Here is a 114,461-nt window from a genome sequence, read left to right as displayed (position 1 = left end):
CGTCAGGATCGATGAAATAGGTTGATCGCATCGCGGCCGCATCCGCCGCGCGCGCCGAGATCATGCCATAGGCGCGGCCGATCACGAGCGAGGGGTCTTCCACGATCGGGAAGTTGACCGTCACCCCGAACGCATCGCGAATGGCGCGAACCCAGGCGAAGTGCGCGTAGAGGCTGTCCACCGAAACGGCCATCAGCGCGCAGTCGAGCGCCGCGAAGCGGTCGGCCGCGCGCGCGATGCCGACGAATTCGCTGGTGCACACGGGTGTGAAGTCGGCCGGGTGGGAGAACAGCATCAGCCAGCGTCCGCGAAAATCGGAAAGGCGCATCGTGCCCATCGTCGTCCGCGCTTCAAAATTGGGTGCGGCGTCGCCGATCTGGAGCGAGACGACCGCGCTGTTCGTATCCGCCGTCATTGACGCTTCGCGACCTTTCCCTACATAATTACAGGAAAGGTGTAATAACGATGAGCGATGAAGTAAAGCAGGCGGCCGAGCCGCTCATGATCGTCTGTCCCGCCTGCGGTGCCGCCAACCGCGTTCCGGCGGCGCGGCGCGAACAGGCGCCCCGTTGCGGGCGCTGCAAGACAGCGCTTTTCACCGGCAAGCCGCTCGATCTCGACGGTGCGGCGTTCGATCGCCGTCTGAAGACCGAAAGCCTCCCGCTGCTCGTCGATTTCTGGGCCTCGTGGTGCGGTCCGTGCCGCGCGATGGCGCCTGCGTTCGCGGCGGCGGCGCAGGATCTTGAGCCCTACGTCAGGCTCGGCAAGGTCGATACCGAAGCCGAGCAGCAGATCGCCGCGCGTTTCGCGATCCGCTCGATTCCCACGATGATCCTGTTCGCAGGCGGCCGCGAATTGGCGCGCACTGCGGGTGCGATGGACCGGACCGCGATTACCGCGTGGACACGGCAGCAGTTGTCGCGCCGCTGAAATCGGCTAAGCGGAGCGCATGGACTTTCATGATCTTCTGTTCCGCTATTTCGGCACCGCCGAGATCGATGCGCTCAATGCTTCGGCGCTCTCTGCCGGGCTTGACCGTATGCGCGTCGACTTCGGTCTCGAAACGAACGCCGGGCGGCGCTTCGCGCTCTGGGCGCTGATGCACATGCTGGGCGACGCGCCCGACCTTGATGCGTTCGAGGATGCGGAGGAGCGCGAGGCCGCACGCCGTTTCATGGATCTCGCCGACAGCGCCGGCAGCGGGGACTGATCTGCTACCCGAACCGGTGAGGGATCACCCATCGCGCCGGATTGTTGCGACCTGCACAGACGTTATCCTCCCCGCATGGGGAACGAGCGGAGAGTGGTCGCCGTCAGCACGGCAAGGCCGGCGTGGCAGGACGTAAGGGGCCAGCGGACCTTCACCTCTATCGTGCGCAGCCCTGCGCCCGGCGCGCTCTGGTTCGGCGCGGAGGGACCGGACGGCAACGAGACCGCGGTCCACACCGAAGCCGTCCTCGCTTCGCCTGCGGAGCACTACGCCATGTGGGCGGAACGCTTCGGCGCCGACCCCGCAGCATGGGACTGGTGCCGCTTCGGCGAGAACATCGTCGTGTCGGGTTTCGATGAGAACAACCTTCGCATCGGCGATATCGTCCGTATCGGCGAGGCGGTGTTCCGCGTGACCTCGCCGCGCATCCCGTGCTTCAAGTTCGCGTGGCGCATGGATCAGCCCGACAGCGTGCTCGGGCCGATGATCGAAAGCGGCCATGTCGGCTTCTACCTCGCGGTCGAAACGCCGGGGCGGGTTGCCGCGGGGGATAGCGCTACCACCGAATGTCCCGATCCGTCGGCGATCACCGTTGGCGACCTTTCACGCCTGCTCGTCGCGCGGGATGCCGAACCGCAGGCACTGCGCGAGCCCCTTGCCAATCGCTGGCTCGGCGGGCAGGCGCGCGGGATGCTCGCGAAGCGCATCGCGGGACTGGAGGACCTGGCGCGCCTCAAGACCGGCCGCTGGAGCGGCTGGCGCCCGTTCCGCCTCGCGAAACTGCGGGAGGAGGCGCAGGACATTGCATCCTTCACGCTCACCCCTCTCGACGACGTTCCGCTGGCGCCGCCACTCGCCGGGCAATTCCTCACCGTCCGGCTCGGCAACGGCGACGATGCGCCGGTCCACAGCTGGACGCTTTCCGATCATGACGACGCGCTCCAGCGCTATCGCCTTACCGTGAAGCGCCTCGCGGGCGGGGAGGGTTCCGCGCTCCTCCACGAAATCGGCGCGCGCGGCGGCACCGTTTGGGCGCGGCCCCCGGCGGGGCGTTTCACGCTGAAGCGCGACGGCTTTATGCGCGTGGTGCTGATCAGCGCCGGTATCGGCGTCACGCCGATGCTCGCGATGCTGAAGGCGCACCGGGAAAGGCAGGACAGTCCGCCGCCGCTGGTCTGGATTCATCAGACGCGCAGCGGCGAAACGCACGCGTTCGCAGCCACGGGGCGGGACGCCGCGCTGTGCCACGTTTTCTATTCCGCCCCGCGCGAAGATGATGCAGGTCACGAACCGGGACGGCTCACGCCGGACAGGCTGCGCGAGATTCTCGCGCCCGCATACAAAACCGCCCCCTTCGGCCGCGAGATCGAGCTCGAAGGCATTTTCAGCGACATCTACATCTGCGGCCCCGCGCCGTTCGAGGCGATGGTACGCGATGCGCTTGCCGCGATGGGTGTCCCGCCCGGGCAGGTGCGATCGGAATCGTTCGTGCCCGGCGCAGCAGACGCCGCGCCGTCGATCGCCCGGGCGCAGGTGGACTTCGGCGGCACCGTCGCGGAGTGGACGCAGGACGCCAACCTCAGCCTGCTCGAACTCGCCGAAGCTGCCGGCCTCGCGCTAGCGTTCGGCTGCCGTTCGGGAAGCTGCGGTGCCTGCGAAAGCACGCTCGTGTCGGGCCGTGTCGAGCATTCGCCGTCTCCTGCCATGCCGCTCGCGGCGGACCGCGTCCTGCTCTGCTGCGCACGCCCTGCCTCCGACGTGGCGATCGCTTTTGACTGAACCGCCGCCCCGATTTCGTCGTCGCCACCCGCTGCGGCCTTTGCAGCGCGGCGCAAGATACAGGAACCTGCACCCATGACGCTGATCATCGAGAACGTGACCGTCTTCGACGGAGAGGCCGTGCTCGGCGAGGGCATGTCGATCGTCGTTGAAGGCAACACGATCCGCGAAGTCTCCGACAAGCCCGTGACCGGATCGGAGGCGCAGCGCCTCGACGGCGGCGGGCGTTTCGCGATGCCCGGCCTCATCGACGCGCATTTCCACTGCTATGGCGCAGAGGCGAACCCGGCGGTGATCGACCGTATGCCGCCGGGCCTCCGCGCGCTTCACGCCCGCCGGATCATGGAAGATACCCTGCAGCGCGGCTTCACCACCGTGCGCGATGCAGCGGGCGGCGATCATGTGCTCGCGGCGGGGCTCGCGAAGGGCCTCATCAACGGCCCGCGCCTCTTTTACCCGGGCCTCGCGATCAGCCAGACGGGCGGCCACGGCGACATGCGCGATCCCGATCATTTCGAAGGCTGCGCCTGCGCCTATTGCGGGTCGCTGTCGGTCGTCGTCGATGGGCCGGACGAGATGCGCAAGATGGTGCGTGAACAGCTCCGGCGCGGCGCGCATCAGATCAAGCTGTTCGTTTCAGGCGGCGTTCTTTCGCCGAGTGACCCCATCTGGATGGACCAGTTCTGCGACGAGGAAATCCGCGTCGCGGTCGATGAGGCCGCCACACGCCGCACCTATGTGATGGCGCACGCGCATACCAATGCCGCCGCGATCCGCTGCGTGAAGAACGGCGTGCGTTCCATCGAACACGCAACGATGCTGGAGGCGGACGGCGTCGCCGCCATCGTCGAACACGATGCCTTCGCGGTACCGACGCTGGCGATCATCGATGCGATCCGCGCCGTGGGCCCGTCGATGGGCCTGCCCGCTGCGGCGCTCGCCAAGGTGGCCGAGGTCGGAGACCTCGCGTCCACCTCGCTCGATCGCCTCCGCCAAGCGGGCGCGAAGATCGGATTCGGCACCGATCTTCTGGGTTCGGTCATGGATCGCCAATCGCGCGAGTTCGCGCTGCGCCGCGAGGTCATGAGCGCGCCTGAAATCCTGCGTTCGGCGACCTCGGTGAACGCGGCGCTGGTCGGGATGGAAGGGAAGCTGGGCACGATCGCAGGCGGCGCGCTCGCCGATCTGCTGCTGGTGGACGGCAATCCGCTCGACGATATTTCCGTTCTCGAACAGCACGACCGGCTTGCCCTGATCGTTGCCGACGGGCGCATCCGGCGGAACGCCCTTGCCTGAGCCCCAGCCGCCCGCGCCGAAACGTCAAAGCGCGGTCTTCAGCCTCGTCGCGGGAAACATCGCGGGGTTTTCGGGGACAACGGCGATTCCGCTCTGGCTCGCGGCGTCGGAGGCAAGGGGCGAGCTTGCCGGCGTCGTGGCGTCTGGCGAGATCGCGGCGATCGGCCTTGGCACGCTTGGCGCTGCCGCTGTGGCGGGCAGGGTCGGCGCCCGGCCGCTCGCCCTTGGCGCGGCGGCTGTCGCGGTCGCGGCCAATCTTCTTGCGATGCTTGCCCCGGATGCGGCGTTCGTTGCGGGGCGCCTGCTGTCGGGGCTGGCGCTCGGCACGGTGCTGGCGACCGCGACGGCGCTCGCGGCGCAACGCACTGATGGGCAAAAGACGCTCGCCACGATGCAGATCGGTCTCGCCTGCTTTGCCGCGCTTTTCTACCTCGCGCTGCCGCCGCTCGTCGAAGTCGCGGGCGCCGTGGCCGTGTTCGGCGGGCTCGCCGCAACCGCGCTCTGCGCGCTTCTCGCCATGGCGGCAGGCCTTCGTGGCAATGTCGAACAGAACGGCGCCGGCTTTCGTCCGATCCCGCGCGCGGTGCTTGTGCTTGTCGGCCTTGCCGTGATGTTCGTGGGGCAGAGCATGGCCTGGAACTCGATCTTCCCGCTCGGTGCCGCGAAGGGCTTCGATATGCAGCTGGTGGGCAAGATCATGGCCGCGTGCGCATTCGTCATGATGGTCGGGCCGCTGCTTTCCCGGCTGCTTGGAGAGCGTGCCGGTCTGCGCGTGCCGGTGCTGGGTTTCGGCCTGCTGCTCGCCGTAGACGTGCTGCTGATCGCGCACACGCAGGGCTTGTGGCTGTTCGCGGTGGCGGCTGCGGCGCTGGTCTTGCTCCCCGGTTTCGGTTTACCCTATGTGATCGCGCGCGCCGGAAATCTCGGCGATGCGCGGCACGCCGGCGCGGCGCCGGCGTTCCTGATGCTTGGAAGCGCGCTCGGCCCGGCGCTTGCCGTGCCGCTCGTCGCGGGCTCTGACTGGAACGCCTTCGGGCTGGTCGCGGGCGGTGCCTGCCTGATCGGCGCGCTGCTGATGGGGGCCGGAAAGGGCCGAACGTAAAGGACCGGGATTGAACGAAGCGGCCGAACCTCGCGAAACGGAACGGTCCGGCGCGCGCGAAAGGGCGAGCCGCCGCCGTCTGCGTCCGCCGGTGCAGCGCGCGCCGCTCGCCACGCGCGAACTCGTGCTGCGCTCGCTCGATGTCGCCCGCGCCGGCAAGCTCACGATCGTCGTCGGCCCGCGCGGTTACGGCAAGAGCACGGCGCTCGGGCAGTGGTGGCACCGGCTTACCGGGCAGGGCATCGCGGCGGCGTGGTACACCGCGTCCGATCTTGATCGCGAGCCCGATGTGTTCCTGGAGATGATCGCCCGTTCGCTCGCCGCCGCCGGGGTCGAGATGGGCGATGCCATGCGGCCCAAGACAGGAGACAGTCCCGCGGCGACCATGCTCGATGCGATCCTGCTGCAGCTTGATCGCGACGAGCGGCCGATCGTGCTCATCATCGACGATTTCGACCGCGTCGATCACCCCGCGATCGCGCGCCTCGTCGAGGAAATGACGGATGCGTTGCCCGATTGGGTGCATCTTGTGCTGGCGACGCGGCGCAAACCTTCGCTCGCCGTCTCGGTGCTGCGCACGCAGGGCATTGTCCGCATCATCGATCCGGCCGAGCTTCGCCTCAGCGACGCGGAGCTTGCCGCGGCACTCGGCCTCCCGGCCGATGCGCCCGAACTCGCGGCCATCGCCGAACAGACCGAAGGCTGGCCCGTCGCCGTCCAGCTCTACCGCCTCTGGCGCGACCGGATGGGTGTCTCTGCGCGGATGCCGCGCTTCAGCGGGCAGGTCGACGAGGTTGCCGACTATCTTGCCGAGCAGGTCTTCGCGATGCTCGCCGAGCACAGCCAGACGCTGCTCACCGAACTGTCGCCGTTCGACTATGTCGAAGCGAGCCTCGCCGATTACGTGCGCGACCGGCGCGATAGCGCGGCGCTGCTCGAAGAGGTGGAGGCGGAGCTGCCAACGCTCGTCCAGCGCACGGAATCGGAGGGCGAACCGGCGTGGCGGCTGCATCCGCTGCTGTCGGATTATGCGCAGGCCCGCCTCAGTCGCAGCCCCGATCACGCTGCGCGGCTGCACAGGCGCGCGGCGGACTGGCTCTGGCAGCAGCAGCGCTATGCCGCTTCGGTTCGCCACTACGATCTTGCAGGCGACCGCGCCACGATGATGGAGACGCTCGGCGGGATTCCGTTCATCCTCATCTTCCTCACCTACGGCGCGGGCGAACTTCGCGCGATCCTGCGCGAAACGCCGCAGGAGGTTCTGGAAGCCCAGCCGCGCCTGCAGCTGATGGCGGCGCTGGCGCACTTCAAGGCCGGATATTTCGGCGAGGCAAGCAACTGGCTGCGCCGTATCCGCGAGAGCACCGGCGGCTTCCTCGACGATCCCACCGGGCACGGCGAGCAGCTCGAGCTTGAAGGCCACGCCCTCGACCTGCTTTTCGAATGCTACATCAACGGGATCGCGCCGACGCGCGAGGCGGAGGTGGAGAGGGTGCGCGCGCTGGCGCCCGATATGCCGCTGTTCTGGGCATGGTGCCGAAACACGATGGTCGTGATGTACCAGATGCGTGGCGATCTCCATGCGGCGCACCAGTCCGTGATCCGAACGCGAGAGACGTATCAGGCGATCGGGATGCTCCCCTTCGCCGAACAGCATCTGATGACGCACGACGTGCTCGTCGCGCTCGCGCATGGTTCGCTGAAGACCGCCTCGGAACTGGGTGCCGCCACGCTTCGGCGCCGCGGCGCAGGCGGCGTCGAGGTAACCGTCACGGCAACTGCGCGCATGGCGCTCGCGGCGGTGGATTATCTGCGGCACTACCGCGAAAGCGCGGCGGATCTCGTGCGTGTCGCCTTCGATCAGTTCGGCGCCGGGGAGGCGTGGTACGATCAATATGCCGTTACCTGGCCGATCATCGTCGATGTCGCGTGGCGTCGCAGCGGACTCCCGGCTGCGCTTCGCGTCATTGCGGAGCTGCGGACGCGGCTCGGAAATCAGGGGCTTCTTTGTGTCACGGACTTGCTCAAGGCGCTGGAGGCGATCTACCGCTTTCGCAGCGGCGGTATCGACAGTGCCGAGGCGATCGCGCGGACGCTTGGCGTCGATGCGGATCATGTCCCGTGGCGGACACGAGACCTCGCGATGCAGGCCCGAATCCTCATCGATCTCGCGCGCGGACGCGTTGCTGCGGCGGGGGAAGGGGCCCGCACGATGATCGAGGAGGGACGCACGGGCGAGCGCCTCGTCACGATGGTGAAGGGCTACGTTCTGCTGTCGCTCGTGCGCGATCGGCTGGGGGACGAAGCCGGTGCCGATGAAGCGATGGTTGCGGCCGTGCATCATGCCTTCGCCGAAGAGATTCTGTCTCCGTTCGTTGAAGAGGGCAGTGCTGTCCGCGCGATCATGGAGCGAACAGCGAAACGCGCGGTATCGCCGCTCGAACAGCAACATGCGGAGACCGTTCTCAGGGCTTTGAAAGCCAAGCCCCAGTATCTCTCGCCCGATGCCCTCAACGACCGCGAGTCGGAGATTGTCGCGCATCTCGCCGAGGGCGCGTCGAACAAGCTGATCGCGCGCCGTCTCGGGCTTACCGAGAACACCATCAAATTCCATCTCAAGAAGATCTACGCCAAGCTCGGCGTATCGAGCCGCAAGGCCGCCGTTGCGCGTGCGCAGGAAAAATAGGCGGCCCCGCCACCCGACAGCGCCTCTGACTACCCGACTCCGGCGTCGCGCGGCTTTTCTCTGTGCGCGAATATGGTGTGCAGGGAAAACAGCAAAAAGGGGTAATGGAAATGACGGGTCGTAACCTGAGAACGGCTTTTCTGGCGTCGGCGGCACTGGCGATATTGCCTGGCGCGGCGCTGGCGCAGGACGCCGAAACCGACGAGATCATCATCACCGCACAGCAGCGCGCCGAGCCGCTCCGTAACGTTCCCATTCAGGTGACAGCGTTCACCGCGCAGGCGGTCGAGGACGCGGGCATCAAGTCGACGTCCGATATCATCGCGCAGGTGCCGAACATCACCTACGATCGCGGCGACACGTACCGCAGCAACTTCATCACGATGCGCGGTCTCACCCAGATCAACAACGCCGATCCGCCCATCGCCTTCGTACTCGACGGCGTGCCGCAGACCAACCAGAAGCAGCTCGGCGTCACGCTGTTCGACATTGAACGCATCGAGGTTCTGAAAGGCCCGCAGGGTGCGCTTTACGGCCGTAACGCCGTGGGCGGCGCGATCAACGTGGTGACGAAAGCGCCGGGCAACGAACTCGAAGGTTTCGTCAATCTCGGCTATGCGAACGGCGACACGATCGACGTTTCTGCAGGCGTTTCGGGCGCGCTGGTCGAAGACAAGGTTCTGGTCCGCGTTTCGGGCAGCTACACGTCGTCCGACGGCCTCGTGAAGAACGATTTCCGCGGCGATCACGTCGATTACATCGATCATGATTATTCGCTGCGCGGCCGCATGATTTTGAAGCCGACCGATCTGCTGACCTTCGACCTTCGTGCCGAATACAGCGATTTCCGGGGCGGTTCGAACAGCTACGCGGCCGTGTTCTCCGGCATTCCGCGCGACTTCGTGAACCCGCAGTTCAATTTCCCGGCCTATGCGGAAGGCGACAGCGTCGATCTGACCGGCAAGTTCGATTACGATTTCGGGTTCGCGACCCTCACAGGCATCAGTGCCTGGTCGAAGTTCCAGCAGAACAACCGGGCCGATCTCGATTTCCGCAATCCCGTGGATTCTCCGGGCGGTATCTTCGGTCTCGGCTTCCAGGCGGGGCAGGGGCAGAACGCCAAGCTCGAAACCTTCAGTCAGGAACTGCGCCTCGTTTCCGCGAGCGATCAGGATTTCCGCTGGCTCGTTGGCTTGTATTATCTGAACACCGATCGTGCGCTCGTCACGCGCGGTTTTATCGATATCGACGGCAGCGATCAGTTTGATAACACCGCGCTGCTCATCGCCAACAACAATGAAACGAACGACAACAACGCCTATGCGGCGTTCGCGCAGGTCGATTACGACCTTACCCCGACGCTGACGCTGACGGGCGGCATCCGCTACGACGAGGACAAGCGCGAGCAGACGAACGTCGTGACCGGCGCCGTCCGCAAGACTTCGTTCGACCGCGTCCAGCCCAAGGTGACACTGACGTGGAAACCGGAAGATGGGCGTCTCGTTTACGCCACCTACAGCACCGGTTTCCGTTCGGGCGGCTTCAACGCGCCGAATGTCGCCGTGCCCGTGTTCGACGCCGAAACGCTCGACAACTTCGAGGTCGGTTTCAAGACGCAGTGGTTCGATCGCAAGCTGACGCTGAACGGCGCCGCCTATCTCACCAACGTGAAGAACTACCAGTATTTCTACGTTGAAGCCGCGACCGCATCGCAGATCATCGACACGATCGACAAGGTGCAGATCAAGGGTTTCGAGATCGAGGCAATGGCAAAACTCGCGCCGGGGCTTGATGCGAGCTTTGGTGTTGGCACCACCGACAGCGAGATCAAGCGCAGCCTGTTCCCGTCCGACGTCGGCAATCATTCGCCGCGCACGGTGCCGCTGTCGATCAACAGTTCGATCCAGTATCGCGGCGATCTCAGCGAGACCGTGGCGGGGTTCGTGCGGATCGAGCATCAGCACATCGGCAAGAAGTATTGGGACGCGGACAACGCTTCGGTGCAGAATCCGTATGACCTTCTCAACGCGCGCATGGGCGTCGAGTTCGGAAACTACGGCCTCTATGCCTTCGCGCGGAATATCTTCAACGAGAAGTATTATTCCGAATTCTTCCAGCCGAAATATTCCGGTCTCGATGTCGCGATCGGCTATCGCGGCACGCCGCGCACCTATGGCGTGGAAGCCAAGGTGAAGTTCTGACAGTCTTGGCGGGCGCTCCCGGGCGCCCGCCGTCACGCATTCTATTTCGAAAGGTTGACATGAGCGGCAGCGGATACAGGCTGGGCATCGACGTCGGCGGCACCAACACCGATGCGGTGCTGATGCGCGGGCGAGAGGTGCTGGCGACGGCGAAGAGCTTCACGACCGCAGACGTGCGCAGCGGTGTCGTCAATGCCGTGCGCATGATCCTCGACAAGGCGCCCGAGCATCGCGCTTCGATCGAAGCGGTGATGATCGGCACGACGCAGTTTGTGAACGCCTTCGTGCAGCGCAAGGGGCTGGCGCCGGTCGCCATCTTCCGCGTTTCGCTGCCCAAAGCGGACGGCGTGCCGCCGCTCGCAGGTTGGCCGGACGATCTCGTCGAGGTCGCCGGCTCGCACATCTACATGGTCGGCGGCGGCGCGCTCTACACGGGCAAGGACTACGCCCCGCTCGACGAAGACGCGCTCCGCGCCGCTGCGGAGGATGCTCGCGCCAAGGGGCTGAAGGCCGTCGCCATCTCCGCGAACTTCGCGCCGATCCGCTCGGATATCGAGGAAAAGGCCGCCGCCGTCGTGCAGGCGGTGATGCCCGACGCGCGCATCACGATCTCCTCGAAGGTCGGCGGCCTCGGCCTCATCGATCGCGAAAACGCGGCGGTTATCAACGCGACGCTCGCCGAGCTTTCCGAACGCGTGATCGGCTCGCTGCAAACCGCCATCGCTGACCTTGAAATCAACGCGCCCATCTACATCAGCCAGAACGACGGCACGCTGATCACCACCGAAACCGCATCGGCATTCCCGATCCTCACCTGCTCGGCCGGCCCCACGAACAGTATTCGCGGCGCGGCATTCCTCACCGGGCTCGACGAGGCGGTGGTCGCTGATATCGGCGGCACCACCACCGACATCGGCTTCCTCCTGCGCGGTTTCCCGCGCGAGACGACCGCAGCGAACTACATCGGCGGCGTCCGCACCAACTTCCGTATGCCCGACGTGCTCTCGATCGGCATCGGCGGCGGCAGTCTTGTCCGCAAGGGCGAAGGCGGCTGGACGGTCGGCCCCGAGTCCGTCGGCTACCGGCTCGCCGAGGAAGGCCTCATTTTCGGCGGCGAAACGCTCACCGCGAGCGACATCGCCGTCCGCGCCGGGCAGGCCCAAATCGGCGACCCCGCGAAGGTCGCGCATCTTCCCGATGAAACCGTTGAGGCCGCGCTCGACAATCTGCATCTGCAGATCGAAGACGCCATCGACCAGATCAAGACGAGCAACCATCCGCTCCCCCTCGTTCTCGTCGGCGGCGGCAGTATCCTCATCTCGCGTGCGCTGAAGGGCACGTCCGAGGTGCTGAAGCCCGCTCACGCCGAAGTCGCGAACGCGGTCGGCGCCGCCATCGCGCTCGTCAGCGGCCGCGTCGACAAGCTCTACGACGTCGGCACCATGGGCCGAGAGGCCGCGCTCGAACAGGCGCGCAAGGAAGCAACCGATGCCGCCGTTGCGGCGGGTGCGCGCGAAGGTGAGGTCGAGATCGTCGAGATCGTCGAACTCCCGATGACGCACATGAAATCCGGCTCCGTCCAGATCAGGGTCCGCGCCGTCGGCCCGCTTGCGGCGCTCGCCTGAGCCCACGCTTTTCCGAAAGGCATATCATGTTCATTGTCGATAGCGTTCAGGACATTCAGGATATGGCGCGCGGTGCCGTGCTCCTCGGAACCGGCGGCGGCGGCGATCCTTACGTGGGCGAACTCTTCGTCCGCGCCCAGATCAAGAACGGTCGCTACCCGAAGATCCTCTCGTGTGACGAGATTCCCGATGACGCCTTCGTGCTTTCCATCGCGGGCATCGGCGCACCGTCGGTGATCGTCGAGCACCTCGTCAGCGAAAAGACGCTGCACCGCATCCTCGCCCGCGCGGAGGCGTTTTACGGCCGCCGCGTCGATGCGCTTATCAGCGCCGAGATCGGCGGTGCGAATTCGATGTTCCCGCTCGCGCTCGGCGCGATCAGCGGCATCCCGGTGCTCGATGCGGACGGCATCGGCCGCGCCGTGCCGCACATCGAGATGACGACGTTCAGCATCTATGGCTGCAAGGCGACACCGGGCATCGTGATGGATGATTCCGGCAACGTCGTCACGATCGAAGCGACCGACGACCGCATGGCCGAAGACCTCTGCCGCGTCGTCACCGGCGCGATGGGCGCCATGGCGTTCGGCGCGCTTTATCCGATGACGGGCAAGCAGGCGAAATCGTTCGCCGTGCAGCGCACTATCACGCAGACGCTAGAAATTGGCCGCGCCATCCGCACGGCGCGCGAGGACTCGCGCGACATCTTCGAAAGCCTGATCGATTATCTGAACAGCTGGGACGGCCGCACCGCGCGCATCCTCTTCGACGGCAAGATCACCGACGTGACGCACGACACGCGCGACGGCTGGCACTTCGGTCGCGCGACGATGACCGGCCTTCAGGATTCGAAGGACGAGTGCGTCGTCGAGATCCAGAACGAATTCCTGGTCTGCCGTCTCAACGGCAAGACGATCACGATCGTCCCCGATCTCATCAGCATCCTCGACCGCGAATCCGGCGAGCCGCTGACGGGCGAAATGCTCACCTACGGCCAGCGCGTGAAGGTGCTCGGCTACAGCGCCGATCCGATGCTACGCCGCCCGGAAAGCCTCGAAGTCCTGGGCCCCCGCATGTTCGGGATCGACGAGGAATTCCAGCCGATCGAAAGCTTGATCAGCGCGGCCTGAACGTTCCGGTCAGGCGAACAAAAAAAAGGGCGGCAACCATGTGGTTGCCGCCCATATTTTTTGCGTGCGTTCCGCTTAGAAGTTGGCGCGGAAGTTAAGGCCCACGGTGCGCGGCGTCACGCTGTTCACAACAGTGCGGCCCCGCAAGATCGCGTTTGATCCCGACCGCGTGATCGCCGTGTCGTTGAGCAGGTTGTTGACGAACACGTAAACGCCCCAGGCGTTGTCCGCTTCCTCGACACCCACGCGGACGTTCGCGACTTCGTAGTCGTCGATGTAGCGCGTGAACACATAGGTCGGGCGGAAGTCCGACCACGAGCCGCCGACGTGGTTGGCGTCAAGCCGGAAGAAGCCGTTCAGACCCTGCGTCAGATCCCACACGTACTGAGCCGACAGGCCCGCCGTGAACTTCGGCACGAACGGAATGCGATCACCGTCGAAACCGGCCGCCGGAGCGATTGCCGTGCCGGCGTTCGGCTGATCTTCGGTCAGCTTGGCATCGAGATAGGCGAGATTGCCCGAGATCGAGAGGCCTTCGACCGGACGCAGCGAGCCTTCGAGTTCGAAGCCCCGGATACGCGCCGAGCCCGCATTGCCGATATAGGCGAATGCGCCGTTCGGCGTGCGCGTGCTGATCTGCATGTCCGACCAGTCGATCTGGAACACGTCCATGTTGAGCGTGAGCTTGCGATCGAGCAGCGTCGTCTTCAGGCCCGCCTCGTAGTTCCACAGGCTGTCCGACTGGTAGGGCGTCAGCTCCTGGGCGAGGCCAATCACCTGGTTCGCGCCGCCGGGGCGGAAGCCCTGCGAAGCTTCGGCGTAGAAGAGCACGTCGTCGGTGATCTTGTACGAAGCGTTGAACTTGAACGCCGTGCCGTCCTCGTCCGAGGACACGAATGAGAGCGGACGCACCACCGCGCCGACAAGGATGGAACCCTTCGTCGTCTCGCCGTTGATGTCCTTGTCGTAGCGGAAGTAACGCACGCCCGCGGTCAGGTTCAGACGGTCGGTCACGTCATACGAGACTTCGCCGAATGCGGCCACTTGGCGAAGGCTGTCGTTGATGTAGCGCGACGTTGCGATCTCCAGCGGATAGATGATCGCGCCCGTCACCGGATCGGCGTTCACCTGCGGGTTTTCCACATGGATATCGCGGTCCGAGAAGAAGCCGCCGATGGTCCAGTTGAGCGGCCCCGTGCCGTCAGAGCTGAGGCGAAGTTCGGCCGTCCAAGCTTCCATGTTCTGCTGCGGGAACAGCGCCGACGTCGACTGGCCGTCGACGAGGGCGTAATAGTCCGTAAGCTGGGTGCCGGCGCAGGGAATGGCAGCGCTGCCGTTGAGGCGGGCACCGCAGCCTGCCGCCGTCCGCGTCGAACGGATGAACCGCGAAACGTCGCTCACCGTCGAAATGTCGCGCTCCATGTAGGAACCAGCCGCCGTCAGCACCACGCCGCCGAAATCATAGGCGGCAGTCAGGCTGAAGAGGTCGACGTCGTCGCGCATCGGCTGGCGGGTCAGCGCATCCGAATTATACTTGCCGGCTTCGAGCGTCCACGACGGCGTGTCCGTCCGCGAACGGTTCATGTAGTACGCCGCGTCGATCGTCAGATCGTCGGTCGGCGTCAGCCTCAGCAGCAGGCGGCCGCCGTAATACTTCTGCTCGTTGATGTCCTTGATGCCGAGCGTGGTGTTGTCGATGTAGCCGTCTGCCTTGCGGTAGAAGCCGGTTGCGCGCACGGCGACCTTGTCCTGCACGATCGGCACGTTAACCATCGCGCTGCCTTCGAAGTTGGCGCCGCCATGCTTGGTTGCCGAAAGGCTGGTGTCGATCGCGGCGTCGAATTCGTTCGCCGGCTTCTTGTAGATCACGCGCAGCGTGCCGCCCATCGAGCCCGAACCGTAGAGCGTGCCCTGCGGGCCGCGCAGCACCTCGACGCGCTCCACGTCGAACAGGCGAAGCTCGGGGGTGGAGCCGCCGGCGTCATTGCCCGCGCCGATCACGCCCGTCACCGGGGTTTCGTCGTAGTAGGTGCCGACCGTCGGTTCGCCCGCGGCCTGGATGCCGCGGATCACGACGCGGCGCTGCGAGGGGCCACCGTCCACGAAGGAAAGGCTCGGCACGCTCGCATTGAGGTCGGAAATGCTCTGCACGCCCGAATTCGCGATCGTGTCGCCGGTAACGGCAGAGATGGAGATCGGCGTATCCTGCAGGTTCGTGTCGCGTTTCAGCGCCGTGATGATGATCTCATCACCGGTGGACTCCTGTGCGGCGGCCGTCCCGCTCACCCCGGCCATCGCCGTGGCAGCAAGGAAAAACGACATTTTGAACATCTTGCTCACTCTAAATCTCCTTTTACGCGTGCCGGGCTTAACGATCTGCCGGACATCGATTATGCAAACGAAAGGGCCACTCGAACGGCCCTTGAAGAAACTTTTGCCTTACGAACCCCCTTGTTCGGCCCTGTCGGAGAAGACACGGGCCAGTATATTTTGAGAGGGCGCCTGAACAGGGCCCGCTCTCCGCGCGCCGTTCTGAGTCGAGGTCACGTGCTTGGCAAGATGATTGTTGCGTATCCCGATAAAATGATGAAATCCTGATGCTATCAAGCATCAGGTCTCCGCAAGGGGATGCCAAACGGCTTCGGCGGTTGCCGCGGGAGGCGAACGATGGCGTGTTGTCAGTAGCGTGGAAGGGGCAAACAGTATGAAAATGGCGGTCAGCGTTGCGATTGCGGCACTGCTCGGAACGACGGTGATGGCGCAGCCGATGGACCCGGATTTCGCGAAATCCGTGAAGGCGTGGACGACGAAGCCGGAGTTCAGCAGCCCACTCGTCGATCATCTGCCGGTGTCGGATTCTGTTCCGTCTCCGAAACAGAATCTCGGTAACCATATCGGCGCGCCGAAGGTGCTGCACTATTACGATCAGATCGTTGGGTATTACCGGGCGCTGGCTGAAAAATCGCCGCGCATAAAGATCATCGAGATCGGCAAGACCGAGGAAGGCCGCGAGAATATCGTGGTGATGATCTCGTCGGAAGAAAACCTGGCGAAGCTCGACACCTATAAGGCCAATCTCGCGCTGCTCGCCGATCCGCGCAAGCTGCCGGCCGCAGACGCGCCTGCCGTGATCGCGGGAACGAAGCCGATCTATCACCTGTCGGCGGGGCTTCACAGCGCCGAAACTGGGCCGCCCGAGATGCTGATGGAGCTCACTTATCGCCTGCTCACCGACGAAGGCGAGATGATCCGCGGTATTCGCGACAACCTCGTGGTTGCGCTCAGCCCCGTTCTGGAGGCCGATGGCCGCGACCGCTATGTCGACTGGTATTACCGCAACCTCATCGACGAGACCGACGACCGCAACAAGCCCGGTGGCCCGCCTTACTGGGGCAAGTATATTTATCACGACAACAACCGCGACATTAACTTCTCGGATGTCAGCGCGCGTCACCTGATGAAATACTACATGGAATGGCATCCGCCGGTGATGCACGAGCTGCATGAATCGGTGCCGTTTCTCTACACCTACAGCGGTCAGGCGCCGCAGAACCCCGATCTCGATCCGATCCTGTTTGGCGAGCTGCCGTGGTTCGCGAACTACGAGATGGCGCAGCTCACCAAATACGGGATGCCGGGCGTGTGGACGCACGGTTTTGTCGATGCGTGGACGCCGGGCTACCTCGCCTTCATGTCGTCGAACCACAACGGTATGCTGCGCATGTACGAAACCTTCGGCAACGGCGGCGCGACCACCATGCTCCGCCATGTCGCGCCTGAGGTGCAGACGTCCGTGCGTGGCGGCGATTGGACGAAGCGCGATTGGTATCGCCCCAGCCCTCCCTACAAGGAGGTTGTCTGGTCGATGCGCAACAACACCAACTACATGCAGACGGGCGTGCTGACCGCGCTCGATCTTGCCGCCAAGCACCCGAACGTCATCCTCGAAAACTTCTACAAGAAGAGCGCGAATGCCGTTGAAAACGGAAAGACGAAGGCGCCTTACGCGTATATCATTCCCGGCGGCCAGAAGGACGAGACGCGCATTGCCTTCGTGACTAATCTCCTGCGGTTGCAGGGCATCGAGGTCGGACGCGCGACGAAGTCGGTCAAGCTCAAGGACGCCAGCTACCCCGCCGGCTCGCTGGTTGTGAAGCTCGATCAGCCCTACGGGCGCCTGGCGAAGATCCTGTTTCGCAAGCAGGACAATTACCCCGACGAGAAGCTCGGCACCTACGACGATGCCGCCTGGACCATGGGCATGATGGCGCATGTCGATGTGGTCGAGGTGGACGACAAGGCCGCGCTCGATATCCCGACCACGCCCGTCGATCGCCAGACGCCGCGCGGCAGCATTTCCGGCCGTGGTGCTGGCACTTATGCGGTGCTCGATAACGGCTCGGTCGGTCTCGCGACGCTCCGCTACCGCCTGAAGGACGCGAAGGTCAGTGTTGCCGAGGCCGATTTCAAGGCGGGCGGCAAGGCCATCCCGGCGGGTTCGCTGCTCGTCGACGGCGGCGCCTACGACGTTCTGAAGCCCGCGGTGGAAGCGCTCGGCCTTCACGCCGTCGCCGTCAGCGGCAAGCCCGCCGCGCACGAGAGTGTGCTGCCGCGCACGGCGATGTTCAGCACATGGGGGTCGAGCGAGAAGGTCGGCTGGGTGCGCTACGCCTTCGACCAGCACGAGATCGCGTACGACCTCGTCTTCAAGGAGCAGGTCCGCGCCGGCAATCTCCGTGACAAGTACGACGTCATCATCCTGCCGACGCAGGGCCGTTCGACGAAGGATATCGTTTTCGATATTCCCATGAAGGGTAAGCCGCTGCCCTACACGAAGACGGATCGTTACCGTTTCCTCGGCGACTACGGGTCGTCGGAGGACGTGCGCGGCGGCATGGGCCTTGAAGGCATGGTGGAGCTTCGGAAGTTCGTGGATGCGGGCGGCACGCTCATCACCACGGGCGACGCGAGCGCCGTGCCGGTCGAGTTCGGCCTTGTGAACGACATCGTCACCGCGCGTGCACCCGGTGATTTCTACGCGCCCGGCCCGATCGTGAAGGCGAAGGTGCTGCAGCCGAAGAACCCGGTGTTCTACGGCTACGACGCGGCGGAAATGCCCGTGCGCTGGGCGTCGAACACGCTCTACGGCGTGCCGGAGCGGCTGAAGGGCCGCGTCATGATGGAGTTCCCCGGCGGCAAGGAGGGCGTGCTGAGCGGCTTCATGCGCGGCGCTGATGGGGTGAAGGACCGCGCCGCGATCCTCAACATCCCGCAGGGCGAGGGCCGCATCCTGATGTTCGCCACGAACCCCGTGTGGCGCTGGCAGAACCTCGGCGAGTTCCGGATGCTCTACAACGCGCTCATCAACTGGAAGCAGCTCGGCCTTACCGACATCGATCCCCCCGTCCCGGCGCCCATCGCCGCTGCCGAATAACCCTGAAGGAGTTCCCCCGATGAAATCTCTGCTTCTCGCCGCCGCGTTTTCCGCGATCACGCTTTCCGCCACCGCGCAGGAGGTGAAGCGTCCTGAGTTCCCCTTCACCACGGAGAAGGCTTACGACGCCGGCAAGGTCTCGCCCTACAAGGGCAAGCACGCCGCCGCCTATAAATACATCGACGCCAACAAGGCCGCGCATATCGAGAACGTGCAGCGCTGGGTGCGCCAGCGTTCGATCAGCGCGCAGAACGACGGCGTTAACGACATGGCGAACATGTTGATCGCGGATCTCAAGGCGCTCGGCTTCAAGGAAGCGGAGCTTGCCCCCACCAAGCGCCACCCCGGCGTCTGGGGCTATTACGACGCGGGCGCGAAGACGACGATCGCGGTTTACATGATGTACGACGTGCAGCCGATCGAGCCCGTGGGCTGGCAGGTCGATGCCTTCGCGGGCACCATCCTTGAAGATCATGCGCTCGGCCGCGTGCTCATGGCGCGCGGCGCGACCAACCAGAAGGGGCCGCAACGCATTTTCCTGAATGCGCTCGAAGCCATCATCAAGGCCGAGGGCAAGCTGCCCGTGAACATCATGCTGCTCGCGGAAGGCGAGGAGGAGCTTGGCTCGCCGCACTACCCGGACCTCATCGCCAAATATGCGGACCGTTTGAAGCAGGCGAACGGCGGCGTTCTCTTCCCGATGATGGGGCAGACGCTTGCGGGCGGCGTTCAGATGTCGCTCGGCGTCAAGGGCAACATCTATTTCGAGCTTGAGGCGCAGGGCGGCCCGCAGGGCGGCCCCAAGGACGCCGAGATCCACAGTTCGCTGAAAGCCATCGTCGATGCGCCGGGCCTCCGCCTCGCGCAGGCGATCGCGAGCCTCACCTCGCCCGACGGCAACGTCATCACCGTGCCCGGCTTCTACGATTCGATCCGCCAGCCGAACCAGGAGGAGCAGGAGCTTATCAACGGCGTCCTCCCCGCCTGGGAAGCGAACGAGGCGGCGATGCAGAAGTCGCTCGGCGTCGAGAAGTGGATTGGCGGCATGTCCGGCCGCGAGGCGATCACGCAGTACCTCTTCAACACCACGCTCAATATGGACGGTATCTGGGGCGGCTATTCGGGGGAGGGCACGAAGACCATCCTGCCGCACAAGTTCACCGCGAAGTTCGATTCGCGCCTCGTGCCGAACCAGACGCCCGACGAGTCCGAGCGCCTGATCCGCGCGCACTTGGATAGCAAGGGCTTCACCGACATCAAGCTCACGCGCCTGTCGGGCTATCCGCCCGCGCAGTCTTCGGTGAAGGAGCCGCTGGTGCAGGCGGTGATCGGCACGTACCGCAAGTACGGCATCACGCCGAGCGTCATGCCCCGCCTTGCGGGCAGCGCGCCGTATTACGTGTTCACCGATATCCTGAAGATGCCGATCGTCTCGGCGGGCATCGGCTACGGCGCGGGCGCGCACGCGCCGAACGAGTTCATCGTCATCGATCCGAAGCCAGGTTCGAAGGTCGCGGGCATCACGGAGGCGGAGAAGTTCTACGTCGACGTCGTCCACGCCGTCGCGAAACGCTAAGGGGCAGGGGGCATCATGACCGGAACCAGCGAGATCAGCCGCCGCGCCTTCGCAGCCGGCGCGGCGGGCCTCGGCCTCACCGCGCTTGCTGCCCCCGCCATCGCCGCCACCACCGATGCCATCCCGGCGTCGGTGGCCGCGCTTTACCGGAAGGCGATCGTCATCGATGCGCTCGCCTCGCCGGACACGTGGAACGTGCCTTATCCGCCCCCCGGCGAGCTCACCCCCGAAAAGCTGGCGAACGTCCGCGCCTCGGGCATCACCGCGGTCAACCTCACCGTGGGCAAGCCCGGCGGTTTCGAAGGCACGGTGAAGGAAATCGCGAAGTGGCTCCGCCATATCGAGGCGCACCCCGATCATTTCCTGCTCGTGAAGCGCCATGCGGACCTCGCCGCCGCGAAGGCGCAGGGCAAGCTCGGCATCATCTTCGGCTTTCAGGGCATGGGGATGATCGGCGAGGATCTCAGCCTCATCGAAACGTTCGGCGGCCTGTGGGTGAAGATCATGCAGCTCACCTACAATGATCGCAACGCGCTCGGCGCCGGCAGCTCGCTGCCCGATAGCGAAGGCCTCACGCCGCTTGGGCGGGAGGCGGTGGCGCGCATGAACAGCCTCGGCATCCTCGTCGATACCGGCCACGCCACGCCGCAAACGGTGATGGACGCCGCTGCGGCCTCATCGAAGCCGATCACCTGCTCGCACACCGGCGCGCGCACGATTTATGATAGCCAGCGCAACCAGCCCGACGCCGCGCTCCGCGCCGTGTCGAACACCGGCGGCGTCGTCGGCATGTATCTGATGCCCTTCCTCGGCCGCGATCCCGTCTCGCCCTCGCGCGCGCTCTTTATGAAGCACCTCACCCACGCGATCCGCCTGTGCGGAGAGGATCACGTCGGCATCGGCAGCGACCAGAGCATCACCCCCGTCGACATCTCCCCCGCCTATATGGAGATCGTCCGCAAGACGGCAGAGGCGCGGCAGAAGGCGGGCATCGGTGCACCGGGAGAGGCCGATGGGCCGGTTGCGGTCCCCGATCTCAACAGCGCCCGCCGCATGGAAATCATCGCCGCCGAAATGGACCGCGCGAAGTACCCGGCGCGCGTCATCGAAAAGGTGATCGGCGGGAACTTTGATCGGCTGTTCCGCGAGGTTTGGACGGGGTGAGGGGAGGGGCGAAACACGCACCGCCGACCCCCCGTCGCACTGAAGCGCCAATGCACGACCGCTTCGCCAGAGGGACGCCAACCTCCCAACCGTCACCCCGGCGAAGGCCGGGGCCCATACGCCCGTGAAGCCACGCGGTTGGGTATATATTATGGCGAGCCGCAAGGGCGGTACGCTCTACATCGGCGTCACGAACGATCTCGCGCGGCGGGTGCATGAACACCGAGAAGGCTACGTTCCCGGCTTCACGAAGCGGTATAATGTGAAAATGCTCGTCTGGTACGAAGAGCACGACGATTTTCGCGAGGCCATCGCCCGCGAGAAGGCGCTGAAGGAATGGAACCGCGCGTGGAAGCTGCGGCTTATCAATGAAGCGAACCCGGAATGGAGTGATCTTTATCCGTTTCTATAACCGGGTAGGTCGCATGGACCCCGGCCTGCGCCGGGGTGACGATTTTTATTAAAACGCCGCTGAAAGGGACCGCGCGAAGTACCCGGCGCGCGTCATCGAAAAGGTGATCGGCGGGAATTTCGACCGGCTGTTGCGCGAGGTTTGGGCGGGCTGAGGGGGAAAGGGTGTGAATACACGCTCCGCCACATAGCAGCACTGAGGGCATAGATTGTCTTGTGCGAATGACGTAACAACAGTTAATGTAAGCGTTGGTTAAGCCAAATAAGCCAATTCGCAAAAGCTCCCGTTCCAGCAAAACCGTTCTGTACGCCATTTTGCAAGATCGCGCGCGTTTGTGCATCAGTCACCTTATTCGCGTCAATCATACTGTCTAGAATCGGGTCGGTCATTCGCGGATTGGGGTTTTTATAATAGAAGCATCGTGTAATCGCCTTACTGCCTGTGGATATATGAAAAATGTCTTCGAGGAAAAAGAGGTAATTGATGCGGCGCGTTCCTCGCAAGAACTCATGTGCAAGCCTTTCTAATTCGATTCCTATGCTTGGTGTAGTCTCCCGCCAAAAGCCCGGCACAAAGCAAATGATAATGGCTGGCTTATCATCGGGAAGCTGTTTACGCTTTTTTGAGAGGGCGTTTTTAATATTCTTCGAACCAAATTGCTTTCCAGAAAGTGCCGTTGCCTCAACATTGACTACCGTCTCCCCAAAAGAAATGGAGAAGTCGAAATCTTCTCGTTTTGAAAGAGTTTCGGGTCGAGCTGAAATCCTGAAGCCAAACTCTTGGAGATGGTATGCGGCCTTGGCTTCGTAGAAGGCCGCTACCAGGGGGCGCGTTGCCAAGCGCCGGCAAATCTCAAGGAAGCCTGGTTCATTCCGTAGTGCGAAAACGCTCGAAGCAATCTGAACAAGGCGCAGTCCAAATTCACGGGATGAATCCCCAATAAAATTGGGTTTGTGTTTGAGCAAAGGGCTATTCGATTCCAAAAAGCACGTGCCCAAGTAATGTTCACATACTGAAATTGCGGCTATTGCAGGAAGCAAAACGGGTTTACGGGATTGGGGATGGCTTAATATCCATTCAACCATTTCTCTTGGTAATTCTTCAAACATGATGGGTCCTATTAATTGTCTTGGCAAGTAATTTGACAATAAGTTCCTTTTCGGCTTCCTTGCTTTCGTATGTATGCCCGCAGTTGCTGGGGTGGTATCTCTGCCCAGCCCTCCCTTGGGGCATGACCACCCATCCCGACCTTAGCAACACTACAAAACCCGACCGTCAGCGATCTGAATAAGGCAAACGGCACCCTCTACCGTCTGAATCTGAGGCGGCACCACTCAAGGTTTAGCTTGGGCGTCATACCCCCAGCTCCGCATAAACCATCCGCCTATATCCCGTCGTCATCGTGTGCGCCCCTAGCGGCACGGTCGCGTGGCGCGTAGCGGCGGAATCGGCAGGCGAACGCAATATCGTCACTAATTTTCGAACGAACAACCAAATAGGTTGTTAGTAGTAAGTGAGTTTGTTTGTTATGGCTCGTTAACGTCACGCCCGCCTCCCACTTACCTTAGTGTAAATTAGATTTGCACTCAGCCCGTTTTTGCGTATCCTAACTCCGCATTTTGCGCGCGAAGGGAGAGTCGCGCGGCCGGATGCTGTGTGCGTGCGGGTGCGCTGTGGGAGGGGTGCCCGCCGCACACGATCGGCCCGAATGCGGGCTTTGGGTGGGAGGGTTGTCCATGAACGCGCCGGTTCATCCGCAGGAGTTCCGCACCGACGACGGCTCGACGCCGGCGGAGCGTTTCGCGCGGCTTCGCGATACGGGCTATGCCGATCTTGCGCATCTGCCGGGGGAAATTCCGGGCTCGCGGCTCGGCAGGGTTCTACGCACGCTGCGCTTTCTGAAAGACCCGCTCACCATGGTGCGCGATCAGGTGGATCGCTTCGGGCGCGTTTACCGCACGCCCAACATCGGCGGCGGCTGGCAGGTCACGCTGATCGGGCCGGAGGCGAACGAGCTTGTCTTCATGGATCGCGACAAGACCTTCTCGTCGGAGCAGGGCTGGAATCCGATCCTCGATCGTGTGTTCCCGCGCGGCGTGATGCTGATGGATTTCGAGGAGCACCGCGTTCACCGCAAAACGCTGTCGGTCGCCTTCAAGCCCGCGCCGATGCAGAATTACCTGGGCGCGCTGCAGGATGGCATCGCCGCGCGCGTCGCCAAGTGGCCGGAAGATGTGAAGTTCTATCCGGCGATCAAGCAGCTCACGCTCGATCTCGCGGCCACCTCGTTCCTCGGCATCCCCTGGGGGCCGGAGGCGGACCGCATCAACACCAGCTTCGTCGATATGGTCGCCGCGTCCATCGGCATCGTGCGAAAGCCCTTGCCGTTCACCGCGATGGCGCGCGGCGTGAAGGGGCGCGCCTTCATGTGCGCCTTCTTCGGGCGGGAAATCCCCAAGCGCCGCGGCGCGGCGGGGGACGATATCTTCACGCAGATCTGCAATGCGGAGCACGAGGACGAGGCGACCGGGCAGACGCGCCTGCTCACCGATCAGGAAATCATCGATCACATGAATTTCCTGATGATGGCCGCGCACGACACGCTCACCTCATCGCTCACCTCCACCGTCTATTATCTGGGCGCCTCGCCCGAATGGCAGGAGGAACTGCGCGCCGAGGTGCGCGGCGCGCGCGCCGATTTCGGGGACAGGATTCCCTACGCAGAGCTGGACCGGTTTGAAAAGACCGAGTGGGCGTTCAAGGAGGCGATGCGCCTGAACGCGCCCGTGCCCGCGCTGCCGCGCCGCGCGCTCAAGGATTTTACGTTCGGGAACTATACCATTCCGGCGGGCACGCACATCGGCGTCAACCCGATGATGACACACCGTCTCCCCGATCTCTGGCCGGACCCGGACCGGTTCGATCCCGCGCGCTTCTCGCCTGAAAATTCAAAGGGCAGGCACAAATACGCCTGGGTGCCCTTCGGCGGCGGCGGCCACATGTGTCTTGGCCTCCACTTCGCCTACATGCAGGCGAAGGCCTTCCTGTTCGAGCTGCTGGACAAGCGCCGCATCGTGCTGCCGGAGGGGTACACGCCCGACTTCGCCATGTTCCCCATGCCCCGGCCCCGCGATGGCCTTCCGCTCAGGCTTGAGAGGCTCTGACCGGCAGCGCGGTGGTGCTCTTGATCTCCGAAAGCGCCATTGAAGAGGTGATCTCCTGCACGCCGGGCAGGCGGGAGAGCTTCTCGAAGAACAGCTTCTCGTAAGCCTCGATGTCCGTCGTCACGATCCGCAGCAGGAAGTCCGTCGTGCCCATCAGCACGTAGCATTCTTGGATTTCCTCTATCTCCCGCACCGTCGCTTCGAACTCCGCCATGTGCGCGCGTCCGTGCGCCGAAAGCTTCACGTTGGCGAAGACCTGCGCGCCGAGTCCCACCTTGCGCCTGTCGATCAGCGCCACGCGCTTGCGGATGATTCCGTCCTCCTCCATCGCCGCGATGCGCCGCCAGCATGGCGATTGCGACAGGCCGACGCGCTCGGCGATCTCCGCGGTGGAAAGGCTGCAATCCTCCTGCAGCACGCGAAGAATTTTTCGGTCGAAATCGTCAAGGCGCATAAATTTCGCTTTGTAAAATTGAATTTGACGATTTTTATGCACAGAATCGGTTAAAGCTCAATCGCTTTGCATCCCTTTTTCTGTGCGCGCGTGCGAAAAGCACGCCGCAAACTTGAAAAAGGAATGTCATGTCCACCGCTCTTGCTGCCGCCGCGCCCGCCGTTTCCGGGCCGCATCTCGCCTTTGTGAGCAGGAGCGCGCATTTCGAGATTATTGCGAATGTGGACCCGCATATCAGCCTCAGAATGCTCAACTATTTCGCGCAGCGCGATCTCGTGCCTTCGATGTTCCGTTCGCGGCGCATCCGCGAAAAGCTGGAGATGCGCGTCGTCGTCCCCCGCCTTTCCGAGCATGACGCCGCCGTCATCGCCGAAAAGATGCGCGGTCAGTTCGCCGTTGCGGCGGTGACGCTGGAAATGGTCGTCGGCGGCTAGCTTGCTGCGCTGATCAGTGCCCGGATCGCCCAGCGGCGCACGCGCGCCGCTTCGGCGTCGTCCAGCCGCAGCACGTCGCGGAACACGATCATCGCTTCCGGCCCCACGATAAGCGAAAGCGCCGCGATCAGCGCGTCGTAGTCGGCCACCTTGAACGATGCGCGCGCGGGCGCCAGCGCTTCCGTCAGCATCGGCGTGCGCCGGTCCTGACGGACGGGGAGGTCGCCGCGCGCGCCGCGTTCCAGCGCGCTCGCGATCATCAGCCGCAGCGCCGCCTCGTTCTCCGCGATCAGCGCGTGGAGCGCCGCATCGACCTTTTCCACGCGTCGCACCGGGTCGTTGTCGGCCCCCGCCAGCACGTCGCCGATCTTCGGAAAGTCGATCTCCAGCGCCGCCTCCACCAGCAGCGCGTCGGCGTTCGGAAAGTACCGATAGGCCGTCGCGCGCGAGACGAGCGCGGCGTCCGCGATCTCCTCCAGGCTCGGTTTCTGGCCCGTTTTCAGCAATTCGGCGGCGGCCGCCAGAATGTCCTGACGCGTTCGCCGCCGCTGTTTCCAGCGTCCCGTCTGCTCCGCCCGCGCCACTTTAGTGTTGCGGCAGTTGCTGGAGGATGGCGGCGAGGTCGACCCACACGTTCTCGCGCGCGATGTCGCCGCTTTCCGCGAACTCGATCACGTGGAGCAGCCGGAACTTCAGCGGCCGTCCGCCGCCCGAAACGCCGAACGGCTGGCCCGGCGCGAACCCTTCCCAAAGTGAATCGTCGACAAGGAAATTCTCCCCGTAGAGGCGCCTCAGCGTCGTAAAGCGCCCGTCGGAGAGGTCCTGAAACAGCGCTTCATAAAAACCCCGCGTCGCGTCACGTCCGTGCGTGGGCCCTGCCGGCCAGCCGACGATGTCGTGTTCCACGTCGTGCGAAAGCGTCGCAAGCACCCCCTCCACATCATCGCGCGCCTCGAACCCGAAATGCGCATCCATCCGCCGGTCCATCTCCTCCCGGCTCAAATGTCCACTCGTCATCGCCGTCATCTCATCGTCAGGTTGATTCGACAAAAACCTCATAATGAGATTTTCGTCTCATCACAAGACGAGAGCGCCCCTCCGCCGACTACTTCATAAATTTCAGCTCACAAAATCCCCAATGTCCTCACCGTAAACCCGGTAAGACATCATCGTCACGGTCTCCTTGAGACCGGGCACGCTGTGCAGTTTCTCCTGCACGAAATCCTCGATTTCCGGCAGATCGCCAAAGCCCACCTTGATAAGCAGGTCATACTCGCCCGTCACCGAATAGACCTCCGCGACCTCCTCCATCTCCGCGATCCGGTTGCCGACACTGGCGGCATGGCCAAGGTCGCATTTGGCGAGGACGAACAGGCGGTACATCAGGCTCCCTTCCGGCTGGCAACGGCGATCAGGCTCTGCCGCATCCCATAAGCGAGATAAACGGCCGCGCCAATCAGGTTCCAGACAAGGAACCTGAGCTGCGTCTTTTCGGGGAGGCTGACGAACAGATAAAGGCAGCCACCAATGGCGACGAGTGCGATCGGCAGGTGGAAGGGGACACGGAACTGCCGCTTTGCGTTCGGCGCGCGGCGGCGCAGCACGATGAGGCTTATGCCGATGGCGGTGAAAGCCGCGAGCGTTCCCGTATTGGCCAGCTCGGCGATCTCGCCGAGCGGCAGCAAACCCGCGATGATGCTGACGACGACGGCGGTAACCATGGTCATCAAGATCGGCGTGCCGGTGCGGGCGTTCACGTGCGACAGCCGCTCGGGCAGCAAGCCATCGCGCGCGATCGCGAAGAAGATGCGGCTCTGGCCGTACATGAAGGCGAGCAGCACGGTCGGCATCGCAACAATGGCGCCTGCACCGATCAGCTGCGCCGCGACCGGCCAGTCGAGCGAACGCAGCACGAATGCGAGTGGCTCGCTGCTTGCCGAAAACGCGGCGACAGGCATCGCCCCGATCGCCGCTGCCGCAACCGCCATATAGACGACCGTGCAGATCAGCATTGATCCGATGATGCCGATAGTGAGGTCGCGCGACGGGTCCTTCGCCTCTTCAGCGGCTGTCGAAACCGCATCGAACCCGTAGAAGGCGAAGAAAATCAGCGCCGCACCCGCCATCACGCCGACCGTGTTGCCGCCGATCTCTTCGGAGCCCCAGCCATAGGGGGCGAAGGGCTCGAGGTTGGCGGCGTCGAAGGCGGGGAGGGCAAGGAAGATGAAAAGCGCGAGCGCCGACATCTTGAGCAGCACGAGCAGCGTGTTCACGAACGCGCTCTCTCGCGTCCCGAGCGCAAGCAGTCCCGCGACAGCCATAGTGATGAGGACGGCGGGCACGTTGAGAATGCCGCCCGCGTGCGGCCCTGCGGCGAACTCGTGCGGGATCGTGAAGCCCCAGCTGTTCAGGAAGCCGACCGCATAGCCCGACCAGCCGACCGCGACCGCCGCGCAGACCACGGTGTATTCAAGCACGAGGCTCCAACCGACGATCCATGCCACGGGTTCACTCAGTGCCACGTAGGAATAGCTGTAGGCGCTGCCCGCGGCCGGCATCATCGTGGCAAGCTCCGCATAAGCGAGAGCGGCGCAAGCGCAGACCAGACCGGCAATTGCGAAGGATACGATCACGGCGGGGCCTGCCTTGCCCGCGCCTATGCCGATCAGCGTGTAAATTCCAGTGCCGACGATGGCGCCGACACCGAGTGCAACAAGATGAGGCCAGGTCAAGGTACGTCTAAGCGCGCGGTTCCCGGAATAGCTCTGCCAGTCGTCCAGGCCCTTGCGACGCCTGAAGATGTTTCCTGCCACGCCCGATGCCTCCTGCCATATTAATAGCAGCACATTGGCACGCAGTATGCGCGCAGGGAAGGCCTGCCCCCAGGGCCTCTAGAAAAGACGCCGGAGGGGGCAGGAAACGCGTGCTACGAGATCGCCTTCGTACGGCGCCGACGGCGCATCGCGACGACCCCGGCCAAGCCGAGACCGAATAGCCCCATAACGGCGGGCTCGCTCACGACATTGAGCGCATAGATGGCGAGGTTGCCCGTCTCCTCGTCGGCGACGGCGAGGAACGACTTGCCGTCACGCGTGAAGAAGCTGAGCCCTTCGGGCCGTCCGAGCAGGTCGGAAACAATCGCGCCCAGATATTTCGGCGCAACACCAAGGCCGAAGTCGGTGATGTCGAACGCCAGCACCGAGCCGAGGCTGCTGCCGTTCGACCGTTCGAGGCCGAGGAACAGCACCATGCGGCCATCAACGATGCCGATCTCGACCCCCTCGGGCTCCGGTCCCTTGTTGTCGCTGCGGCCGTCATCGAAGGCGTCCGGGAAACGTGCGGCCATGATCTGCTCGATCACATCGCCGCTGTCGAACACGCGGTTGCCGTTCTCGTCGAGGATCGAGAAGCTCCGGCCGCCAAAGGTGAAAAGCTCACCGTCTGCCGGACCTTCCGCACCAAGCGTGTTCGTGACGTTGAGCCGGTTAAAGATGCCGTAGTCGCCGAGCGTGCTGGCGCGCACTTCCTCGACGAAGCCATCCCATTCGCGGGCGTCACCTTCGTTGGCGGTCACGAAATAGGTCTTGCCGTTTGAGGTGAAGCTCTTGATCGCGTCCGGCATGTACATGCCGTAAACGCCTGCACGGCTCTGCAGATTACCCTTGATGCCGTCCTTGTCCGACGGGTCCAATCGGTTGGCGCCGGGCGCATAGCTCTTGAAACCGAGCGGGATGATGTCGGTGACGACGGGGCCGTCCGGCCCGTCCAGATTTACAACAGCGATGGCGTTGTTTTCCTGAAGCGTCACGAATGCGCTTTTGCCGTCGGGCGAAAAGGCCGTGTATTCGGGCTCAAGGTCCTGCGCGACCGATGCGCCCGGCCCAAAGATCCGCACGCCCTTGGCTTGAAGGTCCGACTTGCTGGCGTTGAACGCGCCGAAGCCAGCGGTTTTCACCGTTCCGGCGCTAAGGTTGATGTAGCTGATCGAGCCTTCGGGATCGACGCTGTCAGGCTTTCCGTAGCTCGAAGGCTCGCCTTCGTTCGCCACGAGAAGCTGCGTGCCGTCCGCCGAGAAGCTGACCTGATCGGGAAGCGCGCCCACTGTGTACGACTGCGGCGCAGCAGCGAGGTTCGCGAGATCGTAAACGAGGATGCGGCCCGGATCGGTCTTGTTCGCGGCCTGGATCGCGACCGCGACCTTGCCGCCGCCCACTGCGACGCTGTTCGCAGAGCCGCCCGCAAAATAGCTGTGCGTGTCGAGTGTACCGATCTCGGTGCTCGTTTTCGCATCGACGATTTTCACAAATGCGTTGTCGTCATTGAGTCCGACGACGAACACGCGGTCGCCGCTCGCGTCATAAGCGGGGATTTCGGAAGCGTCGCCGAGCGTGACGCTCGTCGTGCCGCGCACCTTCAGGGCGGCGGCGTTGGCAGGGAAGGCTGCGGCGGCGAGCAGGCCGGCGAGAACGGAAAGCGTGCGCATGTAATGAAGACCCCTTGTTAACCATTTGCCGGGGTCGGCTATGAGGCGCATTTTTTGGGTAAGTCGAGCCGCTCATATAAAGTTCACGCGGCTGTCACGGGATGGAAACGAACGCTACCCGATGTGTCGGGCTGGTTTACAAAACGCGCGCGTTTTTGATCTTTCGCACTGCGCTTACTGAAGGCGCATGAGTCCGCCTGTTGCAGGAATGCCGGCGATTCGTTCCTGATCCCAAAATTTTTCAGCGATTCGAATATAGGCGTCGGCAATACGGCTATGCATCGCGCGCTTTTCCGGGGATACGGATGCCCGGGCAAGGCGCCAGTGCTCGCCGGCACGGCGCATATGGTATTCGAAATCGCTCGGGATCAATGCCATTCTCCCCATCGGCGCCGCCTTTTCAGCACGGCTTGTCCGCTCTCGCAGGATGGCTGTCTTTGATCTTCGTCAAACCCCGACCGGTGTGATTTTCTCTTTGACCTGCTTTTTGACGCTGCATTGACCCGCTTCTCACGCGGCGGTCACGCTCGTGGACGATAAGGGGCCATCGCGAGGCGGACACGTTCCCCCCCAGCCCTTCCTCCCCGGTGTCCCCTCGCGAACCCCACAGCACAGGAGTTTCCCCGGAATGTTCTATGTCAGAAGCACAGCGATCGCGCTGGCGGCGGCGGCGACGGCCGGTCTCGTCAGTGCGTCTTCGCATGCCGAGCCGGTCTCCGTCGCGGTCAGCTTTGCCGATCTCGATCTCACAACGCTCGCAGGCGAGCGCGCCCTGCGTGAGCGCGCATCGGATGCGGTGTTTACTGCCTGCGGCACACGGCCAAGTGCAGAGATCGCGATGGAAATGGTCCGCCGCGCATGTGTCCGCAACACGTCGCTCACAGCGACAGCGCATGTCGACGCAGTGATTTCAAGCTCGCGAAACCTTGCGCAAGCCACGCTTCCCGGCACCGCCCATTAGTGTGCCGAGCGGGGAGGGGCGGCCTGGAGACTCCCGGGGCCGCCCCTTTTTCGCTATCGCTAGAACCCGATGCGGGCCGAAACGCCATAAAAGCGCGGCATCGCAGGATAGGCCGCGATCGTGCCCGGTTGCTCCGGCACCGCAAACGTGCCGAGGTGGTAGTACTTGTCGAACAGGTTCTCGACGAAGAATTCCAGCCGCCATTTGTCATCGGCCGATGCGACGCCGATACGCGCGTTGACGACGGCGAAGCCCTCGTTGTCCGCTATGCCGCGGCTCTGCGAACTCGTCGCCTGTTCGCTCTGGAAGCGGAAGTCGGCGTGCACGAGCGCGTTCAGCGTGTCGCTGAGCGGCGGTGTCCACGTCGCGGCGCCCGTAACCGTGTGGCGCGGAATCAGCGCGATCTGCTTGCCGGCTTCGAACTCGAGCGGCGTGCCGATTAGGTTGCTGCTATCCTTGATCTTCGCGTCGACAAGGCTGTAGCTGAGCTGGAAAGTCAGATCGCGTGCCGGTCGGATGGTGCTCTCCGCCTCCACGCCCTTCGACACTGTCTTGTCGACATTCATCGTGACGAAGCTATTCCCCGAAAACACCAGCTGCTGGTAGTTCGAGAAGTCCTGATAGAAGGCGGCGACGTTCAGCGTGAACGCGCGGCCCCACTGCGACTTGAAGCCGACCTCCCAGGAATCGACCTTTTCGCTGTCGAACTCCAGATCTTCGATCTGCCCGCCGTCGCCGCCGAGGATGACCGAGTCGAAGCCGCCGCGATCGAGGTTGTAGCCGCCCGATTTGTAGCCGCGATCATATCCGCCATAGAGCATGAAGTCCGGCGTGACCGCATAGGCGAGCTTCGCCGTCCCGGTGAGTTCGTTCTCGCTGCGGCTGCCCTTGTAAAGCCCGTTGAACTCGGGGTTCGTGGTCGGGTTGCAGGTCAGCAGAATGGCATCCGGCGCCAGCGTCGCGAGCGCGCCCGTCAGGATCGAGGTCGACGGATCGAGATAGAAGTCGCATGTCGGCGAGACCGCATTGAGGTTCGCGTTGATCTTCTTCTTCTCGTGGTTCCAGCGGAGGCCCAGCGTCAGCTTCAGAGTGTCGGTGATCTCGAACACGTTGTGCGTGAAGAGCGCGAGCGCCTCCGTCTTCACGCGGTAGCGATCGTCGATCTGGCCGTCGCCCTCGCTGCCGCCGGGCAAGGGCGAATTCAGCAGCGCGAACAGCGCCGGATCGCCCGCGGCGGCGGCTGCCAGCGCCGGGTTCAGGGCCATCAGGACCTGTCCGAATTCCGGAACGGCGGGGCCGAACGTGTCGAACAGCTCGAAGCCGCTCGGCGCGAACAGCGCGTCACTGTAGAAATTCGCCTGCGTGCCGAAGCGTACGCGGTCGGTCAGCGTCAGCTTCTCGTTAAGGTAGAAGCCGCCCACCAGCCAGTCGAGGCGATCGCCCAAGGCTGAACCCTGCAGGCGGATTTCCTGCGTGAAGTCGCGCAGACCCGGCTTGTATCCCTCACGATAGGCGCGGTCGAAGCCGGAAAAGTCGATGTCCTGGTTGCGGCGCACGTCCCAGTCGCGCCACGCGGTGATGGAGGTCAGCGTAACGGCCTCGAAGTCATACGTGACCTCGGCGGAAACGCCCCACTCTTCAACGGCTTCGTCGTAGCTCCGGCCCGGTGTCGCAGCCGTCCGGCGCTCTGAGGGCTTTCCCGTATAGATGCCGGTAAACCCAGCAAGCAAAGCGCCGAGCTGAATGGCCGGAGCCGTCGGGCCCTCAACGACGCTTACGGCGCCGCAGCACTGCTCGTCGGTCTTCGAATAGTCGGCGATGAACCGTATCTTCAGGTCGTCCTTCTCGACCAGCGTCTGTCCGCGCAGCGTATAGCGGTCGAGGTTGTTGAACCTGCGATCCGAATTCACATCGCGGATGTAGCCGTCGCGCTCGCGATATATGCCGTCGAGGCGCAGCGCCACCGTGTCGGTTACGCCGCCCGTGATGCCGCCCTTCAGCGAGATCGCGTCGTAATTGCCGTAGCTCACTTCGGCATAGCCGCCGAGATCGAACGAGGGGCCTTCGGTGATGAGGCTGAGGGCACCTGCGGACGTGTTGCGGCCGAAGAGCGTGCCCTGCGGGCCGCGCATCACCTCGACACGGTCGATCGGCGGAAGCTCGGCAAGCGCAAGCCCCGCGCGGGCCCGGTAGACTCCGTCGATGAAAACGCCGACGGCCGGCTCGAAACCGGGATTGTCGCCTGCGGTGCCGATGCCACGGATCGAAAGCGAGGTGCCGGTCGCGGCAGACTGGCCGGTGAAAACCTCAAGGCTGGAGCTCAATTGCTCCAGGCCGCGAATATCGGTGACACCCGCGTTGTTGATAAGATCGCCGCTGATCGCGGTGACGGCGATCGGCACATCCTGCACGGTCTCGGCGCGGCGCGTGGCGGTGATGACAATTTCGTTGGCGCTCAGATCGTCCTCGACAGCGGCGGTCTGGACGTCCTGGGCGAAAGCGGGGGCAGCGAGGGCGCAGCACGCGGCACCCAGCAAGAGCGAACGCTTCACAAATGATCTCCTGAACGAAGGGGTGGATGTCCCAACATTGTTTCGTTTGGTTAATCACACCGAATGGTTAAGGCTTTCTCTCCTCGCGGGTGTAAGCGCCGAAGCAACGGGGTCGCAGACCGACCCGAACCCCGGCTATTCGAGCGAGCGTTCCATGCGAACGGCGCTATTCTTCGCCTTCCCGGCCTACCGTGTCGAAAGCAACGCGCGTGCCGGATCAATTGCAGCGCTGATGTGCCCCAGGGGAGGCAAGCGCAAGCCTCCGGCCTCCGCGCAAACGAAAAGAGCGGCCCGAAGCAGGCCGCTCTTTCAGAACGATAGCGTGTTTGCGATCAGGCAGCGGCGACTTCGGTCGCTGACGCCGATCCGGTTTCTGGATCGCGCAGCACATAGCCGCGGCCCCACACCGTTTCGATGTAATTCTCGCCGCCGCACGCGGCTGAAAGCTTCTTGCGCAGCTTGCAGATGAACACGTCGATGATCTTGAGTTCCGGCTCGTCCATGCCCCCGTAAAGGTGGTTCAGGAACATTTCCTTGGTGAGCGTCGTACCTTTGCGGAGCGAAAGCAGCTCCAGCATCGCATATTCCTTGCCGGTCAGATGCACGCGGGAGCCGTCGACGTCGACCGTCTTGGTGTCGAGGTTCACGCCGAGCTTGCCGGTCTTGATCACCGATTGCGAATGACCCTTCGAGCGGCGGACGACGGCGTGGATGCGCGCCACCAGCTCTTCCTTGTGGAATGGCTTCGTCACGTAATCGTCGGCGCCGAAGCCGAGGCCGCGAACCTTCGATTCCATCTCGTTCTGGCCCGAAAGGATAAGGATCGGCGTCCCGACCTTCGCAAGCCGAAGCTTCTTCAGCACGTCATAGCCGTGCATGTCGGGCAGGTTCAGGTCGAGAAGAATGATGTCGTAGTCGTACAACTTGCCGAGATCGAGGCCTTCTTCGCCAAGATCCGTGGTATAGACGTTGAAGCCTTCGCTCGAAAGCATCAGGTCGATGCTCTTCGCCGTGGTCGCGTCATCTTCGATCAGCAGAACCCGCATTGAGTAGCCCTCTTCATGTCCCCCAACGGCAAACAGCCAATCCCGGCCCTGCCGCGTACAATCCGTTAACCATGCCCGTTATGGGTTACAAAGGTTAACGCCGCGTAAAAGTTAACGCGACTGCGCTTTGAATTGTTCCTGTGGCACTTGAGTCACGGTTTGTTTCGTTTTAAATCAGTTATGGAATCTGGGCGGCAAGGCGGCATTAACTACGCACGGGCATACTGGCCCCATGCGCTGTCAACGCCCCTCGATTCCTGGAGATACAGTCAAGCTTCGCGCGGAACCGCGGGGGCGCGCGCTGTGAAGACGCCGTATGACGATGACCGCAGGTTGAGGCGCAACGAACTGGACGATATCCGCCAGGCGCTCGTCGGCGCCGAAGCGCAGCTTTCGGTTTTTGCCGGGGCGATCGTCGATGCCGATGCGACGCTGCGCCGGGAGCGGGAGGCACGGGCGGCAGGGCCTCCGTTCGATATCAGCCCGGATGCGGCCGTGCGCCGATCTGAGATGCTCCGTCTTGCGCGGGAGCTTGCGCGGCTCGAAGACGAGATCGAGCGCCTGCGTGCCGCGTTGCTCGTGAAGTTCGAGGCGTTGCGCCCGATCGAGACCGCCAGCGAGGACTATTGCACCGCGAAGCGCGCGGAAGCCGCCCGGAAGGGGACGGTTTTGTCCGATGATGCTGCACGCGGTAGCGTTGGCACCTAGCGCAAACGACCGGCAGCCGCACTGCGGCAACGACCGGCTTTTTTGCAACGGCTATGGTTTGCCCTGAGGTGCAAACCCGACGCGGCCGTTTCACGCGACCTGCTTCGTGAGGCCGAGCCGGCGCGATCTTGCATTCTGCGGCGGCGGCAAACACCGAAGTGGCGCCGCTGAGCTTGGTAAAGCTCATGATACCCGCAATGATGAAGAACCTGACGAAACGCATGATTGGTCTTCCTCCGCTATGGGAGGCAGCCATGGAGCGGCGGCGCGGGCGGGGAGGGGACGGCCCCGCGCCGCCGCGGTTCGGGCGATCATCGGTTAGCGGCGCCGGTGCGAGGGTGGGGACCGGCCCCGGTTTCCGATTACGCCGCGAGTGCGTGGGCGCACATGGCGCCGACATGACGATGATCGGTGCCGCAACAGCCCCCGAGCACGGTGAGCGCAGGGAGGGCCCTCAGCAGCGCGGCATTCTGCGCTCCGAGTTCGTCGGGATTGCCGTCATCGAGTTCGGGCGCTTCGTTCAACTCGGCGTGACTCATCCGCGATGCGTTGGTGCGAAGTCCGCGCACGCGCCGCGTCCAGTCGCCGCTTGTTTTGAGTACAGCGCCGAAGTGATCGGGGTGGGCGCAGTTGATCATGTAATAGGCGGGAAAGCCCCCTGTTGCATCATCGACGGCGTTGATCGCCTCGGCAAGTGATTGACCGGTGGGCAGGCAGCCGTCCGTCTCCAGCGTGAACGACAGCGCGGCGGGAAGCCCTGCAGCTTTTGCGGCGCGGGCGATGCCGATGGCCTCTGGCGTATTGGTCATGGTGATCGCCGTCACCATGTCAGCGCCCGCTTCGGCGAAGGTTCTTGTCTGGAAGGCGTGGTAATCGAGGGCCGCGTCGACGCTCATGATTGCATCTGCCACGTAGCCGTCGCCGCGCGGACCGATGCAGCCGCTGACGACGACGGGCATCTGATCATTCGCATACCTAGACTTGAGTTCGTGCATCAACGCGATCGACTCGCGGTTGCTCTCGGCGAGCGCTGCCTCGGAGTAGCCGAGCAGCGCCCCCCAGTCAGGACTTGCCCGCCACGTTGGGCTCTCGAGGATGAAGCCAGTGCCGTTCGCCTGCGCAATCTCCAGATAGCGGAGGTAGTAGGCGTGAAGTGTCCTGCGGCCTTCCTGCGTGCGCATGAGGTCGAATGCAGCAAAATGCGGCAGATCGATGCCGTCGTGGAAAATCAATGTGGTTTCGAGGCCGCCGTCCGTAAGGAAAAGGCGATCACCAAGCTGTGGCAACGTCTTGAAAGTGTTATGCATGAACAATGGTCTCCGTGCGCCGTTCGTCGGCCTGTCGCGGTTGAACATCGTCCAAAATCAGAGCGCTCTCTAGAAGGTGAGTGGTGCACAAATACTGATCTCCAGTATTTCTTTTTAGATCAGCGGCTTGTTTTGCCCGGACCTTTTTTACTGTGCGCAGAGCGCTACCGCGAAAATTAGCAAACCGTACCATTGGTATGGTAAACGTAGGTTCTGAAATCGGGCAGAGGGAGCGAATGAATGCGCCGATGACTTTGACGTCCCGCAAGGGCATGACGCGCGGGGAGGCGACGCGCGACCGCATTTTGGAGATTGCGGAAGCCTCCGTGCTGGCCAAAGGGTTTTCCAACACGTCGATCGACGAGATCATCGCCGCGGCTGAAATCACCAAGAGCGGATTTTTCTATCATTTTCGCGACAAGACCGATCTTGCGAAAGCGTTGCTGGAGCGGTTCATTCACGACGACAACGCCAAGCTCGACGCGATCTTTGCGCGCGCCCGGGATCTCTCCGACGATCCGCTACATGGTTTCCTCATCGGGTTGAAGCTCTTCGCCGAGATGATGGCGGAACTGGAAACCACGCATCCGGGCTGCATGGTTGCTGCGGTTGCGTATCACGATAAACAGTTCAATACTGAGGTGCGCGGGCTCAATGCTGCTGCAGTGCTCGGCTGGCGAAGCCGTTTTCTTGCCGCGCTTGAGGAGATCGCCGAGCGATATCCGCCGCGCGCCGACGTCAACCTTTCAAACCTAGCCGATATGCTCTCGGCACTGGCAGATGGCGGCATCATCCTGTCGCGCGTGCTGGATGAGCCGCGCCTCCTGTCCGAGCAGATTCTGCTCTATCGCACGTTCATTCGTCTGGTCTTCATCGGCGCGGGAGATTGAGGGTCAGGCCTGTAGGGTGGAAAGCCGCAGCGTTTGCGCGAGCACGATCCGACCTTCGACACTTTCCACCTCAAGCCTGATTTCCGGATCGCGCTGTTCCCAGTCGATGAGGATGCGGCCATAGTTCTGGCCCATGAACCCCTCGCCGACGCGTAGTCGGTTCGGGCCGAGGAACGGCCAGACTTCGGTGAGACCCGACGACGTGAGATCATAGAGTGGATACGGTACGCCCTCGGCGAGCCGCGAGAGCTCGGCGTAATGCGTATCGCCTGAGATCATGATGAGGCCGTTCACGTCGGCGAAGTCGATGAGATCGAGCAGGCGCTGATGATCGGCCTGATAGTTGATCCACGCTTCATAGCCGGGCGCATCGGCCAGAACCTGCGTCGAGGACGCGAAGATGCGCAGGTCGGCGGGCTGCTTGAACTCCGCCTCCAGCCATTCCCACTGCTCGGCGCCGAGCATGGTCGCGGCGGGGTCGCTGTTCACCAGATAGGGTCCGCGATCCTTCGGCTCCTCGGTGATGCCGATGAGGCCGGAGCGGAACCAGCGGTTGTCGGGCATGATGATCTGCACGCGCCGGCCCTCGGGGCCGATGATCGTGCTCGTGTAGTTGCCCGCCCGGCTGCGGCGCGGGCTCGCCTTCGGCTCCATCCAGAAATCGAGGAAGATGTCCTTTGATGCCTGCTTCATAGGATACTCGCGCCCGGCATCGTTCTCGCCGTAGTCGTGATCGTCCCAGATCGCGAGGCAGGGCGTCTTGCGGCGCAGGCGCTGGAAGCCTGACTTGGCGGCAAGCTTCGCGTATTTGGCGCGCAGCACATCCATGTCGCGCGTGTCGCCGTAGATATTGTCGCCGAGGAAGAGGAACAACTGCGGGTCGAAAGCGTCGACCCGGTCCCAGATCGGCTGCGGCTTGTCCTGATGCGCGCACGAGCCGAACGCGATGCGGCTGAGCGCAGTTTCGCCAGCGAGGGCGACGCTGGGGAGCGCGGCAAGCGCCGCGCCCCCCGCCATCACTTCGCGGCGGCTGACGCCTGCCATTAGAACGCGGCTTTCAGCGTCGCGAACACCTGGCGCGGTGCGGCGACCATCAGCGTCTGCGAGTCACCGCTGGTGCTGAAGCCGTTGGTGCCCACGGTCGATACGTATTTCTTGTCGAGAAGGTTGGTGCCGCTCACCTGCAGCTCATAGCCTTCCGCGATGCGCCAGCCGATGCTGGCGTCGACGATCGCGCGGCCGCCGACCGAGGCGTCATTCTCGTAGCTGTAGTAGCGCTTCGACATGTAGTTCACGCCGATGCGTCCGAAGAACAGTTCGCCGTCGTAGCTGAGTTCGCCCTTGGCGAGGTGCTTGGGCGCATCGACCGTGGTTTTGCCCTTGGTGAGGGCAACAACCCGAATTGCATTCGGATCGGAGGCGTCGATCACGTCGTCGCGATAGGTGGAGTCGTTGTAGCTGTAAGAGGCGAAGAGCTTGAAGCCTGCGCCGAGCTTCACTTCGCCTGCGGCTTCGAGGCCGTAGGAGCGGACCGAACCGACGTTCTGAAGCACGGCCGGATTGCCCTGAATACCGGCGCCTTGTGCGAAGGAAAGCAGGCGGTTGCGGAAGTTTACGTAGTAGCCGCCGAGGACACCGTTGAAGCTGCCACCGCGGAAGCGGATGCCGGCTTCGTAAGTGTCTGATTCTTCAGGCTTAAGTGTGCCTTTGATGGCGTTGAAACCATCTTGCGTGGTGCCGAAGGGGCCGCCGGTGGAGGAAGCGGTGAAGGCGCGCGCGACCTGCGTGAAGCCGCCGAACATCTCGAGGTAGTCGTTGATTTCGTAGGCGAAACCGGCGTGCGGCTGGAACCAGTCTTCGGCCTTGATCTTGCCCTGCGCGAAGGTGCTGACGACGATCGGCGTCGCTTCGTTGGTGACCTTGAAGCCCTTCCAACCGAGCGTGATCGTCGCGGCGCCGAGTGTGATGCGGTCTTCGACGTGATACTGCAGCGTTTCGGTGTCGAAATCCGATTCCCACTGCGTGAAGAACGGATCCTTCTGGAACTTGAGTGAATTCCGTGACGGGCTCAGGCGATCGGTGAGGCCGTAGAAACGCCGCGCCTGCTGGAAGTCGTTCTTCTCGTACCAGCCGCCCACGGTGATTTCGTTGAAGCCGATCTCGCCGGTGATGCTGCCGAACAGACCCTTGCGGTCGATGTCATATTCGGTCGTGCGGATCGAAAGCGGCGCACCGCCCGGTGTCTGCACATAAGGCGTATACCAGAGGCCCTGGCCTTCGTTGTTGTGCCAATAGCCCTTGAGCGCGACGCTGACCATGTCGGAGACCGGCGCTTCAACGCCCAATGCGGCAACATAGTCTTTGCGGAGACCAGCGGCATTGAAATAGGCGTCGTCGATGGTCGCGAAGGGAGCCGGAAGAGCCGTGCCCGCCCAATAGGCGTCGGCGACCTGAACCGCGAGGCGGTAGTCGCCCGAGATATTGTCCCAGTCATAGCCGAGGCGATCGATCATCGTGCTCGACATGTCCTGATAGTCGTTCTCGCGGCGGTCGGAGACGCTGAGCGTCGCGGTGACGCGCGCGTCGCCGAGTGCGGCGACGGCCTTGGCGTTCACCATGTGATGGCGCTGCTTGCCCACGCCCTTCCACTTGTCCATGCCGAGATAGCCATAGGAGATGTATGCGCCCGTGCCTTCGGCGCCGCCGATCTCGCCGCTTTCGAGGCGAGCGAAGGCGCGGATCGTGTTCTCGGTGCCGTAGCTGCCCGACGATTCGAGCCCGAAGTCGGGGGCGGGGGCGCGCGAGAAGAATTCAACGGTGCCGCCGAGGTTGTTCGTCGCCTGCGTACCGAGACCACCGGAACCCTGCGAAACGCGGGTGAGGCCGATGTTTTCGGGGCTGATCGCACGGTTGACGTGCAGGCCGTTGACGTTGCCGTAGCTGTGGTCGCCAAGCGGAATGCCATCGAGCGTGAAGCCGAGCTGGTTCTGGTTGAAACCGCGGATCGAAAGGCGCTGCGACCATTCATAGGCGCCGAAGGCGTCTGCAGACTGGAAGTTCACCGAAGGCAGCTTCTCGATCGATTTGAGCGGGCTCGTGCCCGGCGCCAGAAGCGCGATGTCGGCGGCATCGAGTTCCTGCACCTGCCGGGTTTGGCCGGAGCCGAACACGACGATTTCTTCATCGAGTGCAGCGGTCTCGGCGGCGGCCTCGCCGTTTTGGGCGAAGGCGGAATTGGAAAGCACGAAAAGACTGCTGGCGGCCAGCAACACGGCGCAAGTCGAACGCATGAAATCCCCCAATAAGTGCGGTAAAACGCGGTTGGCGGCGGAGGCCTAGGCGCGGCGTATGACGGCGCTATGCGATTGATATGAAGCTTTTTTGCACGCCCGATTGCAGATCGGAGGCGTTGCCGAATTGCTGCGAATGATTTGTATTATCTTGATGAATTGAGTGTCATTCATTGATCAGGTCGATCAGCTTCACGCAGAAAATGCGTTGGCGGTTGCGCGCGGCCGCAGGTAGCCTTGATGCTGAAATCGGGCCTGCGTCCGCGCCGCGCCGGTTTTCACGATCGATCATTGAGGAAGGAGAGGGATCATGGGACTTCAAGGCACGAAGACCGAAGACAATCTGAAGGCTGCTTTCGCGGGTGAGAGCCAGGCGAACCGCCGCTATCTCTATTTCGCGCAGAAAGCCGACGTGGAAGGCTACAACGATGTGGCCGCGGTGTTCCGCTCGACGGCGGAAGGCGAAACGGGCCACGCGCACGGCCACCTCGAATATCTCGAAGAGGTGGGTGATCCGGCCACCGGCCTCGCGATCGGCTCGACGTCCGACAATCTGAAGTCGGCGATCGCGGGCGAGACGCACGAATATACCGATATGTATCCCGGCATGGCGCGCACCGCGCGTGACGAAGGCTTCGACGAGATCGCCGACTGGTTCGAGACGCTCGCCAAAGCCGAAAAAAGCCACGCCGGCAAGTTTCAGAAGACGCTCGACACGCTCGACGCCTGAGAGGGCAAGAGCGGCAAGATCGTCCGCTGTGGGAGGCGAGGGGTGGGTCCGCGGGACCGGAGCCGCCCCTCCCATGGCCTCGAAAGCAGCGCTGCGAGCGTCCGTTCGGACGCACGGCAACAGTTCCCTTGCCGCTTCGAGGGACAGGCAGACACGTGTTTCGTGTGGGAATTCGCGCCGTGCGTCCGACCGGGCGCTTTTTTGAAGCCAGAACCGTTGGGGGACGCCGATGCGTGAGGGCAGTCTGGAGGCGCCGACGCGCCATCCGATCGATTGGGAAAACCCGGATTTCTATGACGACGCGAAGCTCGAAGCCGAGCTGACGCGCGTGTTCGATATCTGCCACGGCTGCCGCCGCTGCTTCAACCTGTGCGACAGCTTTCCGACCCTGTTCGATCTCATCGACGAATCGCCAAGCGGCGAGATCGACGGGCTCGATCCGAAGACCGACTACAAGCCGGTCGTGGACGCCTGCACGCTCTGCGACATGTGCTTCATGACCAAGTGCCCCTACGTGCCGCCGCACGAATGGGCCCTTGATGTACCGCACCTAATGCTCCGCGCGCGTGCCGTCGAGCATCGCAAGGGAGAGACACGCCTGGCCGACGCCGAACTTGCGAAGACCGACCGAAACGGCAAGCTCGCGAGCTTCCTGTCGCCGCTTGCCAACTGGGCGACGGATATCGGAAACGGCCTGACACGCACCGTGATGGAAAAGACCGCGGGCATCGACCGGGAGGCGTGGCTGCCGCCCTTTGCCGACACGCCGCTTGATCGCCGCGGCGATCTCGATCGGATCGAAGCCGACGCGGCGGCGCCTGCCGCCGGGCGCAAGGTGGCGCTTTATGCGACGTGCTTTGCGAACTGGAACATGCCCGGGCCGGGCGAAGCGGCGGTGAAGGTTCTGAAGGCGAACGGCGTCGAAACGCGTACCGTCTATCCCGGCTGCTGCGGGATGCCCAAGCTGGAGAATGGCGACCTTGCGGCCGTCGCCGCTCAGGCGCGAAGCGTTGCGGCCGCCTTCGCACCGCTCATCGATGATGGCTTCGACGTTGTGGCGGTGACGCCGTCGTGCGCGCTGATGCTGAAATTCGAATGGCCCCTGATGCTGCCGAACGATCCGCTGGTGGCGAAGCTGGCCAGGGCGACGTTCGACATCACCGAATACGTGGTCGATATCGCCAAAAAAGAGGGGCTCGCGCCCGGTATGCAGCCGCTCGGCGGCGACATCGCGATCCATCTGCCCTGCCATAGCCGCGCGCAGAACATGGGGCAGAAGGGCGCGGAGATGCTGCGGCTGATCCCGGAGGCGAAAGTCGGCGTCGTCGAACGCTGCTCCGGCCACGGCGGCAAGTGGGGCATGTTCAAGGAAAACTTCGCCACCGCGCTCAAGATCGGCAAGCCGGCGGGCCGCGCCATGTTGAAGACCAACGCCGCCTTCATGGTTTCGGAATGCCCGCTCGCCGGGCCGCATCTCAAGCAGGTGATGGAGCGTGAGGGCGGGGAAAGCGTTCCCCAGCAGGTGCCGCATCCGATTGAACTGCTCGCCAAAGCCTACGGGCTTTAAAAGAAAGACGCTCTATGTCCCGCGAAACCCGCGCTATCGAACCCGCCGACATCATGGATATGCGCGCCTACGGCGAGCAGCGGAAGGCGCTGCGGCTGGGGCAGGTCGAACAGAAGAAAAAGCGCCGTCTTTCGGTTGGACCGCACGTCACGGTGTTCTTTGAATCGTATGACAGCATGTGGCTGCAAATTCATGAAATGCTTTACATAGAGCGCGGCGGACCTGAGCAGATCCCGGACGAACTCGCAGCCTATAATCCGATGATTCCGAACGGCCGCGAACTCACCGCGACGCTGATGTTCGAGATCGACGACCCCAAGCTGCGCGCCTCCATTCTCGGGCGTCTCGCCGGCGTCGAGGATCATATCTATCTGCACCTCGGCGAAACGCGCATCGCGGCCGTGCCCGAAGGCGACGTCGAGCGCAGCCGGGAGGACGGCAAGGCGTCCTCCGTGCATTTCCTGCATTTCCCGTTCACGAACGCGCAGATCGCCGAATGGCGCAGCGGCCGCGGCACGGTGATCTTCGGGATCGATCATCCGCACTACGGCCACATGGCCATCATCGGCCCGGAGATGCGGGACGAACTGGGCCGGGACTTCGCCTAGAGTGCGGTCGCCCGATTTCCGCGCGGGCCTGCGAAGAACCAAACGAGTAGGCCGACCAGCGGGAATATGATGATGCCTATCGTCCATGCGATTTTGACGCCGGTTGTCGCGCCGCTGTTCCAGACGCTCAGCAACGCCCAGATGTCGAGCGCAAGAATAACAAGGCCGATAAGTCCATATTCCATGATTTGAATCTCCTGTTTGTCAGGCACTTTTGCCTTTGGCTGCCGCACGGCGGGCAGCTTCGAGTTCGGCGGCCTCGGCACCGTCAACGGCCTTCGCCGCCTCGCGCGCCTTGGTATCCACCTTGCCGGACTTTGCGAATGCGTGCTGCGCGTCCTGATATTTGCGCGCGCCTTCGTAGCTGCCTTCGCCTTCCAGCTTCAGGTTCGATTTTCGGTCTTCCATGAAACCCTCCATATCGTACCCGCTCATCCATCGAACGCAGCAGGGTCGGGAAGGTTGCGCCGTCAGCGGATGAGTTTGCCGCCCTTCATCACATGGTCGATGCGTTCAAGCACGCTGATATCCGCCAGCGGGTCGGCGGCAACGGCGACCAGATCGGCATAGCGTCCCGGCGCGACGACGCCGACATCTGCCGATTTGCCCATCAGCGCCGCCGCGCTCGTGGTGGCGGACTGGATCGCCTGCATGGGCGTCATGCCGTAGCGCACCATGTATTTGAACTGGCGGGCGTTGAGCCCATGCGGGAAGACGCCCGCATCGGTGCCGTAGGCGATCTTCACGCCCGCCGCGACGGCCTTGCGGAAGCCGATGCGCTGCGCCTCCGTCGTTTCGAAGTTCTTGCGCATGATCTCTTCGGGCCAGTGTTCGGCCTTGCCCATCTCGTCGATGAAATCGCCGTTGTAGACATCCATCACCAGCCACGCGCCTTTCTTCTTCGCGAGCTGGATGGCCTCGTCGTCGATCAGCGAGGCGTGCTCAATGGAGCGGACGCCGCCATTGAGTGCGATCTTGATGCCTTCGGCGCCGTGCGCGTGCGCTGTGGCATAGCTCTTGTAGCGCGCGGCTTCATCGGCAGCGGCGCGGACTTCAGCCTCGGTCATCTCGGGCGCGCCGGGCTCGGTGCCCGCTGCGAGCACCGCGCCCGTCGCGATCAGCTTCAGAAAGTCGGCGCCGCGCTGGAAGAGCATTCGGGATTTCGATTTGACCTCGTCCGGCCCTGCGGCGACCCCCATGCGCATGATCTCCGGGATCTCCACGTCGGGCGCCATACCCGTCACCTCGCCGCCGCCGCCGGGCACGGTGATGTAGGCGCCCGCGACCACCATGCGCGGGCCTTCAATGTAACCCGCTTCGATCGCATTCCTCAGCGACACGTCTCCGAAGGCGCGGAACGTGCCGACGTCACGCACGCTCGTGAAGCCCGCGTTCAGCGTGTCGCGCGCGTTCTTCGCGCCGATGAACGCAATGTCCTCAGCCGAATGAAGGAGGGGCTCGGCGACATTGCTGGTCTGGCCCCAATCGGAGAGGTGCGTGTGCATGTCGATGAGGCCGGGGAGGACAGTGAAGCCGGACCAATCCAGCACCTTGCCGTCGGCGGGCGGCGCATAGGGCGTGACGGCCGCAATGCGCCCGTCCTCGATGCGGATCAGCCGGTCGGTGAGGACCTTGCCGGTTTCGGTGTCGATCATCCGCCCGGCGCGCACGTAGGAGGTTTCCGCGAAGGCCGAGGTGGCGATCACGCCGGCTGCGATCAGCGCGCAGGAAATCCGCTGTAGAATCGTCATCCGTCCCTCCCTGTCCTCGTGTATCCTGCTGGACTACTATACACGCGTCAAATAGGAATTCGCCGATGATCATCGGGGGACTCATCGCAAGCATATCGCTCGCCCTCATCGCCATCGGCGTGATGACGACGCTCGTCCCCTTGTACGCAACCGGCCTCGGCTTCACCCCGCACCATATCGGTTGGATCGCCGGCATTTATTATGTGGGCTTCCTGATCGGGCCCTGGCTCGCCCCGCCGTTGGTGCAGCGACTGGGCAGCGGACGCGCGTTCGCCGTCGCCGCGCTCCTCGCGCTCGGCGGCATCATCGTGCTGCCGCTGTTCCCTGAGCCTGCGGCATGGGCTGCGTTTCGCTTCGTCTCGGGCACAGGCTTCGCGCTGCTCTACATCCTCGCCGAAGCCGGCTTGAACGCCGAGGTCGACAACGCCGGGCGGGGGCGGCTGCTCTCGCTCTACATGATCGCGAGCAAGGCGGCGCTCATCACCGGCCAGTTCGTCGTCGGACTGCTCGGCGTGAGCGGCTGGGCGCCGTTCGTCGTGGCTTCGACGGTGGTGGCGCTGGCCGCGATCATGCGGTTGAACATTCCCGTCGGCATTGCGCTCCCCGCGGCCGGCAGACTGCGGCCGCTGCGCATGATCCGCGCTGCGCCCGTCGCGATGGCAGGCTGCGCCCTCTACGGGCTGGGGGAGGCCTCGCTCTACGCGCTGGGGCCGGTCTATGCGCGCGCGATCGGGATGAGCGTCGCCGAGGTCTCGACCTTCATGACGGCGGTGCTGCTCGGCGCGGCCTTCGCGCAGTGGCCGCTCGGCTGGCTTTCCGACCGTATCGACCGGCGGCGCGCGATCCTGATCGGTGCAGTCGGTACTGTGATTGCGGGCTGCGCGCTTGGGCTTCCAGCGCGGCCGGGATTCGTCGTTGCCTTGGCTGGTGGATTTGTGATCGGCGGCTGCCTGCTGCCACTCTATGGCCTTCTCGTCGCGCTCGGGAACGATAGCGTCAGCCGGGAGGAGCGTGTGGAAATCGGCAGCGGGCTCGTCTTCGCCTATGCCGTCGGTGCGATGGTGGGGCCTCCCGTGGCGGCTGCGCTGATGGAGATGTCAGCCCGGGGCCTGCCGCTGTGGCTTGCGGGGCTCTACGCAGTGCAAACGCTTGTGCTTCTAACAGCGCTGCGCCGGCGGGTACCGCTCGCCCAGCCGCTCTGAAAGGACTTGTGAAGTACGCCTTTCTGTTATACACTTGTCTAATATAAATTGGAGGGTGGATGGCGACCAAGGCGACAGCGACGATCCAGGCGGATCCCGACGCGGGATGGAGCCTGCCGGCGTGGACCTATTCGGACCCGGAGTTCTTCGCGGCTGAGATGCAGCGTGTTATCCGACCTTCGTGGCAGGTGGTGTGCCACCAGAGCGACGTGCCGAATGTCGGCGATTACCATACGCTCGAATATCTCGGCGAAAGTATCATCGTGGTGCGCGGGCAGGACGGTGACGTCCGCGCTTTCACCAATGTCTGCCGCCACCGCGGCGCGCGGCTCGTCGACGGGCCTTCGGGCTGCGCGGTCGCGAAGAAGCTGACCTGCCCGTATCACGCATGGTCGTTCGATCTTGAAGGCAAGCTCGTCGGCGTGCCGCTGAAACAGAGCTATCCGGGGCTCGACCAATCGAAGCACGGCCTCGTGCCCGTTGACCTCGACGTCTGGCGCGGCTTCATCTTCGTACGGCTCGAAAATGACGGCGGGCCTTCTGTGGCCGAAATGATCGCGCCCTATGACCATGAGGTGGAGCCGTACCGCTTCGAAGATCTGCGCGCATTCGGTCGCGTTACGCTGCGGCCGCGTCACGTGAACTGGAAGAACGTGGGCGACAATTATTCGGACGGGCTGCACATCCCCGTCGCGCACCCCGGCCTCACGCGGCTGATGGGGAGCGGCTACGGCGTCGAGGCGCAAGAGAACGTCGACAAGATGTGGGGGCCGATCCGGGAACGGCTTTCCAACAACCCGTCCGAGAAGGCGTACCAGAAGTATTTGCCGCATGTGCCGTACCTGCCGGAGGAGCGGCAGAAACTGTGGACCTATTTCAAGCTGTGGCCGAACGTCGCCTTTGATATCTACCCGGATCAGGTCGATTTCATGCAGTGGCTGCCGGTCTCCCCGACCGAAACACTGATCCGCGAGATCAGCTATGCTGTGCCCGATGATCGCCGCGAGATGAAGGCCGCGCGCTATCTGAATTGGCGCATCAACCGGCAGGTGAATGCCGAGGACACTTGGCTGATCAGCCGCGTGCAGGATGGCATGGCATCGGAGAGCTTCACGGTCGGTCCGCTCGCGGAGACGGAGGTCGCGCTCCGCAACTTCTGCCGCAAGATCCGCGGCCTGATCCCGGAAGCGCGCCAGCACCGTTCACCACCGCCGGGATGGAGCCGGCGCCCGCACGCTGCGAATTGAAAACACAAAAGAAACAAAAAATACAGGGGTGCTGTCATGACCAAACGCTATGACGCCGTGATCATCGGCGGCGGCCACAACGGCCTTGTTTGCGCCTTCTATCTCGCGCGGGCGGGCCTGAAGGTGCGTATGCTCGAACGCCGCGATGTGATCGGCGGTGCCGCCGTTACCGAGGAGTTCCACCCGGGCTTCCGCAATTCGGTGGCGAGCTACACGGTGAGCCTGCTTAATCCCAAGGTGATCGCCGACATGCGGCTTGCGGACCACGGTTACCGCGTGATCGAGCGGCCGGTTTCCAACTTCCTGCCGCAGGACGACGGCCGCTACCTGATGCTCGGCGGCGGGCTGGAGCGCACGCAGGCGGAGTTTCGCAAGTTCTCCAATCGCGACGCGGACGTGCTGCCGCAATATTACGACGCGCTGGAAACGGTGGCCGACGTGCTGCGCGACCTGTCGCTGAAGGCGCCGCCCAACGTCGGTGACGGCGTGAAGACGCTGATCGATGCCGCGCGGCAGGGGCGCCGCCTCGCCGGACTGCCGATAGAGAAGCAGCGCGACGTGCTCGACCTGTTCGTGAAATCGGCGCGCACCTTCCTCGACAGCTGGTTCGAGAGCGAAGCGGTGAAGGCGGCGTTCGGCTTCGACGCGGTGGTCGGCAATTACGCGAGCCCCGACACGCCGGGTTCGGCCTATGTGCTGCTCCATCACGTATTCGGCGAGGTGAACGGCAAGAAGGGCGCGTGGGGCCACAGCATCGGCGGTATGGGCAAGATCACCGAGATCATGGCGAAGGTGTGCCGCGACCTCGGCGTCGAGATCAGTCTGGAGAGCCCGGTCGACAAGGTGCTCGTGGACGGCGGCAAGGCGGTCGGCGTGCGGCTTTCGGGCGGCGAAGAGATCGCGGCGGAGCGCGTGATCGCCAACGTGGGCCCGCGCCTGCTGTATGACCGGATGATCGACGCGGCCGATCTGCCGGCAGATTTCCTGCGCCGCATCCGCGCCTTCAAGACCGGGTCAGGCACGTTCCGCATGAACGTGGCGCTTTCGGAGCTGCCACGCTTCACGAGCTTGCCCGAGCCGGGCGAGCATCTGCAGAGCGGCATCATCATCGCACCGACGCTTGATTACATGGACCGGGCCTTTCTCGACGCCAAGCAGTTCGGCATGTCGAAGAGGCCGATCGTCGAGATGCTGATCCCGTCGATCGTCGACGACAGCCTCGCACCGGCGGGGCAGCATGTCGCCAGCCTGTTCTGCCAGCAGTTCGCACCCGAGCTGCCGGACGGGCGCAGCTGGGATGACGAGCGTGAGACGGCGGCGGACGTGATCGTCGATACGGTGGAGGCTTATGCGCCGGGCTTCAAAGCTTCGGTGATCGCGCGGCAGATCCACTCGCCGCTCGATCTGGAGCGCAAATTCGGGCTCGTCGGCGGCGACATCATGCACGGCAACATGTCGCTCGACCAGTTGTGGTCGGCGCGGCCGATGCTGGGGCACGGCGCCTATCGGGGTCCGCTGAAAGGCCTCTACATGTGCGGCGCGGGCACGCATCCGGGCGGCGGCGTGACCGGCGCGCCGGGACACAATGCGGCGCACGAAATTCTGGCGGACGCGACGTTCCTCGGCAAATTGCTCAGGCGGGCCTAAAGCCCAAGACAGGCATCGAACCCTTCATTATCGACCACCCGCGTCCACCGCTCGATACGCTTCGCATAGCGGGCGGTGTAGCCGCGCGGGTTGCGGGCGTCGCGCTTGATGGGCGAGGGGAGCACGGCGACGAGCCGCGCGGCCTCGCGCCGTGTCAGCGACTTTGCGCTCTTGTCGAAATAATGCTGAGCCGCCGCTTCGGCGCCGTAGACGCCGATGCCAAATTCAGCAACATTCAGATAGACTTCCATGATCCGCTTCTTGTCCCACATCAACTCGATGAGGACGGTGAAATAGGCCTCCAGCCCCTTGCGCAACCAAGAACGGCCCGGCCACAGGAAGGCATTCTTCGCGACCTGCTGGCTGACCGTGGAGCCGCCGCGCAGCTTGCGGCCTTCGGCGTTCGCCTCCATCGCCTTGCTGATCGCCTCGGTATCAAAGCCGAAGTGCGAGCAGAACTTGCCGTCTTCGCCCGCGATGACGGCGCGCGGGAGATCGGGATCGATGTTCGAAAACGACGTCCAGTCGCGCCTCACGTCCTTACCGGCGATGAAGTCCTTCGCCATCGGCACGGTGAACGGCACCGGTACGAAGCGGTAGAGCAGCACCCACAGAAGGGTGAAGGCAATCAAAATGAGCAGCGGCCGGACGATGAACCGGACCACCCACGATGATTTGCCCCGTCTTGCCCCTCTAGCCACGGATCGTCTCTAGCGTGCGGAGCATTTGTGCTGCAACGGTGCGCTGAGAGATTCGGGAGAATTTGATGCGTTATCCGTTGCTCACGGCGCTTGCTCTCGTCCTTGCGGTGCCCGCGGCAGCGCAGGGCGCGAAGGAGTCGATGCCGATCTCGACGCCTGTGGAGGCGCTGAAGCCGGGCGAGTGGGTGTGGTATGACGCTGTGGCGCCCGAAGGCCCTTCCATGCTGATCGTCAACCTTTCGACGCAGCGCGCCCAACTTTACCGGAATGGCGTACGGATCGGTGTCACCACTGTCTCTACGGGCAAGAAGGGCAAGGCGACGCCCACAGGCATCTTCACGATCCTTCAGAAGAAGAAGGAGCATTACTCCAACCTCTACAACAACGCGCCAATGCCCTACATGCAACGCCTGACGTGGGACGGGATCGCGCTCCACGCCGGCAACCTGCCGGGCTATCCGGCCTCGCACGGCTGCATCCGGATGCCGCTCGCCTTCGCGCAGAAGCTCTACGGCGCGACCAGCCTCGGCATGACGGTGATCATCGCGGACGAGAAGACGGACACCGCCTATATACGCGACGCCGGCATGTTCCTGCCGCTAGACCCGGCGGATTCGACGGATCTTGAAAACATGCGCTACCGCTGGCAGCCAGAGAAGTCTCCCGAAGGCCCCGTCACAATCCTTGTCAGCCGCGCGGACAGCCAGATCGTGGTGTTGCGCAACGGCAAAGAAATCGGCCGATCGAAGGTGCGCTTCCCCGAGGGCGCTATCGGCACGCACGCCATCACACTTGCTGCGGTCGAAAACGGGGTCGAACGCTGGCAATATATCGAACTTCCGGGTTCAGGTGACGTGAGCGGCACGCCGTTCGATCGCGCGCAGTTCGCCAGCATCGGGATGCCGCGCCAGTTTCGCCTCGACGTGCGCTCGGTATTGGTGCCCGGCACCACGATTTATGGAACGGACGACCCCATTGTGCGGTCCAAGACCGGGAGGACGCTCACCGTCATTAAGGATTCAGGCCAGCCCGAGTAGTTTCACGCGTCTTCGAGCAGGTGACGCTCGGTCGCGAGCTTGTGGATCGCCTTTTGCAGCTTTTCGAAGGCCCGGACTTCGATCTGCCGCACGCGCTCTCGGCTGATGTCGTATTCCTGGCTGAGTTCTTCGAGCGTTTTCGGCTCCTCGGCGAGGCGGCGTTCGGTGAGGATATGACGCTCGCGCTCATTGAGCACCGCCATCGCTTCGGCGAGCAGCGCAGCGCGGAGGCTGCTTTCCTCGCGTTCGGCGACGATTTCGTCCTGGATCGGGCCTTCGTCGGTTAGCCAGTCCTGCCACTGACCATCGCCGTCGGTATCGGCGCGGAGCGGCGCGTTCAGGCTGGCGTCGCCGCCCATCGCCATGCGGCGGTTCATCGAGATGACCTCGTCGGCCGTCACGTTGAGGTCGTGTGCGATCTTTTCGACGACTTCGGGCCTGAGGTCGCCTTCCTCCAGCGCGCCGATCTGGCTTTTCATGCGGCGGAGGTTGAAGAACAGCTTCTTCTGCGCCGCCGTGGTGCCGATCTTCACCAGGCTCCACGAACGGAGGATGAACTCCTGGATGGAGGCTCTGATCCACCACATCGCGTAAGTGGCGAGGCGGAAGCCTTTGTCGGGCTCGAACTTCTTCACGCCCTGCATCAGGCCGATGTTGCCCTCCGCGATCAGCTCGCTGACCGGCAGGCCGTAGCCGCGATAGCCCATGGCGATCTTGGAGACGAGGCGGAGGTGGCTCGTCACCAGCCGGTGTGCGGCGTCGGTATCCTGATGCTCGCGCCAGCGCTTCGCCAGCATGAACTCTTCTTCCGGCGCAAGCAGCGGAAACTTGCGGATTTCCGAGAGATAGCGGTTCAGCGAGGCTTCGCCGCCAAGGGCGGGAATGGTGGCTGGGAGTTTGGCTTCGGCCATGATCGAGACTTTCGGTGGCGGCAGGGTTTCTGCGGAAAATTTTCGGAGGCGCGCACGATTCAAACGGCAAGCGCCTCTATGAGTTCCTGAATATCAGACGGGACGGGGCTTTCAAAAGCGAGATTTTCTTGGGTGCGCGGATGCACAAGTTGCAGCGAGCGGGCATGGAGCGCCTGCCTGCCGAACCCGAGCGATTTGAGGATATCGCGGTGACTTGCGCGTGCGCGGCCATAGAGTGGATCTCCCAATAACGGATGTCCGCTTGACGCCATATGAACGCGCACCTGATGCGTGCGGCCCGTTTCGAGGCGGCATTCGACGAGCGCGGCATCCTTCAAGGGTTGGAGCGTGCGGTAGTGCGTGACCGCGTGCTTGCCCTTGCCGGGGGAAACAATGTCCATTTTTTTCCGGTGCACGGGATGGCGGCCGATCGCACCTTCGATTCGACCGGCGGGGGGTGAGGGTCGACCAGCGACGACGGCGAGATAGCGACGACCGATGCTGTGCGTGGCGAACTGTTTGGCGAGGCCTTCGTGAGCGAGGTCGGTCTTGGCGACCACGAGCAGCCCGGAGGTGTCTTTGTCGATGCGGTGGACGATGCCGGGGCGCGCGACGCCGCCGATGCCCGAAAGCTGCCCCGCGCAGTGGTGGAGGAGGGCGTTGACCAGCGTGCCGTCCAGGTTGCCCGCCGCCGGGTGGACGACGAGGCCGGCGGGCTTGTCGACGATGATGAGGTCGGCGTCTTCATAGACGATGGTGAGGGGGATCTGCTGGGCCTGCGCGGTGGCGGGCGCGGCTTCGGGAACCGAGACGCTAACCTTTTCGCCGCCGACGACACGCAGGGAAGGGGTAGGGCGCTTGCCCGCGACCGTGACCGCGCCTTCAAGCATCAATGCCTTCAGCCGTTCGCGCGAAAGGCTCGGCACGGCATCGGCGAGCGCACGGTCGAGCCGCTGCCCGGCGGCATCGGCCGGAAGAATGACGCTTATGTTCGACTTGCCCCCGCTCATTGGATAGCGATGTTGGCATGATGTTTCGAATTGCAAGGCAGACGCTTGCGGAAATTCGCGCCGATTGCGCAGCGCGGGCACCTGAAGAAGCCTGCGGGCTGTTGCTGGGGCGCGATGGCGCGGTCGAAAGCAGTGTTGCGGCCGAAAATGTCGCGGACGAACGGCTGCGGCACTTCGAGATCGATCCTGCTGCACTGTTCGCGGCGCATCGCGGTGCACGGAGCGGGGGGCTGCCCATGCTCGGCTGCTACCATTCGCACCCGGATGCACCGGCGTTCCCCTCGCGGCTCGACGCGGAGCGGGCGCTCGATGCGGGGTGGGTCTGGCTCATCCTTGGTCAGCACGGCGAAAAAGCCTACCGTGTCGTCGCAAACGGCCCCATACACGGGCGGTTCGAAACGGTAGGCATCACAATAATCTGAGGGGCAGGCGGTGGCGCGCGGGGAAGTCAAATGGTTCAATCGGAAGAAAGGCTTCGGTTTCATCCGGCCTGACGTCGGCACGCGCGATGTATTCGTACATGTTTCGGCTCTGCATCAATCGAACATCACGTCGCTTGAGGACGGTCAGCATGTGGAATTCGAGCTGACACAACTTGCGGACGGTCGAACATCGGCGATGGGCGTGCGGATTATCGAGCCCTCTTCGGACGAATCCGCCGCGCTTTGAGCGCTTGCGCGGGCGACTGCGACCGATTAGGCGGGAAGAAAGACCCCGGAGGGAGCGGCAAATAAGATGAATTCGGCCGATTTTGCGAGCCTGCTGTGCTCTCGGCTTTGCCATGATCTCGTCGGGCCTGTGGGCGCGCTTTACAACGGCGTCGAGCTGCTGGTCGATGAGCACGATCCCGAAATGCGCGCGCGCTGCATGGAATTGCTCTCCGACAGCGCGCGGCAGACCGCGAACAAGCTGAAGTTCTTCCGGCTCGCATTCGGTGCGGCGGGCGGCTTCGGCGACCAGGTCGACACGCGTGAGGCACAGGCCGCGCTCGAAGGGCTGTTCGGCGCGGAACGCCGCGTGGCGGTGCAGTGGATGATCGGCAACCCGGCGCTGCCCAAGGACGCGGTGAAGCTTCTGCTCAATCTCGCCATGATCGCCGGAGATGCGCTGCTGCGGGGCGGCGAGCTTCGTGTCGCGGCCGAGCAGACAGGCGACGGTGTCGAACTCGCGGTGCGTGCGGAAGGCCCGCGGATGCTGCTTGATCCCGAGCTTCGGACCGCGCTTGGCGGCGAAACCGACGTCGCGCAGCTTACGCCCCGCGCGGCGGCGGCCTATCTGGTTCATCTGCTGCTCCAGGAAACCGGCAGCAGCCTGCAGATTTCCGAGCCCGACGAAGGCGTTCTCGTATTCGGGACGCGGATCTCCGTTTAGCGCGGCATTAACCACTTCCGGTCAAGGTGGCGCGGCGCGCATAGACCGGGATGGAACATGGACGAGTTGCTTGGCGATTTTCTGGCCGAAACCGCCGAAAATCTGCAAACCGTGGACAATGAGATCGTGCTGTTCGAGCGCGATCCCGGCAACCGCGACGTGCTCAACAACATCTTCAGGCTGGTGCATACCATCAAGGGCACATGCGGCTTTCTGAATTTGCCGCGCCTTGAGCGGCTGGCGCACGCCGCCGAAACCGTGCTCGGCAAAGTCCGCGATGGGCAGGCCCAAGTGACCCCCGCCGTGGTGAGCGAGACGCTGTCCGCGATCGACGGCATCAAGGTGATTCTCGCGGCGCTTGAGGCGTCGGGCAAGGAACCGGCCGGAGACGACGAGGACCAGATCGCGCGCCTGAACGCCGCGATCGCGGCCCCCGAAGCGCCGAAAGTGGAGATGATCCCCGAGACGGTGAATGCGGCGGAGCCCGAAGCGGGTACGGGCCGGGGTATCCAGTCGATCCGCGTGTCGGTCGCGCTGCTCGAACAGCTGATGACGACGGTTTCGGAGCTGGTGCTGACGCGCAATGAACTGCTGCAGCACCTGCGGACGCTGAAGGACGACCGCCTCGCGGTGCCTCTGCAGCGGCTGTCGGCGCAGGTCGGCGAGCTGCAGGAAAGCGTGATGCGCACGCGTATGCAGCCGATCAGCAACGCATGGAGCGCGCTGCCACGACTGGTGCGGAGCCTTTCGGTCGAACTCGGCAAGCCGATCGAACTCGAGATGCACGGCGGCGAAACCGAACTCGACCGGCAACTGCTTGAACTCATCAAGGACCCCCTCGCGCACATGGTGCGGAACGCGGCCGACCATGGCATCGAGGCGGCCGAGCAGCGCAAGGCCGCCGGCAAGGACGCGCGCGGCCGCGTCGTGCTGAAGGCAGCACAGGAAGGCGGGCACATCGTCATCACGCTCGCCGACGACGGGCGCGGCATCGATGTCGCCCGGCTGAAGGCGAAGGCCGTTGCTCTCCGCCTCGTGACGGAAATCGACGCGGCACAGCTTTCCGCGCAGCAGGCGCAGCGGCTGGTGTTCCACCCGGGGCTTTCGACCGCCGAGCAGGTGACATCCGTATCCGGGCGCGGCGTCGGCATGGACGTGGTGCGCGCGAACATCGAGAAAATCGGCGGGGCGATCGACATCGAATCGACGGCGGGCAAAGGCACGCAGTTCACGATCCGCATTCCGCTGACGCTCGCGATCCTGCCCGCGCTGATCGTGGCATCGGGCGGCCAGCGCTTCGCGATGCCACAGATGTCGGTTGTCGAGCTGGTCCGTGTGGGCGCGAACAGCGAGCATGTCATCGAATATGTGAACAACGCCGCGGTGATGCGCCTGCGCGGCCGACTGCTGCCGCTGATCCACCTCGGCACGCTGCTCGGCATCGGCAATGGCCGCGGCGGGGGTGACTATGTGCTGATCGCGCGCGCCGGGAACATCAGCTTCGGGCTGATCGTCGACAACATCTTCGATACCGAGGAGGTCGTGGTGAAGCCGGTGGCGCCGATCCTGAAGACGCTGAGCGTCTATTCGGGGAACGCCATTCTGGGCGACGGCGTCGTGATCATGATCCTCGATGCGAACGGAATCGCTGCAAGCCTTGGAATCGCTGGAGAAAGCGATGTCAGCGACACGCTTGAAGCGCCCATACGCGAGGTCGCTCAGGAAACCGAGGCGATGCTGCTGTTCCGCGCGGGCAGCCCGCATCCCAAGGCTGTGCCGCTCTCGCTCGTTGCGCGGCTCGAGGAGTTCGAGGCCGCTGCCGTCGAATGGAGCGAAGGTCGCCCGGTCGTGCAATACCGCGATGTGCTCGTGCCGCTGCTCACGGCCGACGGTACGTTGACGCCGCGTCCGGAAGGCCGCCAGCCCGCGCTGATCTTTGACGACGGCACCACCATCGTGGCGCTGATGGTCGACGAGGTGCTCGATATCGTCGACACGCATATCGACATCTGCATGACGAGCGATCATCCGGCGCGGATAGGCACGGCCGTTATCGCGGGCCGGGCAACGGAAATTCTTGATGTCGCGTACTATCTTTCGCGGACGGGCAGCGCTGCTGCCCCCGCCGAGGCCACGGGTGGCCGCCGCGTGCTGATCGTCGACGACAGCGCCTTCTTCCGCAACATGCTGAAGCCGCTGCTGGCTTCGGCCGGCTACCACGCGATGACAGCGGCGAGCGCGGACGAGGCGCTGGCGCTGCGTGAGACCGGCGAATGTTTCGACCTCATCCTTTCCGATATTGAAATGCCCGGCCTTTCGGGCGTCGATTTCGCGCGTGCCGTGCGCGGCGACGAACGCTGGCGAGAAACGCCGCTCGTGGCGCTCTCTTCGCTCGCGGGCGAGGAGCACGTTCGGCAGGGCGAGGCCGCGGGCTTCGACCAGTACGTCGCCAAGTTCGACCGGTCGCGACTGCTCGATGCGGTCGCCCGCCAGCTCAAGGGAGAAGCCGCATGATCCCGGCGAAGCTCGTTTCCGTCGTGCTCGGCGGGCAACTGCTCGGCATCGATGTCGCGCAGGTGCAGGACGTGATCCGGCTGGGCGCGGTGAGCCCGGTGCCGCTGGCGCCGCGCTGGATCGCCGGCGTGATGAACCTGCGCGGCCGCATCGTCACCGCGATCGACCTTCGTGCGCGCTTCGGCCTTTCGCCTCGGCAGGACCGGGCCGGATCGATGTGCGTCGTGGTCGAACATCGTGGCGAACCCTATGGCCTGATCGTGGACGACGTCGGCGATGTGATCGATGTCGATCCCGACCAGATCGAGCCCAATCCGCCGACGCTCGACCGCCGCTGGCAGCAGGTTTCGGACGGTATCGTGAAACTGGATGTGTTGATGGTGCTCGCCAGCGTTCGGGCGATCATGGATGCCGACCTTGCGGCCGCTGCTTAACGCGAATGCAAGACTTTCCCGTCATGAAACAATTGGCGTAATCCTCTGTGTGAGAGCCTGTGATGAAATCGTGTCTCATAGTCGACGACTCCAAGGTCATCCGCAAGGTTGCGCGCCGCATCCTTGAGGACCTGAGCTTTGCGACCGAGGAAGCGGCGGACGGGCGCGATGCGCTTGAACAGTGCCGCCAGGCGATGCCCGACGTGATCCTGCTCGACTGGAATATGCCCGTGATGAGCGGGATGGAATTTCTTTCGGTGCTGCGCGCCGAACAGGAGGGCAAGCGGCCCCTCGTCGTCTTCTGCACCACCGAAAACGACATGGCGCACATCCGCGCCGCGATCGATGCGGGGGCGGACGAATATATCATGAAGCCCTTCGACCGGGACGTGATCGAAGCCAAGCTCGCACAGGTCGGCGCGCTCTAGGTCACTCGGGGCCCCGAGCCATGAATAGGGCGTCCGCTCCAATCACACCGACATTGGCCCGGTCTGCGGTCGCGCCTTCGATCCGCGTGCTTCTCGTGGATGATTCCGGTGTGAGCCGCGCGTTGATGGCGCAGTGGCTTCACGACGATCCCGCCATCCGTGTGGTTGCCACCGCAGCCAACGGCGCCGCTGCCATCGCGGCGGCAAAGGCGCATCCGGTCGATGTGATCGTGCTCGATGTCGAAATGCCCGGGATGGACGGGATTGCGGCGCTGCCGCAGCTCGTGGAAGCCGCGCCTGGCGCGCGCATCCTGATGGCCTCTACGCTGACGACCCGCGGTGCGCGCGTGACGTTTGAGGCACTGAACCTTGGCGCGACCGACGCGATCGCGAAGCCGCGCAGCGGATGGGCGACCGCGGCCGGACCCGAATTTCGCGAAGAGTTCGTGCGCAAGGTGCGGGCGCTCGGCGAGATCGAAAGGCTGAAGGTCGCACCGCGCAGCGTGCCCGCCACAGCGCCGCCGCCCTACACACGGGCGGAACCTTCGCGCGAGGTGCCGCAGGTGGTTGCCATCGGTGCATCGACGGGCGGTCCCAATGCCCTGTTCGAGTTGATCGAGCAGCTGCCGAAGCCCGTGCGCGTGCCCATCATCGTGACGCAGCACATGCCGCCGATGTTCACGGCGATCCTTGCCGAGCACATGGCGCGGCGTGGCGGCGTGCAGGCGTTCGAGGCGGCGGACCGGATGCCCGTGCGGCCCGGTGCCGTCTACGTGGCGCCGGGCGGGCGGCACATGGAGGTGGTTCGCGCGGGCGGTGTCGTGCGGCTGCGCCTGACGGATGCAGCGCCCGAGAACTTCTGCCGCCCCTCGGTCAATCCGATGCTGCGTACGGCCGCCGCCGTGTGGGGTGCCGCGACGCTCGGCGTGATGCTGACCGGCATGGGGTCTGACGGCCTCGACGGCGCGCGCGCGGTGGTTGCGGCCGGCGGTACGATGCTCGCGCAGGATCAGGCGAGTTCGATCGTCTGGGGAATGCCGGGCGCTGTGGTGAAGGCCGGGCTGGCGGCCGAAATGCTGCCTGTAAGCGGGCTCGCCTCGGCGATTGGCTGCCTGCTGGAGGCAGGGCGATGACGGCGCCCGACGCCGGATTCGACTGTCTATCGTCACTGCTTCGCGCCCGTGCAGGCATCGAGCTGGCACGGACCAAGGTCTACCTCGTGGAATCGCGGCTGGGTCCGCTGGCGCGCGCGCACGGCTTCGTGACCGTTTCCGACTTTCTGACGCACCTGGCTCGCACTGGGATCGGGGAGGCACTGGCCACCGACCTCGTCGAGGCGATGCTCAACAACGAGACTTTCTTTTTCCGCGATATTCAGCCCTTCGACATGCTGAAGGAGCGCATCCTGCCGCAGCTGCGCGCCGCGCGGGCGGCTTCGCGCCGTATCCGCATCTGGAGCGCGGCGGCATCGACGGGGCAGGAACCCTATTCGTTGGCGATGCTGTTCGCCGAGGATCGCGAAACATGGGAGGGGTGGACGATCGATATCGTCGGCACCGATATCTCCCGCCGCGCGATCGCGCGGGCGCGGAGCGGGCTGTATTCACAGTTCGAGGTGCAGCGGGGCCTCAGCATTCACCGCCTGATGGCGCATTTCGAAAAGAGTGGCGAACATTGGGCGGTGAGCCCGGAAATCCGCGCCAAGGTGCGCTTCCAGACGCTCAACCTGCTCGGCCCCTGGGCGCTCGGCGCGCCGTTCGATATCATCTTGTGCCGCAACGTGCTCATGTACCTCGCGCACGCCTGCAAGCAGGACGTTCTCACGCGCATCCACCGGCAGCTGAGCCCCGACGGCCGGCTTGTGCTGGGTGCGGCCGAAACCGTCCTCGGCGTGAGCGACGCCTTCGTGCCGGATTGGCAGAACCGGGGGCTGTATCAGCCTGCGGGCCTCCAGCCGCCCGCTTTCGCACGCGCGGTCTGATCGCGGTTCCATCCGACGCCGACAGCGTCTAGACAGCGGCGCATGTCGATCTGGGGCAAGATTCTTGGCACCGCTGTCGGTCTCGCCATCGGTGGCCCGCTGGGCGCGCTCGCGGGGCTCGCGGCCGGGCACGCGATCGACGTGGGCGCGGCGCGGCTGGGGCGCGGCGAGCGCGCCCAGGTCGCCTTCACGATCGCCGCGATTGCGCTTTCCGCCAAGATGGCGCGCGCGGACGGCTATGCCTCGGCGGACGAGTTCGCGGTGTTCGAGCGGCTGTTCCAGGTGGAAGCGGCGGAGCGCACGAATGCCGAACGCTTCTACAACCTCGCCAAGCGATCGACCGAGGGCTTCGAAAGCTATGCGCGGCAGGTGCGGAGTATCATCGGCACCGGATCGCCGGTGCTCGAAGACCTGGTCGAGGCGCTGCTGATGATCGCGGTGGCGGACGGGGTGACGCGCGAGGAGCTTGAATATGTCGACCGCGTGCGCCGCGAGTTCGGCATCACCGACGCGGATTTCGCGCGGATCAAGACGCGCTATGTGGCGCCGGACCCGGATGACCCCTATGTCGTGCTCGGCATTGCGCCCGGCGCGGACCGGGATACGGTACGCAGTGCCTACCTCGCGCTCGTGAAGCGGCACCACCCCGACCGGCATTACGCGGAAGGGACGCCCGCCGAGTTCATCCGGGTCGCCGACCTGCGCATGGCGGAGATCAATGCGGCGTACCGGACGATCATGTCGTCATGAAGCCCGCGCACCTCGCCTTCATCCTGTTCATCGACCTGCTCTGGGCGATGAATGTCGTCGCCGTGAAGGAGATCATCGACGCGCTCGGCCCGATGACCGGCGTGTTCCTGCGCTACGTGATCGTGCTGCTGGTGACGCTGCCGTGGCTTCGCATCGTGAAGGGGCGGATGCGCGACATCGTGATCGCGGGCGTTGTTTCCGGCGCGATCTTCATGGGGCTGGGCGGCCTCAGCTTTTCGCTCACCGAGAACGTCGCGGCGCTTTCGATCGCTGGTCAGCTCGGCGTGCCGTTCAGCCTGATCCTTGCGGTGATCTTCCTCGGCGAGACGATCCGCTGGATCCGCATCGCGGGCACGGCGGCTTCGTTTATCGGCATCGTCATCATGGGCTTCGACCCCGCCATCTGGGACGAGCGGCTGGGTGTGGGCCTGACGATCCTTTCCACCTTCATGTGGGCGGTCGGCTCGCTGTTGTTCCGCCGCCTGCAGGGCGTCAATCCGATGACGATCCACGCCTGGCTCGCGCTCGTGAGCGTTCCGCTGCTGCTTGCCGCGGCGCTCTGGTTCGAACCCGGCGGCATGGCCCGTGTCGCGGCTGCGGACGCGCATGTGTGGGGCTGGCTTCTCTATGCAGCGATCGGTTCGTCGATCGTCGGCCATGTGGGGATGAGCTGGTTGCTGCAGCGCTATCCCGTCACGGTGATGGCGCCGCTCACCTTGCCGACGCCGCTGATTGCGGCGATCATCGCGATCATGGTGTATGATACGCCGATCAGCTTCGAATTCGTGATGGGTGCGCTCGTCACCTTCATGGGCGTCGCCGTGGTGACATGGCGGAGCGCGACGCAGAAGACGGACGAGGGGTTGGTCAAAGAATGGGCGCGCGAGGTGAAGCGATGATCGATTGCCCTTCGCCCAACCACGACGCGCGGACGCTGCCGGTTTCGATGGTGGTGCTGCACTACACGGGGATGCAGTCCGCGACGGCGGCCCTGCAGCGCCTGACCGACGCGGAGGCCAAGGTTTCGGCGCACTACATGATCGCCGAGGACGGCAATGTGCTGCGCCTTGTGGATGAGGAGCGGCGTGCGTGGCACGCGGGCAAATCGTTCTGGCGCGGGATCAGTGACGTGAATTCCGCGAGCATCGGCATCGAGATCGTCAACCCCGGCCACGAATTCGGCTACCGGCCGTTCCCCGAGGCGCAGATGGACGCGCTGATCCCGCTGCTCGCCGAAATCGTGAAGCGGCACGGCATCCGGCCCGGCAACGTCATCGGCCACAGCGATATCGCACCTGCGCGCAAAATCGATCCGGGCGAGCTTTTCGACTGGCCGCGCCTCGCGCGGCTTGGGCTGGCGGCAGCGGTGCCGGACGCGATCGCCGACCCGCACTGGACAGACGCGGGCATGGTGCTCGCGCTCGAGCGCTACGGTTACGACGTGAGCGACGGACCGGCGGCGATTGTTGCGTTCCAGCGGCGGTTCCGGCCTTCCAATATCGACGGCGTGGTGGACGGCGAGACGCGCGCGATCCTGCTCGGTCTCTTGCTCACGACGCCTCAGGATGAGCTGCGGCTCGCCTGAGCTGCCACCTTTTCGGCGCTGAGCGGCAGCGGCGCTGCTGGGGGCTTGCAGCCTTTCGAAGCGCCATAACCTTTGAGGAAACTGCGCCGCGCGACGCCCGTGACGATTGCTGCCTTGTAGCGCCGCTGGTTCTCCGCACTGCCGGATATCTCGCGCACGATGCCGCGGAAGGGCAGGATCAGATTGGAAAGGAAATTGCCCGAAAGGCGCAGAACGGTGTCCGCACGCTTCTTGCCCCGGTCCTCGGCGATCTCGACATCGAGATCGGGGCCGAGAACCGCATCAAGCTTTTCGACCGCCACGCGGACCTCGGCGCATTTGCGGATGCCCTTCAGCGAATAGGGATCGTCCAGGATATCGAGCAGATCCTGGGGAATCTCGTCCTTCTTCAGGTTGACGTCCTCAACGGGCTGCGTCGCCGCGTCGAGCGCACGGCTCGTGGTGGGCTTGTCTTTCTCGCCCGGCGCGGTTTGTGCGGCGGCGGGCAGCGTGAGAAGCGGCAGGAGAAGCAAAGCAGGCACAGCGAAACGACGCATGAGCGGTTTCCTCGAACATACGCCCCCTTGGCGTGACCTTGTCTCCTAAACCGGCGTCCGCGCCAAGCATGGACTTCGCCCGCATTTGATCATAGGCGGCTTCGAGGATGCTGTGTTGCGATTTTGCGACAAGGACGGATGGGTTGGAAACGGAGCACAAGGCACAGGTTACGGCGCTCCTCGTTGCCGGGAGGCGGCCGGGCACGGACCCGCTTGCCGCACATTTTGGCGTGGAGGACAAGGCGCTGATCGCGGTCGCCGGGGAGCCGATGCTCTCCCGCGTGGCGCGCGTTCTCGCGGATCACCCGGGCGTCGCGCATACCGTTGTGCTGGCGCAGGAGCCAGAACGGCTGCTCGCGCACCCCGGAACGGTGTGGATGGCGGCGGATGCGCGGATCAGCACACTTTCAGGCGGAAATTCGGTGAGTGCGGCGGTGGCCGCCGCGCTTGAAGCGCACCCCGAGGGCTGGCCGTTCCTCGTGACGACAGCGGACAATGTGCTGCTCGATGCCGAGACGCTGACCGGTTTCGTCGCCGGTGCGCAGGCGGGCAGCACCGACGTGGCGGTAGGCCTGGTGCCGCAAGAGGTGTTTACGCGCGCCTATCCCGACGCGCGGCGCACATGGCTCAAGTTCCGGGGCGGCGCTTATTCCGGCGCGAACCTCTTCTTCCTCGCGCGGCCCGCGGCGCTTTCCGCCGTCCGGTTCTGGCAGCGCGTGGAAAGCGAGCGGAAGAAGGTACGCGCCATCGCGGGTGCATTCGGACCTGTGCTGCTTCTCGGCTATCTGCTGCGCGCGCTGCGCGTGGAGGGCGCGCTGGCAAAGGCGGGCGCGCGGCTTGGCGTGACGGCGGCGCCGGTGCTGCTCGAAAGGCCGGAAGCGTGCATTGATGTCGACAAGGTGGAAGACCACGCGATCGCGAGTGCGATCCTTGCCGCGCGTGGCTGAGGTGGCATTCCACATCCTGCCACATTTCCGGTCTAGGCGCGAAAAATGACCAAACGCGCCATCATCCTGAGTGCAGGGCAGGGCTCGCGCCTGCTGCCGCTGACCGCCGACCGGCCCAAGTGCCTGATCGAGTTTTCGGGACGCACGCTGCTCGATTGGCAGCTCGACATGCTGATCGCGGGCGGCATCGACGACATAACCATCGTGGTCGGCTTCAACGCAGACATGGTGGACGCCGCCATTGCGCGCCGTAGTGACCAGGGCGTTTCCGTGCGGACGCTGTTCAACCCCTTTTATCAGGTCGCGGACAATCTCGGCTCGGTGTGGCTGACGCGCGAACTGATGGACCAGCCGTTCGTGATCCTGAACGGCGATACGCTCGTCTCGCGCGAAATCGTGGAACGCGTGCTCGCGGCGCCCGACGCGCCGATCCGCATCACGGTTGACGTGAAGGACGAATACGACCTCGACGACATGAAGGTCCGCCGCGAGGGCGAGCGGCTGCTTGACATCGGCAAGCGGCTGACGGCGGAGGAAAGCAACGCTGAATCGATCGGCTTCCTGCGGTTCAATACCGAGGGCGCGGCGCGTTTCCGCGCCGAGGTGGAGCGGATGATGCATTCGCCCGAAGGCACGCGCAGTTGGTATCTGCGCGCGATCCACCACATCGCGGCAGACCCGAAATCGACGGTGCTCGTTACTTCGATCGAGGGGCTCGAATGGGGAGAGGTGGATTTCCCCGAGGACGTTTCCGTCGGGCAGAAACTGACCGCCGGCTGGCGCGGAGCGTCCTAGACACCCGGTAGATGCTGCGCGGCGACGCCCCATCCGGCGAGATCGCGGCTGCCGGCGCGTTTCAGGAGTTTTTTCGCGTCCTTCACGGTGAAGGCGCCAGCCTTTTCGATGCCGTCGAGCTCTTTCCATGAGATCGGCGCAGCCACGGGCGCTCCGGGCCTTGCACGCGCGCTGTAGGGCATGATCGCGGTGGAGCCGCGCTGGTTGCGCAGCCAATCGATGAAGATACGTCCCTTGCGTTTCGCCTTCGACATCGTGGCCGTGAAGCGGTCGGGTTCCAGTTCGGCGAGCGCGCGCGCGAAGCGTTCAGCGAAATCCTTCACTGCGTTCCAGTCCGCGCCGGGCGTGAGCGGCACGACGACATGGATGCCATTGCCACCGGTGAGCATCGGGAAGCTCGCGAGGCCGATTTCGGCGAGATGCCCGCGCAGATCTTGCGCAGCGGTTTTCACCACGTCGAATCCGATCGCCTCGTCGGGGTCGAGATCGAAAACCATCCGGTCAGGCCGCTCGACATCTTCGACGCGGGCGCCCCAGCCGTGGAACTCGATCGTGCCCATCTGGACGCAGGCGAGAATGCCCTGCGTGTCTTTGATATAGAGATAATCGTCCGGCTTGCCGCTCTTCTCGACGATGGGAATGTGGTGCACGGCCGGCCCGAAACTACCGCTGTCGTGCTTCTGGAAAAAACACTGACGCGCCCGGCCCTGCGGACAACGGACGAGGCTTGCCGGACGGTGCGCCAGCCACGGCAGCATGATGGCACCGACGTGCCGATAATAATCGGCAAGCTCGCCCTTGGTGATCTTCGCTTCGGGGAAAATCACGCGGTCGGGATGCGTGATTGTTATGCCTTCATCCCCATTGCCATCGTCGACCGGGGCCGGGGTTTCGGGCACAACATCGTCTGGCATCTTGTCCTCCCGCAATCCGATGAAACTTGCATGGCGCAGACGATCATCGGAGGTGAATTCGGCAAAGGCAATTTCGGCGATGAGTTTCGGCGTCACCCAGTTCGCGCCGCGGGCCTCTGCGCGCGGAACCTCGACCGGCGGCGTCTTGCGTGCAAGGGGACGCAGCTTGCCTTCGAGCATGGCGAGCGTATCAGCATCGAATCCCGTGCCCACCTTGCCTGCATAGGCGAGTCCGTCTGCACGGTTCTGCGCCAGCAGCAGCGATGCGAACGGCCGCGCTTTCGCGCTGCTCGTCGTCCAGCCGACAATCACGAATTCCTGGCGGCGGGTGCATTTTACCTTCAGCCAGTTTTTCGTGCGTCTCCCCACGTAGCGCGCATCGACGCGTTTGCAGATGATACCTTCCTGCCCGGCGTCGCACATCGCTTCGTAGAGCTTTTCTCCAGCACCCACGACATGATCGGCGCAACGAATGGGCCCGTCTGCGGGCAGCAGCCCGGCGAGTTTCTGTTTGCGTGCGATATTGGGAAGGGGCGCGAGGTCTTCGCCGTCCAGCTCGAGCAGATCAAAGCCGAACAGCACGAAGCCGTCGCTGCCCTCCGTCAGCGCCTTCTGCAACGCGCTGAAGCTCGGATTGCCGTCTCGGTCCATCACCACGATCTCGCCGTCGATCAGGCACGGCGGCAGGTCGAGCGTCGCCGCACCTTCAACAAGCGGCGCGAACCGATCCGACCAATCAAGCCCCCCGCGCGTGTAGATGCGCGCCTTGTCGCCGTTTGCGGCGAGCAGGCAGCGATAGCCGTCGAACTTGATCTCGTGCATCCACTCTGTGCCCGTGGGCACGTGATCAACGAGAGTCGCGAGCTGCGGGGAGCGAAAGGCCGGCAGGCGGCCGGGCTTTGTACTCTTGCTCTTGCGCTTCGCGCGCACGGTGGCGCTCCGCGCCTCGGTCATGGCGCGGGTGAAGGCCTTGCCACGCTTGACTTTCAGCGAGACCGCAGGCGCGCCCGCAGCGATCTGCGCCATCGACCGTCCCGTCTCGGCGCTGGTCAACACCGTTTCGACAAGCTCGTCCGACCCGCCCGCGTGGGCATCGTCGATCTTCCGAAGTAGCCAGTTCTCCCGCTTTTCCCCCACGCGCGGTTTCATGCGCACGAGCAGCCATTCGCCCTTCATGCGCTTGCCGTGGAGGGTGAAGTGGAGATGGCCGTCCTTGAGCGTATGGCGGGGGTCCTTCCCCGGAACGGGCTCCCACGTGCCTTCGTCCCACAGCATCACCGTGCCGCCGCCGTATTCACCTTTCGGGATGTTGCCTTCGAAGCCGCCGTAGCTGAGCGGGTGGTCTTCGGTGCGCACCGCAAGGCGCTTGTCGTCGGGGTTAAGGCTGGGGCCGCGCGTGACGGCCCAGCTCTTGAGAACGCCGTCAAGTTCGAGGCGGAAGTCGTAGTGCAGGCGGGTCGCGGCGTGCTTCTGTACGACGAAACTGTTGCCCGTCGCGCGCGCCGGCGTTCCGGCCGGCTCGGGTGTCTTCTTGAAATCGCGCCGGGCGTTGTAGTCTTTGAGCGGGTCCGCGCGGCGTGCCATCGTCAGGCCCGCTTGCGCGCTGGAGACTTGGTGGCGGGGCCTTTCTTCGGCTTGCTCGCGGTCTTGCGACTCTGGGGCTTGGCCTTTCGCGCCGGCGTATCGACCGACTTGCGCAGCGCAGCCATCAGGTCGATCACATTGCCGCCACGCGGCCGCTCTTCATCCGCATCCTCGATGATCTTGCGGCCCCGCGAGCGCCGCTTCTTCTCGATCAGGCCTTCCAGCGCCTCGATGTAGCGATCTTCGAAGACCTTGGCGTCGAACGGCGCCGTTTTCTTGTCGATCAGCGTTTCAGCGAGTTCGAGCAGTTCGCTATCGGGCTTGATGTCGTCTATGTCGCGGAAATAGGACGCGGCGCGGTTCACCTCGTCGGCATAGCGTAGCGTCTCCAGCATCAGTCCGCGCCCGCAGGGGCGGAGGCATACCGCGTACTCCCGGCCGCGCATCGCGATCTGGCCAAGCCCGACCTTGCGCGTGCGGCGCAGTGCCTCGCGAAGGACCACAAACGCCTCTTCGGCGAGATCGTCCGCCGGAACGACGAAATAGGGCTTTTCGTAATAGAGGAGGTCGATCTCGGTGACGTCGACGAACTGCGTGAGCTCGAGCGTCTTGCGGCTTTCGAGCTTCACGGCGTCAATCTCGTCCTGCTGCAGCAGAACATATTCGCCCTTGCCGATCTCATAGCCCTTGAGAATGTCCTCCGCCTTCACCGGGCCGATGCCGGGCACGACCTTTTCGTAGCGTATGGGCTTGCCCGACGGCTCGTGGATCTGGCGGAAGCTGATCTGGGCGCCGCTTTTGACGGCCGTGTAAATCTCAACGGGGATCGAAACGAGCGCCAGGCGGATCTGTCCGCGCCAATAGGGACGTGCGGCCATTCCATGCCTCCTGTGTTTCAACCGTTTGCATAACTTGCAGGCGAGGCAGGCGGTTCCTCCGCGCACGTCGTTTCATCGCATTCGGGGAAACCAAGACCGGACGGAGCCGTTGGAAGAAGAGTGACTCAAGACCCCGGAAGGATCAGGCAATGGCATCACGAGAACGCTATGGCAGCGACTATGAACCCCACACCGATGGGCAGGGCGGCAGGCCTGCTCGATTTTCTGATCACGCGCGGGATTCCGAAGATCATGAAGACGAACGCCGACACCCCGGCGCGTCCGGACCCTCGATGACCGACACCTATGAACGTGATGATCGGACCCGGAGAGACGAGCCACGCCATCACCGGAGCGATGATCGCGACGACGCGCGCGGCGACGGTGACTACCGTGGACGCGGGCGCGCCGGCTGGGGCGGCCACGACCCCCGCTCCAGTTATCAGGGCGCGGATCGCGGCGAAGATTATGGCCGGGCCGGTTATCGTCAGGAGAGTGGCGAGGGGCGTGATAGCGGAGGGTAAGCTGCATACGACCGCGAATATGCCCGCTGGCGCCAAAACCAAATGACACGGTTTGATCAGAATTATCAGGACTATCTTGCCGAGCGACAGGAGCGCTTCAATTCCGATTTCGACGCGTGGCGCAGCGAGCGGCAATCGACGACAGCGACGGACACCGGCAATCCCATGATGTCTTCCACCCAAAAGGCGGTGGAGGGGAATAGCGACAAGACGAAGACCCGCAACTGAATGGCGCGCTCAGTGTCCATTGCGAAGGTCGTTCTGCGTGGGAGCCACGACGCATCGTGCGCCGCTCGGCTCCCTCGCCGTTCTCAACTTCAGCCGTAGCTGATGATTTCATATTCGATTCCGTCAGGATCGAAAAAATAGAAGCGGCGGCCGGGTTCGTAGTCGTCGTGATTGAATGGCACCAGCCCGGCGGCGAACACGCGCTCTTCCGTCGCATCGAGGTCGTCGACCTCGACGCCGATGTGGTTGAGCGGCCGGCCCTTTGCAAAATCCTCTTCCGTGTAGGCGGCGTTCGCGCCGGTGTAGAGCGCGATGTAATGCGTGTCCGAACCGACGTGGATCGATCGGCCACCGTCGCGTGCGGGCCCCTGCCAGCGGATCTTCCAGTCGAACAGCGCTTGCATCAGGCGGGCGGTACGCTCGGGATCCGTGACGGTAACGTTGACGTGCTCAATTCTTGGAAAACTCATGATTTTCTCCATGGTCTGCGCGCCCGGTGGCGCCAGTCCTTGCGAGTCGTACAACCTCAAGTTAACTTGAGGTCAAGCTTGATTTTCGAAGGCCGGCAGCATGGCGCAAACGACACTCACCATCGGCGAACTCGCCCGGCGCACGGGGCTCAGCGTTTCGGCGATCCGCTTCTACGAGGAACGTGGGCTCGTGAGCCCCATTCGCACCGGCGGCAATCAGCGCCGCTTCCTGCGTTCCGACATACGGCGGCTTTCGTTCGCGTTGATCGCGCAGCGGCTGGGGCTGACGCTGACAGAGATCGAAGCGGAACTCGCGACGCTGCCCGATGGGCGCGTGCCGACGCAGGCGGACTGGACGCGGATCAGCCGCAGGATGCGCAAGGCGCTCGACGCTCGGATCGCGCTTCTTCAGCGCACGCGGGATCTTCTCGACGGCTGCATCGGGTGCGGGTGCCTCTCGCTGCAACGCTGCGCGCTCTACAACCCCGGCGACTGCGTGGCACGGGCGGGGGCAGGGCCAAGATTCCTGATGGGCGATAACGCCGCGGATTTCGCGGACTGATCCCGGCCTTGAACCAAAATCGCGGGACGACGTTGAGAGGCTTGCGGCGGGGGCGTGCAGCAGGAGAGACCCAATGCCCCGGGGTGACGAGAGCAGCTACACCGACAAGCAGAAACGCAAGGCCGAGCACATCGAAGAGGGCTACGAGGATCGGGGCGTCAGCCACGAGGAAGCCCAACGGCGTGCCTGGGCGACGGTGAACAAGGAATCGGGCGGCGGCAACAAATCCGGCTCCGGGCGCGGCAACAGCTAAGGTTTCTACCTCTCCTCTCAATAATAGAACTTGAATTTAAGTTAAATTGATGTGAGCCCGTCGTCGTCATTACGGAGCAACGACGATGGGCATGGCTGAGGCGATCGAGGAATTGCGGGCGCGCCGCGCGCGGGCGCTGACGATGGGCGGGGAGGGCAAGATCCGCCGGCAGCGGGATCGCGGCAAGGGCACGGCACGCGAGCGGATCGCGATGCTGCTCGATGCCGAGAGCTTCCTCGAATACGGCCAGCTTGCCTCGCACGCGAGCCCGATCGGCTACGCGCAAACCGTGGACGAGGTAACGCCCGCAGACGGGGTGATCATCGGGACGGGGACGATCGACGGGCGGCCGGTGTGCGTTGCGGCCGAGGATTTTACCGTGCACGGCGGCACTTACGGCCTGCACCATGGGCGGAAGAAGCATCGCATCGCTGACATCGCACTGCGCGAGCGGATGCCCATCATCTGGCTGCAGGACGGCGCGGGCGCGCGTGCGCAGGAGATGATCGGGGAGGGGCTGCCCGAGGCCTCACACCTCATCACGCTTGCGCGGCTTTCCGGAATCGCGCCGCAGGTCGCGATCGTGATGGGGCCGAGCGCGGGGGATTCCGCGCTGCTCAGCAGCCTTGCCGAATTCATCATCATGGTGGAGGGCACCGCGATGCTTGCCGCCGCGGGGCCGCCGGTGGTGAAGTCCGCGACCGGGCAGAGCGTGTCGCCCGAGGAGCTTGGCGGCGTGGGGGTGCATTGCCGGATTTCGGGGGTCGCAGACAATGCGGCGGCGACAGAGGACGCCGCGATCGCGATGGCGCAGCGCTTCCTCTCCTATTTCCCGCGCAACGCCTATGAGTATCCGCAGCGGCTGGCCTGTGACGATCCCGCCGACCGGATGGACGAGCGTCTGCTGAGCCTCATCCCGGAAAATCCGCGGCTGCCCTATGATGTGAAGGACCTGATCCACAGCATCGTCGACCGGGACAGCTTCTTCGAGATCAAGCCGGACTTCGCGCGCATGATCGTGACCGGACTTGCGCGCCTTGGCGGCCATTCGGTGGGGATCATCGCGAACCAGCCGATGGTTTCGGCGGGCGCGATTACCGCGCAGGCGGCGAACAAGGCGCGGCACTTCGTGGACCTGTGCTCGGCCTATCACATCCCGATCATCTTCCTGCAGGACGTGCCCGGCGTGATGCCGGGGCCGAAGGCGGAGCAGGAGGGGACGCTGCGCGCGGGGCTTGCGCTCAGCTATGCGATTTCGTGGTCGGCGGTGCCGCGCATCACGCTCGTCATCCGCAAGGCGTTCGGGTTCGGGGCGATCGCAATGGGCGGTGCGGAAGCACAGCAGGCGATGATCCTTGCCTGGCCGACGGCGGATTTCGGCTCACTGCCGCCGGGCGGATCGGTGCTCGCGGCGCATTCGAAGGAGATCGAGGCGGCGGACGACCCGCAGGCGCTGATCCGCGACCTGACGGCGAACTACGCGCGCTGCGCGGGGCCGTTCCATGCCGCATCGAAGCTCAACATCGACGACGTGATCGACCCGCGCGAGACGCGCCCGCGCCTGATCCGGGTGCTGGACCAGACGCTGGCACGGCGGACGGCACCCGCACAGCCCGCGATGCGGCACGGGGTCATGCCGTGACGGTTTGCATCCTCTGAATGAACACATCGACGCCGTCGCGCAGCGGATCGGCGACGGGGAGTCCGAGCCGGTCCGAAGTGCGAGCGGCCCAGTTCTGGCGTTCTGCGCCGCGCATCTTTGAGCTGTTGATGCTTATTCCGGCGCAGGCGATGGCCGGATTCGTCAGCCTTCCGAGCTGCGTATAGAGCGCGATCGCCTCGGCAAGGTCGGGCATTGGAATGTGCGGGTAGCCGTAAATCGTTGTGCGTGTCGGATCGTGACAGAGCACGAAGAGATCGGGCTGCGCACCGTGCAGGAGCCCGAGCGTGACGCCGGCGAAGGCGGGGTGATAGAGCGAGCCCTGACCTTCGATGATGTCCCAGTGATCGGGTGCGTTCGCAGGGCTCAGCCATTCGACCGCGCCTGCGATGAAGTCGGCGACGACGGCATCGATGGCGACGCCGTTTCCGGCGATCATGATACCGGTCTGTCCTGTCGCCCGGAAATCCGCATTGCCGCCGATGGCCTGCCACCGCTTCGCAATGGCAAGCGCGGTATATTTCTTGCCGAGTGCGCAGTCTGTGCCCACCGTGAGCAGCCGCTTGCCGGTGCGGGGAAGGCCGGTGCCCGTGCTGAAGCTGACCGTGGGATGGCGGATATCGAACAGCGTGCGGCCAAGGCGCTGCGCGGTCGAGGCCAGTTCCGGGATGTCTGCGAGCCGCTGATGGAGGCCGGCGACGATGTCGAGCCCAGCTTCCAGCGCGGCAACAAGCTCTGGCAGCCAGTGTGCAGGGATTGCGCCGCCGACCGGCGCAATGCCGAGTAGCAACGCGCGCGCGCCGCGCGACGCCGCAGCAGCGGGTGTGAGCCGTTCGAGCCCCAGAGTGACCGTGGCTTCCGGCATGGCATATTCGCCGATCACCGCGTCTGGCGCCCAGTCGCGCAGGCCGAATGCAGTCTTGGCATAGGTCTCGCTCCGGGCGTCACCCAGAAAGAGGAGATAGGGTGACGGCAGGTCTACCATGGGCTGTCCGGTGTCCTTCAGCGGTTGGCTTGTTGATCTTTTGGAAACGATGTTCCTTATTCGACAATAATCAACTTGAATTCAATTTCAAAATGGAGAATGATCCTGATCGTACCGACGGTGCCTGCAACAGGCGCACGGCGGAGCTTGGCGACGGGGAAATGGGCCGAATCGGCGCATGGGACAAAAAGGGGAAACAAGATGCATGTTTTGAAGCGCACGCTTTTGTGTTCGGCGGTTTGCGTGGGCAGCGCCGGCATCGCCGCATCCGCGACGGCCCAGACGGCTGAACTGGAAGAGATCATCGTGACCGCCCAGAAGCGCGCGGAATCGATCCAGGACGTGCCGATTTCAATTTCGGCGCTCTCCGCCGAAGCCATCAAGGATCGGGGCATCGGCCGTATCGAGGATTTCGCGACCGCACTGCCCAGCGTCTACATCGACATGCGCGAGCTGCGCGGCACGTCGATCTCGATTCGCGGCATCGTTTCAGACACAAACAATCCGGGCGTCGATCAGGGTGTCGGCGTTTACGTGGACGGCGTCTACATGGGCCGCCCGACGACCATCAACAACAGCCTTTACGACCTGGAACGCATCGAGGTGCTGCGCGGACCGCAGGGCACGCTGTACGGCAAGAACACGATCGCAGGCGCGATCAACTTCATCACACGGAAGCCGGGCGACGAGCTTCGCGGCGACATTAGCGCCAGCTACGGAAACTATGACGCGATCCGGGCGAGCGCATCGATCAGCGGGCCGGTGGTTCCGGGCAAGTTCTATGTCGGCATTTCGGGCGGCATCGACCGTCGCGACGGGCTGGTGAAGAACCTGCTGACCGGCACCGATCTCGACGACGTCGATTCGCTTTCGGGCCGTCTGACCGCAGTTTATAGCGAGAACGACGACTTCGAACTCGTCGTGCGCGTCGACGCCTCTCGCGACCGGACAAATTCCGGTGCCATCGACATCCTCGACAACGGCGCTCTCGCCGGCACGCCGCTTGCGGACCCAGACGGCTGGGACCGCAAGGTCGTTCAAAATCGAGACACAGTGCAGAACCGCGACACGTTTGGCGCATCGGGCGAGATCAACTGGTCGCTGGGCGGCGGCAAGCTGACGAGCATCACCGCTTACCGCGACTTCAAGTGGTACAATCTCGCGGACAACGATTACACGGCGCTCGACCTGCTGGCTTCGGGCATCAGCGAAGATCAGAACCAGTTCAGCCAGGAACTGCGCTTTGCTTCGGGCGATAGCGGCCCGTTGACCTATGTGTTTGGCGTCTATTACTTTCACCAGCGGCTTGAGACGAATTCCGCCGCGGTGATCGGTGCGGACCTCGGCATCTATCCCGAGGCCGTGACTGGGAACATCCTTGCGACCGTGAAGTCCGAAAGCATCGCCGGGTTCGGCCAGGCGGTCTATCATGTGACGGATCAGTTCAGCGTTACCGCCGGGCTGCGCTACACGTGGGAGAAGAAGGACGTCATCCACAGCCAGATTGGCGACCCGTTCGGATTGTTGCTCGCAACGATGCCCGAACGCCGCTTTGGCCGATCGGAGGATGATTTCTCGCCGTCGCTCAGCCTCAATTACAAGTGGAACGACAAGGTTCTGACATACGCAACCGTCAGCCGGGGCTTCAAATCGGGCGGTTACAACGTATTTTCGGTGACGCTCACGGATGATGCCGAGTATGAGCCGGAATTCGTGACGAGCTACGAGATCGGCCTGAAATCCGACCTTCTCGACAATCACCTTCGCTTCAACGCATCGGCCTATTACCTGCGCTACAAGGATCTGCAGGTGAACCAGCTTGAGCTGGTGGGTGGCCTGCCGCAGTTCCAGACATCGAACGCGGCGCGTGCGCGCAGCAAGGGTGTCGAACTCGAGCTGACTGCGCGTCCCGTGAACGGCTTCGATCTCACCGTGAACTACAGCTACCTCGACGCGAAGTTCCGCGACTATGCGAACGCTACCCCGGGTGGCGACGACTTCACCGGCAACACGATGGTGAAGGCGCCCAAGCACAACATCAGCGTCGGTGCGCAATATGAAGCGTCACTCAGCGACACGCTCTCGCTGACGCTGCGCGGTGATCTGACGCATCGCAGCCGGATCTTTTTCGGACCGGACAATGTCTATTCGGAGGGCGATGTTACGCTCCTCAATGGCCGGATCGGGATCGGCAGCGAACAGGGCTGGTCGCTGTTCCTGTGGGGACGCAACCTCACCAACAAGGACTACGCGCTCTACCGCAACGATGGCGTGATTATCGGTGGGCAGGTTGTGCAGTCTCTTTCCACGCCGCGCACCTACGGGGTCGAGGCGCGCTTCAAGTTCTGAAATCGTTAGGCCCCCCTCTCTCCTTCAGGAGAGAGGGGAGACGTTCCGGAAGCGTTTCGGAACAGGCGCAAAAAAGAGAGGCCGGGGAATTGCTTCCCCGGCCTTTCCCTTTTGTTCTGCGAGATTACTTCGCGTCGACCTGTTGGGCACTGAATGTGCCGCCGTAGTACTGCATCGTCAGCGTGGCGGGTTTGCCGCGCTTGCCCGGTTTGAAGACGACGTTGTGTTCGTCGTCGACAACGGAGACGAAGCGCCCCGCGCCCTGATAGAGCAGCGGAAGCGCTGGGCCGCCCGACTTGGTTCCGCCGAAATTCAGGTAAAGCTGGCCATCCTTGAAGGAGAAGCCGTGCACCTCTGGCCCGAAGCGGTAGGGCGCGAAATAATAGTCGCCCGAAACGTTCGCGGCGAGATCCGCTGGAACCGGCAATGATTTGACGACCGGCTGCGGTACGCCGAGCATCTCTCGCGCGATTTTCTGTTCGACGCTGAGCGGCGGGAATGCACCGCCCTGGTTGTTGGTGGTGATGACGATGACGAGATCATCATCCGGGTAGTAAGCGTAATTTGCCGAGAACCCATAGATGTCTCCGGCATGTGCGATCTTGCGGTGACCCTCGAAGCGCGTCTCGCCCAGACAGCCGAGCGTATACATGATCTCGGTTCCGTCGGCGAGCTTGTCATGCTTTAGAATCACATCGCGGACGGCCTGGCTCGTCTTGTCGGAAGCGAACACGCCGCGCCGATATTTCAGAAGGTCACCCACGGTCGACATGATCGCGCCGGCCGAGAACGGAACGGTGGGATCGTACTGCAGTGCATTCTGCCAGCCGTTCTTGCCCTTCTTGTATCCGTGCGCGCGGTTCGGGATGAGGCGTGTCCAGTCTGAATAGAGTGATTTGGACATGCCGAAGGGTTCGAGGATGTGCGTACGGACATATTCATCGTACGTCACGCCCGATACTTTTTCGATGATGAGACCGACGAGATATGTGCCGGAGTTCGAATAGCTCCAGGCTGTTCCCGGCTTGAACATCAGCGGCTTGCTCGCGAAGTAGCCGACCATTTCCTTGCGCGTGAATTCCTTGCGCGCATTGTACGGGAACTCCGGCAGATCCGTGTAGTTGACAAGGCCGCCGGTGTGATTGAGCAGGTTGCGAACCTTTACGCTGCGCGCGGGTTCGGGCAGATCGGGAAGATAATGGCCGGCGGTTTCCTCGATTGAAACCTTGCCATCAACGACAAGCTGAGCGAGCGCCAGGCCGGTGAAGGACTTGGTGATCGATCCGATCGGGAAAACGGTGTCGACGGTGACCGGAACGTCCTGCTCCAGATCGGCCTTGCCGAAGCCCTTCGCATAGACGACTTCGCCCTTGCGCTCGATTGCAATGGCGAGCCCGGGGAAGGGGGCGGCTTCCATGCGGTTCGCGATGATCGCGTCGATGCGGGCCACGGTTTCCGGCGAGAGCGCCTCCGCCTTCACTTCCGAATGCATCGCATCGGTGCCGAGCAGTGCGACACTGACGAGAAGCGGGAGCACGCCCTTGCGCCAGCCTTGGGCGCTTGGGGCCTTCGATGAACGGTTGAGTTCGCGCATAACACCTTGTTTCACTCAGATGGTCCTTTCATGTTGGTGCCACCATCGTCGAGCCGCCGCGGTCCCGTCGCGGCGCCCCTCCGGTGATGGCACGATTTGCGGGCGTGATCCTAGAAGTTGAATCGCGCCTCCACGCCGAACGTGCGCGGCGCGCCGAGCACGATGAGCTGCTGCCCCACAAGCGCCTGGTTCGAGAGATCGAACAGGCGGGTCTTGTAGGTCTTGTCGGTGAGATTCTTGCCCCAGAGCGCGATCGACCAGCGGTCTTCCCCGCCGGCGAGCGTGATGCGGCCGTTGAGGAGACCTACCGTGCCGACGCGGGCCGCAGGATCCTTGATCGGCAGCAGGTCCGTGCCGCGCTCGTAGAGGTAATCGCCACGCAGGGTGAGTGCCAAGTCACCGAGTGGGACTGTGTATTGTGCGTTGAGGCCGAACCGGGTTTCCGGCGCGCGCGGCAGATCGGCGAGCGGGATTTCAGGACTGCCGGGCGCCGTGGGCACCGTGCCTTCGTCATATTCCGCATCGGTGAGCGCGAGATTGAAGCCCAGTTCAAGCGCCGGGATCGGCACGGCTGTGACTTCGAGCTCGACACCGCGTGAGTGCGCCTTGCCCGCGTTGCTGGTGCGCGGATCGAAGGGGAGGGTGTTCGGATCGTCGGCCGAAATCTGGATGTCCGTCCATTCCATCGCGAAGGCGGCGACGTTCACGCGCAGGCGGTTTTCGAGAAGGCTCATCTTCGCACCGATCTCGTAGTTCCAGATGTATTCGGGATCGTAGCTGATGCCGTTCGCGTCGCCGAGCGCGTCGTTGAAACCGCCGCTCTTGAAGCCGCGGCTGACGGTCGCATAGGCCATCGCCGACGGGTTGAAGTGATAGCGGATGTTGAAGCTGGGCGTGAAGGCTTTCCACGTATCCTTGCCGGCGAGGCCATCGACCTGACCGCCGAGGAGCGCGAGCGGATCGAACTGCGAATAGAGGATCGACTTCTTTTCGTAGGTGTAGCGGCCGCCGAGCGTCGCTTCGAGCTGATCGGTGATCTTGTAGGAGATGTTCGCGTAAGCCGCGTAGCTATCGAGCTTCATGTCCGCGTCGGATCCGATGTCCATCGCCGGCACCTCGAGCAGATCGGCGAGATCCTGACCGAGGCGAACGAAGCTGAGGTTGCGGCTCGTCTGGTGGAAATAATAGAGGCCCGCAATCCAGCTGAACGCCGTGTCACCCTTCGAAGCGAGGCGCAGTTCCTGGCTGAAACGCCAGACGTCTTCCGGGTCCCCGTCGTAGAGCCAGCGCAACGGAGACATGTCCGTGTCGCCGATGTTGTCGTACTCGTGCTCGCGGTACGAGGTGATGCTGGTGAAATCGACGTCGCCGAAATCGATGTTCGCGTTGAACGAAACGGCCCACGCCTTCAGCGTTTCCTTCGTCGCGAGGTCCGAATAGACACGGCGGTCGAAAGGGTCGGTGTTGAGCGGAAGCTCGAACAGTTCGAGCAGCTGCGGGAGCAGTTGGTCGGGGTTGTAGGCCAGGGTTTCGAAATACTTGGATCGCTGGTCCACCTTCCGATATTCGCCGGTAAGCACGAACTCGGCATTCTCGGTAGGCCGCATCAGCAGCTGGCCGCGCAGGCTCCATGTGTGTGAATCGTCGCCGCGCGTTCCGTCGATCTCGTTACGAGTGAAGCCGTCGCGGTCCTCGTATTGCCCCGAAATGCGGGCGAGCAGCTTATCCTCGATGATGGGTCCGCTCACGGCGCCGCGGAGCGTGACGGCGTTATAATCACCGTAGCCGCCCATCACATAGGCCTCGAATTCGTCGGTCGGTTTCTGCGTGGTGATGCTGATCACGCCGCCCACGGTGTTGCGGCCGAAGAGTGTGCCCTGCGGACCGCGCAGAACCTCGACGCGCTCGACATCCACCATGTCGATATTGGCGCCGACACCGCCGCCCATGAACACCTCGTCGACATAGACGCCGACGGCAGGGTCTTGCCCCGCCGAGCCCGAGCTTGCGGAAATGCCGCGCAGCGCGATCGGAGAGAGTTTGAGGTCCGAATAGTTGCCAAAGCCGAGGCTCGGCGTGTTCTGTGCGAGATCGCCGAGCCCGTCGATTCCGCGCGCGGTGAGGCCGGCTTCGGAATAGGCGGTGATGGCGATCGGCACGTCCTGCACGCTTTCCGTGCGCTTCTGGGCGGTGACGGTGATGATTTCGATGCCGTAGGTGTCTTCCTGCGCCAGCGCGGGCACGGGCGCGAGCAGCGCGAGCACCGCGGCCGATTGCATCAGTTGGCGTACGGGCAGGCTACGCACAGGATCAACCGATTTCGACATTCCATTCCCCCTTTTCAGATCGATCGATAGAATATGAATTCATGTTCAAATTTTGTGTTGATCTTCTTGGCTGGGTGGCCCCGGGGCCTTCCCCTCATTCCAGTTCAGCGAAAGACCTGTCCTCCCAATCGCGGCGCATGGGCCGCGTGCAGGGCCGCCTCCCAACCGGCTTACCCCTCCAAACGACGCCATCACTATCCGCAGCTTTACTTGAAATTAAATTTAAAATCAAATAGCGAAAGAATGAGGGCGCTGCACGCGTCGTGTTTGAGGGTAAGAGAATTGACAGCATCGCCGGAAGTCCTGTTATCCCGCCGGGGGCGGGCCAGCGTCATCACGCTCAATCGGCCCGCGTGCCTCAATGCCATCAACGAGCCGATGGTACGCGCGTTCATCGCGGCGTTGCGCGAAGCCAATGCCGACGCGGCAACGGCGGCGATCGTGCTTCACGGGAGCGGCAAGGCCTTTTGCGCAGGTGACGACCTGACCGCGCACGATGTGCCGGCGGACGGGGACGAAATGGCGATGCGCGGGCGCGTGGACGTGATGCAGCAGGTGAGTCGTGAGATCATGTTCGGTGAAAAGCCTGTCATCGCGGCGGTTCACGGATGGGCCGTGGGCGGCGGCTTCGAATGGACGATCAACTGCGATGCGGTGATCTGGTCCGAGGAAGCGCGCGCGTTTTTCCCCGAGATCGAATGGGGCATGTTCGTGAGCGGCGGCGTGACCGCATTGCTGCCGCGGCTGGTCGGCCCGCAGCGGACGTTCAATTGGATCATGGGCGGCGAACATCTGGACGGGAAGGCGCTGCAAGAGGCGGGGCTCGTGACCGAGATCGCGCCGACCGGACAGCATCTCGAAGCGGCATTCGTGCTCGCCGAACGCATTGCGTCGCGCCCGGCGAAGGCGGTACGCAACCTGAAACGGGCGATCAACCTGCTGGAGCGCGACCGCATCGAGGCGGCGATGGCGGAGGAAACGATCAACCTCGCCGCGAGCCTCCTCGATGCCGAAGTGACGGCGCGCGTGGCGGGATTCAAGGCGCGAGGTTCGGAGGGTCTATGATGGTACGGAAAGCTGGTTGCGCGATTGTCGGCGCTGTGATGCTGATGGCGGCCGGGTGCGCGCATGGAGCGTCGCCGGCGGCGTCCGAGGCGACACGCCTTGACGCCGTGATGCAGGCCTTGCCGCTGGCGTCGTCTTCGCCCGCACCGGCTGATGCTATTCACAATGCGGCGGTGGTCGTGGAGGATCCCGCGCAAAAGCTTTATTATGCAAAGGGCATCGGCTCCGCGCGCGAAGGGGGCGCGGTGACGATTACGGCACAGGACCAGTTCCCGATCGCGAGCGTGACCAAAACGATGACGGCGACGGTGATTCTGCAGCTCGCCGAAGAGGGCAAGCTTGGCCCGGACGGGATCGAAACGACGCTCGGATCGCTCGGTGTGTTCGCGCCCGCAGTCCTGGATCGCCTGATGACGTTCGAAGGGCGCAACTACGGTGCCGGGCTGACGATCCGGCAATTGCTGGCGCACCAATCGGGTATGCGCGACGTCTTCATGGATGATGCGAAGTTCACGTCGGACGATCATCAGGGTAATGCGGCGCCGGAGTCGTTCGGCGGCGTTCTGCTCGGCGTTCTCGGCGCGCACCGCAAGTGCCTCGATACGCCGGGGTGCGATACCACCGCGCTGATGACGGGCAAGACCTGGACACCCTGGGACGCGTCGCAGCCGAACAATTCAGAGGCCGGGATTCTCAATTTTTACCTGAACCACAAGGGCGGCGCCACGAACGGCCTGTTCGTGCCGGGGCAGGGCTACCACTACAGCGACACAGGCTACATCATTCTCGGCCTCGTGATCGAGAAGCTGACCGGCGATACACTGCACGCAGCCTATCGGAAGCGTCTGTTCGATCCGCTCGGGCTGAAACACACCTATCTCGAATATGCGACGCGCCCGGCGACGACGCCGCACGAGGGCCATGCGGCAGATTTCTACATCGGCGACTTTCCCGGCCGCACGGGGCGCTTCAACATTTCATTCGACTGGGCAGGCGGCGGCGTCGTTTCGACCGCTGAGGAGCTTAACCGCTTCATCCGCGCACTCGGCGAAGGGCGGCTGTTCAAGAAGGCCGAAACGCTAGCGTTGATGACGACGCCGCAGTGGCGCCAGATGCGCGGCGATATCGCGGTGGAGCGCGGGCTCGGCGTGTCCCGCCTGACGACCTCGGACGGAATTTCCTATTTCGGACACACCGGATTCTGGGGCGCGATCATGCTCTATGAACCGGGCACGGGGATCAGCCTCGGCGGAACGCTCAATCAGGTGGGGCATAATCCCGCCGTTTGGGCGATCGACCTGCTGCGCGCCGCGCGTCCACGCACGGCAGCCGCAAACTGACGATTTGGTTCAGGCCATCTTGAGGCTTGTGAAGCCCTCGTAGCCCTTCAACTGCTCGGCGGGCGGATTTGCGAGGTAAATCGCCCTGTACCACAGAATCGCGAGGAAATGCGCCACATCCTCCGGCGAGGAGAAGGCCTTCACCAGCGTCGGATTGCGATCGACGTAAAGCTCAAACAGGAAGTTGTCGACCATGCCGCCGAGGGCATAAGCGATCATCAGCCGCTGCTCCTCTCCGAGCGTCACGCCGGGGCAGCGCCGTGCGATGTCCTTCGCGATCTTGAGGCTCCAGTCCGCGCTCACCTTGCGATAGAGTTCGGAGAATTCGGCCTCCTCCTCATCGAAGTGGAGCAGGCAGCGCATCAGGCCTGGCGTGCGCGAATAGGTGGAAACCATGACCTTGTTGGCACGCACGATCGAATCGAACGGGTCGCTGGTCGGCGCCATGCCGGAGAGGTCGTCGAATCGCTGCCTATCGAGCAATTCCACAAGGATCTCGTGGGTAAGGTCCGCCTTGCCCGAAAAATAGTGGTAGAGGAGGCTGACGTTGACGCCGGCTTCGGACGCGATGTCGGAAAGGCGCATGGCGCGGTAGCCGATCCGCTCCAGCACGCGCACGGTCGCTTCCTTCAGCTTCTCGCGCGTCAGGTTGCCACGCTGCGTCTGTGGTGCAGCGGGTTTCTTGCTGACGGCGTTGCGGCGTTCCTTGCGGCCCAGCGGTGCGACGGCAGGCCTTTCGCCCACGGCTTTTTTCTTTGTTGCCATTGCGCTCTTGATCAACCTCGATTGCGCTCGTGATACCGGATACCGGCTTTAAAACCAATTTCTAATCATAGCTTCGCACGGCAATTTATAAACTTGAATTTAAATTCAATCGTGTTAAGCCGCCTGTATCAAGACGGAAGGGTGGCGTCGTTCGTGCGCGGGCGTTCTGCGATGCGAAGTGCCGACGTCCCGTCCCGAAACCGGAAGGGCTGCGTAACACCGATGGAATATGATGTCGAAACCCTGTCGTCGCTCGTCGGGCAGGAGATACTTGTCAGCGACTGGATATCGCTCTCGCAGGACGAGATCGACGCCTTCGGCAGGGTGACGCGCGACATCGATCCCATGCACATGGACCCCGACTATGCGCGCGAACACAGCCCGTTCGGCCAGACCATATTGTTCGGGTTTCAAACGCTGTCGATGCTCAGCCATCTCTGCTCGCCGATCCGTTATCGCCACGGCGGGGGTGTTGCCGGCTATGATCTGAATTATGGGCTCAACAGGGTGCGTTTCATTTCGCCAGTTCCGGTGAACGCGCGTTTCCGCAACCGCATGGTGATCAAGAGCGTGGAGCAGCGCGAGGACGGCGCCTATCTTGTCACCTCCGAGAACACGATCGAGATCGAGGGGCAGGAGCGTCCGGCTCTCGTGGCCGAATGGATCGGCTTGATTTCGAGAGAGGCGGCCTGATGCAGGCGCCGCACGGTCCGGCGCTTGTCGCCAGTATCGAGAGGCTGCCGGACGCAGTTTCCGCCTATGCGCGGACGGTTCCTGATCGCGAGGCGATCATTTTCGGCGATCTGCGCCTTTCCTATGTCGAATTCGACCGCGAGATCGATCGCTATGCGCGCGCGCTGATCGCGGCGGGCGTAGAGACGGGCGACCGTGTCGCCATGATTGTGACGCCGCGCCCCGAATTCATGCTGATGCTGCTCGGCGCGATGCGCGCGGGCGCCGTGTGGGTAGGCGTGAACCCCAAATACAGGCGTGAGGAAATGCGCCATGTGCTCGGAGACTGTCGGCCCGCACTCCTGGTTTCCATCCTCGAAGACCCAGCAGGGCGCCGCTATGACGATGACCTTCGCGACCTTGCGGACGATGTCGTCGCAGGCGTCAACCTCGTCACCATCGGCGGCGTTCTGGATGGGATGAGCCGATCACTCGATGCATTTCTCGCGTCAGGTGATACCCTTGATGATGTCGCGCACCGATTGAACCGTACCTCGCGCCGCGACCCCGTGAGTATCGTCTACACCTCGGGATCGACCGGAACGCCCAAGGGCGCCGTGCTCTCGCACGACAGCTTTTTCCATTCGTACCGGGCGCTTTCGGAATCGTTCGCGGGCCGCGAACACCTGCGTGCCGGGCACCGCGTGATCTGCAACCTGCCGACCAACCATGTCGGCTGCCAGTCCGACGTGTGCGGGAACTGCCTGATCGACGGCGGTACGATCGTGTTCATGGAAAGCTTCGATCCAGCCGGAATTCTGGAGACGACGGAGCGCGAGAAGATCACGATCCTCGGTGGTCTGCCGCTGATGCATCAGGCGGTGTTCGATCATCCTGATGCCACGCGACGCGATCTCTCCAGCGTATCGGTGATCGCATGGGGTGGCGCGACGATGCCTGCGCCGCTGCTGCGCCGGCTGGAAGGGAAGGGCTATTTCTTCTCGCTGCACTATGGGCTCACCGAAGGCGGATCGATCAACAGCGTCAATCCGCCGGACGCGGATTTCGCGCTTTTGACGGAAACGATCGGGCACCACGATCACCACAACGCATATCGCGTCGTCGATGAGGGCGGCGAGCCCGTTCCCGAAAACGGTATCGGCGAAGTGCAGATCAAGGGGCCGGGGGTGATGCTTGGCTATTTCAACAATCCCGAGGCGACTGCAACGGCCTTCACGGCGGACGGCTGGTTCCGCACCGGCGATCAGGTGGAGCGGCTGCCGGGTGGTAACTGGCGTTTCGTTGGGCGCAGTGTCGAGATGTTCAAATCCGGCGGCTACAACGTCTATCCGCGCGAGGTCGAACTCGCGCTGGAGGAGCACCCGGGCGTCGCGGCGGCAGCCGTGATCCCCGTTGCCGATCCACGCTATGACGAGGTTGGCTGGGCATTCGTGATTCCTGCGCCGGGCGCGACGATCGACGAGGCGATGCTGCGATCGTTCGCGAGTACGCGGCTTGCGAACTACAAGGTTCCCAAGTCCTTCCAGATCCGCGAAGCGCTGCCGCTTCTGCCGATCGGGAAGGTGGACAAGCACGCGCTTCGCGATGAAGTGCGTCAACTGAGAGCCGCCCCGTGAATCGGGTTATGGGGGGCGCGGCGACTTCAACGCCCCCAGCAGACACACGCGAACTTTCCATTGGCACGATGACGGCATTCGGTGTCGGTTCGCTTGGAACCGGCGTGTTCTCCACCGTGCCCAGCGTATTGCTGCTCTATTTCATGACCAGCGTTCTCGGCATATCGCCGGCGCTGGCGGCAATTACTGTATTCCTCCCCAAGTTCTGGGACGTGCTGATCGATCCGATGATCGGCATGATGTCCGATCGCACGCAGAGCCGTTGGGGACGCCGCCGGCCCTATATGCTGGTTGGCGGCATCACGATGAGCCTGTTCTTCGTGATGCTGTTTTCGGTGCCCGCTTTCGCAACGCCGCTCGAACGCTTTGTCTACGTCACCGTCGCCTACATGGCCTGCGCTACCGCATATGCAGTATTCTCGGTGCCCTATATCGCGATGCCTGCCGAGATTTCCCGCAGCCCCGAGGAGCGGACGACCCTGATGTCGTTCCGCATGGGATTTGCGATGGTCGGCATCCTGCTCGGCGGGGCGGGGGCGCCGTTCCTTGTCGATCTCGCAGGCGGCGGGCGTGCAGGTTATGCGGTGATGGCGCTTACCATCGGTATCGTTTGTGGCATCGCCATGCTGGTGCCGGTTTTCGCGACGCGGAAGCTCGGAAGCGGAGCATTGGTCCTGGCCGAGTTCAAGCTCGGCGAGGGAATCCGGCAGGCGGCGGCATGCAAGCCGTTCCTCCTGCTGCTCGTCACCTATCTGCTGCAACTCGCCGGGCTGGGATGCTTTTCTGGGGCACTGCCCTATTACGCCGTGCATATTCGGGGCGGTTCGGGGATGACCGTGACGCTACTGTTCGTCGCGCTCAATGTATCTGCTATCGTCACCATGCCGATGTGGGTTCGCATCTCGCGCAGCACCGGTAAGGTGCGCGCCTATCTGGCGTCGAGCGTGCTGCTGGTGTTTGCGACGGCGGGGCTGTGGTTTTGCGACGGCGAGACGCCAGATATGCTGCTTTATGCGCAGGTCTGTCTGATGGGCCTGGCGTTCTCTGGGCAGCAGCTGTTTCCCTTTGCGCTGCTGCCCGATGTGCTCGATGCGGATGCACGCACCACAGGGATGCCGCGGCAGGGCATGTTCACCGGCCTTTGGACAGCGGGCGAAAAGATGGGGCTGGCGCTCGGCGGTCTTGTGACAGGGGTCGTGTTGTCATGGACGGGCTTTATTGCATCGACCGGAACGGCCGTGGCGCAGCCTGAGTCAGCGCTCACCGGTGTGCGTCTTACATTTACGATTTTGCCGGCGCTGCTGGTGGCGGCGAGCCTGCTGCTTCTTATGCAGTTTCGCAAAGCCCATGCCGCAGGAGGCGGGAAATGAATTCATCGTTCATCAGGGAAGGTCAAATCATGACTTTGGCACGCACGAAATGGTCGGCAGCGTTGGTGCTGCTTGTAGGGTTGCTCGTTTCTGCAGCCGCGATGGCAGGGCCGCGCGCACGCGACCTCGGGGTTCCGTTCGACGGCACGCCGGGCGCGCTGAATGCAATCACCGACGTTGCGGGGGTCGAGGTCGGCCACGCCACGGTCATTTCAGGCGACGGTCCGCTGGTGATCGGCAAGGGGCCGTATCGCACGGGCGTGACGATCATCCATCCGCTCGGCAAAGGCAGCATCGACGGTGTCGCTGCGGGCCGGGCCGTGATCAATGGCACGGGCGAATGGACGGGGATGCATCTCGTTGATGAGATCGGGTCGTTCCTCGGGCCGGTCGCGTTGACGGGATCGGGCAATGTCGGCCTCGTGCATCAAAGCCTGATGGACTGGTCGATCGGCAAGGTGCCGGAAGAGGCACTGTTCTCGCGTGTGCTTCCTGTGGTTGCCGAGACGCTCGACAGCCGGCTCAATGATGTCTTCGGGCATGGCCTGACACGCGAGCACGTGTTCGCCGCGCTTGATGGCGCCAAGGGTGGTCCGGTTGCGGAGGGCAATGTCGGCGGCGGCACGGGGATGATCGCCTACACGTTCAAGGGGGGAATCGGTACGTCGTCGCGCATCGTTTCGGCGGGCGACAAGCGATATACCGTCGGGGTTCTCGTCCAGGCGAACCACGGAAGCCGCGAGGATCTTCGCATTGCTGGCGTGCCGATCAGCAAAGAGATCAAGGGCGCGTGGCCGGAGATCAACGGTATCGCGGCTCTCGGCCCCGATGCAGGCAAGCCGCAGGACAAGAATTCGCTGCTGATCGTGATCGCCACCGACGCACCGCTGATGCCGCATCAGCTGGAGCGCCTCGCACGCCGCGCCGCGCTCGGCGTTGGGCGCAACGGAAGCACGGCAGGCGCTCTCTCGGGCGAACTCGCGCTTGCCTTCTCGACAAGCCACGTGATTCCGCTGGGCCAAGCACCGCGCTTGCCCGCGTTGATCAACGATACGGACAGCGCAACGATGAACGCGCTGTTCTCGGGTGTCGTTCAGGCGACGGAAGAGGCGCTCGTGAACCAGCTCGTGGCGTCGGAGACGATGACGGGCGCGAACAACGTGAAGGTCTACGGTATCCCGCACGATCAGCTGCAGCGCATCATGAAGGCACGGTTCCAGCGCCGATAAGGGGTACAGCAAAACGTGGCGCTCTTCCCACGGCGCAAAAAATCGGAAAGATCGCGGGATGACTGATTCTGCAATCACCCCGACCATTCCGGATCGCGCGGCGATCGAAGCCGCGCGCGAGCGTATTTCCGATCTTGCGCTGCGGACGCCGCTTGTGCGTTTGCAGGGCAGCGCGCGCAGCGACATTTTCCTGAAACTCGAACTGCTGCAGCCGGTGGGTTCGTTCAAGATACGCTGCGCGGCGAATGCACTCCTCAGCCGCGGTGATTCCGTGCGTGGCGGCGTGTTTACGGCAAGCGCTGGAAACTTCGCGCAGGGCCTTGCCTATGCCGGGCGCGCGCAGGGCATCCCGGTGACCGCTTACGTTCCGGACACGGCGGCCCACAGCAAGGTTGACGCGCTGGAGAGATTCGGCGCGAGCGTTGTGACGCTTGCCTATGATCGCTGGTGGGCGATGCTGGCCGAGCCGCCGACCGACCCGGCATTCATTCATCCGGTTATTGGAAATGATGTGCTTGCCGGGAACGCCACGATCGGCGCCGAGATTGTCGAAGATCTGCCCGATGTCGCAACCGTGCTCGTGCCGTATGGCGGCGGCGGGCTTTCCTGCGGCATTGCGGCTGCGCTCAGGGCTTATGGGTCAGGTGCCGATGTTCTCGCGAGCGAAACCGAGGCCGGGGCACCGGTGCGCGCGGCGTTCGCTGCCGGAGAACCTGTGACGGTGCCGTTTGCGTCATCCTTCATCACCGGCATGGGCGGCCCGACCGTGATCCCGGCCATGTGGCCGCTCGTACGCGATCTCCTGAAAGGAAGCGCGCTCGTCTCGCTGGCGGAGACGGCCGCGGCTGTGCGGATGCTCGCCGAGCGTCACCACGTGATCGCGGAAGGTGCTGGCGCCGCTCCGGTCGCCGCTGCACTTGCAGGCGATCATCCGGGACCGGTCGTGTGCATCGTTTCGGGAGGGCATCTCGATGCGGCGCATCTTGCGATCATCCTTGCCGGCGGCGTGCCTTAAATCGAAGCTTAGCGCGGGCGCTGCCGGAACTTGATGGGTGAGACGCCCGTCCATCGCTTGAAGGCGCGGGAGAAGCTCGCGGTTTCGGCAAAGCCCAGCATTTCGCCGATCGCTTCGACCGAGAGGTGCGAGCGGTCGAGCAGGTAGCAGGCGCGCTGTTCGCGGACCTGATCGAGCACGTCGCCGAAACCGAGGTTCTGCTTGGCAAGGCGGCGGTGCAGCGTGCGTTCGGAAACCGCGAGTTCCGCCGCAGCCTTTGCCGCCGACGGGAAGCCCCGGCTTGACCGGACCAGGAGCGAATAGAGCCGTCCGACCATGTCGTCGCTGACCTGCGCCTCGTCGATGAGCCGCGCGCAAAGCTGCTGATAGGTTTGTTCGAGGAGAGGGCTTGCCATCGGCAGCGCGAGATCGGCGGCGCCCGCCTGAAACACCCAGCGCGTTGCCGGTGCGCCGAACGTTACGGGTACGCCGAGTTCCGCCGCATAGTCGATGCCGTCGCTGCGCGGTGGGACGGAAGATTCGATGCGGGCCAGTGGAAACGGCTGCCGCATGTCCTTGAGGAACGTGGTCGCCGATCCGAGCGAGCGCACGAGGCAGAATTCGCGAAGATCGGGCGCGACATTGCTGTCGTCCGCCTCCATGCCCGCGAGCGTGCCGTTCTCGTCGTAAAGCCGGTATTGCAGGAGCGAGTAAGTGAGCGCCTGAAACGCCACCAGCACCTTCAGCCCGTCGTGCACCGTTCCGGCCGAGAGCACGGCGAGCCCGAGCGGGCCGTAGGTCATCAACCGGTAGCGCATACCGGTGTGGAACCACAGGCCGGGAACGTCCCGTGTCGCGGTGGCAAAGACCTCCTGAAAGCGCAGTTCCTGAAGCCCGGAGACCTCGCCCTGCGGGTCGTCGGCCTCGGCCACCGCAATACCGGCATCCGCGAGCAAGGGCAGCGGATTGATCCCGGCCTCATCCAGCGCCGCCCGCATGATGCGGACGCTCTGGTTCGGCATCCGCATCGAGCCGAGCAGTTCGATTTTCATGCTTGCCTCCCGTCGCGCATCATGCGCGGGGTGGCAGTTAAAGTCAAAAGCTTGGCGCGAGACGACATTCAATGATGCCCAGCTTCATGTTTTGATCGCAGCATCGGGAATGGATGACACAAGATCAATTCAGCCCGACCTTGGAGGAAGATCGTGAACCATCAGCTTGCCGTCGTCGATAACGATATCGCCCATAGCGGTGGACCGCTCCCCTTCACGCAGTGGGACGCGAACCCGCACGTGAAACTGGGTCAGCTTGGTGCGGAGCCGCCGCTTCCGGAGATTGCAGCCGAACTCCAAAAGTCGCTGCATAGCTTCGCCGAGAAGGTGATGCGTCCGATCGGCACCGAACTCGATCGGCTGAGCGCGGACGCGGTGGTGGACAAGTCTTCGCGCTATTGGGAATTCCGGCGTGCCTATGCCGAGCTTGGCATCAATATGGAGACGCTGGCGTCCTTTTCCGCAGAAGAGATGCCGCACGTGTTCGCAATCCTCTTCGAGGAACTTGGCTGGGGCGACGCCGGCCTTGCCATCTCCGCAGGCGCCGGCCTGCTGCCGCACTACATGGCGGCGAAATTCGGCAATGATTTCGTGGCCCGCACCTACCCTGAGTCGCTGATCGGGAGTTGGGGCATCACGGAGCCCGACCGGGGGAGCGATTCGATCGACCCCGGCGGGCACGCCGCTCACGCCGCGGGAAAGCCGAACCGGCCCAATTGCGTGGCGCGCATCTCCGACGGCAAGATCGTCATCAATGGCCAGAAATCGGCGTGGGTTTCGAACGGCCCGGTCGCTGACCTCTGCATCCTTTACTGCGCGGCCGAGACGGGATCGGGCTACGATCCGGCGCGCGGCGCGGTGGTCATCGTGCCGCTCGATGCGTCGGGTGTGTCCAAGGGCAAGCCGCTGGAGAAGATGGGCCAGCGCGCGCTGCCGCAGGGCGAGATTTTCTTCAACGACGTGACGCTCGATATCGATCACCTGCTGGTCGCGCCCGAGGATTATCTGAAGGGCGTTTACGCCATCCACAGCGAGGCGAACGCACTGATGGGCGCAACATTCACGGGCTGCGCACGAGCTGCCTATGAACTCGCTCACAGCTATGCGCATGAACGTCGACAGGGCGGCGTGCCGCTGATCCGGCATCAGGATGTCGCGCGGCGGCTGTTCCACATGGCGCGCAAGGTGGAGATCTCGCGGGCGCTGGCGCGGCGGGTGACGGCGTTCAACATGAACAACCCCATGCCCGCATTGCAGGCCGCGATGTTCTCCAAGGTGACATCGACGCAGCACGCGCTCGAGGTGACGAGCGATGCCTTGCAGATGTTCGGCGGGAACGGGCTGACACGCGAATATCCGATGGAAAAATTGTTCCGCGATGCCCGCGCTTCGCTGATCGAGGACGGGTGTAACGAGGTCATCGCGATCAAGGGGGGAATGCTGCTGACCGATCCGGATCTGCTGCCCGGCTGAGAGCAGAAATACAGAAATGAAATCGCGCGGCCGAACGGGTTTTCGGTCGACGGAGAAGGTTTGTCCGAGGGGATGGAATGAAGCAGAACGCGATCATCGCCGGTGTCGGAATGACCCGCTTCGGCAAGCATCTGGACCGCAGCCTGTCCAGCCTCGCGCACGAGGCGATCAGCGAAGCGCTCAAGGATGCGAACGTCGCGGCACGCGAGATCGAGGCGGCATGGGCAGGGAATGCCGCCGCGCCGCTCGTCACCGGCCAGGCGTGCATTGCCGGGCAGGCGATTTTGCGCGGCATGGGCATCGGGCGCATCCCGGTCGTGAACGTGGAGAACGCCTGCGCTACGGCCTCCACGGCGTTCCAGCAGGCGTGCACGATGGTGACGCTGGGCGTTTATGACGTCGTGCTGGCGTTCGGCGTCGAGAAATTGTTCCACGAAGACAAAGCGAAGAGCTTCGCCGTATTCCTTGGCGCTGTCGACGTCGAGAAGCCGGAAGAGCTTTATGCTTATGTCGATGGCGATCGTCCGGCGAGCGAAGAGGCGGGCCGGCAGCGTTCGCTGTTCATGGACATCTACGCCCGCATGGCGCGTGATTACAGCGCACGCAGCGGAGCGACGGCGCGGCATTTCGCTGAGGTCTCCGCGAAGAATTCGCGGCATGGCAGCCTCAATCCGCGTGCGCAGTTCCGCGATGTGATGGATGCAGACGCGGTGCTGGCGGCGCCCATGATCTCGGCGCCGCTGACGCTGCCGATGTGCTCGCCGCTCGGCGACGGCGCGGCGGCGGCGGTGATCGTGTCGCCGAAGTTCGCGCGCGAACGCGGCATCGCCGATCCGGTGCATGTGCGGAGTTCGCTGATCGCAAGCGCGTTCGAACCCGCTCCGGGCGCGCCGGGGATCACCGAATGGGCGGCGGGCGAAGCTTATGCGACGGCGGGAATCGCGGCCGAGGATATCGACTGTGTCGAGCTTCATGATGCGACGTCGCCTGCCGAGCTGATGTATTACGAATATCTCGGGCTGTGTCCGCGCAATGAAGGCGTGGCGCTGCTCGAAAGTGGTGCGACAGCGCTTGGCGGACGTGTTCCGGTGAACACGTCGGGCGGCCTTGTTCGCAAGGGGCACCCCATTGGCGCCACGGGACTTGCGCAGATCCATGAGTTGACGGAGCAGCTTCGTGGTCGTGCCGGTGCGCGGCAGGTGGAGGGCGCGCGGCTTGCGGTTGCGGAGAACGGTGGCGGCTTCCTTGGGCGGGATGCGGCGGCGCTGGTGATGACGGTGCTGTCGCGGTGAACGAAGTACACGCCTTGCGCACGCCCGTGCAGATGCTCCGCGCTGGTGCGGAGGTGCGCGACGGGGCGATGCTGACGTTCGTCGATATCGGGCCGGACGGGCGCTTTGCCGAGGAGACGCGGAGCTACGGCGAACTGCTGGCGAACGGCGCGCGCATCGCGGGTGCGCTCGCGGGGGAGGGCATGAAGCCGGGCGACAGCTTCGCGCTTGTGATGCCGAACCACCCCGAGTTCGTGGATGCGATGATCGGCTCCGAACTTGCTGCGACGATTTTCGTGCCGATCGACCCGCGTACGCGCGGCGCGCGGCTGGCGTTCATGCTGCGCTTCGCCGGATGCCGGGGCGCGATCGTGGCGCCCGAAGCGCTGCCCGCGCTCGCGGACGTGATTGCCGACGTGCCCGATCTCGGCTGGGTTTGGGTGCTGGGAGACACATCGCAGCCTTTGCCCGGCGTCCGGGTCGCGACGCTGGCGCAGGTGCTTGCCGGGGTAGGGGCAGCGCCCGCCGATCCGGGCGCCGATCTCGCGCGGCCGATGCAGATGCTTTACACCTCCGGGACCACGGGCGATCCCAAGGCGATCCTGGCTCCCTATGCGCGCTATGCCGCGGTTTCCACGTTCGGGCCGCTGCTTCAGGTGCGCGGCGACGACAAGCTCTATACGGGGCTCTCCTTCACGCACGCGAACGCGCAGCTCATCACGCTCGGCAACGCGCTTGCGATGCAGCTTCCGCTGGTGGTCAGCCGCCGCTTTTCGAAGTCGCGACTTTGGGAAATCCTGGGGCATTACGGCTGCACGGTGTTCAACCTGCTCGGCGGCATGGCGGTGGCGATCTACGCGGAGCCGCCGTCGCCGCGCGACCGGGCGCACAAGGTGCGGATGGTGCTGAGCGCCGGGATGCCGCCTGCCATGTGGCGGGATTTCGAGGCGCGGTTCGGGGTTCAGGTGCTGGAGTTCTTCGGCGCGGCGGAGGGCGGGCTTACCATCAACCTGCCGGGGGTCGGGCCTGTCGGCTCGATCGGGAAACCGCCTGCCGGGACGATTTGCGCGATCCTTGACGAAGACGACCGGGACTGCGGGGCTGGGGTTCTGGGGGAGATGTGCTTTCGGCCCGAGGGGGGCGAAACGCCTGCGGTTGAGTATTTCCGCAATCCAGAGGCATCGGCGGCGAAGACGAGGGGCGGCTGGTTCCGCACCGGCGACATCGGCTACAAGGACGCGGACGGCTGGGTGTTCTTCTCCCACCGCGCGGGCGACGCAATCCGCCGCAACGGCGATTTCGTGAACGCCGTGCAGATCGAGGCGGAGATCGCGGCCATGGAGGGCGTGGGGGATGTTCACGTCTACGGCGCGGCGACGGCGGAGAATGCCCCGGGCGAGAAAGAGGTCGTCGCGGCGATCGTGCCCGCCGGGGACTTCGACCCGCTCTCCGTCTTCACGCACTGCAGGGAACGGATCGGTTCGGCGTCGATGCCCTCTCTGGTGCAGATCGTCAGCGAAATTCCGAAAACCGCCTCTGAAAAACCGCAGGCCAGGCATCTCATCACGATGCTCGGCGCACCCGATGCGGTAATCTTCGGCCCATCGGGACCCACCACCATCACTCTGGGGAGAGCGACGCAATGAGCGCACCTGTTATCGTCTACGGCGCCAGTGGCTACACCGGCAAACTGATCTCCTGGCATCTGGCGGAAGCGGGCATCCCGTTCATCGCCGCCGGGCGCGACCAGAAACGGCTTGAAGAGCAGATGGCGCGCGTGCCGGAACTGAGGGGCGCGAACTTCGAATGCCGCGCGGTTTCACACGACACGGCGTCGCTGGCGGATCTCTTCGCGGGCGCCAAGGTCGTGTACAATGTCACCGGGCCGTTCATGCAGCTTGGCGATGCGGTGGTGCAGGCGTGCCTTGAAGCCGGGTGCCACTATATGGACACCACCGGCGAGGCGGACTGGATGCGCCACGTGCGCGAGACCTACGGCGCGAAGTTCGCCGCGAGGGGCCTGCTGGTTGCGCCCGCCACGTCCTACATGTGGGCGGCGGGGAATATCGCCGCCGAGATCGCGCTCGAAACCCCCGGCATCGACTCGCTCGATATCCTCTACCTCGCGGACTCGGCGACGAGCGTCGCCTCGACCAAGTCGTTCCTGCGCATGTGCACGCGGCCGCAATATTACATCGAGCACCGCAAGCTCGTCGAATGGCCGATGGCGACGTCCTACCTCGTGAAGGCGCCGGATTCTCACCGGCTGTTCCGGGGGCTGCCGTGGTCGGGCGGCGGCGAGCCGGTGTGGTACGAGGGAGACGCCCGTGTCAGCAACTGTTCGACGCTCGTCGGCTTCCGCAGCCAGGTGATGTTCGACGCGGTGATCGCCACGCTGGAAAAGTTCGAAAAGGAATATAGCCACCTGCCCGACGCTGAGCAGGAGCGCATCTGCAACGAACTCGGCGGGCAACTGACGCAGGTGGAGCCCGACCGCGAGAACCCGGACGTCAACCGATCGGTGATCTCCTGCATCGGGCGCGGCAACACGTCCGGCGTATCGGTGATCCTGCGCGGCAATTCGCCGTACATCCAGACGGGTCTGCTCGCGGCGGAACCCTGCCGCCGCATCCTGCGCGGACAACTTCTCGCCGCGGGCTTCCAGTCTCCGGCCAAGGCATTCGGCGCCCGCACCATCCTGAACGTATGGGCGGAGCATGGGTATCACACGTGGGAGGCGCAGGCGACGTGATCGCAAGGCGCGGCAACGCGCGGGGCTGAAGCCCCACAGACCATCACAGAGGTTAGAGCCCGCCGGACGCTTCGGCGGGGACAGACGGGTTTTGTCCGCACAAACGATCAGGGGAGGATCATATGGACAGGAAAATGGAAACGACGCGGATCATGGCGCTGCTGCTTTCGACGGCAATGGCCGCGCCGGCATTCGCACAGGATACCGCGGAGGTTTCGGGCGGTCTTGAGGAGATTGTCGTCACAGCGCAGAAGCGCAGCCAGAACCTTCAGGACGTGCCGGTCGCCGTATCGGCGTTCACCGGTGACGATCTCGCGGCGCGCGGTGTTTCGGAAACGTCCGACCTGATGGGCACGATGCCGAACCTTCAGGTGACGACGCCCTACGGCAAGACACAGCCGAACTTCTCGCTGCGCGGCATCTCGGTGGCGAACGAATTCACTGCATCCACGGCATCGCCCGTGGGCGTTTATGTGGACGAGGTCTACCAGAGCTTCCGCGCCAGCCACGGCCAGCAGCTTTACGATCTCGACCGCGTCGAGGTGCTGCGCGGCCCGCAGGGCACGCTCTACGGGCGCAACACGACGGGCGGCGCGATCAGCTTCTTCACCAAGCGCCCCGATCTCGACGGGACGGACGGCTATCTGACGCTCGGCTACGGCAATTACGACACCAAGTCGGCAGAGGCCGCGTTCGAAGCGACGCTCATTCCCGACGTGCTCGGCATCCGCTTCGCCGGAACCCGGTCCAAGGGCGACGGCTTCATGTTCAACCCGATCCAGGATCGCGATGTCGCCACGACGGATTCGATCGCGGGCCGCATCACCGTGCGCTTCAAGCCGACCGATGCGCTCGACATCACAGTGAAGGGCTATGCCTCCAAGGACGATCCGTGGGCGGCGCTCGCCTATTCGCAGGGCCAGCTTTCGGGCGGGCGGGATGCGCTCGGCTATTCGCGCTACGATCCGCAGGCGGCGCTCGGCGGGCGTTTGCTGAAGCGCAACGAAGTGGCCTCCGACACGGGCGGTAAATACTACAGCTCCTCGAAGGGTATCGCGCTCACCATCGCCTATGATGTCAGCGACGAACTGACGCTGACCTCGATCACCGGCTACGACAAGGGCAAGTACCGGAATTCGCCGTTCGACTGCGACGGTTCCCCGAACGATCTCTGCTCGCTGCGCTATTATTCCAAGAGCGAGAACTTCAACCAGGATCTGCGCCTGACCTATGACGGCGACCGGATCAGCGTGGTCGGCGGGCTCTATTATGGCCGCGACAAGGTGGATACGCACAACGAGGTCGACTTCTTCGGCGTCCTGCGTCCGATCCTGCTCGGCGCGGGCTTGCCGGGCACCTACAGCAACCCGGCGATCGCGACGCCGGATTCGATCGGCATCCTGCCCGCGTTCGCGCTCGACCCGACGCTTGCGCCTTCGGACCCCGGTTTCTGCGCGCCGGTGAACGTCAACCCGACCGGGTTCCTCGATGCGCGTTCGCTCGTCGCGCTGCTCACCGACATCGCGGTGGACAACAGCGGCGGCGGCGGCTTCGGCGGGGCATTCTCCGCAGCGTGCCGCGCGGCGGGCGCGCCGCCGTTCAGCCCGATCCTCGGCGATCAATATTATTCGATCACGCGGCCATCGAAGGCGATCTACGGCGACGTCAGCTTCGACGTGACCGACCAGCTGAATATCAGCGTCGGGCTTCGCTACACGATGGACAAGGTGAAATATTCGAACGGGCGCACGATCCTTTACGATCTTGCGGGCAACAACATCGTGGCGAGCACGATCCCGTACAGCTTCCCCTATGATCCGAGCTTGCCTGCGGTGAGCCAGCGCGAGAGGGCGAACCGGCTGACCGGCCGCATCAACGTGAGCTACGATTTCACCGACGATATCATGGGCTATGTGAACTACAGCCGCGGCTACAGGAGCGGCAGCTTCAACGGCCTCGCCTATCAGGGCACAAATCAGGTCTATTATATCCAGCCCGAGAAGGTGAACGCCTACGAAGGCGGCCTGAAGACGCGCCTGTTCGACCGCAGCGTGCAGCTCAATCTCGCGGGCTTCTATTACGACTATTCGAACCACCAGGTGACGCAGGTGATCGGCGCCACCACCTTCACGCGCAGCGCCAACGGGCGGCTTTACGGCGGCGAGGCGGAGCTGGCGTGGCAGGCGCTCGACACGCTGCGGTTCGATGCGTCGCTCGGCCTCCTCAACAGCAAATACAAGGGCAACACGCTCGATCCCACCGACCCGAGCAGCCCGACGCGAAACGTGAACGGCAATCCCTTCCCGAACGCGCCGGAGATCACATTCTCGGCCGGGTTCGACTGGGATGTCGCGGAGATCGGGAACGGCACGCTGACGCTGCGCGGCGACACGTCCTACATGGGCAAATATTATTTCGACCCGTTCAAGGACTACGGCCAGTCGCCGTGCGACACGCCTGCGGCAGGTTCCAACATCCTGCAGGCCGGCCCCGCCATCGCCTGCGGCAATCCCGGCTACTGGCTGTTCAACAGCCGCCTGACATACGACATGGAAAACGTGTCCATCAGCGTGTGGGGCAAGAACCTGACCAACAAGTTCTACTACACCTACGGGCTCAACATCGATGTGTTCGGCCTGGATTACCTGAACCGTGGATCGCCGCGTACCTACGGCGTCGAAGTCACGGCGCGGTTCTGAAGCGGAGGCGGTCATGCGGCGTTTCGAAGGCAAGGTCGTCGTCATCACGGGCGGAGCGCGGGGCATCGGCCTTGCCTCCGCCGAGCGGTTCGCGCGCGAGGGCGCGGTGGTTATCATCACCGACGTGCTCGCGGGCGAGGTCGAGGCGCAGGCAGCGCGGCTTTCAGGCGAGGGCCTGGCCGTTGAGGCGGCGGTGCAGGATGTGACGCGCGAGGCGGACTGGGACCGGCTCGTCGCGGACGTGATCCATCGGCACGGCCGCCTCGACGTGCTCGTGAACAATGCGGGGATCGCGCGTATCGCTTCCGTGGAGGATACCACGCTCGCGGACTGGCGACTGACGATGGCGGTGAATGTGGAGGGCGTGTTCCTCGGCACCAAGGCCGCGATCGGCGCGATGAAGGAGAAGGGCGGGGCGATTGTCAACGTCGCCTCGATCGCGGGCAATGTCGGGGAGCCGCTGCTGGCGGCGTACAATGCCTCCAAGGGCGCGGTGAAGCTGCTGACGCGCAACGCGGCACTGCACTGCGCGCGGAAGGCCTATCCGATTCGCGTCAACTCGATGCATCCGGGCTATACCGAGACGCTGCTGGTTTCGGACGCCATCGGATCGATGCCTGCCGATGAAGGCGCGGCGTTCGCCGCCGAGACGCTCGCGCGCATTCCGATCGGGCGGTTTGCCGTACCTGACGAAATCGCGGGGCCGATCCTGTTTCTCGCCAGCGACGATGCGCGGTACATGACGGGAAGCGAACTCATCGTGGACGGAGGGTACACGGCGGCATGACCGAGCTTCGATACCGGCACATTTATGACGCGGACATCGCGCTTACGGCGCCCATCACGATTGGCGCGACGCCCAGCGGGCAGCGCGCGATCTTTCCGGTGGGCGGCGGCACGCTGAAAGGCGAGCGCATCAATGGCCGCTTCGTTCCGCCGGGCGGGGACTGGGCGCTGGTGCGCAGCGACGGATCGATCGCGCTCGATGTGCGCGCGACGGTGGAAACCGATGACGGTGCTTTCATCTACCTCACCTATACCGGGCGCATCGTTGCCGATCCGGCGTTGCTGCCCGCCGTGCTGGATGTGGCGAGCGCGGCGCCTGTCGATCCTTCGCGTTATTATTTCCGCACGCTCATTCTCTTCGAAACCGGCAGCCCGGCGTATGCGTGGCTGAACGGCATCTGCGCGGTCGGGATCGGCAGCACGGGGAATGGCGGCGTGCAGTACCGCACCTACGAGATACTCTGAGGGGAGGGCGAGATGGCGACGACGGCAATCGGCGGAGCGGAAACGGAGCGCGAACCCGTTCCGGCATGGGCGCGCTTCATGCTGTGGATTCACTCGCACCTGATCTTCGAGGCGAAGGGCAGCCCGCGCATCAAGGTCGCCACGGCGGTCAACCTGCACAAGATCTTCACCGTTTTCATCATCTTCGCGATGATGCGCGTGACGGGCAGTTTCAGCGATGCGGCGTGGGTCTATCTCGCGCTGCATGGCTGCTACGGCTATTGCTGGCTGATCAAGGATCTCGGCTTTCGCGACCATCAGCTCGACCGCACGACGGCGTGGTGGGGCGCGGTCAATATGTATGTGATGCTGGTCGCGTGGTACTGGCTGATCCCGTGGCTGTTCCTGTCGCGGCACATCGATCCTTCGGGGCCGCTGCTTGCCGCCGCGATCGCGCTTCACACGCTCGGCGTCGTCACGATGATCGCGGCCGATGGTCAGCGGCACTTCACGCTGAAGTACCGCTCCGGCCTCTTCACCGGCGGGCTTTATGCGTACACGCGCAATCCCAATTATCTCGGCGAGATCATGATCTATTCGGCCTATGCGCTGCTCGCGCAGCACTGGATCGCGTGGGCGATCGTGATCTACGCGACCGTCTCCACCTTCCTGCCGCGCATGTACCAGAAGGACCACGCGATCTCGCGCCATCCGGGCTGGGCGGACTATAAGGCGAAGACGGGGCTGCTGATCCCGTGGGGCCTGCTGAACGGCCGCGCGATCGCCGATCGCTTTCGGAAATCATAGGAGTTTTGCCGCATGTTCAAGGCCATCATCATCGACAAGACCGACGCCGGGCAGGCGGCACGGATCGACACGCTGGACGACAGCGATCTGCCCGCGGGGAACGTTACCGTTCGGGTGGAATATTCCACGGTGAACTTCAAGGACGGACTCGCGATCACGGGTGCTATTCCGCTGATCCAGAGCTTTCCGATGGTGCCGGGTATCGACTTCGCCGGTGTCGTCGAGGCGAGCGATCATCCGGAATGGAAAGCGGGCGACCGGGTGGTGCTGAACGGCTGGGGTGTCGGCGAGCGGCACTGGGGCGGGCTTGCGGGCAAGGCGCGGGTGAACGGGGACTGGCTGGTGCGGCTGCCGGATGCGTTCACGACGCGGCAGGCGATGGCGATCGGCACGGCGGGTTATGCAGCGATGCTGTGCGTGCTGCGGCTCGAGAAACTGGGCGTGAAGCCGGGGGACGGCGAGGTGATCGTGACGGGGGCGAGCGGCGGGGTAGGGAGTGTGGCCATCGCGGTACTTTCGAAGCTCGGCTACCGCGTCGCCGCCTCCACGGGCCGGCCCGAGGGCGCCGATTATCTGAAGGCGCTCGGCGCGGCGGAGATCATCGACCGGAATACGCTCGCCGAGCCGGGTGGGCCGATGCAGGCGGAGCGCTGGGCGGGGGCGATCGATACGGTGGGGAGCCACACGCTCGTCAACGTCTGCGCGCAGATGCGCTACGGCGGTATCGTCGCGGCGACGGGCCTCGCGCAGGGCATCGATCTGCCGGCTACGCTCTATCCGTTCATCCTGCGTAACGTGACGCTGTCGGGTGTCGACAGCGTGATGGCGCCGCGCGGCGATCGGGAGGAGGCGTGGAGCCGGCTGGCCCGTAACCTTGATCCCGCGAAGCTTGAAAGCATGATCCGCGAGATCGCGCTCGAAGATGTCATTCCCTCGGCGGGGAACATTCTTCAGGGCAAGGTGCGCGGGCGCATCGTCGTGGCGCTTTAGGCGGCGCTTTCCTTCAGCATGTCGAGCGCGACGTCGACGATCATGTCTTCCTGACCGCCGACCATCTTGCGGCGGCCGAGCTCGACGAGGATCGCGCGCGTATCGAGGCCATATTCGGTCGCGGCTTTTTCGGCGTGGCGCAGGAAGCTTGAATAGACGCCTGCGTAACCGAGCGTGAGCGTCTCGCGGTCGACGCGCACGGGGCGATCCTGCAGCGGGCGGACGAGATCCTCGGCCGCGTCCATCAGTGCGTAGAGATCGCAGCCGTGGTTCCAGCCGTGAACGTCGGCGGCGGCGATGAACACTTCGAGCGGGGCATTGCCTGCGCCCGCGCCCATGCCCGCAAGGCTCGCATCGACACGCACCGCGCCGTTCTGCACGGCGACGATCGAGTTCGCGACACCGAGCGAGAGGTTGTGGTGCGCATGGACGCCGCGCTGCGTTTCTGGCTTCAGCACGCGGTCGTAGGCCTGCAGACGCGCGGCATACTGATCCATCGTCATCGCGCCGCCGCTGTCGGTGACATAGACGCAGTGTGCGCCGTAATCCTCCATCAGCTTGGCTTGCTTCGCGAGGGGCTCGGGTTCCGACATGTGGCTCATCATCAGGAAGCCTGAAACGTCCATGCCGAGGCCGCGCGCGTGTTCGATGTGCTGCTTGGAAACGTCCGCCTCGGTGCAATGCGTCGCGACGCGCACCGAGCGCACGCCGAGATCGTAGGCGTGCTTGAGGTCGTGGATCGTGCCGATGCCCGGCAGCAGCAGGGTCGTCAGTACGCTGTGCTCCAGAACTTCGGCGACGGCACCGATCCAGTCCCAATCGGTATGCGCGCCGAAGCCGTAGTTGAACGAGCTTCCTGAAAGCCCGTCGCCGTGCGCGACCTCGATGGCATCGACCTTGGCGCGGTCGAGTACCTTCGCGATCGCCTTCACATGATCGAGGCCATATTGGTGACGGATGGCGTGCATCCCGTCGCGCAGCGTGACGTCCTGAATGTAGAGCTTGGTCTTAGTGGGGTCGAAGCTCATGCGGCCATCCTTTCCGCGATCTTCTCGGCGGTCTTCAATGCCGCTGAGGTCATGATGTCGAGATTGCCCGCGTAGGCGGGGAGATAGTGGGCGGCGCCTTCGACTTCGAGGAACACGCTCACCTTGAGGCCGGTGAACTCGCCGTCCATCTCGGGGATCCGCAGCGGACGGTTGGAGCCGATGTGTTCGAACTGCACCTTCTGCTTCATGCGGTAGCCGGGGACGTATTTCTGGACCTCCGCGACCATCGCCTCGACGGAAGCCTCGATCGCGGCGGTGTCGGCGTCTTCGGCGAGACAATAGACGGTGTCGCGCATGATGAGCGGCGGTTCGGCGGGGTTCAGAACGATGATCGCCTTGCCCCGCGTTGCGCCGCCGACCTCGACAATGGCGCGGCTCGTGGTTTCGGTGAACTCGTCGATATTCGCGCGCGTGCCGGGGCCTGCGGATTTGGATGCGATGGAGGCGACGATTTCGCCGTAACGCACCTTCGCGACGCGGTTGACGGCGTTCACGATCGGGATCGTCGCCTGACCGCCGCAGGTGACCATGTTGACGTTCTGCTCATCGAGGTTGGCGTCGCCGTTCACCGGCGGAATCGTGAACGGACCGATCGCGGCAGGGGTGAGATCGATCACGCGCTTGCCGTGGGCTTGCAGGACTTCGTTGTGCTTTGCGTGCGCACCGGCGGATGTGGCATCGAAGACGATCGCGATGTCGGCGAATTCGGGCATGGCGACAAGGCCGTCAATGCCGCCCGCGGTGATCGGCACGCCCATGCGCTCTGCGCGCTTCAACCCATCCGAGTCCGGATCGATACCGACGAACGCGCCCATTTCCAGCGTATCCGACAGGCGCATGACCTTGATCATCAGATCGGTGCCGATGTTGCCCGAACCGATGATCGCGACCTTCACCTTCGCGCTCATGCGCCTTCCTTTCCGTAAGCGAACGAGACGGTGCCGAGCCCGCCGATGGTGGTGCGCACGCTGTCGCCAGGCTGGACCGGGACCATCGGGCCGAGCGCGCCTGTGAGGATGATGTCACCGGCGCGCAGCGGCTCGCCGCGTGCCGCGAGGGTCTGCGCGAGCCACGCGGCGGCGTTCAGCGGATGGCCGAGGCAGGCGCATCCCGCGCCCAGTGAGACGAGTGCGCCGTTGACCTCAAGCGCCATGCCGCAAGTCCAGAGATCGAGACCGGCGAGGGGTTTGCGCGTTTCCGAGAGCACGAACATGGCGGACGAGCCGTTGTCGGCCACGGTGTCGGCGAAGGTGATCTTCCAGTCGGCGATGCGGCTGTCGACGATCTCGATCGCGGCTGCGACTTCGGCGACCGCCGCTTCGACATCGGCGCGCGTGATCTCAGACCCGGCAAGGTCGCTGCCGAGGATGAGCGCGACTTCCGCCTCCGCCTTGGGCTGGATGAGGCGTCCGGCCGGGATGACGCCGCCGTCGGCGACCTCCATGTCGTCGAACAGTACGCCGAAATCGGGCTGATCGACGCCGATCTGCTGCTGCACTGCCTTTGCGGTCAATCCCACCTTGCGGCCCACGATGCGGCGTCCGGCGGCTTCCCAGAAGCGTGTGTTGATCGCCTGAACGGCATAGGCGCCGTCCACATCGTTCGGCTCCAGTGCATCGCGGAGCGGCGGGATCACCCATCCCGCGTAGGCATTGCGCAGCCGCGCGGCGGTGGTTTCCAAATCCCGGCCCAAGATCGCTTCTCCTGCTTTTTCGTCGCCGACCATAAGCGCAAGCAGCGCTTGCGCACAGCGAGCCAAAGGCTCTAATTCTCATCAGGTGAAAAAAGGAATGCCATCGGTTGCCGCGCTGGAGCGGGGCCTTGCGCTGCTCGCGGCCGTCGCGCGCGATGGGGCGCGGCGATCCGCGCTCGATATCGGGCAGGAACTCGGCCTGCCGATCGCCACCACGCACCGCCTCGCCGCGACACTCGCGAAGGGCGGCTATCTACACCGGGTGCGGCGCGGGCATTTCGTGGCGGGCCCGGCGCTGCTCGCGGTGAGCGACGCCATCTCGGCGCACGCCGCGGCCGCAGAAGCGGCGCGGCCGGTGCTCGCGAAGCTGGCGCAACGCACGGGGCTGACCGCGCATCTCGGCCGCCTTGAAAACAATATGGTGACCTACCTGATCAAGGAAGGCGACGAGGCGGGCCTGTTCACGCGCGAAGGCATCCAGCTTGAGGCGTATTGTTCGGGCATCGGCAAGGTTCTGCTCGCGTACCTGCCGAGGGAGGCGCAAGCCGAATATCTCGCCAGCGCGCCGTTCATCGCGCTGACGCCGCGCACGATCACGGACCCGGACGCCTTGGGGCAGGCGTTCGATCGTATCCGCGCGGAGGGATATGCCGTGGATGACGAGGAGGTGGTTTCCGGCCTCACCTGCCTTGCCGTGCCGGTGCCCGCCGCGCGCGGCGCGGTGACGTTCGCGATATCGCTGTCAGGCTCCGGAAACTGGCCGGAACGGCGTAGGCGTGTGCCTGTGCTCATCCGGCTGCGGGATGCAGCGTTTGAGGCAGCGCAGGCAATGGCGCCGTTTGCTGCGCTTACCTCGTCCTAGGACGAGGTCAGCGCAGATCGGTGAAGGCCGCCAGCGCGTTTCGGCAATCGGTGGTGAACGTGGCGATGCTGCAGCGGCGCGGCTCGCTGCGGCCGATGAGCGCGATATGCCCGAGCGAAGACGGAAAGGGCGGATCAGCGCGGCCGACCATCACGCTGCGATCTGTTTGAGCGTGCTCGGCTTTGCCGGGGGAAGGGGGTTTTCTTCCGCCTTGGCCATCAGTGCCTGCTTGCGCGCCAGCATTTCATCGCGGAGTGCGACGAGATCGACATCCGTCTTGCGGGCCTGCGCGAACATTCCCTCGGACGGGCGCTCTTCCTCAGCGACGTGGTGTTTGATCTCCTCCGCGAGCACGGTCACCTTCGCGTCGTAGTACTGCTCGTCGGGGAACGCGTTCTGAAGTTCGTTCACGAGCACCTTGGCGCCATCGTGCTCCACGTAGGCTTCATCGAGCATGTCGTCCTCGATCTTGCCGCGCAGCGCGGGATAGAAGATTTCTTCCTCGATCATCGTGTGCACCTTCAGCTCGGTGCAGATCTCCTGGACGATGTCCCGCTTGCGCTTGGTGTCGCGCGCGGTTTCGAAGGCTTCGAACAGCGCTTCGACCTTGCGGTGGTCCGCCTTCAGGAGGGCGATCGCATCGGTGTATTCCGCCATGACTGTATCTCCTAGCCGCGAAAGCGCCCGTCCGTCGGGGAGCGCGGTTTGCTGATGATTGCGTGATTGTCTGGCCCAACGCATGGATAGGACCACGCGTTCCTCGACTCGCCGCAGCTTCCCTTGCGGTGAACGGGGCGGATCACTCCGCGGCGCTGGCGGCTGCCTCCGGGTGATCGGCGTAGACGCGCGCGATGACGGCGCAGACGAGGAGCTGGATCTGGTGATAGATCATCAGCGGCAGGATCAGCATCCCGACGAGCGGCGTCGCGAACAGCGCCGCGGCGATCGGTACGCCGCTCGCCAGGCTCTTCGTGGAACCGCAGAACACCAGCGCCACCTCATCCGCCCGGGACATGCCGAGCACGCGCGACAGCGCGAGGGAAATCAGCAGCACCGCTGCGAGCAGCAGCACGGCAAGCCCGGCGATGGTCGCGAGGTCCACGCCCGAAACGCGTGACCACAGCCCGTCGACGACCGCCGCGCTGAACGCGGTGTAGACAACGAGCAGGATCGAGCCGCGATCGAGCTTGCCGAGGAAGGCTTTATGGCGATCGACGAAGTGACCGATGAGCGGCCGGGACAAGTGCCCGACGATGAACGGTATCAGCAGCGTCACCACCACCGAGCGGATCGCCGCGATTGTATCGATCTCGCCGCCGGCCCCCTCGGCATGGATCAGCAGCCCGGCGAGCAGGGGCGTGAGGAACACGCCGATGAAGTTGGAAAGCGATGCGCTGCATACGGCCGCGGCGACATTTCCATGTCCGATCGATGTGAAGGCGATCGACGACTGGACGGTGGACGGCAGCACGGCGAGGAACATGAGGCCCGCCTTGATGTCGGCGGAAGCAATGCGGTCAGGCGCCAGCGCGATCCCGAATGCGAGAAGCGGGAACACGATGTAGGTGACGCCGAGCGCCGACAGGTGCAGCTTCACTGCACCCGCACCGCGCATGATCGCCTCGCGCGACAGCTTGGCACCGTGCATGAAGAACAGCAGCATGATGGCGAGCCGCGTGGCGATCGCGAAGGCGTCTGCGGTATCGCCCCGGCAGGGCAGCACGCTTGCAATTGCGACGACAGCGAAAAGCGCGAGCGTGAACCCGTCCGGACGCAACTTGACCAGCATGGTGACTCCCGATCCGGCGGCATTAGCTCAGGCGTTTTATGTCAGGGGCCGTGCATTTCACAATATGCAGGCCGGTGAGCCTCCGTAATCGGTAAAACCCTGACGTTTATCCGGCAAGGCCGGCGTATCTCGGGGCGGGCAAGGGCACGGGATGCGGTGCGCCGGTTTCCTCCTGAGGCTCGTCTTCGGCTGAACCGGCGGCGAGCGCGATGCCGGTATCGAGGTTCGCTGCCGCGAGCTTGCGGACAGCGGCAGGCTGAATGAGGCGCGTCGCGGCAGAAAGCTTGATCTCCGGCGCTTCGGGTTCGGGCGCAGGCGCGGGCTGCGCCTGCACGGTGAGATCTGCGGCCCAAAGCCTCCGGATGACCGCGCCCGCCACCGCAAGCGCGGATGGCCGCTGCGCGTTGACCTGGATCCGGTTTGTGAACAGCCAGACGATCAGGCGGTCTCGCGCCTCTTCGGAATGGAAATCGAACGCGACGCCGATGCGCCGACCGGTCCGGCGGACGAAACCGCGAACGATGCCGACTTCGGGGAGAACCACCTGCACGCGCTCGCCGATCGCAAGGTCGGCCGGCTCGGAGACCTCCATGCCGAGGCCGGACAGGGATATATCGCCCTTGCCGGAGGTGATCATGTGGCCTCCATCGCTGAGCAGCGACAGCGGTTGCTGGATCTCGAAGCGTTCCTCGCCGCGAATGCGCGGCTTTTCGAGGCACATCATCGCGACGAGGATCATCACGAGCATGTTGAGCAGAAGCCAGAAGCTCACCATCGGCAGCAGTTCGTCTTGTACGACGATGCGATAATCCGCGCCCATGTTCGCCACCATGCCCGCCACGCTTGCCGCGATCAGGAACATGCAGGAAAAGAGCACACGCGTTTCCCAATTCCCGCCGCCCGCGGCGGAGCCCTTGGGTGTGACCTTGAAGGCATGGCCGTGCGGCTTGACCAAGGTCTGCAGGACGACGGGGAGAATGCGGAACATCTGGAACACCGCGAGGACCTGCGCCGCCAGCGGATAATAGCGACCGGGCGCAAGTAGTGTGATGCCCACGAGCAGCGCCAGTATGAGAGGCAGCAGGTAGCTGGTGAGACTTGGCAGGTCGACGTCGATCATCGGCGACAGATTGAACAGCATGAACATGATCGGCATCAGGATCGCGAAGGCCGATTGCAAACCCTGCGTGATCCATGCCGATGGCAGGAACATCAGCCGGTGCCGCAGCTTGAGGCCGGGACCGAGCGGGCCTTCCTTCAGATAGAGAATTTGGATCGCGCCCTGCGCCCAGCGCTGCCGCTGCACGAAGAACGCCGCCGTGCTCTCCGCCGCGAGGCCATAGGCCAGCGGCTCGTTGAGATAGCGCGTGACATAGCCTTGGCGCAGACTCGCCAGCGTCAGCAGCATGTCTTCGGTGATCGACCCTTCAGGGAGGCCGCCGCCGATGTCCTCGAACAGCTTGCGCCGCGTGACCGAATTCGAGCCGCAGCAGAACGAGGCATCCCAGCCGTCGCGGCCGGGCATGATGGCTTCGAAGAAGAAGCGCTGATCGTCCGGCATCGCCTGCTGCAGGCCGAGATTCGTCTGCATCGGATCGTGGTTGTAGAAGCTGTGCGGGATCTGGACGATCCCGATCTTCTCGTCTTCGAAGAAGCCCATCGTGCGCAGCAGGAAATCGCGCCTCGGCACGAAATCGGCGTCGAACACAGCCACATAAGGCGCGGTCGTGAGCGTGAGGGCGTGATTGATGTTTCCAGCCTTGGCGCCCTTGTTGTCGGGGCGGTTGATGTAGCCGGCGCCCTTGGCGACGCAGAGGTCGTGCACCCACTGCCTGCGCCCATCATCGAGCACCCAGATCCGCGCGTCGGGCCAATTGAGCGCAAGGCACCCGAGGATGGTTTTTTCCAGAACGTCGCGGGGCTCGTTGTAGGTGGCAATAAACACGTCGACAGGGGGCAGCTTTGCTGCGTTCTCGGTCCATCGCGCGCGGAGCAGGGCTTCGCCTGCGTCGGCTTCGGCGGATCGGTCGGTAGGGCGGGAGAGGATCGCGAGCAGGATCGCGGCGTCAAACAGGGCCGCGAGTTCCACTGTGAGGCAAATGAGCGGCCACCACAGGTCGCCCGGACCGCCAGACCACGGAATCGTCCGCGTGATCCGCCAGTGGAGATAGTAGAGAAGCGTGGCACCGATGGTCGCGATGAGACCGGCACGGCTATAGTGCACCCCGCCGAACAGGATCAGCGCCCCAAGCACAAGGGCGAGGGGCGCCAGCGTTTCGATCAGTGGCAGCGTGTTCAAGACGATCAGATCGTTCGGCTGAACCGCACTTCGGCCAGCCGCCCGACATCGCACCTGCGGCTGGGATCGACCGTATCCGGGGCGGAGGCGGAAAGCGCGACGTCCACGAGGATCTCGCGGGCGCCGGGTTTCGTGTAGGTGGACGCGGCCAGCAGCCGCTCCTCGCGGCGGCTCGCGGCGCCGGAGATGCTCGAGATGCGGCCTTTCATCCAGCGGTCGGAGCCGATCAGGCGCACGTCGGCGGGGCCGCCGGGCACGATGGCTTCGGCCTTGCGTTCCGGCAGCGCGACCTGCACGAAACGGCGGCGGCAATCGACGAGGTCGAGGATCGGCTCGCCGGCGCGCACGGCAGCGCCGGAGCTTGCGGTTGCCGCCCAGATGAGCGTTCCGGCCGGCGCGCGATAGCTGGCGCGGCCGAGCGCGTCTTTCAGGCGCAGCTTCGCCTGCGTCAGCTGAGCGGTGGCGTCGTTCAGTGTCTTTTCGATGATTTGCCGCTGGAGCATCAGCCTGTCGGCCTGCTGCGTGGCATAAGGCGCGTCGTTGTAGCTATCGCCGATGAACACGCCGCCGCGTGCGGCCTTTTCCGTGACCTCGATCGAGCGCAGCTTCGCGGCGGCGCTGCTGCATTCGTTGTTCGTGCGCGTTGCCGCAGCTTCGGCCTTTTCCACGGCGGCGGGGGACATGAAGCCTTCGCGTGCGAGCTTCCGCACGCGTGCGAGCGTCGCCGCCTGCTGCGTGCGTTCCGCCTGGCATCCATTGAGATCGGCAAGCGCGGCGCCGCGATCTTCGCCGAGGCGGGCGCTCGTGGCCGCGTTGAATGCCGATGCACGTTTTTCGAGCCGCCGTTCTTCAGAGCGAAGCTCGGCGAGCTGGCGTTCGGCAAGATCAATCTGCGCCTGCGCGAGATCAGCTGCCGCCGCGAGGTCCGCGACGTCTCCGGTATCCTGCGACAGATCGAGCAGCCGGATCGAGGCGGCGTTCGCGAAATAGCGGCCATCGGCAGGCAAGTCCGCCACCGTGCCGTCGACCGGTGCCGACAGGCGAATGAGCGGCGCGTTGATCGCCGCCTGCGTCGAAATGTCGTTGAAGACATAGGGCGCGAAGCCGACTGCGCCGATAGCGATAAGCGACGCGGCAAGCACGAGGCGTGTGCTGCGCGCGCGGACGAAATTCTGAACGTTGATATTCATGTTTTTGCGGCCCTTGCGCCAATCAAGGTGTTGGCGCTCTGCCGCTGTGATAAACAAATCTGGCTAATTCCGAGTTAACCCCGGTATCCTGGAGACTGGGCGCTTACGCCGCCGCCTTGATCGTTTCCCGAAGCATCTCGACCATCGTGTCGATTTCCGTTTTCTCCGCGATGAGGGGCGGCGACAAGGCGATGATGTCGCCGGTCACGCGGATCAGGAGCCCGCGCTGGAAGCAATCCGTGAACACGTCGTAGGCGCGGCCACCGGGTGCACCTTCGCGCGATGCAAGCTCGATTCCCGCGACGAGGCCGATCGCCCGAATGTCGGTGATCGCCGGCAGGTTGCGCAGGCTGAAAACGGCTTCTTTCCAGTACGTTTCGAGCTCCGCCGCGCGCGTGAGGAGGCCTTCCCGCGCATAGATGTCGAGCGTCGCCATGCCCGCCGCGCAGGCGACCGGATGGCCCGAGTAGGTATAGCCGTGGAAAAGCTCGATGGCGGACTCCGGCCCCTGCATCAGCGCATCGTGAATGTCCCGCGCGCAGAAGACCGCGCCCATCGGCACGGCGCCATTGGTGATGGCCTTCGCGGTCGTCACGATGTCGGGCCGCACACCGAACCTCTCCGTTGCGAAGGGCGTGCCGAGACGCCCGAAACCCGTGATCACTTCGTCGAAAATCAGCAGGATGCCGTGCCGAGTCGCGATCTCGCGAAGCCGCTCCAGATAGCCCTTCGGCGGCAGCAAGACGCCGGTGGAGCCGGCCATCGGTTCGACGATCACCGCCGCGATCGTTTCCGCGCCGTGCAGGCCGACGAGCCGCTCGAGGTCGTCGGCGAGCTCGGCGCCATGTTCCGGCAAATCCTGCGAAAAGGCGTTGCGCGCGGGGTCGTGCGTGTGGCGCAGGTGATCGGTGCCGGGGAGGGTGGGGAACACGCGCCGGTTGTTGACGAGACCGCCCACCGAGATACCGCCGAAGCCGACACCGTGGTAGCCGCGTTCCCGACCGATGAAACGCGTGCGTGTGCCTTGCCCGATCGCGCGCTGGTAGGCGACGGCGATTTTCAGCGCCGTATCGACCGCTTCGGAACCGGAATTCGTGAAGAAGATGCGATCGAGCCCACCCGGCGCGATCTCGCCGAGACGCTCGGCGAAGCGGAACGCGATGGGGTGCCCCATCTGGAACGTCGGCGCATAATCGAGCGTGCGCAGCTGTTCGCCGACGGCCTCGGCGATTTCGCGTCGGCCGTGACCCGCATTGACGCACCAGAGGCCGGCAGTGCCGTCCAGAACACGCCTGCCATCGTCGCTGCGATAATACATGCCCTCCGCTTCCGCGAGGAGACGCGGCGCTGCCTTGAACTGCCGGTTCGCGGTGAACGGCATCCAGAAATTATCGAGGGCAGGGGTGTTGGTCGGCATGTGTTGTCCTTTCTCAAGCACTCGAACACTCGGGGCCCGTGAAAACAAGCCGTTTTCTTTATGCTTTGCCCGGCACGCGTTTCGGCGCATTGAAGGCAGGGTGTTGAGTGTGGTTCAACAACATGAACGCGGTGGAAGAGGGCGGAATGTCGGAAGATCTTGGCGTGGGGTGGCGGCTACGCCATGTGCGACAGGCGGCAGGCCTGTCGCAGCGGGTGCTTGCAAAACGTGCGGGGATCACGAACTCCACGATATCGCTTGTCGAGGCGGACCGCGCCAATCCCTCACTCGGTGCCCTGAAGCGCATTCTGGATGCAATCCCGGTCGGCCTTTCAGCGTTTTTCGCGCTGGAGCGGGAGCCGGACGACGCGATGTTTCATGCCGCGAGCGACCTTGTCGAAATCGGCAAAGGGCATGTCTCGTACCGTCAGGTGGGGCGATCGATGAGCGGGCGCAAGCTGCAGATGCTCGATGAATGCTACAAGCCGGGTTCGGACACGGGCCGCATCCCGCTGAGCCATGACGGCGAGGAAGCGGGAATTATCATCTCCGGCCAGATCGAAGTGACCGTCGGGAACGAGCGGCGCGTCCTCGGGCCGGGGGATGCCTACAGTTTTGACAGCCGGATACCGCATCGCTTTCGCTGCGTGAGTGACGTGCCTGCGCGCGTCGTCAGCGCCTGCACACCGCCGACATTCTAGGGTGTGTGGGATTCAGCCCCTGCCGAGCTGCAAACGGCGGCTTTCTGCGCTTCCGGCGCTCACGGACTGTAAGTACGCTGCGCGCCGCTCGGGATGGAGGATGAATGTACAACTGATAATCAGGGTGTGGTTATATGTGCCGAACCGATTGTCGTCACCGCTGAAACGGAAACCCCGCGGGTCTCCTCAGACGCCATTCAGCCCAGTGCTGGGAATGTTAGTGTCGGGAAACGAGAAACTTCGGGATGGTTGCCGCAAAAGGATGATTCAAAATACATTATATGCCAAGGTCGCGCGTTAGTTTATGCAGGCAACCCTCGGCATGTTGGCCGGACAGGTGGGATGCTACGGCCAATCCGACCAGGCGCAGCTGCGATCATTCCGCGCCAATGGACAGGTTCGCGGACGGCCGGCCCTCTTCTTCGTAGCCAGGGCGCTCTCATTGGAGGCGTTACAGGAGGCGGACAACGATTTTCTGGCTTAGATGATACGGCCGGAAATACTGATCTGGGTCCGGACCCTCAACAGGTTCTCATCGATAGGGCTGACGGCGGACTCTATATTGAGTTGGTTACAGGCCGGCATGAAGGAGCATCGTCGGTCACATTGGCTATCCCGAAGGATGGCGGACTTTCTTACCCGCAGGTACGACGCAGACTGGAACGCGCTGATGCTCAGATATTCCTATGTGATTTTGATGATGGTCTTGGCGTCGTCGTGCGGAGAGAGCGTGAAGTCGTCGTTTCCAGGGCTGAAAGAAGCGAAGTTCGCCACGAGCGCGGGCTTTGCACGCGACGGTTATACCGCCCACTTCCCGATCCTAAATGCATCTGGTCGGAAAATCATCGATATTTCCTGCTATTCCCTTGATGATGACCATCGAGAGGCGTTCGCTTGGAAAAACAAATCTGATCCTGTCGCTGATCTAAGTTGCTATGTTAAGGACATAGGCAGGGCTGATGAGTCGACGATGCTGGGTTTGGACGGAGAATCCTTGCAGTTCACCCCCGGATTTTTCTGGTTCTCTGACGTGGTGAAATGTGGCGATGGATCGTACAACATGACAGCCAAACTCAGGGGCGTGAGCATCTCCTTCATTTTCTCTCGCATAAGCAGGGATACTAAACGTAGCGACTTAGTGATCCAAGTTTCTCCCGACACTTCGGCTACCAATGAAAGACTGACTGACCAGTCATTCCGATCATATTGCTCCTAGTCGCAAAATGATGTGTGCAGCCAAGGCGTGCCAAACCCTCAGGCTGTATTGGTAAGCCCAAATCAAGCGCGACAGCAAATTCGTCAGGAGCGTCAGAACGACTTCAATAATGCCTTGAATGCTCCATTTCACCCAAATTGAGACCCCTATCTGTTTGCAATGGGCGCCGGATTGGGTCGGACAATTAACCGGTTGGCGTCGGGAGGGAGCTTTGACACAAATCCTGGGAATGTTGTCTATGGTGCAGCGTCGAATGAAGCTGGATTATCCGTATGGCTGGCGCAAGCTGCTGCACATGGGCTCGAAATTCTTGAACAAATCGGCTTGAAAGAACCTAACGATCCAAACTTCTTTGATACCCCTGAAGCACAGGTGCAAATCGCTCGAGGTGCATAATGTCCCGGTTGATTTCTGTAGTACTTTTTGTCCTGCTGACCGCATGCACCGCTGGTTCAGATGCTTCGACAACGATTCTAAGTCGACAAGCGGACGAGGTAGTGGAATTGCTCGATTATGAGGAGGGATTTGAAATCCAAGTGCGGAAAGGTGAGACTCGAATCACTCTTCTCCGTTCAGGAATTTGCCGTAATGTCTCGGTGCAAGCCACTGCACACGAGGTTGTTGTATTGTATGATGATATTGAGTTGACATACGCCAACACATTTGGGAGCGATGATTCTTCCAATTATAGTTTAATGCTATGTTATAGGGGATCTTCAATTTGCCAGACTGAAACTCGTTCAGTCCAAGTGGTAGGTTGTCCTTAGCCGCAAAGTATGCAATGCAGTGGGAACAAAAGCATATTCGCTTCAATTGCGGAAAAGGCGGACACTGTTGGCGATTACGCCGATGGTGTGGCGATCGGAGCTGCCGGCCTTGGATTGATTACTGCCCCCACTGGAGCAGGGGAGCTTTCTTCGGGACTACTGCACTTGTAGCTGGTGGCTTAGGCAGGTTGGCCTCTGGAGTGTCCGTCCTAGCGAATCTTGCTGATGGTAATTATGGAGGTGCCGGAGCAAATGCTCTGGGCATTGTAGGGGGACGGCTCGCAGGTAAAGCTGTCGGTGGCGTTGCTACCAAGGCATTCACTAGGAATCGGATGTTTAACGACTTGAGTGCGGGTCAGGAACGCCGCGTTAATTTCCTCAGCGATACCGGCCCCGGCCTATCCTCAGATAGTGATGTTCTTGCGCTCTAAGGCTTACCCGCCTTCTTGATGCTATGCTTGAAAGTGGCGAGGTCCAACCAGGTCCCAAAGGTTTAACTCACGTGTCCTTACCTGCTGATCGGGCCAGCTATCGAGGTTGTCAAAAAGGGTCGATTTTTTGTCACGTTCCAAGTTCCGACCGCCTCATTGCGACGGAGCGGTAAGAGCGATTGGCGCGCAATCGCTGGTCCGGGGTCTATTCATGATACACTCGACAGGAGGCGCGGAGGGCCGGGTCTCGGTCCCGTTCCAGCAACCTCGATCTATGTGCGGAGCGTGAGATACTATGACGCCGCAGGAAATTGCTAGAAACTGGCTTGCCAGCAACCGCAAAAAAATTGAGATGCGGGGGTTTGAAGTGTCGTTGAACGAATATTCCGGTGAGGTAGTCGCAGTAGTTGAGCTAATTTCCGAAAATCTGCTCGCTCAAATCCATATTTTTAACAATGGATGGGTTACTTGCTATGGGGGCACGATCCAAGGTGAGGTCGATATAACTCCAACCGTTGACGATCGGCTATCCACTGCCGAAAATCTGGACGCGATGCTTGAGCAAATCTTGTCTCATGCATAAACACAAACAGGCATGGCACGAAAAAAGATTGTCCATTCCATCGTGCTGTTCCCCGGTGACAAACGCGGCGAGGTTCATGCCACGCTCCACGGCGAGCTCATGGGCATTCTCGACTTCGTCGAGACCGATGGGCC

The 114,461-nt window shown here is 63.7% G+C and carries 103 protein-coding genes and 1 pseudogene (1 of these 104 cut by a window edge); 63 read left to right on the top strand and 41 right to left on the bottom strand.

Annotated elements, in window-relative coordinates:
• Positions 1 to 415, bottom strand: the 5' portion of a protein-coding gene (locus AAC014_RS05225) for a peroxiredoxin (RefSeq protein ID WP_339705034.1). 245 nt of this gene lie to the left of the window's left edge; only the first 415 of its 660 coding nucleotides appear in the window; it begins with the start codon at positions 413 to 415; its stop codon lies off the left edge, out of view.
• Positions 416 to 465: 50 nt separating this feature from the next.
• Between AAC014_RS05225 and trxC the strand changes: the two genes are divergently transcribed.
• The 9 genes from trxC to AAC014_RS05180 all read left to right on the top strand — a co-directional run bounded on the left by trxC (position 466) and on the right by AAC014_RS05180 (position 13,029).
• Entirely contained in the window at positions 466 to 930 is a 465-nt protein-coding gene (trxC, locus tag AAC014_RS05220) for a thioredoxin TrxC (protein ID WP_339705031.1), read from the top strand.
• A gap of 19 nt (positions 931 to 949) precedes the next feature.
• Positions 950 to 1,210, top strand: coding sequence for a hypothetical protein (locus AAC014_RS05215; RefSeq protein WP_339705028.1), 261 nt, complete (start codon positions 950 to 952; stop codon positions 1,208 to 1,210).
• A 93-nt stretch (positions 1,211 to 1,303) separates the two neighbouring features.
• Entirely contained in the window at positions 1,304 to 2,989 is a 1,686-nt protein-coding gene (locus AAC014_RS05210; protein ID WP_339705025.1) for an MOSC domain-containing protein, read from the top strand.
• A 75-nt stretch (positions 2,990 to 3,064) separates the two neighbouring features.
• Positions 3,065 to 4,285 (top strand): amidohydrolase family protein, encoded by a 1,221-nt coding sequence (locus AAC014_RS05205; RefSeq protein ID WP_339705022.1) that lies wholly within the window; start codon positions 3,065 to 3,067, stop codon positions 4,283 to 4,285.
• The gene (locus AAC014_RS05200; protein WP_339705020.1) at positions 4,278 to 5,387 is read left to right on the top strand and encodes an MFS transporter; all 1,110 of its coding nucleotides are present in this window, start codon (positions 4,278 to 4,280) and stop codon (positions 5,385 to 5,387) included. The genes AAC014_RS05205 and AAC014_RS05200 overlap by 8 nt, the downstream gene beginning before the upstream one ends.
• Before the next feature lie 10 nt (positions 5,388 to 5,397).
• Positions 5,398 to 8,073, top strand: a complete 2,676-nt coding sequence (locus tag AAC014_RS05195; RefSeq protein ID WP_339705017.1) for a LuxR C-terminal-related transcriptional regulator — start codon at positions 5,398 to 5,400, stop codon at positions 8,071 to 8,073.
• 110 nt (positions 8,074 to 8,183) lie between these two features.
• Positions 8,184 to 10,274 (top strand): TonB-dependent receptor, encoded by a 2,091-nt coding sequence (locus AAC014_RS05190; RefSeq protein ID WP_339705014.1) that lies wholly within the window; start codon positions 8,184 to 8,186, stop codon positions 10,272 to 10,274.
• Between the two features lie 59 nt (positions 10,275 to 10,333).
• Positions 10,334 to 11,899, top strand: a complete 1,566-nt coding sequence (locus AAC014_RS05185; protein ID WP_339705011.1) for a hydantoinase/oxoprolinase family protein — start codon at positions 10,334 to 10,336, stop codon at positions 11,897 to 11,899.
• A 26-nt stretch (positions 11,900 to 11,925) separates the two neighbouring features.
• On the top strand, positions 11,926 to 13,029 hold the full coding sequence (locus AAC014_RS05180; RefSeq protein ID WP_339705008.1) for a DUF917 domain-containing protein: 1,104 nt from the start codon (positions 11,926 to 11,928) through the stop codon (positions 13,027 to 13,029).
• A gap of 75 nt (positions 13,030 to 13,104) precedes the next feature.
• On the opposite strand, the gene AAC014_RS05175 is transcribed toward AAC014_RS05180, so the two are convergent.
• The gene (locus AAC014_RS05175; RefSeq protein WP_339705354.1) at positions 13,105 to 15,360 is read right to left on the bottom strand and encodes a TonB-dependent receptor; all 2,256 of its coding nucleotides are present in this window, start codon (positions 15,358 to 15,360) and stop codon (positions 13,105 to 13,107) included.
• 373 nt (positions 15,361 to 15,733) lie between these two features.
• Here AAC014_RS05175 and AAC014_RS05170 point away from each other — a divergent pair, with 373 nt between their 5' ends.
• From AAC014_RS05170 to AAC014_RS05155, 4 genes are all read left to right on the top strand, one after another.
• Entirely contained in the window at positions 15,734 to 18,463 is a 2,730-nt protein-coding gene (locus AAC014_RS05170; RefSeq protein WP_339705004.1) for a M14 family zinc carboxypeptidase, read from the top strand.
• Between the two features lie 19 nt (positions 18,464 to 18,482).
• Positions 18,483 to 20,039: a M20/M25/M40 family metallo-hydrolase gene (locus tag AAC014_RS05165; protein ID WP_339705002.1), complete on the top strand. Its 1,557-nt coding sequence runs from the start codon at positions 18,483 to 18,485 to the stop codon at positions 20,037 to 20,039.
• A gap of 15 nt (positions 20,040 to 20,054) precedes the next feature.
• Positions 20,055 to 21,203 (top strand): membrane dipeptidase, encoded by a 1,149-nt coding sequence (locus AAC014_RS05160; RefSeq protein ID WP_339704999.1) that lies wholly within the window; start codon positions 20,055 to 20,057, stop codon positions 21,201 to 21,203.
• A 124-nt stretch (positions 21,204 to 21,327) separates the two neighbouring features.
• Complete coding sequence (locus tag AAC014_RS05155; RefSeq protein WP_339704996.1) at positions 21,328 to 21,615, top strand: GIY-YIG nuclease family protein; 288 nt, start codon at positions 21,328 to 21,330, stop codon at positions 21,613 to 21,615.
• 236 nt (positions 21,616 to 21,851) lie between these two features.
• Here AAC014_RS05155 and AAC014_RS05150 read toward each other — a convergent pair whose 3' ends face one another.
• Positions 21,852 to 22,724, bottom strand: coding sequence for a hypothetical protein (locus AAC014_RS05150; RefSeq protein WP_339704993.1), 873 nt, complete (start codon positions 22,722 to 22,724; stop codon positions 21,852 to 21,854).
• Between the two features lie 627 nt (positions 22,725 to 23,351).
• Here AAC014_RS05150 and AAC014_RS05145 point away from each other — a divergent pair.
• Positions 23,352 to 24,779, top strand: coding sequence for a cytochrome P450 (locus tag AAC014_RS05145; RefSeq protein WP_339704990.1), 1,428 nt, complete (start codon positions 23,352 to 23,354; stop codon positions 24,777 to 24,779).
• On the opposite strand, the gene AAC014_RS05140 is transcribed toward AAC014_RS05145, so the two are convergent.
• Positions 24,760 to 25,233: an Lrp/AsnC family transcriptional regulator gene (locus AAC014_RS05140; protein WP_339704987.1), complete on the bottom strand. Its 474-nt coding sequence runs from the start codon at positions 25,231 to 25,233 to the stop codon at positions 24,760 to 24,762. The genes AAC014_RS05145 and AAC014_RS05140 overlap by 20 nt on opposite strands.
• 128 nt (positions 25,234 to 25,361) lie before the next feature.
• Between AAC014_RS05140 and AAC014_RS05135 the strand changes: the two genes are divergently transcribed.
• On the top strand, positions 25,362 to 25,667 hold the full coding sequence (locus tag AAC014_RS05135) for a hypothetical protein (RefSeq protein ID WP_339704984.1): 306 nt from the start codon (positions 25,362 to 25,364) through the stop codon (positions 25,665 to 25,667).
• Here AAC014_RS05135 and AAC014_RS05130 read toward each other — a convergent pair.
• From AAC014_RS05130 to AAC014_RS05105, 6 genes are all read right to left on the bottom strand, one after another.
• Positions 25,664 to 26,251, bottom strand: a complete 588-nt coding sequence (locus tag AAC014_RS05130; RefSeq protein ID WP_339704981.1) for a helix-turn-helix domain-containing protein — start codon at positions 26,249 to 26,251, stop codon at positions 25,664 to 25,666. The two genes, AAC014_RS05135 and AAC014_RS05130, sit on opposite strands and share 4 nt — an antisense overlap.
• A gap of 1 nt (position 26,252) precedes the next feature.
• A complete protein-coding gene (locus AAC014_RS05125; RefSeq protein ID WP_339704978.1) occupies positions 26,253 to 26,684 on the bottom strand; it encodes an ester cyclase in 432 nt (143 codons plus the stop codon).
• A gap of 102 nt (positions 26,685 to 26,786) precedes the next feature.
• Positions 26,787 to 27,050, bottom strand: a complete 264-nt coding sequence (locus AAC014_RS05120; RefSeq protein ID WP_339704975.1) for an Lrp/AsnC ligand binding domain-containing protein — start codon at positions 27,048 to 27,050, stop codon at positions 26,787 to 26,789.
• Positions 27,050 to 28,447, bottom strand: coding sequence for an amino acid permease (locus tag AAC014_RS05115; protein ID WP_339705351.1), 1,398 nt, complete (start codon positions 28,445 to 28,447; stop codon positions 27,050 to 27,052). The genes AAC014_RS05120 and AAC014_RS05115 overlap by 1 nt, the downstream gene beginning before the upstream one ends.
• 146 nt (positions 28,448 to 28,593) lie before the next feature.
• Entirely contained in the window at positions 28,594 to 30,150 is a 1,557-nt protein-coding gene (locus AAC014_RS05110) for a choice-of-anchor I family protein (protein WP_339704972.1), read from the bottom strand.
• A gap of 174 nt (positions 30,151 to 30,324) precedes the next feature.
• Complete coding sequence (locus AAC014_RS05105; RefSeq protein WP_339704969.1) at positions 30,325 to 30,528, bottom strand: hypothetical protein; 204 nt, start codon at positions 30,526 to 30,528, stop codon at positions 30,325 to 30,327.
• 250 nt (positions 30,529 to 30,778) lie between these two features.
• On the opposite strand from AAC014_RS05105, the gene AAC014_RS05100 reads away from it, so the two are divergent.
• Positions 30,779 to 31,111, top strand: a complete 333-nt coding sequence (locus AAC014_RS05100; protein ID WP_339704966.1) for a UrcA family protein — start codon at positions 30,779 to 30,781, stop codon at positions 31,109 to 31,111.
• Positions 31,112 to 31,170: 59 nt separating this feature from the next.
• On the opposite strand, the gene AAC014_RS05095 is transcribed toward AAC014_RS05100, so the two are convergent.
• Both AAC014_RS05095 and AAC014_RS05090 read right to left on the bottom strand, forming a co-directional pair.
• Positions 31,171 to 33,663 carry a TonB-dependent receptor gene (locus AAC014_RS05095; RefSeq protein WP_339704963.1) on the bottom strand — a complete coding sequence of 831 codons (2,493 nt, stop codon included), beginning with the start codon at positions 33,661 to 33,663 and terminating at the stop codon, positions 31,171 to 31,173.
• A 332-nt stretch (positions 33,664 to 33,995) separates the two neighbouring features.
• Entirely contained in the window at positions 33,996 to 34,709 is a 714-nt protein-coding gene (locus AAC014_RS05090; RefSeq protein WP_339704960.1) for a response regulator transcription factor, read from the bottom strand.
• A 303-nt stretch (positions 34,710 to 35,012) separates the two neighbouring features.
• Here AAC014_RS05090 and AAC014_RS05085 point away from each other — a divergent pair, with 303 nt between their 5' ends.
• Positions 35,013 to 35,417 (top strand): hypothetical protein, encoded by a 405-nt coding sequence (locus AAC014_RS05085; protein WP_339704957.1) that lies wholly within the window; start codon positions 35,013 to 35,015, stop codon positions 35,415 to 35,417.
• Between the two features lie 362 nt (positions 35,418 to 35,779).
• Here the strand turns inward: AAC014_RS05085 and AAC014_RS05080 are convergent, their stop codons facing one another.
• A complete protein-coding gene (locus AAC014_RS05080; protein WP_339704954.1) occupies positions 35,780 to 36,724 on the bottom strand; it encodes a homocysteine S-methyltransferase family protein in 945 nt (314 codons plus the stop codon).
• 236 nt (positions 36,725 to 36,960) lie between these two features.
• Between AAC014_RS05080 and AAC014_RS05075 the strand changes: the two genes are divergently transcribed.
• Positions 36,961 to 37,614, top strand: coding sequence for a TetR/AcrR family transcriptional regulator (locus AAC014_RS05075; protein ID WP_339704951.1), 654 nt, complete (start codon positions 36,961 to 36,963; stop codon positions 37,612 to 37,614).
• Between the two features lie 3 nt (positions 37,615 to 37,617).
• On the opposite strand, the gene AAC014_RS05070 is transcribed toward AAC014_RS05075, so the two are convergent.
• The gene (locus tag AAC014_RS05070) at positions 37,618 to 38,658 is read right to left on the bottom strand and encodes an alkaline phosphatase D family protein (RefSeq protein ID WP_339704948.1); all 1,041 of its coding nucleotides are present in this window, start codon (positions 38,656 to 38,658) and stop codon (positions 37,618 to 37,620) included.
• Positions 38,658 to 40,904: a TonB-dependent receptor gene (locus AAC014_RS05065; RefSeq protein ID WP_339704945.1), complete on the bottom strand. Its 2,247-nt coding sequence runs from the start codon at positions 40,902 to 40,904 to the stop codon at positions 38,658 to 38,660. The genes AAC014_RS05070 and AAC014_RS05065 overlap by 1 nt, the downstream gene beginning before the upstream one ends.
• 310 nt (positions 40,905 to 41,214) lie before the next feature.
• Here AAC014_RS05065 and AAC014_RS05060 point away from each other — a divergent pair, with 310 nt between their 5' ends.
• The 3 genes from AAC014_RS05060 (at position 41,215) to AAC014_RS05050 (ending at position 43,809) form a co-directional block, all read left to right on the top strand.
• Positions 41,215 to 41,634, top strand: coding sequence for a rubrerythrin family protein (locus AAC014_RS05060; protein ID WP_339704942.1), 420 nt, complete (start codon positions 41,215 to 41,217; stop codon positions 41,632 to 41,634).
• A 229-nt stretch (positions 41,635 to 41,863) separates the two neighbouring features.
• Positions 41,864 to 43,201: a heterodisulfide reductase-related iron-sulfur binding cluster gene (locus AAC014_RS05055; protein ID WP_339704939.1), complete on the top strand. Its 1,338-nt coding sequence runs from the start codon at positions 41,864 to 41,866 to the stop codon at positions 43,199 to 43,201.
• A 14-nt stretch (positions 43,202 to 43,215) separates the two neighbouring features.
• Positions 43,216 to 43,809: a DUF3501 family protein gene (locus AAC014_RS05050; RefSeq protein WP_339704936.1), complete on the top strand. Its 594-nt coding sequence runs from the start codon at positions 43,216 to 43,218 to the stop codon at positions 43,807 to 43,809.
• Here AAC014_RS05050 and AAC014_RS05045 read toward each other — a convergent pair.
• The 3 genes from AAC014_RS05045 to AAC014_RS05035 all read right to left on the bottom strand — a co-directional run bounded on the left by AAC014_RS05045 (position 43,806) and on the right by AAC014_RS05035 (position 45,560).
• Positions 43,806 to 43,994, bottom strand: coding sequence for a PLD nuclease N-terminal domain-containing protein (locus AAC014_RS05045; protein WP_339704934.1), 189 nt, complete (start codon positions 43,992 to 43,994; stop codon positions 43,806 to 43,808). The two genes, AAC014_RS05050 and AAC014_RS05045, sit on opposite strands and share 4 nt — an antisense overlap.
• A gap of 19 nt (positions 43,995 to 44,013) precedes the next feature.
• Positions 44,014 to 44,217 carry a hypothetical protein gene (locus tag AAC014_RS05040; RefSeq protein ID WP_339704931.1) on the bottom strand — a complete coding sequence of 68 codons (204 nt, stop codon included), beginning with the start codon at positions 44,215 to 44,217 and terminating at the stop codon, positions 44,014 to 44,016.
• 62 nt (positions 44,218 to 44,279) lie between these two features.
• Positions 44,280 to 45,560 carry an amidohydrolase family protein gene (locus tag AAC014_RS05035; RefSeq protein WP_339704928.1) on the bottom strand — a complete coding sequence of 427 codons (1,281 nt, stop codon included), beginning with the start codon at positions 45,558 to 45,560 and terminating at the stop codon, positions 44,280 to 44,282.
• 65 nt (positions 45,561 to 45,625) lie between these two features.
• On the opposite strand from AAC014_RS05035, the gene AAC014_RS05030 reads away from it, so the two are divergent.
• From AAC014_RS05030 to AAC014_RS05020, 3 genes are read left to right on the top strand one after another with little or no spacing between them, the layout of a single operon-like run.
• Positions 45,626 to 46,762 (top strand): MFS transporter, encoded by a 1,137-nt coding sequence (locus AAC014_RS05030; protein WP_339704925.1) that lies wholly within the window; start codon positions 45,626 to 45,628, stop codon positions 46,760 to 46,762.
• A gap of 59 nt (positions 46,763 to 46,821) precedes the next feature.
• On the top strand, positions 46,822 to 48,009 hold the full coding sequence (locus tag AAC014_RS05025; protein WP_339704922.1) for an aromatic ring-hydroxylating dioxygenase subunit alpha: 1,188 nt from the start codon (positions 46,822 to 46,824) through the stop codon (positions 48,007 to 48,009).
• A gap of 36 nt (positions 48,010 to 48,045) precedes the next feature.
• The gene (locus tag AAC014_RS05020) at positions 48,046 to 49,656 is read left to right on the top strand and encodes an NAD(P)/FAD-dependent oxidoreductase (protein ID WP_339704919.1); all 1,611 of its coding nucleotides are present in this window, start codon (positions 48,046 to 48,048) and stop codon (positions 49,654 to 49,656) included.
• Here AAC014_RS05020 and mtgA read toward each other — a convergent pair.
• Positions 49,653 to 50,321, bottom strand: coding sequence for a monofunctional biosynthetic peptidoglycan transglycosylase (gene mtgA / locus AAC014_RS05015; protein WP_243445387.1), 669 nt, complete (start codon positions 50,319 to 50,321; stop codon positions 49,653 to 49,655). The two genes, AAC014_RS05020 and mtgA, sit on opposite strands and share 4 nt — an antisense overlap.
• Positions 50,322 to 50,422: 101 nt before the next feature.
• Between mtgA and AAC014_RS05010 the strand changes: the two genes are divergently transcribed.
• A complete protein-coding gene (locus AAC014_RS05010) occupies positions 50,423 to 51,394 on the top strand; it encodes a L,D-transpeptidase (protein WP_339704911.1) in 972 nt (323 codons plus the stop codon).
• A gap of 2 nt (positions 51,395 to 51,396) precedes the next feature.
• On the opposite strand, the gene rpoH is transcribed toward AAC014_RS05010, so the two are convergent.
• Positions 51,397 to 52,305 carry an RNA polymerase sigma factor RpoH gene (gene rpoH / locus AAC014_RS05005; RefSeq protein WP_339704908.1) on the bottom strand — a complete coding sequence of 303 codons (909 nt, stop codon included), beginning with the start codon at positions 52,303 to 52,305 and terminating at the stop codon, positions 51,397 to 51,399.
• Between the two features lie 59 nt (positions 52,306 to 52,364).
• Positions 52,365 to 53,315, bottom strand: coding sequence for an RluA family pseudouridine synthase (locus AAC014_RS05000; RefSeq protein ID WP_339704905.1), 951 nt, complete (start codon positions 53,313 to 53,315; stop codon positions 52,365 to 52,367).
• A gap of 17 nt (positions 53,316 to 53,332) precedes the next feature.
• Between AAC014_RS05000 and AAC014_RS04995 the strand changes: the two genes are divergently transcribed.
• The 11 genes from AAC014_RS04995 (at position 53,333) to AAC014_RS04945 (ending at position 62,378) form a co-directional block, all read left to right on the top strand.
• Positions 53,333 to 53,737: a M67 family metallopeptidase gene (locus AAC014_RS04995; protein WP_339704903.1), complete on the top strand. Its 405-nt coding sequence runs from the start codon at positions 53,333 to 53,335 to the stop codon at positions 53,735 to 53,737.
• Between the two features lie 10 nt (positions 53,738 to 53,747).
• Positions 53,748 to 53,984, top strand: a complete 237-nt coding sequence (locus AAC014_RS04990) for a cold-shock protein (RefSeq protein WP_339704900.1) — start codon at positions 53,748 to 53,750, stop codon at positions 53,982 to 53,984.
• A gap of 66 nt (positions 53,985 to 54,050) precedes the next feature.
• A complete protein-coding gene (locus AAC014_RS04985; RefSeq protein ID WP_339704897.1) occupies positions 54,051 to 54,686 on the top strand; it encodes a histidine phosphotransferase family protein in 636 nt (211 codons plus the stop codon).
• 57 nt (positions 54,687 to 54,743) lie between these two features.
• Positions 54,744 to 57,200, top strand: a complete 2,457-nt coding sequence (locus AAC014_RS04980; protein ID WP_339704894.1) for a chemotaxis protein CheW — start codon at positions 54,744 to 54,746, stop codon at positions 57,198 to 57,200.
• Positions 57,197 to 57,634 (top strand): chemotaxis protein CheW, encoded by a 438-nt coding sequence (locus tag AAC014_RS04975; RefSeq protein ID WP_339704891.1) that lies wholly within the window; start codon positions 57,197 to 57,199, stop codon positions 57,632 to 57,634. The genes AAC014_RS04980 and AAC014_RS04975 overlap by 4 nt, the downstream gene beginning before the upstream one ends.
• Before the next feature lie 62 nt (positions 57,635 to 57,696).
• Complete coding sequence (locus AAC014_RS04970; RefSeq protein ID WP_339704888.1) at positions 57,697 to 58,062, top strand: response regulator; 366 nt, start codon at positions 57,697 to 57,699, stop codon at positions 58,060 to 58,062.
• 20 nt (positions 58,063 to 58,082) lie between these two features.
• Positions 58,083 to 59,195 (top strand): chemotaxis-specific protein-glutamate methyltransferase CheB, encoded by a 1,113-nt coding sequence (gene cheB, locus AAC014_RS04965; protein WP_339704885.1) that lies wholly within the window; start codon positions 58,083 to 58,085, stop codon positions 59,193 to 59,195.
• Positions 59,192 to 60,043 (top strand): protein-glutamate O-methyltransferase CheR, encoded by an 852-nt coding sequence (locus tag AAC014_RS04960; RefSeq protein ID WP_339704882.1) that lies wholly within the window; start codon positions 59,192 to 59,194, stop codon positions 60,041 to 60,043. Before cheB ends, AAC014_RS04960 begins: the two co-directional genes overlap by 4 nt.
• A gap of 42 nt (positions 60,044 to 60,085) precedes the next feature.
• Entirely contained in the window at positions 60,086 to 60,793 is a 708-nt protein-coding gene (locus tag AAC014_RS04955) for a DnaJ family molecular chaperone (protein WP_339704879.1), read from the top strand.
• Positions 60,790 to 61,692 carry a DMT family transporter gene (locus AAC014_RS04950; protein ID WP_339704876.1) on the top strand — a complete coding sequence of 301 codons (903 nt, stop codon included), beginning with the start codon at positions 60,790 to 60,792 and terminating at the stop codon, positions 61,690 to 61,692. Before AAC014_RS04955 ends, AAC014_RS04950 begins: the two co-directional genes overlap by 4 nt.
• Positions 61,668 to 62,378 (top strand): N-acetylmuramoyl-L-alanine amidase, encoded by a 711-nt coding sequence (locus AAC014_RS04945; protein WP_339704873.1) that lies wholly within the window; start codon positions 61,668 to 61,670, stop codon positions 62,376 to 62,378. The genes AAC014_RS04950 and AAC014_RS04945 overlap by 25 nt, the downstream gene beginning before the upstream one ends.
• Here AAC014_RS04945 and AAC014_RS04940 read toward each other — a convergent pair.
• Positions 62,354 to 62,914, bottom strand: coding sequence for a hypothetical protein (locus AAC014_RS04940; RefSeq protein WP_339704870.1), 561 nt, complete (start codon positions 62,912 to 62,914; stop codon positions 62,354 to 62,356). The two genes, AAC014_RS04945 and AAC014_RS04940, sit on opposite strands and share 25 nt — an antisense overlap.
• A 143-nt stretch (positions 62,915 to 63,057) precedes the next feature.
• Between AAC014_RS04940 and AAC014_RS04935 the strand changes: the two genes are divergently transcribed.
• Together AAC014_RS04935 and AAC014_RS04930 are read left to right on the top strand one after the other, a co-directional pair.
• Positions 63,058 to 63,861, top strand: a complete 804-nt coding sequence (locus tag AAC014_RS04935; RefSeq protein ID WP_339704867.1) for an NTP transferase domain-containing protein — start codon at positions 63,058 to 63,060, stop codon at positions 63,859 to 63,861.
• 45 nt (positions 63,862 to 63,906) lie between these two features.
• Positions 63,907 to 64,656, top strand: coding sequence for a phosphocholine cytidylyltransferase family protein (locus AAC014_RS04930; RefSeq protein WP_339704864.1), 750 nt, complete (start codon positions 63,907 to 63,909; stop codon positions 64,654 to 64,656).
• Here AAC014_RS04930 and ligD read toward each other — a convergent pair.
• The 3 genes from ligD to AAC014_RS04915 all read right to left on the bottom strand — a co-directional run bounded on the left by ligD (position 64,653) and on the right by AAC014_RS04915 (position 68,457).
• Positions 64,653 to 67,154 carry a DNA ligase D gene (gene ligD / locus AAC014_RS04925; RefSeq protein WP_339704861.1) on the bottom strand — a complete coding sequence of 834 codons (2,502 nt, stop codon included), beginning with the start codon at positions 67,152 to 67,154 and terminating at the stop codon, positions 64,653 to 64,655. The genes AAC014_RS04930 and ligD overlap by 4 nt on opposite strands.
• Before the next feature lie 2 nt (positions 67,155 to 67,156).
• Entirely contained in the window at positions 67,157 to 68,032 is an 876-nt protein-coding gene (locus AAC014_RS04920; protein ID WP_339704858.1) for a Ku protein, read from the bottom strand.
• 155 nt (positions 68,033 to 68,187) lie between these two features.
• The gene (locus tag AAC014_RS04915) at positions 68,188 to 68,457 is read right to left on the bottom strand and encodes a hypothetical protein (protein ID WP_339704855.1); all 270 of its coding nucleotides are present in this window, start codon (positions 68,455 to 68,457) and stop codon (positions 68,188 to 68,190) included.
• Positions 68,458 to 68,598: 141 nt separating this feature from the next.
• On the opposite strand from AAC014_RS04915, the gene AAC014_RS04910 reads away from it, so the two are divergent.
• Entirely contained in the window at positions 68,599 to 68,784 is a 186-nt protein-coding gene (locus AAC014_RS04910) for a hypothetical protein (protein ID WP_339704852.1), read from the top strand.
• Between the two features lie 89 nt (positions 68,785 to 68,873).
• On the opposite strand, the gene AAC014_RS04905 is transcribed toward AAC014_RS04910, so the two are convergent.
• Entirely contained in the window at positions 68,874 to 69,254 is a 381-nt protein-coding gene (locus tag AAC014_RS04905) for a VOC family protein (protein WP_339704849.1), read from the bottom strand.
• 100 nt (positions 69,255 to 69,354) lie between these two features.
• On the opposite strand from AAC014_RS04905, the gene soxR reads away from it, so the two are divergent.
• The 3 genes and pseudogenes from soxR (at position 69,355) to AAC014_RS04890 (ending at position 71,711) form a co-directional block, all read left to right on the top strand.
• The gene (gene soxR / locus AAC014_RS04900; protein ID WP_339704846.1) at positions 69,355 to 69,816 is read left to right on the top strand and encodes a redox-sensitive transcriptional activator SoxR; all 462 of its coding nucleotides are present in this window, start codon (positions 69,355 to 69,357) and stop codon (positions 69,814 to 69,816) included.
• A 73-nt stretch (positions 69,817 to 69,889) separates the two neighbouring features.
• Positions 69,890 to 70,060 (top strand): annotated as a pseudogene (locus AAC014_RS04895) (plasmid stabilization protein); the annotation flags it as partial.
• A gap of 94 nt (positions 70,061 to 70,154) precedes the next feature.
• The gene (locus AAC014_RS04890) at positions 70,155 to 71,711 is read left to right on the top strand and encodes a carboxyl transferase domain-containing protein (RefSeq protein ID WP_339704843.1); all 1,557 of its coding nucleotides are present in this window, start codon (positions 70,155 to 70,157) and stop codon (positions 71,709 to 71,711) included.
• Here the strand turns inward: AAC014_RS04890 and AAC014_RS04885 are convergent.
• Positions 71,701 to 72,714, bottom strand: a complete 1,014-nt coding sequence (locus AAC014_RS04885; protein ID WP_339704840.1) for a DUF1611 domain-containing protein — start codon at positions 72,712 to 72,714, stop codon at positions 71,701 to 71,703. The two genes, AAC014_RS04890 and AAC014_RS04885, sit on opposite strands and share 11 nt — an antisense overlap.
• Positions 72,715 to 72,770: 56 nt before the next feature.
• A complete protein-coding gene (locus AAC014_RS04880; RefSeq protein WP_339704837.1) occupies positions 72,771 to 73,019 on the bottom strand; it encodes a hypothetical protein in 249 nt (82 codons plus the stop codon).
• A 1-nt stretch (position 73,020) separates the two neighbouring features.
• Here AAC014_RS04880 and AAC014_RS04875 point away from each other — a divergent pair, with 1 nt between their 5' ends.
• Positions 73,021 to 75,063, top strand: a complete 2,043-nt coding sequence (locus tag AAC014_RS04875; protein ID WP_339704834.1) for a TonB-dependent receptor — start codon at positions 73,021 to 73,023, stop codon at positions 75,061 to 75,063.
• A 124-nt stretch (positions 75,064 to 75,187) separates the two neighbouring features.
• Here AAC014_RS04875 and AAC014_RS04870 read toward each other — a convergent pair whose 3' ends face one another.
• Both AAC014_RS04870 and AAC014_RS04865 read right to left on the bottom strand, forming a co-directional pair.
• Positions 75,188 to 76,672, bottom strand: coding sequence for a serine hydrolase domain-containing protein (locus tag AAC014_RS04870; protein ID WP_339704831.1), 1,485 nt, complete (start codon positions 76,670 to 76,672; stop codon positions 75,188 to 75,190).
• A 95-nt stretch (positions 76,673 to 76,767) separates the two neighbouring features.
• Positions 76,768 to 78,984: a TonB-dependent receptor gene (locus tag AAC014_RS04865; RefSeq protein ID WP_339704829.1), complete on the bottom strand. Its 2,217-nt coding sequence runs from the start codon at positions 78,982 to 78,984 to the stop codon at positions 76,768 to 76,770.
• Positions 78,985 to 79,266: 282 nt separating this feature from the next.
• On the opposite strand from AAC014_RS04865, the gene AAC014_RS04860 reads away from it, so the two are divergent.
• Positions 79,267 to 80,049, top strand: a complete 783-nt coding sequence (locus AAC014_RS04860) for an enoyl-CoA hydratase/isomerase family protein (RefSeq protein ID WP_339704827.1) — start codon at positions 79,267 to 79,269, stop codon at positions 80,047 to 80,049.
• A complete protein-coding gene (locus AAC014_RS04855) occupies positions 80,049 to 81,389 on the top strand; it encodes a serine hydrolase domain-containing protein (RefSeq protein WP_339704824.1) in 1,341 nt (446 codons plus the stop codon). The genes AAC014_RS04860 and AAC014_RS04855 overlap by 1 nt, the downstream gene beginning before the upstream one ends.
• Before the next feature lie 9 nt (positions 81,390 to 81,398).
• Here AAC014_RS04855 and AAC014_RS04850 read toward each other — a convergent pair whose 3' ends face one another.
• On the bottom strand, positions 81,399 to 82,133 hold the full coding sequence (locus AAC014_RS04850; RefSeq protein WP_339704821.1) for a TetR/AcrR family transcriptional regulator: 735 nt from the start codon (positions 82,131 to 82,133) through the stop codon (positions 81,399 to 81,401).
• Positions 82,134 to 82,376: 243 nt separating this feature from the next.
• Here AAC014_RS04850 and AAC014_RS04845 point away from each other — a divergent pair, with 243 nt between their 5' ends.
• From AAC014_RS04845 to AAC014_RS04825, 5 genes are read left to right on the top strand one after another with little or no spacing between them, the layout of a single operon-like run.
• Complete coding sequence (locus tag AAC014_RS04845) at positions 82,377 to 82,847, top strand: MaoC family dehydratase (RefSeq protein ID WP_300539164.1); 471 nt, start codon at positions 82,377 to 82,379, stop codon at positions 82,845 to 82,847.
• Positions 82,847 to 84,463 carry an AMP-binding protein gene (locus AAC014_RS04840; protein ID WP_339704812.1) on the top strand — a complete coding sequence of 539 codons (1,617 nt, stop codon included), beginning with the start codon at positions 82,847 to 82,849 and terminating at the stop codon, positions 84,461 to 84,463. Before AAC014_RS04845 ends, AAC014_RS04840 begins: the two co-directional genes overlap by 1 nt.
• Positions 84,460 to 85,833, top strand: a complete 1,374-nt coding sequence (locus AAC014_RS04835) for an MFS transporter (RefSeq protein ID WP_339704809.1) — start codon at positions 84,460 to 84,462, stop codon at positions 85,831 to 85,833. The genes AAC014_RS04840 and AAC014_RS04835 overlap by 4 nt, the downstream gene beginning before the upstream one ends.
• A gap of 29 nt (positions 85,834 to 85,862) precedes the next feature.
• Positions 85,863 to 87,062 (top strand): P1 family peptidase, encoded by a 1,200-nt coding sequence (locus AAC014_RS04830; protein ID WP_339704806.1) that lies wholly within the window; start codon positions 85,863 to 85,865, stop codon positions 87,060 to 87,062.
• Positions 87,063 to 87,120: 58 nt separating this feature from the next.
• Complete coding sequence (locus AAC014_RS04825) at positions 87,121 to 88,077, top strand: pyridoxal-phosphate dependent enzyme (protein ID WP_339704803.1); 957 nt, start codon at positions 87,121 to 87,123, stop codon at positions 88,075 to 88,077.
• A gap of 8 nt (positions 88,078 to 88,085) precedes the next feature.
• Here the strand turns inward: AAC014_RS04825 and AAC014_RS04820 are convergent, their stop codons facing one another.
• Entirely contained in the window at positions 88,086 to 89,108 is a 1,023-nt protein-coding gene (locus tag AAC014_RS04820; RefSeq protein ID WP_339704800.1) for an AraC family transcriptional regulator, read from the bottom strand.
• Positions 89,109 to 89,261: 153 nt separating this feature from the next.
• Between AAC014_RS04820 and AAC014_RS04815 the strand changes: the two genes are divergently transcribed.
• The 9 genes from AAC014_RS04815 to AAC014_RS04775 all read left to right on the top strand — a co-directional run bounded on the left by AAC014_RS04815 (position 89,262) and on the right by AAC014_RS04775 (position 100,330).
• The gene (locus AAC014_RS04815) at positions 89,262 to 90,581 is read left to right on the top strand and encodes an acyl-CoA dehydrogenase family protein (protein WP_339704797.1); all 1,320 of its coding nucleotides are present in this window, start codon (positions 89,262 to 89,264) and stop codon (positions 90,579 to 90,581) included.
• A 77-nt stretch (positions 90,582 to 90,658) separates the two neighbouring features.
• Entirely contained in the window at positions 90,659 to 91,873 is a 1,215-nt protein-coding gene (locus AAC014_RS04810) for a thiolase family protein (protein ID WP_339704794.1), read from the top strand.
• Positions 91,870 to 93,498, top strand: a complete 1,629-nt coding sequence (locus tag AAC014_RS04805) for an AMP-binding protein (protein WP_339704791.1) — start codon at positions 91,870 to 91,872, stop codon at positions 93,496 to 93,498. Before AAC014_RS04810 ends, AAC014_RS04805 begins: the two co-directional genes overlap by 4 nt.
• Complete coding sequence (locus tag AAC014_RS04800) at positions 93,495 to 94,604, top strand: DUF5938 domain-containing protein (RefSeq protein WP_339704788.1); 1,110 nt, start codon at positions 93,495 to 93,497, stop codon at positions 94,602 to 94,604. The genes AAC014_RS04805 and AAC014_RS04800 overlap by 4 nt, the downstream gene beginning before the upstream one ends.
• A 122-nt stretch (positions 94,605 to 94,726) precedes the next feature.
• Positions 94,727 to 97,303 carry a TonB-dependent receptor gene (locus AAC014_RS04795; protein WP_339704785.1) on the top strand — a complete coding sequence of 859 codons (2,577 nt, stop codon included), beginning with the start codon at positions 94,727 to 94,729 and terminating at the stop codon, positions 97,301 to 97,303.
• A gap of 13 nt (positions 97,304 to 97,316) precedes the next feature.
• Positions 97,317 to 98,090, top strand: a complete 774-nt coding sequence (locus AAC014_RS04790) for a glucose 1-dehydrogenase (RefSeq protein WP_339704782.1) — start codon at positions 97,317 to 97,319, stop codon at positions 98,088 to 98,090.
• Entirely contained in the window at positions 98,087 to 98,554 is a 468-nt protein-coding gene (locus tag AAC014_RS04785; protein WP_339704779.1) for a DUF3237 domain-containing protein, read from the top strand. The genes AAC014_RS04790 and AAC014_RS04785 overlap by 4 nt, the downstream gene beginning before the upstream one ends.
• 12 nt (positions 98,555 to 98,566) lie before the next feature.
• Positions 98,567 to 99,340: a DUF1295 domain-containing protein gene (locus tag AAC014_RS04780; RefSeq protein WP_339704776.1), complete on the top strand. Its 774-nt coding sequence runs from the start codon at positions 98,567 to 98,569 to the stop codon at positions 99,338 to 99,340.
• Between the two features lie 12 nt (positions 99,341 to 99,352).
• Positions 99,353 to 100,330, top strand: coding sequence for an MDR family oxidoreductase (locus AAC014_RS04775; protein WP_339704773.1), 978 nt, complete (start codon positions 99,353 to 99,355; stop codon positions 100,328 to 100,330).
• Here AAC014_RS04775 and dmpG read toward each other — a convergent pair.
• Genes dmpG through AAC014_RS04760 form a run of 3 tightly spaced genes read right to left on the bottom strand, consistent with a single transcriptional unit; the run spans position 100,327 to position 103,105 of the window.
• Positions 100,327 to 101,358: a 4-hydroxy-2-oxovalerate aldolase gene (gene dmpG, locus AAC014_RS04770; protein ID WP_339704770.1), complete on the bottom strand. Its 1,032-nt coding sequence runs from the start codon at positions 101,356 to 101,358 to the stop codon at positions 100,327 to 100,329. The two genes, AAC014_RS04775 and dmpG, sit on opposite strands and share 4 nt — an antisense overlap.
• Positions 101,355 to 102,287 (bottom strand): acetaldehyde dehydrogenase (acetylating), encoded by a 933-nt coding sequence (locus AAC014_RS04765; protein ID WP_339704767.1) that lies wholly within the window; start codon positions 102,285 to 102,287, stop codon positions 101,355 to 101,357. The genes dmpG and AAC014_RS04765 overlap by 4 nt, the downstream gene beginning before the upstream one ends.
• Positions 102,284 to 103,105, bottom strand: coding sequence for a fumarylacetoacetate hydrolase family protein (locus tag AAC014_RS04760; protein WP_339704764.1), 822 nt, complete (start codon positions 103,103 to 103,105; stop codon positions 102,284 to 102,286). The genes AAC014_RS04765 and AAC014_RS04760 overlap by 4 nt, the downstream gene beginning before the upstream one ends.
• A gap of 64 nt (positions 103,106 to 103,169) precedes the next feature.
• Between AAC014_RS04760 and AAC014_RS04755 the strand changes: the two genes are divergently transcribed.
• A complete protein-coding gene (locus AAC014_RS04755) occupies positions 103,170 to 103,934 on the top strand; it encodes an IclR family transcriptional regulator (RefSeq protein ID WP_339704761.1) in 765 nt (254 codons plus the stop codon).
• 7 nt (positions 103,935 to 103,941) lie between these two features.
• Here AAC014_RS04755 and AAC014_RS04750 read toward each other — a convergent pair whose 3' ends face one another.
• From AAC014_RS04750 to AAC014_RS04725, 6 genes are all read right to left on the bottom strand, one after another.
• Positions 103,942 to 104,088 carry a hypothetical protein gene (locus tag AAC014_RS04750; RefSeq protein WP_339704758.1) on the bottom strand — a complete coding sequence of 49 codons (147 nt, stop codon included), beginning with the start codon at positions 104,086 to 104,088 and terminating at the stop codon, positions 103,942 to 103,944.
• Positions 104,085 to 104,591, bottom strand: coding sequence for a hemerythrin domain-containing protein (locus AAC014_RS04745; protein WP_339704755.1), 507 nt, complete (start codon positions 104,589 to 104,591; stop codon positions 104,085 to 104,087). Before AAC014_RS04745 ends, AAC014_RS04750 begins: the two co-directional genes overlap by 4 nt.
• Positions 104,592 to 104,733: 142 nt before the next feature.
• Positions 104,734 to 105,723, bottom strand: coding sequence for a bile acid:sodium symporter family protein (locus tag AAC014_RS04740; protein WP_339704753.1), 990 nt, complete (start codon positions 105,721 to 105,723; stop codon positions 104,734 to 104,736).
• A 106-nt stretch (positions 105,724 to 105,829) separates the two neighbouring features.
• On the bottom strand, positions 105,830 to 108,022 hold the full coding sequence (locus AAC014_RS04735) for a glycosyltransferase (protein ID WP_339704750.1): 2,193 nt from the start codon (positions 108,020 to 108,022) through the stop codon (positions 105,830 to 105,832).
• A 5-nt stretch (positions 108,023 to 108,027) separates the two neighbouring features.
• Positions 108,028 to 109,212 (bottom strand): HlyD family efflux transporter periplasmic adaptor subunit, encoded by a 1,185-nt coding sequence (locus tag AAC014_RS04730; protein WP_339704747.1) that lies wholly within the window; start codon positions 109,210 to 109,212, stop codon positions 108,028 to 108,030.
• A 103-nt stretch (positions 109,213 to 109,315) separates the two neighbouring features.
• Positions 109,316 to 110,629 carry an aspartate aminotransferase family protein gene (locus tag AAC014_RS04725; protein ID WP_339704744.1) on the bottom strand — a complete coding sequence of 438 codons (1,314 nt, stop codon included), beginning with the start codon at positions 110,627 to 110,629 and terminating at the stop codon, positions 109,316 to 109,318.
• 146 nt (positions 110,630 to 110,775) lie between these two features.
• Here AAC014_RS04725 and AAC014_RS04720 point away from each other — a divergent pair, with 146 nt between their 5' ends.
• The 3 genes from AAC014_RS04720 to AAC014_RS04710 all read left to right on the top strand — a co-directional run bounded on the left by AAC014_RS04720 (position 110,776) and on the right by AAC014_RS04710 (position 114,327).
• The gene (locus tag AAC014_RS04720) at positions 110,776 to 111,330 is read left to right on the top strand and encodes a cupin domain-containing protein (RefSeq protein ID WP_339704741.1); all 555 of its coding nucleotides are present in this window, start codon (positions 110,776 to 110,778) and stop codon (positions 111,328 to 111,330) included.
• Between the two features lie 670 nt (positions 111,331 to 112,000).
• Positions 112,001 to 112,546 carry a hypothetical protein gene (locus AAC014_RS04715; protein ID WP_339704738.1) on the top strand — a complete coding sequence of 182 codons (546 nt, stop codon included), beginning with the start codon at positions 112,001 to 112,003 and terminating at the stop codon, positions 112,544 to 112,546.
• A 1,493-nt stretch (positions 112,547 to 114,039) separates the two neighbouring features.
• Entirely contained in the window at positions 114,040 to 114,327 is a 288-nt protein-coding gene (locus AAC014_RS04710; RefSeq protein ID WP_339704735.1) for a hypothetical protein, read from the top strand.
• Positions 114,328 to 114,461 lie beyond the last annotated feature (134 nt).

Origin of the sequence: uncultured Sphingosinicella sp., from assembly GCF_963974575.1 — a bacterium.
Lineage (GTDB): Bacteria > Pseudomonadota > Alphaproteobacteria > Sphingomonadales > Sphingomonadaceae > Sphingosinicella.
This window is presented reverse-complemented; position numbering and strand designations above follow the sequence as displayed.

Coding starts and splice junctions, on each gene's coding strand:
- trxC (WP_339705031.1), top strand. CDS start 466: ATGAGCGATGAAGTAAAGCAGGCGGCCGAGCCGCTCATGATCGTCTGT.
- AAC014_RS05215 (WP_339705028.1), top strand. CDS start 950: ATGGACTTTCATGATCTTCTGTTCCGCTATTTCGGCACCGCCGAGATC.
- AAC014_RS05205 (WP_339705022.1), top strand. CDS start 3,065: ATGACGCTGATCATCGAGAACGTGACCGTCTTCGACGGAGAGGCCGTG.
- AAC014_RS05190 (WP_339705014.1), top strand. CDS start 8,184: ATGACGGGTCGTAACCTGAGAACGGCTTTTCTGGCGTCGGCGGCACTG.
- AAC014_RS05185 (WP_339705011.1), top strand. CDS start 10,334: ATGAGCGGCAGCGGATACAGGCTGGGCATCGACGTCGGCGGCACCAAC.
- AAC014_RS05180 (WP_339705008.1), top strand. CDS start 11,926: ATGTTCATTGTCGATAGCGTTCAGGACATTCAGGATATGGCGCGCGGT.
- AAC014_RS05175 (WP_339705354.1), bottom strand. CDS start 15,360: ATGTTCAAAATGTCGTTTTTCCTTGCTGCCACGGCGATGGCCGGGGTG.
- AAC014_RS05170 (WP_339705004.1), top strand. CDS start 15,734: ATGAAAATGGCGGTCAGCGTTGCGATTGCGGCACTGCTCGGAACGACG.
- AAC014_RS05165 (WP_339705002.1), top strand. CDS start 18,483: ATGAAATCTCTGCTTCTCGCCGCCGCGTTTTCCGCGATCACGCTTTCC.
- AAC014_RS05160 (WP_339704999.1), top strand. CDS start 20,055: ATGACCGGAACCAGCGAGATCAGCCGCCGCGCCTTCGCAGCCGGCGCG.
- AAC014_RS05150 (WP_339704993.1), bottom strand. CDS start 22,724: ATGTTTGAAGAATTACCAAGAGAAATGGTTGAATGGATATTAAGCCAT.
- AAC014_RS05145 (WP_339704990.1), top strand. CDS start 23,352: ATGAACGCGCCGGTTCATCCGCAGGAGTTCCGCACCGACGACGGCTCG.
- AAC014_RS05140 (WP_339704987.1), bottom strand. CDS start 25,233: ATGCGCCTTGACGATTTCGACCGAAAAATTCTTCGCGTGCTGCAGGAG.
- AAC014_RS05135 (WP_339704984.1), top strand. CDS start 25,362: ATGTCCACCGCTCTTGCTGCCGCCGCGCCCGCCGTTTCCGGGCCGCAT.
- AAC014_RS05125 (WP_339704978.1), bottom strand. CDS start 26,684: ATGACGAGTGGACATTTGAGCCGGGAGGAGATGGACCGGCGGATGGAT.
- AAC014_RS05120 (WP_339704975.1), bottom strand. CDS start 27,050: ATGTACCGCCTGTTCGTCCTCGCCAAATGCGACCTTGGCCATGCCGCC.
- AAC014_RS05110 (WP_339704972.1), bottom strand. CDS start 30,150: ATGCGCACGCTTTCCGTTCTCGCCGGCCTGCTCGCCGCCGCAGCCTTC.
- AAC014_RS05105 (WP_339704969.1), bottom strand. CDS start 30,528: ATGGCATTGATCCCGAGCGATTTCGAATACCATATGCGCCGTGCCGGC.
- AAC014_RS05100 (WP_339704966.1), top strand. CDS start 30,779: ATGTTCTATGTCAGAAGCACAGCGATCGCGCTGGCGGCGGCGGCGACG.
- AAC014_RS05090 (WP_339704960.1), bottom strand. CDS start 34,709: ATGCGGGTTCTGCTGATCGAAGATGACGCGACCACGGCGAAGAGCATC.
- AAC014_RS05080 (WP_339704954.1), bottom strand. CDS start 36,724: ATGCATAACACTTTCAAGACGTTGCCACAGCTTGGTGATCGCCTTTTC.
- AAC014_RS05075 (WP_339704951.1), top strand. CDS start 36,961: ATGAATGCGCCGATGACTTTGACGTCCCGCAAGGGCATGACGCGCGGG.
- AAC014_RS05070 (WP_339704948.1), bottom strand. CDS start 38,658: ATGGCAGGCGTCAGCCGCCGCGAAGTGATGGCGGGGGGCGCGGCGCTT.
- AAC014_RS05065 (WP_339704945.1), bottom strand. CDS start 40,904: ATGCGTTCGACTTGCGCCGTGTTGCTGGCCGCCAGCAGTCTTTTCGTG.
- AAC014_RS05060 (WP_339704942.1), top strand. CDS start 41,215: ATGGGACTTCAAGGCACGAAGACCGAAGACAATCTGAAGGCTGCTTTC.
- AAC014_RS05055 (WP_339704939.1), top strand. CDS start 41,864: ATGCGTGAGGGCAGTCTGGAGGCGCCGACGCGCCATCCGATCGATTGG.
- AAC014_RS05050 (WP_339704936.1), top strand. CDS start 43,216: ATGTCCCGCGAAACCCGCGCTATCGAACCCGCCGACATCATGGATATG.
- AAC014_RS05045 (WP_339704934.1), bottom strand. CDS start 43,994: ATGGAATATGGACTTATCGGCCTTGTTATTCTTGCGCTCGACATCTGG.
- AAC014_RS05040 (WP_339704931.1), bottom strand. CDS start 44,217: ATGGAAGACCGAAAATCGAACCTGAAGCTGGAAGGCGAAGGCAGCTAC.
- AAC014_RS05035 (WP_339704928.1), bottom strand. CDS start 45,560: ATGACGATTCTACAGCGGATTTCCTGCGCGCTGATCGCAGCCGGCGTG.
- AAC014_RS05030 (WP_339704925.1), top strand. CDS start 45,626: ATGATCATCGGGGGACTCATCGCAAGCATATCGCTCGCCCTCATCGCC.
- AAC014_RS05025 (WP_339704922.1), top strand. CDS start 46,822: ATGGCGACCAAGGCGACAGCGACGATCCAGGCGGATCCCGACGCGGGA.
- AAC014_RS05020 (WP_339704919.1), top strand. CDS start 48,046: ATGACCAAACGCTATGACGCCGTGATCATCGGCGGCGGCCACAACGGC.
- AAC014_RS05010 (WP_339704911.1), top strand. CDS start 50,423: ATGCGTTATCCGTTGCTCACGGCGCTTGCTCTCGTCCTTGCGGTGCCC.
- rpoH (WP_339704908.1), bottom strand. CDS start 52,305: ATGGCCGAAGCCAAACTCCCAGCCACCATTCCCGCCCTTGGCGGCGAA.
- AAC014_RS05000 (WP_339704905.1), bottom strand. CDS start 53,315: ATGAGCGGGGGCAAGTCGAACATAAGCGTCATTCTTCCGGCCGATGCC.
- AAC014_RS04995 (WP_339704903.1), top strand. CDS start 53,333: ATGATGTTTCGAATTGCAAGGCAGACGCTTGCGGAAATTCGCGCCGAT.
- AAC014_RS04985 (WP_339704897.1), top strand. CDS start 54,051: ATGAATTCGGCCGATTTTGCGAGCCTGCTGTGCTCTCGGCTTTGCCAT.
- AAC014_RS04980 (WP_339704894.1), top strand. CDS start 54,744: ATGGACGAGTTGCTTGGCGATTTTCTGGCCGAAACCGCCGAAAATCTG.
- AAC014_RS04975 (WP_339704891.1), top strand. CDS start 57,197: ATGATCCCGGCGAAGCTCGTTTCCGTCGTGCTCGGCGGGCAACTGCTC.
- AAC014_RS04970 (WP_339704888.1), top strand. CDS start 57,697: ATGAAATCGTGTCTCATAGTCGACGACTCCAAGGTCATCCGCAAGGTT.
- cheB (WP_339704885.1), top strand. CDS start 58,083: ATGAATAGGGCGTCCGCTCCAATCACACCGACATTGGCCCGGTCTGCG.
- AAC014_RS04960 (WP_339704882.1), top strand. CDS start 59,192: ATGACGGCGCCCGACGCCGGATTCGACTGTCTATCGTCACTGCTTCGC.
- AAC014_RS04955 (WP_339704879.1), top strand. CDS start 60,086: ATGTCGATCTGGGGCAAGATTCTTGGCACCGCTGTCGGTCTCGCCATC.
- AAC014_RS04950 (WP_339704876.1), top strand. CDS start 60,790: ATGAAGCCCGCGCACCTCGCCTTCATCCTGTTCATCGACCTGCTCTGG.
- AAC014_RS04945 (WP_339704873.1), top strand. CDS start 61,668: ATGGGCGCGCGAGGTGAAGCGATGATCGATTGCCCTTCGCCCAACCAC.
- AAC014_RS04940 (WP_339704870.1), bottom strand. CDS start 62,914: ATGCGTCGTTTCGCTGTGCCTGCTTTGCTTCTCCTGCCGCTTCTCACG.
- AAC014_RS04930 (WP_339704864.1), top strand. CDS start 63,907: ATGACCAAACGCGCCATCATCCTGAGTGCAGGGCAGGGCTCGCGCCTG.
- ligD (WP_339704861.1), bottom strand. CDS start 67,154: ATGGCACGCCGCGCGGACCCGCTCAAAGACTACAACGCCCGGCGCGAT.
- AAC014_RS04920 (WP_339704858.1), bottom strand. CDS start 68,032: ATGGCCGCACGTCCCTATTGGCGCGGACAGATCCGCCTGGCGCTCGTT.
- AAC014_RS04910 (WP_339704852.1), top strand. CDS start 68,599: ATGACACGGTTTGATCAGAATTATCAGGACTATCTTGCCGAGCGACAG.
- AAC014_RS04905 (WP_339704849.1), bottom strand. CDS start 69,254: ATGAGTTTTCCAAGAATTGAGCACGTCAACGTTACCGTCACGGATCCC.
- soxR (WP_339704846.1), top strand. CDS start 69,355: ATGGCGCAAACGACACTCACCATCGGCGAACTCGCCCGGCGCACGGGG.
- AAC014_RS04890 (WP_339704843.1), top strand. CDS start 70,155: ATGGGCATGGCTGAGGCGATCGAGGAATTGCGGGCGCGCCGCGCGCGG.
- AAC014_RS04885 (WP_339704840.1), bottom strand. CDS start 72,714: ATGGTAGACCTGCCGTCACCCTATCTCCTCTTTCTGGGTGACGCCCGG.
- AAC014_RS04880 (WP_339704837.1), bottom strand. CDS start 73,019: ATGATCTCTTCCAGTTCAGCCGTCTGGGCCGTCGCGGATGCGGCGATG.
- AAC014_RS04865 (WP_339704829.1), bottom strand. CDS start 78,984: ATGTCGAAATCGGTTGATCCTGTGCGTAGCCTGCCCGTACGCCAACTG.
- AAC014_RS04855 (WP_339704824.1), top strand. CDS start 80,049: ATGGTACGGAAAGCTGGTTGCGCGATTGTCGGCGCTGTGATGCTGATG.
- AAC014_RS04845 (WP_300539164.1), top strand. CDS start 82,377: ATGGAATATGATGTCGAAACCCTGTCGTCGCTCGTCGGGCAGGAGATA.
- AAC014_RS04840 (WP_339704812.1), top strand. CDS start 82,847: ATGCAGGCGCCGCACGGTCCGGCGCTTGTCGCCAGTATCGAGAGGCTG.
- AAC014_RS04830 (WP_339704806.1), top strand. CDS start 85,863: ATGACTTTGGCACGCACGAAATGGTCGGCAGCGTTGGTGCTGCTTGTA.
- AAC014_RS04825 (WP_339704803.1), top strand. CDS start 87,121: ATGACTGATTCTGCAATCACCCCGACCATTCCGGATCGCGCGGCGATC.
- AAC014_RS04820 (WP_339704800.1), bottom strand. CDS start 89,108: ATGAAAATCGAACTGCTCGGCTCGATGCGGATGCCGAACCAGAGCGTC.
- AAC014_RS04810 (WP_339704794.1), top strand. CDS start 90,659: ATGAAGCAGAACGCGATCATCGCCGGTGTCGGAATGACCCGCTTCGGC.
- AAC014_RS04800 (WP_339704788.1), top strand. CDS start 93,495: ATGAGCGCACCTGTTATCGTCTACGGCGCCAGTGGCTACACCGGCAAA.
- AAC014_RS04795 (WP_339704785.1), top strand. CDS start 94,727: ATGGACAGGAAAATGGAAACGACGCGGATCATGGCGCTGCTGCTTTCG.
- AAC014_RS04790 (WP_339704782.1), top strand. CDS start 97,317: ATGCGGCGTTTCGAAGGCAAGGTCGTCGTCATCACGGGCGGAGCGCGG.
- AAC014_RS04785 (WP_339704779.1), top strand. CDS start 98,087: ATGACCGAGCTTCGATACCGGCACATTTATGACGCGGACATCGCGCTT.
- AAC014_RS04780 (WP_339704776.1), top strand. CDS start 98,567: ATGGCGACGACGGCAATCGGCGGAGCGGAAACGGAGCGCGAACCCGTT.
- AAC014_RS04775 (WP_339704773.1), top strand. CDS start 99,353: ATGTTCAAGGCCATCATCATCGACAAGACCGACGCCGGGCAGGCGGCA.
- dmpG (WP_339704770.1), bottom strand. CDS start 101,358: ATGAGCTTCGACCCCACTAAGACCAAGCTCTACATTCAGGACGTCACG.
- AAC014_RS04765 (WP_339704767.1), bottom strand. CDS start 102,287: ATGAGCGCGAAGGTGAAGGTCGCGATCATCGGTTCGGGCAACATCGGC.
- AAC014_RS04760 (WP_339704764.1), bottom strand. CDS start 103,105: ATGGTCGGCGACGAAAAAGCAGGAGAAGCGATCTTGGGCCGGGATTTG.
- AAC014_RS04755 (WP_339704761.1), top strand. CDS start 103,170: ATGCCATCGGTTGCCGCGCTGGAGCGGGGCCTTGCGCTGCTCGCGGCC.
- AAC014_RS04745 (WP_339704755.1), bottom strand. CDS start 104,591: ATGGCGGAATACACCGATGCGATCGCCCTCCTGAAGGCGGACCACCGC.
- AAC014_RS04740 (WP_339704753.1), bottom strand. CDS start 105,723: ATGCTGGTCAAGTTGCGTCCGGACGGGTTCACGCTCGCGCTTTTCGCT.
- AAC014_RS04730 (WP_339704747.1), bottom strand. CDS start 109,212: ATGAATATCAACGTTCAGAATTTCGTCCGCGCGCGCAGCACACGCCTC.
- AAC014_RS04725 (WP_339704744.1), bottom strand. CDS start 110,629: ATGCCGACCAACACCCCTGCCCTCGATAATTTCTGGATGCCGTTCACC.
- AAC014_RS04720 (WP_339704741.1), top strand. CDS start 110,776: ATGTCGGAAGATCTTGGCGTGGGGTGGCGGCTACGCCATGTGCGACAG.
- AAC014_RS04715 (WP_339704738.1), top strand. CDS start 112,001: ATGCTCAGATATTCCTATGTGATTTTGATGATGGTCTTGGCGTCGTCG.
- AAC014_RS04710 (WP_339704735.1), top strand. CDS start 114,040: ATGACGCCGCAGGAAATTGCTAGAAACTGGCTTGCCAGCAACCGCAAA.